The sequence below is a fragment of the Acinetobacter sp. C13 genome, from assembly GCF_016809775.1.
Classification (GTDB): Bacteria; Pseudomonadota; Gammaproteobacteria; order Pseudomonadales; family Moraxellaceae; genus Acinetobacter; species Acinetobacter pittii.
On the sequence record NZ_JAFBJL010000001.1, the window covers coordinates 921,906 to 1,037,248 of the forward strand.

The following is a 115,343-nucleotide window of genomic DNA, read 5'->3' on the forward strand; positions in this document are numbered from 1 at the left end:
TATATTTGCAGAACAACCATTTAGAACTTATATGTACCTCGTACAAAGTAAGTACGTCCTAAAGGATCTGCGTAACGTGGGTCATATCCCATTTGGAAGTTGTCGCCAACATTTGAAGCTGGTGGGTCTTCATCAAAGATATTCTTAATGCCCGCTGTAACTTCTAGATTTTTAAAGCCTTTGTATGTGCCTGAAATATTATAGGTTGTATAGTCGCTCACTTTGTGATTTCGATAGCCTGCCTTAACAGAAGAACTTGAATTTTGATCCTCATAACCGCGTGAAAAATTTTGTTGTAGGTTTAAAGCCCAATTCTCATAATTCCAATTTAGGTTTGCAGTATGTTTCCAGCGAAGAATAATAGCTTGGTAGTCTAGACCGCTATAAGTGCCTGCAACACTTTTCCATTCACCATTTTGCTCGGCTTGATATTTGTAATCCGTAATATATGTTCCATCAATATTGAAACCAAAACGACCTGTAGCAGTCATTGGAGAAACCCAACTTAAGCCCACATCGAAACCAGATGTTTTAATTCCACCTAAATTTTGTTGTGTTGTAATAATATAATCTAATGAGCCATCAGGATTACGTACAAATTTGTCTGCATATTTCACAGGGTCATCAAAAATAGCAGTTTCTGAAAGCGTAGCAATTTGCTTATCTACTTCAATATTGAAATAGTCGAGAGTCAAGGCTAAATTTTTAATTGGTTCAAATACTAAGCCAGCAGTAAAAGACTTTGACTCTTCCGGATCAAGACTTTTATTTCCCCCATTTTGTCTATCAAATTGCATATTACAATCACGTTCTCTTACACCACCTGGTTTTAAGACATTCCCTGGGCAGAGTACGGGATCATAATAGTATCCACCCGTATTGGTTACGGAGTTTGGTCCATTCACTTCCCAAAGTGTTGGAGCTCTGAAGCCCGTACTATAAGTCGTACGGAACATTAACTGTTTAATAGGTTCCCAACGAAGTGCAAATTTTGGATTAAACGTATCGCCAAAATCGTTGTAGTCATCATAACGAGCAGCGATTTGAGCTTCTAAAGTTTTATGAAGGGGGATATGAAATTCGGTAAATACCGATTTAATATTGCGATCGCCAGTATTTACTGGCTCATCAGGATCGACACCTGTACTAGGTGCAACTCGGGCAACATCAGTAACGACTTTTGAAGTCCAATCTTCATAGCGATAGCTTGCTCCAACTGCAAAAGCCACATCTCCTGCTGGTAATTTAAATATAGGTCTACTTGCAGTGAAATCGACTGTAGTTGTATCTAGATTGGCTTTTAAATATTTACCTTCAACACCTAACTGGTTCCATACATTGGCATCTTCAGGACTTTGCGGTCCGAATGGGTTTAAAATACCATTGTTTAAAGCTTCTTGTGTTTTGTCAAAGTTTAAATAGCCACTTACTACTGCATCCGATGCACTACTATGAGCATAGGTAACGCCGGAGTTAATGTCCCAACCATGAGTTTCACCCTCAATACCAGCAAATATTCTATGTGATTGATTAATACTATTACTTACACGATTACCTGATTGTGAACGCAAATATAGAGGGATAGTTCCAGTAGCGCCTGCTAAAGCTGGAGTAATACCTTTACCTGGATAATATTTACTACTAGGGTCAAGCGTCAAATCAAAAAATACATCTGGTGCGACTGACGTTGTAACTTCATTTCTTGCATATAAATATTCTGCAATCGCGTTAAAATTATCATTTAATTTAAAAGTAGCTCGGCCCATAGCTGAGATGTCTTCTGTCTTTGGAACAATACCAATTACTGCTTGGCTGTTATATTTACAAATTTGACCATCAGTCTCTACTAGAGGGTTATTACCACAACCTGTAGATGCATAGGGATTACCTAATCCAGGTACATTGGCAGGGAATGAACCACTACTAGTTTTATGGATTCCTAATTCAGGTAATATGCCTCCACGTCGACTAACTTTACGATCTTTGGCCATGACATCGTCGCCTTTGCGATAGTCCACAACACCAAAAACATTGTAGCCATTTTCGTCTAAATCACCGAAGCCGCCAAAGATACTGTAGTCTTGTTGCTCACCGCCTTTTTGTTCTGGTTTTTGATAGCCAGCAGTCAGATTAAGTCCTGTAAACTGTTTTTTGGTAATGAAGTTAATTACCCCGCCAATTGCATCAGTGCCATAAATGGAAGAGGCACCATCTCGTAAAACCTCAATACGGTCTAACATTGCGAGTGGAATAATATTTAAGTTGGTAACGCCACTGTCATAGGCATTTGCAGCTAATCGACGACCATTAAGTAAAACAAGTGTTTTATTGGCGCCTAAAGCTCTAAGGTTCGCTGCTGAACCCACAGTCCTACTTGCGCCTACGTTACTTGCAGTCACAAAATTTGACTGGTTTGCACTGATCTTTGCCAAAGCCTCTTCAGTTGTTGTTACCCCTTGTTTTAAGATTTCATCAACTTTCACCACGGTGATTGGCGACGCACTTTGTGCTGCAACTCCTTTGATTGAAGAACCTGTAACGGCAACTTTTACGACTTTTGTTGGTTTTTCATCAGTACTTGATTGTTCAGTTTCTGCTGCCTGTGCCAGGGTAAGACACATCATACTTAAACTAAGGGTGCTTAATTTAAGAATTGTTTTGCTGATCTTGGGGGTTGCCTGAGATCGAACATTGTATTTTTTTTTCATCGTGGATTTGATCCCTTTTTGTTGTCGTTAGCGATATTGCTGGAAAGTTTTTAAGCAAAGCAAGTGCCAACTATATATTTTTCTTTTTTTAGTTTATGCAAAATATTGATATATATTGATTTTATTATGATTCAGTACGAAGGTTTATCTTTTATTAAACAAAAATAAATTTTCCGTTTGGAAAATTTTTGAGCGCTGGCCAAAAGTTTCAAATTTTTTTGTATAAAAAATATACATTGCTGGACTCTTCACATGCTTAATAAATAAAAATGTATCGTTTTAGAACCTTTTTATATGTAATGTTATAATATTTATTGCTATGTCTTTTGGTTATATTTTTATTATAAATCAATATATTGAATAGTGGTTATGTGTGGAGGTAGCTTGATCTAATGTGGAACATAATTAATTTTTAATGTATTTTATTTGTGCATTTAAGGTATTAGATGATTAACATATGCAAATATAATATTTGGCAAAAAGTTACTTTTATTTATATAGTTCAACCGTTTTTAAGTATCTAATAAAAATATGAATTTTTAATATTTTTAAATATTTTAATATGGATATTAATAAGTGGCATGAAATTCGCTTTATATTCAATAGTTACAAAACACTAGGTGTTTAAGTTTATTTTTCCATTTGATCAAATAAAAAGATGATAAAGGAAAGTGAATTTTAAATCCTAAATAGGCCTATCTGTTGAAAAAGAACTTTTCTTATGCAGATTTAGATGTTACTCAAAAGGATAATATCTTTTAAAAAACTAATTACGTGGGTATGAACTTGAAATTAAAATTTTTTAAGCTCGCCATTTTAAGTCTGGCTATTACATCAGTTCCTTGTGCTTACGCAATTACGCCAGCGCAACCAAACAAAATTTTGCATGTTGCCTATGAAGCCCCAGATGATGGCTTTGATATGGTTAAAACCACCAATTTCTATAGTGCTAATATTGCTGAAGCAATTTTTGAGCCTTTACTCAAATATGACTATCTGGCACGTCCATTACAGTTAGCTCCCTATACAGTAGAGAGCCTGCCTAAAGTGGAACAAGACGGTAAAGTTTATACTTTTAGAATTAAGTCAGGTATCTATTTTACCAATGATCCCGCTTTTAAAGGTAAACGCCGTGAGTTAGTGGCTGAAGACTATGTTTATACAATTAAACGTATTCTAGATCCTAAAAATAGAGCACCGTCTGTTTCATTTATTGATGGTAAGTTACTAGGTGCTGATGCGGTTGTAGCCCAAGCAAAGAAAACTGGAAAATTTGATTATGCTGCTCCAATCGCAGGAATTAAAGCGCTTGATCGATATACGCTACAATTTACTTTAACTCGCCAAGACTATAATTTTCCTTACATTCTTGCCTATATTACTTTTGGCGGAGTTGCTAAAGAGGTTGTCGATTATTACGGTGACCGTATTGGTATGCATCCTGTAGGTACTGGCCCTTATATGTTAAGTAAGTATGTACCAAGAAGTAAGGTCGAGTTGGTTGCTAATCCTGATTATCGTGGTTTCGTCTGGAACTTTAAGTCGACAGGAACACCTTGGGATAACCAGCTTGTTAAGGAAATGTCTGGAAAGAAAATGCCACAAATTGGAAAGGTGGTGGTCAGTATTATTGAAGAACAACAGTCAAGATGGTTAGCTTTTCAGTCGGGTCAACTAGACTTTGACAGACTTACCGCAGATGCTGTTCCTCAAGCTTTAGATGGAAATCAGCTTAAAGCTTCTTTTAAGAAGAGAGGAATTAAACACTTCCCATATAAGGAACCCGAAATTACCTATACGATGATGAACATGCGTGATCCGGTGATTGGTGGTTTTAGCCCAGAAAAGATCGCTCTTCGTAGAGCAATTACTTTGTCGTACAACCAAAAAGAAAGTATAAAACAGGCTTATAAAGGGCAAGCTGTTCGGGCTGAAATGTTTATACCTGAAGGTGTGAATGGCTATAATCCGAAATATAAAAGTAGCGTAGGATATAACCCGCTGCTAGCAAATAAATTACTTGATTATTATGGTTATAAAAAAGGTGCTGATGGTTATAGAACCCAGCCAAACGGGAAACCTTTGATTTTAAAAATCAATACAGAAAATAGCTCGGCTTCAGTTATTCACTCCGAACTCTGGAAAAAGAATCTGGATGCAATTGGCATTCGAGTGGACTTTAAGGTAAGTAATTTTGCAGATAACTTAAAAGCCGCAACTCAATGTAAATATATGATTTGGAGTGGGGCATGGATTGCTGACTATCCTGAAGGAGATAATTTTGCACAGTTGCTTTATGGACCAAATGCTGGGCAGGGGAACCATGCTTGTTATCAATCCAAAACGTATGATGCCCTTTATACTCAGGCCATTCATTTACCACCGCAACAACGCCTGCCATATTATGAAAAACTTAATCGCCAGATTGAAGCTGATAATCCATGGATCGTTCATCTAACCCGTATTCGTAACTGGTTGATACGCCCACAAGTTCAGGGTTTTAAACCTCATCCTATGATGAATACAAACTGGCAATATCTTGATATTACTCCTATTAAAAAATAATTTTAGATAAAGATCATGATGACTGAAAATTTAAAACAAAAGCTCAAGCATTGTAGTATCAGCTTGCTATTCGCTAGTATGGCCTTAACGGGATCTACAAGTATTTTTGCGAAAAGTCCAGCCGATCCGAATAAAGTTTTACGTTACGTATTTCCAACAGCTGAGACAGGTTTCGACCCGGCTTATATCCATGATTTATATTCGGCGCATGTAACCACTTCGATATTTGAAACTCTATATACCTATGATTATTTAGCAAGGCCGGCAAAACTTATTCCGCAAATAGCAACCGCTATGCCAGAAGTCAGTGCCGATGGTTTGACCTATACCATTCGCATTAAGAAGGGAATTTATTTTACACCAGACCCTGTTTTTAAAGGCAAACCTAGAGAATTAACAGCCAATGATTATGCGTACTCTTTTAAGCGTTTATTGGACCCGAATCTGCGCTCTCCAAATAGCTGGTTATTAGAAAACAAAATTGAAGGTATGGATGCTTTAGTGAAAGCAGCCAATAAGTCCGGAAAATTTAACTATGATCAAAAGGTAAGTGGTTTACAAACACCTGATAAATACACTTTGGTGATTCGTTTAGTTAAGCCAGACTATAACTTTCCGTTATTACTGGCCCATGACCCGACAGGTGCTGTGGCACGCGAAGTTATCGAAAAGTATAAAGACAAAGCCGGTTATGTTATGGGCCATCCTGTAGGTACAGGTCCTTATGTGCTGAGCAAGTGGGTACCAGCATCGCGCATTGTTTTAAAAGCGAATCCTGATTATCGGGGTTTTACTTGGAACTTTAATGCCAGCAGCCCTGAAGATCAGGCAATTGTGAAGCGACTTAAAGGTAAAAAAATGCCTCAAATCGGCACAATTGATATTCAGGTAATGGAAGAAAACCAATCGCGGTGGCTAGCATTTCAGCGTGGTGAGGTTGATATATTTCAGCTTGAAGGCCAACTGGTCGCAAAAGCGGTTAAAGACGGCAAACTAAGACCTGAACTTGCTAAAGAAGGTGTGCAGTTATCTCGCATTGTTGACCCCGAAATTAGCTATATTTATTGGAATCTTAAAAATCCAGTTGTTGGGGGAATGAGTAAAGAGAAAATTGCTTTACGCCGTGCGATAGCGATGTCTCGTTCGATAGATCAAGAAATTAAACTAGTAAGAAATGATGATGCACAGCGTCTACATTTTCCAATTCCACCAGGTGTAGTGGGTAATGACCCTCAATACAGAACCAGTACCCCATATTCTGTGAAAGCAGCAAATTTACTATTAGATCGATATCACTATAAAAAAGATGCCTCAGGTTGGCGTACACAACCAGATGGGAAACCTCTGGTCATTGAATATATGGCGCGTAGTGACAGTATTGGGCAGCAAAGCGCTGAACTCTGGAAGAAAAATTTTGATAGTTTGAATATCCGTATGGTCTTTAAACCCATGCTTTTTGCAGATCTTATTCGTGCGCAAAAACAATGCGACGGGATGTTCGGGTCTTCTGCATGGATAGCCGATTATCCAGATGGGGATAATTTTATGCAGAATTTTTATGGACCTAATACACATATGACGAACTGGTCTTGTGGTTCTACACCAGAGTTTGATCAGTTGTATCGCCAAACGCAACAAATGCAAGCAGGTCCTGAGAGAGATGCACTTTATCGAAAAATGACACGGTTGTTAGAAGTTTATATGCCTGTTCAAATCTCATATGCACGCTACCGGAATATGCTGGCTCAACCAAAAATCATTGGATATAAGAAGCATCCAATTTTACATGCAGAGTGGATGTATTTTGATATTGATACAAATACTAAATCTAATCATTAAATGAAAAAAATTGGAGATACGATGAAAAATAATGCACTGAAAATGACAACTTTATGTATGTTGACCATAGGTGTAAGTCAGTTTGCAATGGCAGAGACAACACGTCCTATTTTGCCATTACTTAAAGCACAGCAACTTCCAGCATGGTGTGATGCGAATTTAAAAAAGATTCAGAAAGAGATTTCAAATTTTGAAAAAACACCTGTTAAAGATAATGCAGCAGCGGCACCTATATTGGCAAAATGGGATAAAATTTTTGCGCATTTTGAAGATTTCTCAGGTCCTATAAGTCTATATAGTAACGTAGACCCAGATGCAAAGTTACGTAAGGCAGCAGAAGACTGTGAAATCAAAATTAATCAGTTTCATACTGATATATTTCAAAATTCAAAATTATATAACGTCATTAAGAATACAAAAGCTACTGATCCGATAGACCAAAAATATCGTCAAGATATTTTAGATCAGTTTGAAGACACAGGTGTTCAACTTGAGCCAGTAAAGCGTGCACGAATGAAAGCTATTCTGGATGAGTTGACTAAACTCGAACAAGAATATGCCCGTAATGTCCGTGATAATCCAGAAAAACTTGAGTTTACTCCTGAAGAGATGAAAGGCTTACCTCAAACTTATATTTCAGCATTAAAGAAAAATGCTAAAGGCAATTATTTATTAGGTTTTGAATATCCGGAATATCGTCCTTTTATGGAGTTGGCAGATAATGATGATGCCCGGAAAAGATACCAAATTGCCTTTACTCGACGGGGTACTGAACAAAATTTAAAACTACTTAAACAGGCAATTGATTTGCGTTATGAGCTTGCACAGTTATTTGGAAAAGCAAGTTATGCAGATTGGGTTTTAAAAGACCGCATGGCAAAAACGCCCGAAGCTGTAAATCAGTTTTTGGCAGAAGTACAAAAAACAGTAGCACCACTAGAGCGTAAAGAAGTAGAAGAACTCCGAGCATTTAAAGCAGAAACTTTAAAAACGCCATTAGAAAAAACCGAGATAACACGTTGGAGTGAAGCTTATTGGAGTGAAAAACTTCGTAAGAGCAAATATCAGATCGATCAGGAAAAACTTCGTGATTATTTTCCAACTTTAGCTTCTCAAAAATGGTTGTTTGCCATTTCATCTGACCTTTATGGTATTGATTTCAAACCTGTCAAAGTTAAAGCATGGCAGGATGAAGTTGAATATTACGATGTAGTTGATAAGAAAACAGGAAAACTCCTTGGCGGCTTATATATGGATAAATTCCCTCGTGAAGGGAAATATGGCCATGCTGCTGTTTGGGGGGTATACGGTGGCAGCACATTAACCAATCGATTACCCGTGTCGGCTTTGGTCACCAATTTTAACCGTAAAGGTTTAAACAGTGACGAGCTTGAAACTTTTGTTCATGAGTTTGGTCATGCTCTACACGGCATTTTGTCAAATACACGTTATGCGAGTCAGTCTGGAACATCCGTAGAACGTGATTTCGTAGAGGCACCATCTCAAATGTATGAGGAGTGGGCACGCCGTAAAGAAACCTTATCTAAAGTGGCCGATTATTGCGATCCAGCCTGCCCACGTGTTGACGATGAGTTAATTGCCCGTTTAAAAGCTGTACATAACTATGGTCGTGGCTTGCGTTATGCGCGTCAAACTCTTTATGCACAGTATGATATGTCATTGCATACTGCCGATGCATTAAAAGTAAAACCTTTAGAAAATTGGCAAAAAATGGAAGCTGCTACAGCCTTAGGTTATGTACCAACAACCGAATTTCCGGGGCAGTTTGGGCATTTGATGGGCGGTTATCAAGCAGGTTATTACGGCTATATGTGGTCTGAGGTTCTAGCTTTAGACATGCTTTCTGCTTATGGGGATAACCTTAATAACCCACAAGTAGGGCAACGTTACCGTCAAACCATTTTGTCGCAAGGTAGCCAAAAACCAGCAGCTGAATTAGTTAAAGATTTCCTCGGTCGTGATCCTGACAATAAAGCATTCTTTAACGAAATTACCGGACAACGGGTTAAATAAGGAATTATCACTATGCTGGCATATGTTATTCGGCGGTTATGGCAGATGATTCCAACTATGTTGGGGGTAGTCTTACTTATTTTTATTCTTTTTAACTGGGTAGGTGGCGATCCTGCTTATATTTTAGCGGGCAAGATGTCTAATCCTGAGCAGATTGAAAACATTCGTAAACAGTTAGGTGTCGATCAGCCTTATTACGTTCAGCTCTGGATTTTCATTAAACAAATACTGACTTTTGATTATGGTGCAAGTTGGAGTACTGGCGAACCTGTTTCTCAAATTATTTTAACCCGATTAGGACCCTCGCTTACGCTTTTAATCCCACTGACTATTTTACAGACGGTTATTTCAATTATTTTGGCATTAGCTGTTGCTGCGGTACGGGGCTCTCTAACCGACCGTATGGTCATGATGCTATGTACTATTGGCATGTCGATCAGCATCTTAGTTTACATCATCGTTTTTCAATATGTTCTGGCGTATCAGCTAAGTTGGTTTCCTGTGCAAGGCTGGAGCGACACCTTTACTGATAATTTATTTAAGTTTGCCTTACTACCAATTCTAATCATGTTGGTGGTGAGTATTGCACCGACTTTACGTTTATATCGTAGCTTTGTGCTTGATGAAATTAATCAGGACTATGTTCGAACAGCACGTGCTAAAGGTGTGGGGGAAAGTCGAATCTTAGGTGTACATGTACTGCGTAATGCTTCAATTCCCATTATTACCGATGTGATGTCAACTTTACCTGCATTGCTCATAGGCGCATTTTTAATTGAACGTTTTTTTGGTATTCCTGGGATTGGTCGAGAGGTGATTATTGCAGTTGAGCGGAGTGATTTTCCTGTTATTAAAGCAATTACAGTTTACATCGCAGCTGCAACCATGATTTTTAACCTGATTGCCGATTTGGTCTACAAAGTGGTTGATCCACGTGTACAGTTGAAGTAGGTGGGCTATGCTGAGCGTTTTATCAAAAAGAAAACAACAAACAAAAGCCGAAGCTCATTCATCTGGCCTATGGAAACTTGCCATGCGTCGTCTTCGGGCCGACAAGATCGCAATGTCATCGCTAGTGATTGTATTGCTTTATTTTATTATCTTGGTTCTATCAATGACGGGCGTGATTGCATCTGACTGGAATAAAGAGGTAGCCGTAAGTTATGCACCGCCTACATTTATAGGGGCAGATAAGACAACAGATGCAGGGCAAAAGGCGGCAGCGATTGAAGAAGAGTTACCAGAAAATCCAGTCGATCCTTTAAAAGATGTAATTGATAAGCTTAAGGCTGAAATTAAACAAGAAAAGAGCTCTGGAAGTGCAATTGATTATTATGGTGTAGTTGACCCATTAGCCGATGATATGAAAGCGATCGATCAGCAACTTGGAGGACATTTACTTGATCAACAAGCAGAACTGAAAAGTACCCTTGTGTTTGGAGCTGATAAATGGGGACAGGACGTTTTAAAGAAAACTATTAAAGGTGCTGAAACTTCAATTATTGTTGGGGTGATATCGGCTTTACTTGCAGTAGGAATTGGTACACTTTTAGGCGCAATTTCTGGATATTTCGGTGGTTGGGTTGATGATATTCTCAACTGGTTTTATAACATTTTTACCTCAATTCCATATTTGTTATTAGTTCTCGCGATTGCTGCAGTACTTCAACAAAAAGGTATTTTGTCTATTGTTCTGATTTTAGGTTTAACGGGCTGGACGGGTGTTTATCGATTAATTCGTGCAGAATATATGAAACATACTGCACGTGAATACGTTCTTGCTGCCAAAGCAATTGGTGTTGGTCACTTCCGCCGTATGTTCATTCATATTTTCCCAAATGTCAGCCATATCGCTTTGGTCCAAATGTCAATTCTGGTGGTGTCTTTCATTAAATCTGAGGTCATCTTGAGTTTCTTAGGCTTCGGTGTGCCAGTAGGCGTAGTGTCTTGGGGGAGTATGCTAAATGAAGCACAAAGTGAACTTCTTTTAGGCAAATGGTGGCAGCTTGTAGCAGCCTCTGTCGCAATGGCTGTTTTGGTTACGGCATTTTCAATGTTTACTGACGCACTTCGTGATGCGTTAGATCCAAAGCTAAAATAAGAGGAAGGTCAAATGTTAGAACAAGAAAATAAGAATGTGCCGTTACTGCATGTTAAAAATTTACGAGTAAGTTTTAAAGGTGAAGATAAGCAATATATTGAAACCGTAAAAGGAATTACTTTTGATATTCCTGCAAATACTACGGTTGCTTTAGTAGGTGAGTCGGGTAGTGGTAAATCGGTTACTTCTTTGGCAACTATGGGATTGTTGCCTGTAGGTCAGAGTAAAATTGATGAGCAAAGTAAAATTATATTTGAAGGCAAAGATTTACTGAGCTTATCTCGTAAAGATATGCGCAAAATCTGTGGTAAAGACATAGCCATGATTTTTCAGGAGCCGATGTCATCATTAAATCCAGTTTTTACGGTTGGCAATCAAATTGCAGAAGTGTTGTGTTTGCATATGGGGTTGAGCCGTAAACAGGCTCGACAACGCGTTTTAGAGTTGCTTAAAGAAGTAGGTATTCCTTCACCTGAAACTAAAATTGACGCCTATCCAAATCAACTTTCGGGTGGTCAACAACAACGTGTCATGATTGCTATGGCGATTGCGTGTGAGCCTAAACTGCTCATTGCCGATGAACCGACTACGGCCCTTGATGTCACGATTCAAAAACAAATTATTGATTTACTCGAGTCATTGCGTAAGCGCCGTCAAATGTCGATGCTTTTTATTACCCACGATTTAGCATTGGTCGGTGAAATTGCAGATAAAGTCATTGTAATGCGTCATGGCGAGATTAGAGAGCAAGGTGCTGCTGAACAGGTTCTTGAACAACCTAAAGATGTATATACGAGAGCTTTGTTATATTGCCGCCCGCAAATGTCACAACGACCTTATCGTTTGCCTGTAACGAGCGATTTTATGCGTCAAGAAGACGATGTATTGGTCGAACAAAGTTTTGATGTCTCAGAAATTCCCGAGCGCAAACGTGGTTTAATTGGTGAGGAGAAAATCATCTTAGAAGTAAAAGACCTGAAAAAAAGCTTTTATAGCCGTAAAGGTCTATTTGGCAAAGAAGAGTTTCAGGCCGTAAAAGGAGTTTCTTTTAAGCTGGCTAAGGGTAAAACTTTGGGTTTAGTCGGAGAGTCTGGATCAGGTAAAACGACTGTTGGGCTATTACTCATGCGCTTACATCAAGCATCTGGTGGGCAAGCTTTCATCGAAGGTAAAGATATTCTTTCATTAACTGAAAAAGAGTTTGCTAAATATCAACGGAAAATCCAGATCATCTTTCAAAATCCCTATGCGTCTCTTAATCCACGCTTTACCATTGGACAGATTTTATTAGAGCCTATGCAAATTCATAACATTGGTAAAGATGATGCAGAGCGTAAACAAATTGCCCTTGGACTGCTTGAGCGAGTGAATCTGCCTGAACAAGCTTACTACCGATATCCGCATGAGTTTTCAGGTGGACAACGTCAACGTATTGCCATTGCACGCTGTTTAACGCTAAAGCCTGAAATTTTGATTTGTGATGAATCCGTTTCGGCCTTGGATGTTTCAGTTCAGGCACAAGTACTTAATTTATTACAAGACTTACAAGATGAGTTTGGGCTGAGTTATATCTTTATTTCACATGACTTATCGGTTGTGAAATATATCTCTGATCAGGTCATGGTCATGAATCATGGCGAGGTTGTAGAGATAGCCAATTCAGATGAACTCTATGCACATCCTCAACATGATTATACTAAACGACTATTACAGTCGATTCCTCAAGGGATTCAACACGTTTCATGAGCGTAAAGTTATGTCGTTAAGGGCACTTTCGAGTGCCTTTTTATTTGGGTTATGCGGTAAATACTTATAAAATAAAAGAAGTAAATGTGGAGTATTTTATTCTTGCTATGTGCGCCAATTTTAAACCTTTAACGCTTGCCCAATTACAGCAACTTCAGTTGCCTGTGGTCGGCTTTAGCTATGCCGAAGAGGTTTATCCTGCTGGAACAATGCCACTATTATTCAAATCATCACAAGGGTTTGAATGGCGCGAAGTGATGTTTGGATTGGTTCCTAAATGGGCTGAAGATACAAATATAGCAAAACATACCTACAATGCCCGTCATGAGACTATTTTCCAAAAACCTAGCTTTCAAGAAGCCGCACTTAAATGTAAATTCGGTGTGATTCCAGTGTCCGAATTTTATGAAAGTAAGTATATAAATGATAAGCCAGAGCGGTGGGGGGTGCGCCGTAAAGATGGACAGGCTTTTTTTATTGCAGCAATCTATGAAATTTGCAAAATGAATGAAACGATTATTCGTTCTGCAAGCATGTTGACCATGGACGCTATAGACCATCCAATGATGAAAGACTTTCATGAGCCGGGTGATGTTAAACGATCAGTTATTGTGATTCCACATGACCGACTAGATGAATGGTTAAGTTTAGAATCACCAGATATTTCCAGCTTTATCGAAGGTTTTCCAGTTGAAGAGTTTGAATGCTCTCATGTCCCAAAAGAAAAAATTATAAAACCTACACCTCAGTTAAGCATGTTTGACTAATCTATCTAAAATTAAGATGAGGTTATTGATGTCAAATTTGAATCAATAACCTATATCACTTATTCAATATCTTTACTTAATGTTTGTACCTCGGAATCTTCAGCTAAATAGCTCAATTCAATCGGTGAAATCACAAAAGTTGTATTATCTGAGGTCTGTTTAAATACAAAACCATATTCAAAAGATTGGCTATTTTTACTTGGTAACCAGAATAGATAAGGGCAGCCTGTATAGCTACCATCCCAACCCATTTCTCTAGCGAGAGCTAAAGCTGTATCAGATTTCGCTATGATTTCTTTGAGTGATTCTTTATCTCGTGTTGAGACATCACCATCATCATCTGCAAATGTTTGTAGAAACTCATTTAAGGGCTTAAGGTCTTCCCAGTTATGTTCTATTGTCGAGAAATGATATCCATATAGCATCATGTGCACTTTCTTCCATCTTGTTATTGTGTCCTTGAACATACCAAGAAATATATGAAAAGGAAATGGATAAATCTGATTTAAGTTGTTTATTTTTCATAACTTATAGAGTGTTTTTTGTACGGAATAAAGGCTTTTATAAATAATATAATTATTCATATTAACTAAATAGTATAGGTGGAAAGCAACGGCCTAATGATTAAGATAAATTACTATTTTAGTAAATCAAACTGTTGGCGAATATGGAATTGTTCATAATTCACTTATAATAGAAATGAAACTATGTAGAGCATATTTATGTTTATAACAACTACGCGCCCACAGGATAATTTAATTAATCAACTTCTGCCGATTCTGGAACAGGCGAGTCAGATTTTACTAGAAGAATATCAAAACTATTCTGCGGGTTATGAGTTTACTATTCATGAAAAGCAAGATGATTCACCTGTAACCCAAGCAGATCTAAAGGTAAATAGATTTTTATTAAAGCATCTTGCAGAGATTACTCCAGAGTTGCCTGTATTGTCTGAAGAAAGTGATTATAGTGCCCGTCATGACTGGTCTACTTGTTGGATGTTAGATCCGCTTGATGGTACGAAGGAGTTTATACATGAACGTGATGAATTTACGATCAATCTAAGCTTGATCAACGGCAAAGAAACAGTTTTCTCAGTTATTGCTGTGCCATGTGAACAAGTTGTGTACTTAGGATATCTGCAAGATTTACCTTTTAAATATAGCTTTAGCCAACAACAATGGTATCAATATCAGGTCAATTCAACTTCGTTAGATGCCCCTATACAAATAGGACTTAGTCACGGTAGTAAAAATCCAAAATACCAAAAATTTATTCAACCTATAGAAAAAGAACATCGCATTATTCGACGAGAAGCAGGAAGTGCCTATAAGTTTTGCATGATGTTAGAAGGTGAAATAGATATTTACCCACGCTTTCATCCTACTTCTGAATGGGATACAAGTTCTGGTCAAGGTCTGTTAGAAAGTATAGGCGGTGGTTTACTTACTCTGGATGGAAAACCTTTTGAATATAACCAAAGAAACACGGTTTTAAATAAGGGCTTTATCGCTTTTCGTGATCAGGAAAGCAAAAAAATAGCATTTGAAGCATTAGCCCAATCAGGTGTTATAGATTGAGAGTTATGCCAGACATGTTATAGTGGCAAAGTATTGAAAAAAGATGACAAGATAAAGATGGCACTCGATTTATTGCCTAAAAGTATGTTTGAAGCAATTGATTTATTGCCCGATGCTTCAACTCCTGTAACCTTATTTACGCGCCATTCTTTAAGAGAACTTGTAGATGGGCAGGGCTTGGCTGGTTATGATCTCCAACTTACTCCTCAAGGACGTGAGCTTGCGCAGGCATGGGGTAATTATTTAATCAAAAATACAGATCGTGTTATTCAGCATTGTATTTCAAGTCCAATACAACGCTGTGTCGATACGGCTGCGCTCATGATCGAAGGGGCTGACGATGTAAGTCCTCAATCAAATACTCATACGATTGAAATTATTGAGCAAGGGCTACTTGTTGAACCAGGTAGCTTTGTGTTGGATATACAACAAGCTGCTCCTTATTTTAAAAAGCAGGGCGCTTTAGGCTTTATTAATAGTTTTGTAAATAATGCATTACCGGGTATGAAACATCCTATTACGGGTGTTTTAGATGTACTAGAGCTTATTTACCGAACTCATCCAAAAACTAAAGGCGGTCTTAGTTTAGCTGTGAGTCATGACACGATTATTGCAGCAATTGTTGCTGTAATTTCTGGCGAAAATAAAATTAAGAAAGAAGACTGGCCGGAAATGATGGAAGGATTATTTGTCTGGTTTGAAGGTGAAGAGTTTCCAAATTGTAAATTAAAGTGGATTTGGAGAGGAAAAGCCTATGAGCTGAATGTAGCTAAATTTCATAAAGTGCTATAAGCTCAAAAACGATAGATAATAAAAAAAGCCCTATTGGGCTTTTTTTACATGTTCAAATTAGTTAGCTAACGCTTTAACTTGAGCATTTAAACGGCTCTTATGACGAGCAGCTTTATTTTTGTGGATGATGCCTTTATCAGCCATGCGGTCGATTACAGGAACAGCTTTTTTGTAAGCTTCTGTAGCAACAGCATAATCACCACCAGCGATTGCACTTAAAGTACGTTTGATGTAGGTACGAACCATAGAACGCAAGCTTGCGTTGTGTTTACGCGCTGTAACGTTTTGACGCGCACGTTTTTTAGCTTGAGCAGAGTTTGCCACTCTTGCACTCCTTGAAAATAAGTTGGTCTGGGCGGGCTGTGGTCAATTCAGTAAACTGGTGTAACCATCACCAGCCCGTAAACAAGTGCCATATTGTGATGAATCAACACCGTGAAGTCAAGCCTTGCGAGCATTTTAAGCGGTTTTAGGGGCTGCTAAAACGGTAAGAAAAGGTTAAATTTGATACAAACTTAAAGAGGGTTGGATAAAAAATGACTATAAGTACTAAAAAAGCAATCGTGATAGGTGCTACGGGACTTGTGGGTTTAGCGCTTGTCGAACAGCTTGAGCAAACTCCGGAATTTGAAGCGATTACTGTTGTGGTCAGAAAAGAATCACAACTACTTAATACATATAAAAAAGTTACTCAACTCGTTATAGAGGATTTTTTATTACTCAATGATGAAGATGTGAATGGCCATACCCATGCATTTAGCTGTCTTGGAACAACATTAAAAATGGCTGGTTCAAAACAGGCTTTTTACGCTGTAGATTATGAAATCAATGCTCATTTAGCAGATTTAGTGCAAGATAAACATATTCATCTATTGCTAGTAAGTGCCCTTGGAGCAAATGCAAATTCTCCAATTTTTTATAATAAAGTGAAAGGACAGTTAGAAGATTATATTGAGAGTCTAGAACTCGAAAAACTATCTATTTTTAGACCGTCTTTACTGATTGGTAAACGCAGCGATGTACGGTTTATTGAAGACTTAGGGCAGAGTCTATTTAAACTTATTGAGAATAAATTTCAAAAGCCATTCAAATATAAGCCAGTAACTGCCGAGCAATTGGCTCATACGATGGTCGTAGCGGCGCTAACGCAAATTGAAGCCTTTAAACGATATGATAATCTGAGCATACAACAAACTCGATAAGGGAGTATTAAAGTGTCGACAGTACCATTTGTAACATGTGATTTATTAGATGATAACCCTGAAAAAGGCTTACAGGTTGTAATCCCATCAATGGATGGCAAGTTCTTTCAAAGTTATGGAGCTCGTAAAACTTTTGGGGGACAGGTTGTAACAGTAAAGTGCTTTGAAGATAACTCACGTGTAAAAGAGTTATTGGCAACAGATGGTACAGGTAAAGTATTAGTTGTGGATGGTGGTGCATCTATGCGCTGTGCACTCATGGGTGATTTGATTGCTGAGTCAGCAGTTAAAAACAACTGGAATGGTGTGGTGATTTACGGTTGTGTACGAGACGTTGATGCACTTTCGACCTTAGATTTGGGAGTACATGCATTGGCTGCAATTCCACAAAAAAGTAATCGTAAGGGCATTGGTGAGGTAGATATTAATTTGTATTTTGGTGGAGTCACAATTCAATCTGGTGATTTTATCTATGCTGATAATAATGGGATTGTGATAGCAAAAGAAAAATTAGTCTAATTCTCTAATATAAAGGAAGGCATGATGGTGATTCATCAAATTAAAGTACTTCAAGCAGTTGTATCTGCAATTGCTGAAGGTGGTAGAGGTGTTTCAGGAACAGCATTTCCACAACAACCTGTAAAAGCTTTGAAACTATATGAATTTGAAGGTTCACCATTTTGCCGTCGTGTTCGTGAAGTGATTACACTTTTGAATCTGGACGTTGAAATTTATCCATGTCCTAAAGGTGGAACAAAGTATCGTTCAGTTGTAAAAGAAAAAGGCGGTAAATTACAGTTTCCATTTTTAATTGATGAAAATACTGGCGATCAGCTATATGAATCACAGGATATTATTCATCATTTATTTAAACATTATGGTAAGACAGGGAAAACACCGCAGAAATTTTCGAGTTACCCAAACATGCCTTATGTTGCAGTTGCAGGAACTATATTAAATGGAGCTCGTGGAATATGGATAAATAAAAAAATTGTTGATAGAGCTGCACCTGAGCAAAAACTTGAGTTATGGAGTTTTGAAGCAAGTCCGTATTCACGAATTGTAAGAAGTCTACTCTCTGAACTTGAGCTACCATATATTTTGCATAATGTGGCAAAAGAGAGATGGCAAGATATGGGACCTGCTATTCTTCGCTTAAAACCTGGTAAATACATACCTTTAGAAGGCGGAAAAAGAGAAAAGCTGTTGCCGATTATGCAAGGTAAAATGCAAGTACCATACTTGGTAGACCCAAATACGGGAGTGAAGATGTTTGAGTCGGCTCAAATCGTAAAGTATTTAAAAAAGCAATATGGACGTTGATTAAGGTTAATTTGAGTAAGGGTTTAAGGCGGTTTACTTAAACTCTTATCAACATCAGATTTATTAACAGGCTGTATGAAAAAAATATGAGTATGCTAAATTAATAAACTTAAATACCTAAAAAGGCATATTTTATGGAATGTATGAGAATTCAACCTGTAACGAGTGCTCCTGGTGAAAATGCATTATTTATTGTATTGGGATTAGCTCAAGGTGATTCTGTAATAGAAAAAGTAAAAGATTTTGCTGCTAATTTTTCAGCACTAACCAGAAGTCTCTTTAATCGTTATCCAGATAGTAAATTTAATGCTACTTTAGGTTTTAGCTCAAATGCATGGGATATATTATTTCCAGAGCAATCCAAGCCTCAAGAGTTACAACCATTTCAAGAAATTAGAGGTCCGAAATACACGGCTGTCTCAACTCCGGGTGATTTATTTTTTCATATACGTGCTGATCGTCAGACTTTATGTTACGAGCTAGGTAATATAATTAATCAACAGCTTGGTAAAGTAACTTATCCAATTGATGAAGTTCATGGTTTTCGTTATTTTGACGGTCGTGCAATTATTGGCTTTGTGGATGGAACAGAGAATCCTGAACCTGTTATTGCAGCACAGTGGGCATTAGTAGGCGATGAAGACCCTGACTTTATCGGGGGAAGTTATGCTTTTATCCAAAAATATACACATGATATGGACAAATGGCGTTCATTAACTGACGAAGAGCAAGAAAAAGTGATCGGCCGTAAAAAGTTCAATGATGTTGAGCTCGGCGATGATGAAAAACCTTTAACGGCTCATAATGTCGTTAGTAAAGCTCATGATGCAGAAGGTAATGAACTTAAAATTATGCGAGCTAATATGCCTTTTTCAAATCCGTCTAGAAATGAATATGGCACATTCTTTATTGGCTACTCGCGTAAATTTAGTACAACCCGACAAATGCTTGAGAACATGTTTTTAGGCAATGAGCATGGTAACCTAGATCGGTTACTTGACTTTAGTACTGCTCAAACAGGTACTTTATTTTTTGTACCGACTGTAGATTTTCTTGATGATTTAGGCGATGAATAATCTTTAATTTAGAAAACTCAAATGATGGGAGTGACTAGGTTACTTCCATCATTTAAATTGAAATAAATATGATGTGATGAAATGTTTAAAAAGATAACACAGCTTTTTCAAGGCTCGAAAGAGACACCTGAACAAACGTACTTGCAAGAGAATCAATTAAAATTTGATTCTGAACGTGGGCCTATCATTAATGATGTAGTGATTAATCATAAGTGGTCAGAGCATCTTGAATATTTCTCAAACCGTAAATTACAGAATTTTGATAATCTTCAAAAGTTATTTCAAATTACGCCACAAATTAATGAAAAGATTGATTTAGAAATCGCAACACAGCGCTATGTTGCAAGATTGGAAAATACTCAAGAAAAGCTACTTCAACTCAAAGCGATTATACAAATTTTAAATCAATATTACGTTCTGTTTTTGCGTGATAAATAATCATAGTTAATTGATTAAAAAATATAAAAAGTAGGGCCAACTAGTAGTTTGATTTTCAAAAAAATAACTCATTTCACTAAAAACATCATGCTACTATTGAGCTCATATCTTTTTAGCTGATAAAAGCCATATACATGTTTCAACAAGAAATCTCTCAATTGAATTTACAACAGCTCAAAGCCGGTGAAAAGCGTTGGGTAGGGTCGTTATTAGGTTCGTCTGCTGCATTATTATTCAAAGAAATTGCCGTTCAGCATTCATCTTTGCTCGTTGTAGTAGCTCGAAATAACCAACATGTTGCTCAGTTAGAAAGTGAACTTGAATTTTATGGCATAAAACCGACAATTTTCCCTGATTGGGAGATTTTGCCGTATGACCGCTTGTCACCTCATCAAGATATTGTTTCAGAACGACTCGCGATTTTATCCAATATGCCGCAACAAGGTGTATTGCTCATTTCAGCAAGCACTTTAGCTCAAAGAGTTGCACCATATTCTTGGGTTTTAGGTGAGCATTTTGATATACGTGTGGGGCAAAAATTTGATTTAGAACAACAGAAGCTACGTTTAGTACAGGCTGGGTATCATTTAGTAGATACAGTTTACGACCATGGTGAGTTTGCTGTACGTGGCAGTATTATGGATATTTTTGCATCTGGTCAGGATGCACCTATCCGTATTGACCTATTTGATGATGAAATTGATACTTTAAAATTCTTTGATCCAGAAACACAAAGAACCACCACAACTTTAAAAAGTTTTACAGTTCTTCCCGCGAAAGAGTTCCCATTAAAAGAAGCTCGTTCCATTTTCAGAGATCGTTATTCTGAACTTTTTCCCACCGCAAATCCTAAGAAAAACCCAATTTACCAAGATGTTCTTGATGGGATCGCATCTCCGGGAATTGAGTTTTATTTACCGTTATTTTTTGATAAAACTCACATGCAGTCTCAAAGTACACTTACAACGTACTTTCCAAAGAATTGCATTGTAATTACAAATAATGATATAGATATTGATTTAACCAGTTTTTGGAAAGAAGTTTTTCGTCGCTATGAAGATAGACGCCATAACGCAGACCAGCCAATTCTCCCTCCTGATGAGTTATTTATTGCACCAAATAACTTACTAAGTGCTTTAAATCAGTTCCCGCGTATGCTTGTGAGCGCTGAAGCAGTTGAAGAAAAAGCTGGGGCTCTAAATCTTAAGGTTGAGCAACCACCTAAGCTGCCAGTTGATCCGAAAAAAGAAAAACCATTTGCTGTAGTTAAAAAATATATTGATGAAGCAAATCATCCTGTTTTATTGGTTGCAGAAAGTGCTGGTCGACGTGAAAGTTTAAGAGATGGCTTGCGTGCTAGTCTGGGAGATATTCCTAGCGTAGATAGTTTTGAGCAATTCCAGAAAAGTCAGTTTGCGATTGCTATTACGAATGCGCCATTAGACCGTGGGTTGCTTTTAACCGATCAATTGTCTGTTATTTCAGAAAATCAGTTATATGAGCATCGGGTAGTCCAACGTCGTCGTAAACGTCAGCAAGAAGTTTCAGAAGAGTTCCTAATTCGTAGTTTGACCGAATTAAGCATAGGTGCTCCTGTTGTTCATATTGACCATGGTGTAGGGCGTTATGCTGGGTTAATTACTTTAGCAATTGAAGGGCAAGATTACGAGTTCTTGCAATTAGACTATGCTGAAGAGGCAAAAGTTTATGTGCCTGTGACTAACTTGCATCTTATTAGTCGTTACAGTGGTGGAGATCCGGACTTAGCACCATTACATAAAATTGGAACTGACGCGTGGAGTAAGGCTAAACGTAAAGCTTTAGAACAAATTCATGATGTTGCAGCAGAGTTGTTACATATACAAGCACGTCGTCAGTCAAAACCTGGTTTTGGTTTTGAAGTCGATCAGTCGCTTTATATGCAATTTGCGAGTGGATTTGCGTATGAAGAAACACTTGATCAAGCCAATGCTATTGAAGCGACACTTTATGATATGCAACAAGCTAAACCGATGGATCGACTTGTTTGTGGGGACGTTGGTTTTGGTAAAACAGAAGTTGCAATGCGAGCAGCATTTGTTGCGGTGCAAAATGGCAAACAGGTCGCTGTTTTAGTACCGACGACATTGCTTGCTCAACAGCATTATGAGTCTTTTAAAGACCGCTTTGCCGACTGGCCTGTTCGTATTGAAGTATTATCACGCTTTGGTTCAAATAAAACGCATACGAAAAATATTGAAGATCTTGCTGACGGTAAAGTCGATATTGTGGTGGGCACCCATAAACTTTTACAAGAAAATGTGCAGTTTAAAGATCTAGGCTTAATGGTGGTCGACGAAGAACACCGTTTTGGTGTGCGTGATAAAGAGCGTATTAAAGCATTACGCGCAGATGTTGATATGTTAACGCTTACAGCTACACCAATTCCACGAACTTTAAATATGGCTTTTTCGGGTATGCGTGATTTATCTATCATTGCTACACCGCCAGCCCGTCGTTTAGCTGTTAAAACCTTTGTACAAGAACATACCGAAGCATCTATTAAAGAAGCGATCTTGCGTGAGTTACTGCGTGGTGGACAAGTATATTTCTTGCACAATGAAGTTGATACGATTGAGAGAGCAGCTGAAAATATTCGTGTGCTTGTCCCTGAAGCTCGTGTAGCTGTTGCACACGGACAAATGAGGGAAAGAGAACTTGAGCAAGTCATGCAACAGTTCTATCACAAAGAATACAATGTATTGGTATGCTCAACAATTATCGAAACCGGAATCGATGTTCCAAATGCCAACACTATTTTGATAGAAAGGGCCGACAAACTAGGTTTAGCTCAACTACACCAATTACGTGGCCGTGTAGGACGTTCACACCACCAAGCCTATGCCTATTTATTGGTTCCTTCGATAAAGCATTTAAAAGGTGATGCTGAAAAACGTCTAGATGCAATTCAACGTGCTTCAACTCTTGGTGCTGGTTTTATGCTGGCTACAGAAGATTTAGAAATTCGAGGCGCAGGTGAGCTTTTAGGTGAGCAGCAAAGTGGCTCAATGCAGGCAATTGGATATAGCCTATATATGGAAATGCTGGAAAAAGCTACTAAAGCGATTCAGCAAGGTAAAACACCGAATTTTGATGCGCCTTTATCATTAACTGCAGAAATTAATTTACACATTCCTGCACTAATTCCAGATGAGTATCTAGGTGACGTCCATCAGCGTTTATTATTCTATAAGCGTATTAGTAATACAGATACCCAAGAAAAGCTCGACAATATCCGTATGGAGCTTATTGACCGTTTTGGAGTTCCACCGCAATCAGTTAAACACTTATTTAGTGTTCACCAAATTCGACTGAAAGCTGAACAGCTAGGGATTACTAAGATCGATATTAATACGCAAGGTGGCAATATTGAATTCTCGCCTGATACACCTGTTCAGGCCATTAGTATTATTCAACTCATGCAAAAACATCCAACCTATTATCGTATGGAAGGTGGTCAACGTTTAAAGGTTATGGTTCAGCTTGAAGAGCAGGAAAAACGAATCCAATTTATTAATGATTTATTAGCGAAATTATTGAATGAATTACATGCTTAAATAGTGTTTTAAAGTGATTTTCATTCTATACAAATCCTTTGTGTGTTGATAACAGAGTTTTATGCACGATTTCTCGGTCTATGAGGGGAATAAGTGCATAAAATCATTGTTATTTGTAATCAAACCAGACACTAGCAATACTCACATCAAAACTGATGTGATAGTATTAGCCATTATTGTTTATTGTCATTTATAAAAGATATGTTTAGTTTGCATCCACAACTTGCTCAAGATACTTTTTTTGTAGGCGATTTTCCGCTTTCAACATGTCGTTTAATGAATGATATGCAATTCCCTTGGCTGATTTTAATCCCTCGTGTGCCGGGAATCACAGAATTATATGAGTTGAGCCAAGCTGACCAAGAACAGTTTTTGCGCGAATCAAGTTGGTTGTCTAGCCAGCTATCTCGTGTATTCCGAGCTGATAAAATGAATGTTGCAGCTTTGGGGAATATGGTGCCTCAATTGCATTTCCATCATGTTGTACGTTATCAGAATGATGTTGCATGGCCTAAACCAGTTTGGGGTACACCAGCTGTTCCATATACAAATGATGTGCTGGCTCATATGCGTCAAACCCTTATGCTTGCGCTACGTGGTCAAGGCGACATGCCTTTTGATTGGCGCATGGACTAAATCAATGCAATGCCACATTTATATGAATGTGGCTACATTGAGGTGTGGAGGATAGGGTGCAATTAGAGAGGTTTATCGATAGAGAGCCTAAGCAGTTTGCATATTTTCATCGTTTGATGGGATATTCAATTCTGTCATTAATTTTAGTGATCTATGCTTTTACCTCACCGAATACAAATTATCAGATCTATGTTCCACCTTTTTTCCTATTTCTGCTTTTTATTAGTTCGAAGTTAGAACATTGGCTTCAGTACCAATTCGATAAAAAAACTCAAAAAAGTGTTTTCTTTGCAATCGATGCAATTGTTGTGGCCGTTACCTTAGCAGGTCTGCATCTTAATTTGGTGCCTACATTTATTGCAATTTTTGCATTATTTTATTCAGCAATTAATAGTCGTATTTCTTTCGCAGTCATTTGTTTGACCAGTTTGTTAGGCGCGATTATTTTTTATTTAAGTACTTTCTTTTTATTTGGTTTTTATACATATTTTGAACCTACTAGCCAAGAGTTGACTGTAATTACACTTCTTGGCTTGGTTATGTTTATTACTATCGGAAACTACTACCAGCATCGTTGGGTTAAAAAAATCAGTCAGCAGCGTCAACATTACTATGATCAAATGACCCGCTATATTGCTTTTGCTAATCAATTAAGTCGTTATGCGCCATTACAGTTATGGCAATCTATCATGCGCGGTGAGGCTGAAGCAAAGATTGAATATAAGCGTAAAAAAATGACGGTGTTTTTTTCTGATATTCAGGGTTTTACAGAGTTATCAGAAACTTTAATTCCAGATGATTTAGCATTCTTGCTTAATGATTATTTAAGTCATATGACGGAAATCGCTAAACAGTATGAAGCCACAGTCGATAAATTTATGGGTGATGCCATCCTCATATTTTTTGGTGATCCGAATTCACAAGGTGTGGAGCAAGATGCCAAAGCCTGTGTAGAAATGGCAATCGCTATGCGTCAGCAAATGAAATTGTTGCGCGAGCGCTGGAAAAAAATGGGTTACTCAGCATTGCATATCCGAATGGGCATTAGTACTGGTTATTGCCACGTAGGAAATTATGGGGCAACACATCGTATGGCTTATACGATTGTAGGTCGTGATGTGAATTTAGCGGCTCGTCTGCAATATGCTGCTGAAATAGATGAAATCTTAATTTCAGATGATACTTATCAATTAATCAAAAGTGATTTCCTGTGCGCACCTAAAACACCGATTTATCTAAAAGGTATTCAAGGTGCCGTAAAGACATGGCAAGTGATGGAGAAATATACAGGCAATAAATCGGATCATCAGCAATGGTTCGATTATGAGTATAAAGGCTTTCACTTGGTACTTAATTTAGAAGAAGTACAAAACTATGAATATCCTGAATTAGTAGAAGTGCTTGAGAAGATGATTCAACGAATTAAAGTTCAACAAACTTTAGTAAATACTCAAGGTATTGCACAGTTAAAACTTGAAGATGAAGTTAAACCTTTAGAAATAGACCAGCAAGATCAGGTTTAGAGTTTATAAAATATAAAAAAAAGCTGCTTTAAAAGCAGCTTTTTTATTAACATGATTAATGATTTTCTGAAGCATGGTTAATTGTATATTTAGGAATCTCAATTTCTAAATCTTCATCCACAACTTTTACTTGGCATGAAAGGCGAGAATCCGGTTCAAGACCCCAAGCGCGATCTAAAAGATCTGCTTCAACATCATCCATTTCTTCTAAGCTATCAAAACCTTTACGAACTACTACGTGACATGTTGTACAAGCGCATGACATGTCACATGCATGTTCGATTTTAATTCCTCGATCAAGCAAACTTTGGCAAAGATTTGCATTCTGTTCAACTTCAAATTCTGCACCTTCAGGACAAAATTGAGCGTGAGGAAGTACTTTAATGCGGGGCATATTGATCACCTATACCTTTAGTTTGAATTTGACCAATCTTCAAGTTTTGTACCTTTTAAGGCGTGGTCAATATGTCGATTCATACGTAGTGCAGCAAAAGCATCACTATGTACTTTAAGTTGTTCTACAGCTTTTTCAATCGCTTGAATATCATTGCCTTCAAGTTGTACTTTAAGCATATTTTCAGCGGTTTTAAGTGCTTCGAGTTGCTCATCATTGAGTAAATCAGCATCAACTTTCAGTGCTTGTTCTAATGCTTCAAGCTCACGTTGAGCTTCAACTTTGGTTTCTTTTAAATGACGCAGATTTTTGTCTTCTTCTGCGTGTTGAAAACCTTCAATTAATAAGCGTTCAGTGTCAGACTCTGATAAACCATAAGATGGTTTAATATCAATTTGAGCTTGTACACCTGAAGTTGTTTCACGAGCTGAAACAGTAAGCAAGCCATCTGCATCTACCTGAAAGGTAACTTCAATACGTGCTTGACCAGCAGTCATTGGAGGAATGCCATGAAGAACGAATCTTCCTAACGATCGACAGTGTTCGACTAAATCTCTTTCACCTTGAACTACATGAATCAGCATGGCAGTTTGGCCATCTTGATACGTAGTAAACTCTTGGCGACGAGCAACCGGAATAGCTGTATTACGAGAAATAAGACGCTCTACTAATCCACCCATGGTTTCTAAGCCAAGAGAAAGAGGAGTAACATCTAAAAGTAGTGAGCCGTCTTGGCTGTTTCCAATTAATTGATTGGCTGTGATAGAAGCTCCAATCGCTACTACTTCATCAGGATTAATCGTGCAAAGTGGTTCTTGATTAAACACATTGCGAACTGCTTGCTGAACAGCATACGAACGGGTAGAGCCACCTACTAAAACAACATTTTGAATATCTGATAACTCAAGTTTTGCATCACGTAAAACGCGTTTGCAAACACTGATTGTTTTGTCTAAAGCAACTTGAATAATGCTCTCAAAGGTTGAACGATCAAGTGTTAGTACATTTTCAAGTAGTTTTAACTGAACGGATTCTTGTGTAGAGAGTTGTTCTTTTGCTTGGCGAGCAGCAACAATAAATACTGCATAGTTTTCATCACTTAGCGTATCAATATTTAATTGTTTTTTAGCCCACTTAACAATGAGACGATCTAAATCATCACCACCTAAAGCAGTATGACCACCTGTAGCTAATACCTCAAAGACACCTTGTGAAAAACGTAGGATTGATACGTCGAAAGTACCACCACCTAGGTCATAAATCACATAGTTATGATCTGTAGCTAAATTCGTTTCTTGATCTAAACCATAAGCCACAGCAGCAGCAGTTGGCTCATTTAAAAGACGTAGTACATTCAACCCAGCCAGCTGTGCAGCATCGCGTGTTGCTTGACGTTGTGCTTCATCAAAATAAGCTGGAACAGTAATTACGGCTCCATTTACTGGGTTTTGTAAACTAGATTCAGCACGTTCTTTTAGTTGTTTTAAAATTTCAGCTGAAATTTCAACAGGCGTTTTACGACCAGAACGTGTCTCGAAAGCTGGCATCTCATTTTCAGAACCCACTAATTCATATGGGTGTTGAAATTTGATATCTGCTTTTGAGCGTCCCATAAAACGCTTTACAGAAACAATTGTATTTTTTGGATCAGCAATAATGAAAGGTTTTGCTTCTTCACCATAATGAGTGCCATCATTTCCATAATGCACAATAGAAGGAAGAAGTCGTCTTTCTTTTTCGTCGTTAAGGACTTTTGGTTTGCCTGATAACACTGTCGCAACTAAAGAATGTGTTGTTCCTAGGTCGATACCAATCGCAATGCGGTGTTCATGTGGGGCACTGGATTGACCCGGTTCAGCAATTTGCAAAAGTGCCATGAGTTAAATCCTTTGAATATAAATTGGAAAAAGCAAATTAAAAATCATCGTCTAAATCAAAGTTGTCTTCATCATCCAACAGTTGATCTTCTGCTTTTTCAATATCGTTAAGAACGCGCTGAAAGAAACGTAATTTACGTACAGTATCTCGAGCTTCGCCCCAATCTTCATCTGAGTAGTCAATCTTAAATTCGCGAACTAAGCCATCAATCCACTGAAAAACTTCTTGCTTAAGAGTACTTAAATGCTCTTGTGAAGTTGCTTCATCAAGTTGCTCACGAAGTTCTAGAGCTGATTGTAGGAACTCAAAATCACTAATGGATTGATCAAGGTGATGATCTTGCTTTTTTAATGCTAATAGATAAGCAGCGCGGCTATCTACTTGCGAAAGTACTTTAAAAGCTTGATTAATTTCACTTGATTTGATCAATGCCTGATCTTTATCTTCTGCTTTATCTGGGTGATATTGCTGTTGCAAACTTAAGAAACTAGATTTTAAGCTCGCCAAATCGATATCGAGTTCTACGGGTAAATTGAACAACTCAAAATGATTCATTAGAAAGGAGGTCCACGTTAATTAAATACATTAAAACAGTGCTATAAAAAGTCACTGTTTTAATGAAAAGGATGGAAGGAGAAGAGGGAGTTATACAGTGAAAGACTCACCGCAACCACATTCACCTTTTTTGTTGGGATTGTTAAATTCGAACCCTTCGTTAAGGCCATTCTTTACGTAATCCATTTCTAAGCCTTCTAAATAGACAAGACTTTTCGGATCTACAAAAACCTTAACGCCAAATTGTTCGAAAACTTGGTCATGTTCATCGACAGAATCAACAAATTCGAGAACATAAGCCAACCCAGAACAACCAGAAGTTTTCACACCCACGCGAATGCCTTCACCCTTACCTCGATTTTTAAGGTAATTGCTAATATGAGTCGCAGCATTTTCAGTTAAATGAATCATGAAAACTCCAACGTTTACAATGGTAACAAATTAAGCTTTAGATTTTTTACTGCGGTAATCATCAATCGCAGCTTTAATTGCATCTTCAGCTAGTACAGAGCAGTGAACTTTTACTGGAGGAAGAGCAAGCTCAGTTGCGATATCAATATTTTTGATCGCTTGAGCTTCATCAAGAGTCTTACCTTTTAACCATTCAGTTACAAGTGAGCTTGATGCAATTGCAGAACCACAACCATAAGTTTTGAAGCGTGCTTCTTCAATCACACCACTATCATTTACCTGAATTTGTAAACGCATCACGTCGCCACATGCAGGTGCACCCACCATGCCTGTACCAACATTTTCAGAGTTTTTATCTAAAACACCAACATTACGTGGGTTTTCGTAATGATCAATTACCTTTTCGCTATAAGCCATTTCGCTTCTCCAAACCTCGGGGTCAGCCTAATATTAATATGAGGGTTAAAACACTAATTTCAATAATTAGTGTTCTGCCCATTCAACTGTAGAAAGATCGATACCTTCTTTGTACATATCCCAAAGCGGAGAAAGTTCACGTAATTTCTCAACAGCGGCTTTGGTAATTGTAAGCACGTGGTCAATGTCTTCTTCAGTTGTGTATTTACCAAAACTAAAGCGGATTGAGCTGTGTGCTAGCTCATCAGATAAACCTAATGCGCGAAGAACATATGAAGGCTCTAAAGTTGCAGAAGTACAAGCAGAACCACTTGATACAGCAGCATCTTTAAGAGACATCATTAAAGATTCACCTTCAACAAAGTTGAAGCTAACATTTAAATAGTTTGCAACGTTTTGAGTTGGGTGACCATTTAAGAACACTTGTTCAAGGTCTTGTAAACCGTTCCAAAGTTTGTCACGAAGTTTACGGAGACGCTCTTGTTCTGCATGCATTGTTTTGCCTGCAATTTCAAAAGCTTCACCCATACCAACGATTTGGTGAGTAGCCAAAGTACCAGAACGCATACCACGTTCATGACCACCACCATGGATTTGTGCTTTTAGGCGAACACGTGGGCTACGACGTACATATAATGCGCCGATACCTTTTGGACCATAAATTTTATGAGCAGAGAAACTCATAAGATCAATTTTCATAGTAGATAAGTCGATATCAACTTTACCAGCTGCTTGCGCTGCATCTACGTGGAAAAATGTTTTGTTGGCACGTGTTAATTCACCAATCGCCGCTACATCTGTAACTGTACCAATTTCATTGTTTACCATCATAAGAGAAACAAGAATAGTATCTGGGCGAAGGGCAGCCTTAACCATTTCAGGAGTAATTAAACCTGTTTGTGGCTCTGGCTCTAAATAAGTAATTTCAAAACCTTGTTCTTCTAATTCACGACAAGGATCTAGAACAGCTTTGTGTTCAATTTTACTTGTAATGATATGTTTGCCTTTAGATGCATAGAATTGAGCTACACCTTTAAGGGCAAGGTTATCTGATTCAGTTGCACCAGAAGTCCAAACGATTTCACGTGGATCAGCTTTAATTAAATTTGCTACTTGCTCACGTGCATATTCAACTTTTTCTTCTGCCTGCCAGCCATAAGCGTGTGAACGAGACGCAGCATTACCAAAGGTACCGTCGAAAGTTAAACACTCCATCATACGTTCTGCAACTTGCGGATCTACTGGAGTGGTTGCTGCGTAATCAAGATAAATTGGACGTTTCATATCAAATACCTGTACCCGATAAAAGAGCTGAATCTGTGCCAGTTACATTTTGGCGTAATGCAACAGTTTGAACGTTGTCTCGGCTAATGAGGTCGGCAAGAGAGATTTTTGCTAAATAGTCGGCAATATGATGAGAGAGTTCTTGCCATAAATCGTGAGTGAGACACATTGCACCATTTTGGCAGTTACCTTTATGGTCACAACGTGTTGCATCAACCGTTTCATTTACAGCTTCAATAATTTCTAACACAGTAATTTCATCAGCATTTCGAGCCAAATGGTAACCACCATTTGCACCACGAACACTAGAAACTAACCCATGACGCTTAAGTTTTGCGAATAACTGTTCTAAATAAGCAACTGAAATGGATTGGCGTGCGGCAATTTCGGCGAGCGTGATCGTTTGTTCAGTTGGCTGCAAAGCTAAATCAAGTAGAGCAGTCACTGCGTAGCGACCGCGAGTTGTAAGGCGCATGATTCGATACACATGTTAAGACTAGATAATAGGATTTTATGAATCCCGACTAAAATAGTCAAGTTTTTTTATTTTTAATTCAAGTGTAGGAACAAAATAGAAAAATAAATTAGGCAACCCACAAATTATATATGAAATAAACAATAAATATTAGGCTAATTATACCAAAGGAGAAGTTAATATTTCGTTGACGTCGTTGTAAGCGAGTAATTCGATTTTGATACTGTTTAATTTCCACGTGAAGGGAGTTAATCTCTGATCTTTGTTGATCAATTTTCTCAAGTAATGGAGCGATCCGTTTACGTGAAGCAAGGGTTTCAGCTTCATCATCTGGAGTGTTAAACCACTGTTTCCAGTCAACTAGCAATTTTGGAAGAGTTAAATGAGAAATTAAATCTAGAAGCTCCTTTTTCGTTTCCTCATCACCATCAATACGCATATTTTTAAGACTGCGTTGGTTAGAAAAACCAAAAATTTTAATTAAATCGATAAGCGTACTATTGATCTCAAGATCAATACGTCTATCAAAAGAATGAATATCGAATAACAAACCTTTTTCTGTAAATTGAACATAGAAGTCAAAGAAAGGTAAATAGCTATTAATACGAATCGTTGTTTTGTTCAAAATAAACTTTTTCGCTTGCAAGCGAAGGGCACCATCGTGGGTGAGAATAAATGAAAAAAAAGTTTCTAAAATAATTAGAACAATATTCAGCAACAGACGCGGATGTTTTTGTCTTTGTTGCGTTTCACTCATAAAAGTTTATCCTTAGAAATAGCAATTAACCGAAGAATGGGACATCCTATCCCAAACTTAACACAATGTCGTGTTAAATATATTTACATGACTTATTTGCTTTGTAGAACAGTTTTGTAAATGGATCAAGTCTTTACTTTGTTATTATAGAAATATTTTGTGGTCAAATCAGTCATCATTTCTCTCATCTGATTAGGAGTTTAGATTAATGGATAATGCAAATACAGATACCCAGATAGAAGAGTCCGAGGAAAAAAATAAATTAAAATCAAGAAGTTCAAGAAAATCAGCTTTAGATTTTAGAAAGTATACTAAGCAAATTTGGCTAGCAGGACTTGGTGCTTTTTCACGTGCGGAAGAAGAGGGAAATAAGCTCTTTGATTCTTTGGTTAAAGTGGGTGAGGAGCTAGAATCAAAAACTGGAGACTTGGCAGACAATACTGTTGGCAAAGTCACAGAAAAAGCAAAAGAATCTGTATCTGAAACAAAAGACAGAGTAGAAAAGATTCTTGATACGAGTGTTAATCACTCTTTAAACCGTATTGGATTGGTGACACCAAAGGATTTGCAACACATCGAACAGCTGCTCGTACAACTGCATATTAAGGTGGATGCTTTAATAGAAGAAAATCAACAGTTGAAAGCAAAATTGAATAAAAAGTAAAAAAATGTTGGGATTTAGCAAATATATAACAGTTTTTTAGCATTTATTTTTGCTAAAAGCCCTGCTCTAGTATTGCGTTTTCCCCTAAAGCATTGCTATAAAGGCGTCATGGCCTTTTAAACTATAGCCTTGGACCTTAAACAAACGATATTAAGAGGATGTTTTATTCATGAATAAATCAGAATTAATCGATGCAATTGCTGAAAAAGGGGGAGTATCTAAGACTGATGCAGGCAAGGCACTCGATGCGACAATTGCGTCAATTACTGAAGCACTTAAAAAAGGTGACACAGTAACTTTAGTTGGTTTTGGTACTTTCAGTGTTAAAGAACGTGCTGCACGCACTGGTCGTAACCCTAAAACTGGTGAAGAGCTTCAAATTAAAGCAACAAAAGTACCTAGCTTTAAAGCTGGTAAAGGTCTTAAAGATTCAGTAGCTTAATCTTTTAAGATGAATAAACGCGCCAATATAGGCGCGTTTTTTATTAAATATCTGAATTGACCAATATTGCTCATTCATTGATTGTGGTTTTTCAGTTAAAATTCTCCTCGAAATAAAATATTGGAATACTTATGGAATCGTTTCGTACAGTCATTAAGGGTTGGCTCGGCAAAGTCCTTCTAATTTTGTTTTTGACCCCTTTAGCACTTGTAGGTATTGAAGGATATTTTAATAGGGGAAACAAGGCTGATGTTGCTAAGACAGTAAATGGCCAAGAAATATCTAAAAAAGACCTTGAAACTTTAACTCAGTCTTACAAAGAACAATATTTAGCTGCTGTTAAAGGGGATGAAAGTTTACTTAATTTGCCTGTCATTCAGGCTAAGGCACTCGATATTTTGGTGTCACGTAATCTATTAATACAGCAAGCAGAAAAATTAGGTATCTCTTTGAGTGATGCTCAAATTGAGCAAATGTTAGCTCAGCAGCCTAGTTTGCAAGAGAATGGTCAATTCTCACAAAAACTCTATGAAAATTACTTACGTTCTATTGGCATGACGAGTCAGGGTTTAATAGCAAGCCTACGTCAAGATCATGCTTTGAAAATGTTAACGTCAACCTTTGCTGATTACTCTTTAGTAAGCAAAGTTGATCTAATGCAAATTGCGAATTTGCAAACTGAACAACGTACGTTACATTTAGCTAGTATTAAATTAGATGCTTACAAAACAGGTTTAACTGCATCTAATCAAGAAGCTACAGATTACTATAACAAGCATCAAAATGAATTTAAGCAACAGGCTTCGGTTGATGTTGATTATGTTGTCTTATCTCCATCAATGATGGCTAAACCAGCTCCTGCAACTGAAGCTGAACTTCAGCAAGCTTATGCAAAGTTTGTTGAAACTCAGAAAAAAGATGCTAAACGAACTGTAAAGCATATTTTAATTACTACTGATGCTCGTGATGACGCAGCTGCTCAAAAACTTGCAAAAGAAGTTTATGCGAAAATTCAGGGTGGTCTTTCGTTTGCCCAAGCTGCATCGCAGTTCTCTGAAGATCCTAGTTCAAAAGCAAAAGGTGGTTTAGTTGAAGCATATGCTCCAGGTGTTTTCTCGGATGCATTTGATAAAACTGTTTTAAGTTTGAAAAATGGACAAGTTTCGCAGCCAGTAAAAACACAATATGGTTATCATATTATTGAAGCAGAAACTCAAGCTAACCAAATTCCTTCATTTGAAGCTGAGAAAGCGCGTTTAACGGCTGAGGTTGAAAAGAATAAAGTTGCTACGGTTTATTCAGATGCCGTAAACAGTTTGAATGAAACAATTGTTGGTAATGATTCTTTAGAAGCTGTTGTACAAGAAGTAAAAGGTGCAAAAGTTGAATCATTGAATGGTGTAACTTTAGCAACTCAAAACCCATATTTAAGTGATCCAAGTGTCAAAATTAAGTTATTTAATGATGATGTGAAAAATGGTGACCGTAATGCATCATCTAATATTCAATTAGCAAATGGTGATACGGTATGGGTTAAAGTGCGTGATTACCACGCAGCTGGTGTAAAACCATTAGCGCAAGCGATGAATGAAGCAAAAGCCAAAGTTATCGATGCAAAAGCGCGTAAAGCAGCCCAAGCAAAAATTGCTACCATGTTGACTGAGTTTAAAACTCAACCAGCAGAACAAGTAGTTGCTAAAAATAAAGTCGCATTTGAATCAGCTGGCGTATTTAGTCGTTCACAGGGTTTAAAGCGTGAAATTGAACGTGCAGCATTTAGTTTAGCTACCCCTAAACCAGGTATGTGGTCTGTTACAACAGCAAACTTACCAAATGAACTGGTAGTCGTTGCAGTTTCAAATGTAAATTCATCAGCCGCTAATGCTATTCCTGCTGATCAATTACAACAGCTAAAACAACTTTATCGTCAATCTCGTGGTCAACAAATATTGGAAGATTACAGCCAATATTTAAAATCACATGCAAAAATTAAATAATAATTTGATCAAATAAAAAAAGCGCTTCGGCGCTTTTTTATTTTCTATTAATCGAGATGATGTCCGATATATTGCTGTCGATATTGTTTAGGTGATAAATCAAAAATTCTTTTAAAGGCCTGACTAAAAGCAGTCTCGGATGAATAGCCGACTTTGTTTGATATTTGCTGAATTGAAAAATTACTTGTGCGTAAGTACTGACTTGCTAAACGAAAACGGTAATGTTGCAAATAAGTTAGAGGTGGTTCCCCAATAATACTATTAAATAGATTTGCGAATTTGGACCGTGACATACAGCATTGTTCTGCTAAAGACTCAACTGTCCAAGCAATTTCTGGTTGGCTGTGAATAGCAGATAGGGCATTACTTAATTCAGGATGGGTTAACGCACTTAGCCAGTTTTGTTGATCTGTCATTTGTTGAACGTGATCACGGATGCACTCAATGAGAAGAATACTGACCAAATGATCAATAATTTTGTCATGTCCCGGCCTGATTTTTTGAGTTTCAATTGCTAAAAAATAAAGCCCAATTTGTAGCCATTCTGGTGGGTTGGTTTGATTTTCGTGTTGAATATGCATGATTGAAGGCAATGCATTAATCAAAGGGCCTGCCATATGAGTATCAATTTGACAGCGCAAACACAGTAATAAGGTTTTATTAGGAGAGGAGGTGCCAAATTCAATTGCGTCTTGTCTATGACCGTTAAAAAGCGAAGTAATATCTAATGAATCTACTAATTTACTTGCTGTTGATTTTGAGTCGGTGGCATTATGTGCCTTTCCAGAAGGAATTAAAATAATATCACCAGCTGTCGCAATTATTTTTTCTGAAGCATTAAGTTGAATATATACTGAACCAGTTAAAACAATATAGGCAAGTAAAGCAGATTGATCTTGTGTTTTAAAAGCCCATTCTCCTTGTGCTTTTAAATAGATGTATTCAGACTTATTAAGGTGAATATCATCAAAAAATTTACTTAGTGCATCCATCTTTAAATGATCAATCATTATTTTAATAAAATTATAGTGAGCTATAAGAATAGATCAACATGTGTTTTTAGGACAAAAAAGTGGAAGAAAATGCCAAAGACTTTAACGTAGGTTTTTTGGACGGTTACTACTGTTAAGTAAACACTATTTCTTTAACTATATAGATATATAGAAAAAGGAAATATGACTATGAATGCACCAGTGAATGTTCAGCAAGAACTTATGCCAGTGCCAGCGTCTATGCGTGAGATAGATCGTAAGCGCTATTTATGGATGATTAGTCCAGCTCTACCTGTAATTGGTTTAGGTATTTTAGCTGGTTACCATTTTGGTCCACGCCCATTAAAAAAAGTTTTCGCTTTAGGTGGTCCACTATTATTACATGTGGTGATTCCCGCAATTGATACGATTATCGGGAAGGATGCACGTAATCCAACTGATGAAGAAATTAAACTACTTGAAAAAGATCCATATTACTCACGTCTTGTGAAGAGTTTTATTCCACTGCAATATGCTGCAAATGTTTATGCATGTTATTTAACAAGTCGAAAAACTACATCATTCATTGATAAAATTTTGCTCGGTGTTTCAATGGGGGCGATTAATGGTATTGCGATTAATACAGCCCATGAATTAAGCCATAAGCATGATCGTATTGATCATATTTTATCTCATCTTGCTTTGGTTCCTACAGGTTATAACCATTTCCGTATCGAACATCCTTATGGACACCATAAACGTGCAGCAACTCCTGAAGATCCGGCTTCTTCACGTATGGGCGAAACATTTTATGAGTTCTGGCCACGTACAGTTGTAGGTTCTTTTAAGTCTGCAATTGAAATTGAGAAAAATCGTTTAAAACGTAAAGGAAAAGAGTTCTGGTCAGCAGATAATGAATTATTACAAGGCTGGGGAATGAGTGCTGCTTTTCATGCCTCTATGGTTGGAATTTTTGGTAAAAGTACAATTCCATATTTAGCGACACAAGCATTTTATGGCATTAGTCTTTTTGAAATTATTAACTATATTGAACATTATGGCTTACTACGTCAGAAAAAAGAAAATGGTCAATATGAGCGCACAATGCCAGAGCATAGTTGGAACAACAATAACGTAGTAACAAACTTATTTCTGTACCAGTTGCAGCGTCACTCAGATCATCATGCTTATCCGACTCGTCCATTCCAAGCATTACGTCATTTTGATGAGGCGCCAGAATTACCAAGTGGTTATGCAAGTATGTTATTACCTGCGTTAATTCCTTCGTTGTGGTTCAAAATAATGGATAAGCGAGTTTTTGATCACTATAAAGGTGATTTGAACAAAGCGAACATTTCACCAAAACGACGTGCAAAAATCTTCAAAAAATTTGGTGCAGTAGATCAATCATTAGAAACATAAAAATTGAATAAATAATATATTCCTGAAATACCAAACCCTCTAATCATGTGATTAGAGGGTTTTTTATTTTACATATAGATTAGTACTAAGCAGCAAGGGAATTTAAACTCCCTTACGATGCTCTTATTTTAATTCACTTGAAGATTTACCAAGCTCACGACGCGCAATAATTAATTGTTGAATTTGCTGAGTACCTTCAAAAATATCAAGAATTTTTGAATCACGTGCCCATTTCTCAAGTAATTCATCTTCGTTATAGCCTAGACTTGCTGCTAACTCGACACATTTTAAAGTGATCTCGTTACCAACACGACCTGCTTTTGCTTTTGCAATAGAAGCTTCTTTAGAGTTTGGCTTTTTATTATCAGCCATCCATGTCGCTTTTAACATGAGCAGACGAGCAGCTTCCCATTCAGCCTCCATACGGTAGATTTGTGCTGCAAGGTTAGAAGCATGCAGATAGGGAGTCGAGTAGTCAGGATCAAGCTGATCTTTAAAAATCTCTTTAATACGCTCTAGTGAAGCTTTCGCACAACCGATTGCCATTGCTGCAACTAGAGGGCGTGTATTGTCAAAAGTTTCCATTACTCCGGCGAAACCTTTAGCAACATCCACTTCGGCATTACCCAAAAGGTTCTCTGCTGGTACACGGCAGTCAATAAAACTGATGACTGCTGTATCTGATGCTTTAATTCCTAATTTATGTTCGAGACGTTCGACCTTCATACCGGGCGTACCTTTAGGTACGACAAATGATTTAATTGCTGCACGTCCAAGTTTGCGATCGAGCGTAGCCCAAACAACGACAGAATCTGCACGTTCGCCTGAAGTTACAAAAATCTTTTCACCATTTAGAATGTAGTGATTGCCATCTTTGGTTGCTGTGGTACGGATAGCGGCAGAGTCGGAGCCACAACCCGGTTCGGTGATGGCCATTGCTGCCCATGTTCCTTTGAACCGTTCTAATTGCTCATCATTTGCGACAGCAGCAATTGCTGAGTTTCCAAGACCCTGACGAGGCATACTCAGTAATAAGCCTGTATCGCCATAACACATCTCAATAATTCCAAGAGCGGTCGACATGTTGGTTCCATTGCGAATACCTTCATTGTCGGTATCACCGCGCTTTCCAGCACCCGCAGCACCAGCATTAATTCCTTCACCACCTTCATTCATGCCATCGATGAGAGAGGCGAGCATATCAAGTTCTTTTGGATATGCATGTTCAGCTTTATCATATTTACGAGAAATAGGGCGTAAAACATTGATCGCAACATCATGTGCCTGATCAATCATCATTTTGAATTTTTTAGGATTTTGTAAATTCATTAAAGTATCCTCTGATTGATCTTTTAAGCATGTAAGCCAGATTGTAAAATTGCAGTAGCCCGTAAATCGCGGTACCAACGTTCAACAGGATGTTCTTTTGTGAAACCATGTCCACCAAGAATTTGCACACCATCTGTACCGATTTTCATGGATTTTTCAGAACAAAGTAGATGGGCTAAGTAAGCTTCGCGGTGAAATGGTTTGCCGGACTCTGCAAGGCTTGCAGCATTTAAAATCAACATACGCATTGCATCAATTTCAATAGCCATATCTGCGATCATGAAAGCGACACTTTGTCGATGAGAAATAGGTTCACCGAACGCGGTTCGTTCATTGGCATATTTAATACAATAAGCTTTTACAGCTTCACATGTACCTACAGTCATTGCACACCACATTAAGTTGCCTAAATCTACAAAGGCTGTGTAATCAAAATCTGTTGCACCTAAACGTAGAGCAGGAGTGTGATTAAAGCGAAGAGTTGCTGTTTCTGTCGCTTTAAGGCCCATGGCCGGAGTGTTTTTTATTGAAATTGTTTCATTACACTGCACGACAAATACATCTGGTTTACCGTTAAAGTCTGCACTTACTAAAAATACATCAGCTAAGTCGCCTAAAATCACTAATGTTTTTTCACCATCAATAAAAAACTTATCATTTTCAAGTGATGCTTTTGTTTTTAAAGCATAAGGATTAAATGCTGGAGTTGTTTCTTGAACAGCAAAAGTTGCTGTAATGTCTGAGTCTTCTGCAAAACATGGTAGGTACATCGACTGAACTTCAGCAGAACCCCAACGTGTTATTGCATTAATAACGCTAAATGTACTGAGTAATCCTGCTGTAAGGCTGAAATCACCTTCAGCTAGTTTTTCAGCAATTAATAAGTTACTAACGATATTTTGTTCGGCTGCTACTCCACCGAGTGCTTCTGGAAGTGCATAATAGTTAAGTCCTAAATCTTCAACATATTGCCAAAGACTTTCAGGAAACTGAGCTTCCTGATCGGCATCATGAGCTAACCCCAATAAAACCTCTTGAGCAAATTGAGACATTGCTTCAGAAGTCATTTGTTGTTCTTCGGTTAAACTTAAATCAAATAAATTTTTTTGTTGGCGAGGTAAACGTTGTTGAGAGATTTGCTTGGGCTTAAATGCTTTTTGAGTCTGCGTTAATGCTCTAAAGCCAGCTTTTGAACCTTGATAAAGAGATTTTTCAACAAATTTACGCAACTTGAGTTGATCAAGTACATCGCTTCCAGCCAATCTTGTGATCAGCGATAAACCCAAACCCTGAGCTTTATTGATCATACTTGTCATGATTATGGTGTCCTAACACATTGTTATTGTTTTATGCTGACACGCCTCATATTAAAAAACTATGTCGTTACTGACATTCGAAAAATGAGTAGATAAATGGTAAATAGAAAATAAGAAAATTATAAGTTTTTGATTTTATTTATTTAAAATAATTGCAATGTTGGGGAGCCGAGAAGGATTGACTAGAATGACATGGAATCATTCTAGTCATTCATTAAATCAAGCAAAGTTACGAATCATACGTCGCACATTGGTTTTTGCATCAATAACCGTCATAAATGTGTAGGCTCCAATGAATTTACGGCTAATAAACATAAACTCTTTTGGCGGAACTGAAAAATAACGTGAAGCCATTGATTTACTAGCTTGTTGCATAACACGGCTATGAAGCTGGCTTTTCTTCCAGTCGTAACGTTCGTGTTCATCCATAAGACCAGCGGGCATATCTGGGTTATTTGCAGGAGTACTGAATGCTTCTGTTGCAAGTAAAAAGACATCAGCCATACCTGGTTTAATACTTTCAGGCATCGCATCAAAGAACTCGTAACCAGTCATGGCTTTCACCATTGCATCTTTATTATGCTGATAACCTGCCTGAATGAGTTGACGGGCAACTGTTAGCAAGTGTTCATCAAACTGGCGAATAGCACCAAAATCTAATAATACAATTTTGTCCTGAATATCTTGGCCATTACCCAAACGAACAAGGTAATTACCAAAGTTAGGGTCAGTTTGCATTTCACCCCATTCAAAAATTTCACGAACTGCAATCTCTAATGATGCTTCACCGAGTTGATTACGACGTTCTTGAGGTAATGACAACATCACAGGGCTATTAATTGGCACACCACGTTCAAAAGTCATGCATAGCACTTGATTTGTGCAATATTCATCTACAATTGTAGGAACAATATAGCGTTCATCATCTTTTAAGCGTTCACCAAAGCGACGAGTAGTTGCTGCTTCGACACCATAGTCAACTTCACGATGCATCATTTCACGCACTTCATCAAACCACTGATCAAATTCACGGGTTTGAGGAACCATGCGTGTCAGTTTAAGCATGTTTTTAAACAAGCTCATATCGGAGTCAATTGCATTTGCAACGCCAGGATATTGAATCTTTAAAACTAACTCTAAACCATCTGATTTACGTGTTGCACGGTGCACTTGCGCGAGAGAGGCAGTACCAATTGGCTCATGATCAATTGTTAAATCATTTAATTTAGCGCCCAATTGCTCTTGAAGGTGCGGCTTAATTGCAGGCCAATCTAAAGCAACTGTCTGGTTATTTAAGGTGTTTAATGCTTGTGTAATTTCTTCAGGTAAAAAATGTTCACCATAAAGGGCCATCATTTGGCCAATCTTAACAATAGAACCCTTAAGTTTACCTATTTCAGAAACCAGATAATTAGCTTGCTCGCTCATCGCTTTTTTGCGTTTCTTTTCTTTTTCTTCCTCATTAGAAAATAAAGAAGAGGCACTTGCAGTTGCCCAACGTGTTCCTGCAAGTAAAGAAGCTTTCGCGATTGATAAGCGTCGATCCATGGAAGAAGTTTTTAAACTCTTAAGCTTATCTTTCTGATTTGACATGAAAATAGAATCCTATGCGCATCATGCAGCCAAACGCTGGTGATCTAAAATTGTAACGAATATTACATGTTTTGAGCGTATTAAAATAGTTCTCTCAGACTGAATGATCAGTCGAAATGGCTATCTTTATTTCATTAACTTTAAAATAGCCTAAGCAATTTTAAAATTTAAGAAACTTACAGCGTTCAGGTGAGTAAAACTAGGGTAAAAAACGGATCTTTCACAAAAACTTAAATTACATTTTAAATTGGATCTTTAATTCAGACTTCCGCATTAAGTGAAGGCGATTGGACTGAATATGCTGTAATAACATTTGTTTGACTGAATCATGCATAAAACCAAGTGCATGAGCTTTTACAATAATAATGCTGGGTAAGGTATAGAAAAAATACTTAACATCCTCGAGTGTTGCGTTATTAAAGATGCCTTGTTCAATTAACGTCTGCTGTAAAAACTGCTTTTCATTTAAGACATAATCTGAAGATTCATCCCAAAAACGGTGACGCATAGCCATCAGATTGTTGTGTTTATAACTCATAAAATTGTCAGCTCAGACTTAAATCTAAATAAAATATATGGAGTCGAGCCATGAATATCAAGTTGAGATTATTTTTTATTCAGTTGCTGTTTGATTTTTTATGTAATTCTTGTAAATAGCCTAAGCAATTTTAAAAATTTTTCTAAAAAAACTATAATCCAAATAATTTCATCTATAACACTACTTATTATGACTCCTGCATGTAGGCTGTTAAAAAGTAATAAAATCGAATTTTCTATTCATGAATATGAACATGATTCAAATGCTAAAAGTTTTGGATTAGAAGCAGCAGAAAAACTAAATTTAGATGTAAGGGAAGTATTCAAAACATTGATGGTTAGCGATGATAAGAATTTTTTTGTTGCAGTATTGCCAGTTAATCATCAATTAAATTTAAAAAAAGTGGCTACGGCGTTTGGCTGTAAAAAATTGCAAATGGCCAATCCAAAAGACGCTGAACGTTTAACGGGATATTTGGTCGGAGGGATTAGTCCTTTAGGTCAGAAGAAACGCTTAAAAACCGTTATTGATGCATCTGCACAAGAGTTCAGCAAAATCTATGTGAGTGGAGGAAAACGGGGACTAGATATTGGCTTAAACCCGAAAGATCTAGCACAACTCTTAAATGCTCAATTTGTTGATGTACTTGATGAGTAAAATAAATCTTTTTCTTATCTCATTAAATTAATTAATTTTAAGATAGGTAGTATTAAATTAAGTTATTTTAATAAAAACAATTCTCATTATTATTTATATTTAGTATTATCCCGAGCCTTATAACTATCTAATAACTTTTGGGTTTGGAGAAAGGGAAAATGAATCAATACAAAAAGGTTGGGGCTAACTCAAATCATCTGATGTGTGCAGAATCACGGTATTTTAAATTAAAACCTTGTTGTATTGCTCTAGCAGCAATATTTGCGCAGCAGGTTTATGCAAATACAAATATTGAAAAGGCAGCCCTTAATAATCAACCGACACAAAAGCCTGTAGCTCAATTGCAAAAAATTATAGTGACGGCGACAAGGACGCCCAAAAATATTGCCGAAATTGCAGGCACAGTTCAAACGATTGAAAAAGCAGCAAATTGAACAACAGGCAACTGCTGGACGAAAAATTGCCGATATACTGGCTCAGTTGGTTCTATCACTTGGGGTAAGTAGTGGAACGACTACCAACTATGGGCAAACAATGCGTGGTCGTGATGTCATGATTATGATTGACGGCGTATCGCAAAATGGCTCACGCGATGTTGCTCGGCAACTAAATAGTATTAGTCCAGGCATGATTGAACGTATTGAAGTTCTTTCAGGAGCTACAAGTATTTATGGATCAGGTTCTACCGGCGGGATTATTAATATTATTACGAAACGTGCTGATTCGACTAAACCAGTAAGTTTTGAAACTAAACTTGGTATTACGTCTTCCGATACATTTCGAAGTGATAGTCTAGCTTATGAAATTGGCCAATCTATTTCATTTAATAAAGATAATATAAATGGTTTCTTAGGGGCTAATTTCACTAGTCGCGGATCTCAGTTCGATAGCCATGGTGATCGTATTGCTATAGCACCTATGCAAGGTAGCCGTCCTGATACTGATACAATTGATATTAATAGTCGTATAAATATAGATTTAACTGATTACCAATCACTAAGTTTGGGTTCGCAATATTATAAAGATGAACAAGATACGAATTATGGTCCTGATTATGGGAAAAATTATATTTATGGAGGAGCGCCTAACTCATATATTGGGAAAAAGGGTTTAGAAATATCTAATCAGCCTTTTACAGAGCGTTATGCATTCAACACTCAATACCAAAATAAAGATATTTTAGGTCAGGTCTTAAATTTAGAAGGATATTACCTTAAAGAAGATGCTCGTTTCTTTCCAGTCTTTTTAGGAGAGGAAGGTACAGAAGCAAAACAATCTCAATCTGAAATCGAAGTGGCTGGTCTGCGTTCAACAATACAAAGTGATTTAAATATTATGAATCGTGATCTTAATCTAACTTATGGCTTAGATTATGAACATGAAAAAAATCAACAACACTACGAGCATTTCACAGCATTTAATACAGGTTTGACCTATAAACCTACAGGTAAAACTTCCGATGCCGGTCCAAATACAACAATTCAAAGTGCTGGCGTTTTTATACAAGGTGATTACGCTTTAACAGACCGTATGAATGTCCAGGCTGGTACTCGTTATCAATATATTAAAGCTGAAACAGAACAGTACTCGACTAAAAATGGGATACAGCCAAGCGGATCTGTAAATGACGATGCTGTTTTATTTAATTTGGGAGCGATATATAAATTAACAGATGAGCAGCAAATATTTGCTAATTTTTCTCAAGGTTTTAGCTTTCCAGATGTACAACGGATGATGCGTGATGCATTTAATATATCAACCGCTAATATCCAACCTATAAGTGTAAATAGCTATGAACTAGGCTGGCGTTTACAAGGGGAGCGAAGCCTAAATCTAGGTATAACAGGTTTCTATAATACTTCAGATAAAGTTGTTCAATTCTACAAGAACAGTAATAAAGAAACTGTTGCTGAGGTTATGGACAAAGACCAACGTGTATATGGTGCTGAACTAACGGCGACCTACCCATTTATGGAAGAGTTTAAAGTTGGGGGAACACTGGGTTATACGCGAGGTCAATATAAAGATACGGATGGTAAATGGAAAGAGTTGAATGCTTTTCAAGTTTCACCAATAAAAGGTACTGTTTTGCTGAATGGAGTAGCGATGAGGGGTATGGGGCTCGTGTGCAAATGCTTGCTGTAAAAGGTACAAATGAAGCAGTAAAAGATGGTTCACTTTCAGCTGTAAAAATTAAAGGCTATAGCACGATGGATGTTTTGGCTCATTTTCCAGCTTGGAAAGGACGTATAGATTTTGGTGTATATAATGTTTGGAATAGAGACTATCGAACTGTCTATAGTCAACAAGCAGAAAAAGTATATGGTCTTGTAGAAAGTATACCAGCTGAAGGACGTACTTACGGCCTCAGTTATACATTTAATTATTAATGTGAAGTGAGATAGGGAATATCTATAAATCATAGGTATTCCTTAATAAATTTAAAAAAATAATAAAATAAACTTGCATTATTAAATGCAAATGATTATCATTATCTAAATGGAAAGTTGAGAAACGTTCTAGTAATTAAGATTAACGTCTACTACTGTAATGCTGGGTTTTAGGCGATTTAAAGTTATACCAGAGACTCCAATAATAATGATGTTGAAAAAGATGAGTTGATTTCTGGTATGTGAGCGCCTGCAGAATATTATAAAAATAGGCAGGTTCAACTAGCGGTAAATGGAACAAAGAAAAATAAACATTATCAGCGCAACAAAAAGAACTAATCAAAAGCAGCAGGCGAGGATGGCCTGCTGCTTTTGTAGTTAAAGTTAATTTCATAGTTATTTATACATTTCAACTCTTTTGGATATTTAACTCTACACAGTAACAGATCGATTATATTTTTGATTAAAAAATAACCACTAATGTTTCATTTATTAACATCCTACCTTTTTAGCCATTTTTTTGTATACCCTGAATAAAACATGATCAAAAAAAGAGGTAAAAACGTGCTTATTTTTCATGGAAAACCTGTTCACGGAGCTATCTTTGATATGGATGGGACAATGTTTGACACTGAGCGATTGCGGTTTCAAACATTGCAACAGGCATCTCAAGAACTCATTGGACAGGAATTTTCACACGAATATTTAATGCAATGTTTAGGTTTAAGTGCAACTACTGCTGAGCAATTGGCTCAACGGTTATATGGGGTAAATGTTCCCTATAAAGAAATTCGAAAAAAAGCTGATGAGATGGAACTCGAATATATTCGAAAACACGGCGTACCTATCAAAAAGGGTTTAGTTCAGGTTTTAGAACGTTTACGAAAATCGGGTTTAAGAATGGCCGTCGCGACTTCAAGCCGTAGGGCAATTGCCGAAGAATATTTAATTAATGCGAATGTTTATAAATTTTTTGATGTGATTACCTGTGGTGATGAAGTAGAGCAAGGAAAGCCGCATCCAGAAATTTTTTTAAAAGCTGCTAGTCAACTTCACTTGGACGCTAACCAGTGTCTTATGTTTGAAGATTCTGAAAATGGTTTAACTTCAGCTCACACTTCAAAAGGTTTAACGATTTTATTAAAAGATATTAAAGAACCAAATGACGAAATGCTGGAAAAAGCACATTTTTATTATGATCAGATGTATGACTTTTTAACCGATCTCGATCAATTTATCCCTGTTATGGACATGCCAGAAATGCAGGAACCTTTTCCGCAAAGTCTGAATCAACTGACAGTGGGAATACATGGTTTCGGTGCTATTGGCGGTGGTTATATAGCGCAGATCTTGTCACATTGGGATGGGTACACAAAACCAAAAAGAATTATTGCTTCTACAAGAAATAGTCTTTTTCGCGAAGCCGTAAATGCATTTGGAACATATAGCATTCGCTATGGGCAATTTTCTTATGATGAACGTATTGAGAACATGACCATTGTTGATTCTGAAAATGAACAACAAATGTTGGAGATGTATACCCATTCAAGTTTGATTGCACTGTGTTTACCCGAACAGGCCATCGAAGCTGAAGCAAAAATAATCGCAAAAGGATTATATGCTCGCTTTAACTCGCCACTTGAAACATGTATTGAGCCGTTAACTTTTCTAATTATTTTAAATAAAGTTGGTGCGAAATATTTAGTTATGAAACATCTTAGAGAAGCTCTATTAGAATTGACCAACGATGAAGATGTGACTGAACATATTTTAAAAGAACATTACTTTTGCGATACCGTTGTAAATCGCATGGTTTCAAAATTATCTAATCAAAATTTATATCGCCAACTTCGTATTAAGCATAATTTTCTTGAACAGCATTTAGAAGATGTTGAACACGAAGAACAAATCGAAATTGAAGACTGTAATAAATTGACTCAAGATCAGCAAAATCAGGCATCTTTATATGTTGATAACATGCGCCGTAATTTTCAGCCAGGCCATATATTACAAAGCATGGATCTAATTCTGTTTCATAGTGAAACGGATATGCCAATTTATGTAGAAAAAGGCAGCCCTTTACTCGAAAAGTTGCGTCAAGTTGTCTTGGTTAATCAGATTACAGACATTCAATTAATCAAAAACCGACTATGGAATGGCGTGCATGCCATGCTTGCTTGGTATGCATCTTTACTAGGTTATGATTCTATTGGCGTCGCAATGGGGGATCATTCAGTTAAAGCGTTTGCAGAAAACTTAATTAGGGAAGTAAAGCAAGGGCTTGCAATTGTATTACCTAATTATGCAAAAGATCTGGACCGCATGGCACAAAGCTTTCTAGACTCATGTGAATATGCATTTAAAGACCCTTGTCAACGAGTAGCAAGAGATCCACTTCGCAAGTTAACTCATAATGAAAGAGTAATCGCATCAATTGAGGTAAATATCGCGCATGATTTACCCTATAAAAATCTCTTAAAAGGTGCTGCTTTAGGTTATGCCTATGCGATTCAATTTTTAGAAATTAAAGAGACTAAGGCATTTAAACATTTACACGAGCAAGTTAAAAAACTGGATATGAGTTCTGCTCAAAAAGCACAACTTGAAGTTGAGTTAACGCAATTAGTTCAATATTTATTTTCTGAACAAGGTAAACAGCCTTTAAACATGAATATTACCAATTCAAAAAATGCGCCTACTCAATATGCCTAAATTCTTTTAATTATGCTCTACAACTGAAAGGCAAACATGCTTTAATACAAAAATTGAATGATTTTGAATTAAAGCTGTGTTGCTAAAACCCTCGACGTTCATGGTGCCAACATCTATACGAGATTATCCTGAGTGGCATTTTGGACGGCAAAATTATGCATTGTGGTATTTAGAAATTAATGATCAAAAAATAGTTGATTATTTAGATGCCTTGCGCGCGCATTTTTCAGAATTCTTATTAGAACCTAATAGTCGTCAATATCATATCACATTGTTTATATGTGGATTTTTAAACCACGAAACCAAAGTCTATAGTGATGACTTTATTTTTGGTGAATTTGAGCAGCAAAAAGAAATCTTAAGAAAAGAAGATTTTGCTCCGTTTCATTTAAAAATTGGTTCAATCGATAGCTTTAGTAGTGCTCTATTTGTAGAAATAGGAGATACCGAAAATATCTTATTTCAGATACGCCAAAAGTTAGGTTTAGTTTCTAATGAAATTGCAGCTTTAGAATATTGTCCGCACATCACTTTGGGGTTGTATAAAACAGACTATAGTAGTGATTTGATTTTACAAAAAATTTCTGAATTACCTGTACAATATAAACAGGCTGAATTTGACCTTAAAGTTGAGCATTTAATATTTGGTTATTATCAAGCTCAAACTTTACAAGGTAAGTTATATCCGTATCAGCATTTGTTTTTAGGTGATTCATGTTGCAACTGATTTTGGGTGGAGCCCGTTCCGGCAAAAGCCGACTGGCTGAACAAACGGCAATGGATAGGCAATTAGCTGTCACTTATGTTGCAACGGCGCAAGCGCTAGATTTTGAAATGCAAAGCAGAATAACACATCATCAAAATCAGCGTCCTTCTCACTGGTCTTTGGTTGAAGAACCTTTATATTTAGCAAAGATTCTGCAAAAAATTGATCGACCTAATCAAATTATTCTTGTGGATTGTTTAACACTTTGGCTAACCAATTTGTTACTTTTAGAAGATCAAAACGTTCAACAATTTGAATGTGAGCAGCTGTTAAAAATTTTACCTACGCTTGAGTCAGAAATTATTTTAGTAAGTAATGAAACTGGTTTAGGCGTTGTGCCACTCGGTGAGATTAGTCGTCGATTTGTCGATGAAGCAGGCAGACTGCATCAGAATTTAGGGCAAATTGCAGATAAGGTTGTGTTTTGTGTGGCTGGTTTTCCAATGATTTTAAAAGGTGAGAAATAAAATGAACTGGTGGTTACAATCTGTACAGCAACCTGATGTGGACGCAAAACAACAAGCTGAGCAACACCAGCTTCAACTGACCAAACCTACAGGTGCTTTAGGTGATCTAGAACTGATAGCAGTAAAACTTGCTAGTTTGCAATCAAATGCGCATCCACAAGTTAGCCACCCATGGATTACAGTTTTTGCTGGCGATCATGGCGTGGTTGAAGAAAATATCTCTGCATATCCTCAAGCCGTTACCCGTCAAATGCTGCAAAACTTCACGACTGGTGGTGCAGCAATTAGTGTCATTGCCAAATATCATCAAGCTCATTTACAAGTGATTGATTGCGGTACAGTTGGTGAAGCATATCAATATGCAGGAGTTGAACGTCATTGTATTCGTGCCGGCACAGCAAATTTTGCCAAACAAGCTGCAATGAATGCTGAAGAGTGCCGTGCTGCCTTAGAGTTAGGTAAAAACAGTGTAGACACGGCCAAATCTAAAGGTGCAGATATTTATATTGCGGGTGAAATGGGAATTGGAAATACCTGTTCTGCTTCTGCCTTAGCATGTCTTTTATTAAATGATACTGCCGAGCAATTAACTGGAGTTGGTACAGGAATTGGTGCCGATCAGTTAAGACATAAAATTGAAGTGATTGAAAAGGCAATTGAACTTCACCATAAACATGTCGTCGGTGATGTCTTCAAAACATTATCCGCCGTAGGTGGTTTGGAAATTGCGGCAATTACAGGTGCTTATATCCGCTGTGCGCAGGTGGGCTTACCTATCATTGTGGATGGTTTTATTAGTTCGGTCGCTGCTTTATGCGCAGTACGAATGAATTCTAAAGTGCGTGACTGGATGCTTTTTGGCCATCAATCGGCAGAATATGGCCACCAACGTATTTTACAAGAACTCAATGCTGAGCCGATTTTAAAAATGAATTTACGTTTAGGTGAAGGTAGTGGTGCTGGCGCTGCTTTGGCATTGGTTAAAATGGCATGTGTATTACACAACCAGATGGCTACATTTGCCGAAGCTGCTGTTAGCGGGGATAAAATTGGGTAAATTTAGAATTGATTTGCTCAGACATGGCGAAAGTCAATATAGCCATACTTTACGTGGACATTTAGATGATGAGTTAACAGCAAAAGGTTGGCAGCAAATGCAGTCAACCATTGAGCAAGTGGCTAATCAGCCATGGGATGTCATTATAAGTTCATCATTAAAGCGTTGTGCTTGTTTTGCTGAGCAACTTGCGAAGACAACTCAGCTGCCTTTACTTCTAAATCATGACTTAAAGGAAATGTATTTTGGTGATTGGGAAGGCGTCTCAACTCAGCAAATTTATGAAACTTCACCCGAATTACTTGCAAATTTTTGGCAAAAACCGAGTCAATATTGTCCACCTCGCGCAGAAACATTAAACCAGTTTCAAACAAGGGTTCTTAAAGGTTTTCAGGATTTGCTGAAGCATATGCAAAAGCAAAACTTACAGCATGCTTTAGTTGTTACTCATGGCGGTGTGATTAAGCTATTGGCTTGTTTAGCCAGACAACAACCTCTAGATGACTTACTTAAAATGCCAGCAGAGCTTGGAAAATTATATTCACTCGAATTTTCTGAAGCAGATGGTCAATTAACTTTTATATTAAGATAGTAGTTTTATATTTTTATACACTTGTAAGTTATTATTTTTAAAATGTTATTTTATCCTGTGTAATAGAACTGTCATTGCTAGTATCTAAGCTAATGGCATTTCTTATTAATCACACATCTGGTTTATGAATATTTTATTTAAAACAACTATGCTCGCCGCATCACTATTACTCGTAGCCTGTAACGATAATGATGATCAAGAAGCTCAAGCTGTACCATCCACAAACCCATCAAAATATTATCAAACAAAAACACCTTACCAACCGCAACAAGAAATAAAAAATTATGAACAAGCACCGAATGGATTCCAGCCAGTTTTTACAGAACTAGTGGCGCGTCACGGTTCAAGAGGCCTCTCAAGTCTAAAATATGATTTGGCACTTTATAATTTATGGAAACAGGCAAAATCAGAAAATGCCTTAACACCATTAGGTGAGCAATTAGGTGCTGATTTAGAAGCCATGATGAAGGCAAATATCTTATTAGGTTATAGCGTGGAAGGGATCCGCCAGTATGGTTATGGGAATGAAACCATGACTGGTATTTTAGAACACCGTGGCATTGCCGATCGCTTATTACAGCGCTTATCAACTCTTTTAAACTCGCAAGCATCTATATTGGTACAAAGTTCTGGAGTGGATCGTGCGGTAGATAGTGCAAAATTCTTCACTGCTGAACTCATCAAACAACGACCGCCACTGAAAGATAAAATTGTTCCATTGTCTTATACCAATTTATCGAGTGAAAGCGTGCCAAGTGTTGAAGATGGTGGCGTTGATCGTTTCAAACTCTATTTTCATAGTTTGAATGCAGACGAAGACTTAGTTCAACCCTTGAGTGCTAGCCAACAAGAAATTTATGATGCTAGCCAGGCCTATCAAGATTTTGAAGAAAATAATAAAGATTTAGCACAAAAGTTAGATGAGTTATCGAAAAATACCGAGGCTGAAAAAACAGCTCAAACAGTGCTCAGCCCGATTTTTAAAGCAGACTTTATTAAAAAACTTGGTACAACAGGTTATAGTTTTAGCAACACTGGATCTTTTACAGTCACTTCACCTAAAGGTGAGCAAATTACAGAAAAAGGTAAGGGCAAAAATACGATTGCTAGTGCAGTAGATGCAGCAGCTTATATTTATGAGCTCTATTCAATTTCTGGTGGTATGAAAGATGAGTTAAAAGGTGTCGATTTTGATAAATATATGCCGTTAGATGCTGCGAAATTCTACGCTGAATTTAATGATGCGAATGATTTTTATGAAAAAGGTCCAAGTTTCACAGAGTCAAATCAAGTCACAAGTGAAATTGCTCAAGGACTCAAACAGGACTTGTTCCAACAAGTTGATGCGGTTGTAAATAAAGCCCAACCATACAAAGCAGTTTTACGTTTTGCCCATGCTGAAATTATTATTCCTTTGGCAACCAGCCTAGATTTACATAATATGATGCAGCCTTTACCACTACGTCAGACTTATAATTACTCAACCAGCGCATGGCGCGGTGAAGTAGTTTCACCTATGGCGGCAAATGTCCAATGGGATATTTACCAAAATAGCCAAGGCAATACTTTGGTTAAAATGCTTTATAACGAAAAAGAGACTTTATTTAAGTCCGCATGTAACTATGCACGTTATACACCAACTAGTTTTTACTACGACTACATTAAATTGAAACAGTGCTATCAAATGCAATAGATTTTCAGTTTTTTGGAGTCTTTAATGGGAATAGGGATTGCTATTCCCATTTTTATTTATTCATAATCCAATTTGTTTTTAAATATAGATCAGTTAGAGACTTGGATATGACACCTTTTTGGATTGCATTGCAATTTTTAACTGTTCTGCCTATTGAGTTAAAGACTATACCAACGGCGCAACAAAATGGTCGAGCTATTTTGTTTTATCCTCTAGTCGGTCTGATTATTGGCGGCATACTTTTTATTGTTGCCTGTCTTTTTGCCAAATTACCCGTTATTTTGCTTGCAACTATCATAATCACTTTATGGATTTGGCTAACAGGTGGGCTGCATTTAGACGGGCTAGCAGATACGGCAGATGCATGGGTAGGCGGTTTTGGTGATAAACAACGAACTTTACAAATCATGAAGGATCCAAGTTGTGGTCCAATTGGAGTCCTCAGCTTAGTTATCATATGTTTGCTCAAATTCGCATTGGTTTATGTATTGATTGAACAGCATCAAACGTTATTTTTAGTCTTTGTTCCTATCCTTGGGCGTGTGGTGCCATCTATTTTATTCTTAACTACACCATATGTACGTGAAAAAGGTTTAGGGCGTTCTTTGACAGATCACTTACCTAAAACAACTTCATGGATAATCACTGGGTTCGTTCTACTATTACCTTTGTGTTGGGAGTTGCAAGGGCTTATTGCCATCATTAGTTTTTTAATAAGTCTCGTTTATTTAAGACATCTGTTTGTAAAAAGAATTGGTGGTATTACGGGGGATACAGTTGGTGCAGCGATTGAACTAAGTGAAACCGTGCTGCTTTTTGCTTTTGTTTTGAGTTATTTTTATTTAGTTTAATTTTGAGTTTCATCCAAAAATAAAAAAGCCCTCAAAAAATGAGGGCTTAATTTTCAATCTTAAAAAGATGAATTAGCGATTTGGTAAAACTTCTTTTAAAGCTTCATGCATTTCAAGCAATGTCTTCTCGGTAGTTTCCCAGTCAATACAGCCATCAGTTACTGATTTACCATATTCTAAATCACAAAGATTTTCAGGAATATCTTGGCGACCACCTTTTAAGTGACTTTCAACCATAATACCTACGATTGACTTATTACCATCTAAAATTTGTTCAGTAATATTTTTAAGAACAAGCGGTTGTAAGTACGGGTCTTTATTTGAGTTAGCATGGCTCGCATCAATCATAATTTTGTTGCTCACTTTTGCTTTTGCTAAAGCATTTTCTGCTTCCGCAACAGAGCCTGCGTCATAGTTCGGTTTGCCATTACCACCACGTAATACAACGTGTGCATAAGGGTTACCATTTGTATTAATAATTGAAACTTGGCCATCTTCATTTAGACCTAAGAAACTATGGCCATATTTAACAGATTGCATCGCATTGGTTGCAACAGTTAAGCCACCGTCTGTACCATTTTTAAAACCAACTGGTGATGATAGGCCAGAAGACATTTCACGGTGAGTTTGGCTTTCGGTTGTACGTGCGCCAATTGCAGACCATGAAATTAAGTCTTGATAGTATTGTGGAGAGTTAGGATCAAGTGCTTCAGTTGCACATGGTAAACCTTTTTCATTTAATTCAAGCAACAGTTTACGGCCAATACGTAAACCTTTTTCGATATTAAATGAGTCATTCATATCTGGGTCATTGATTAGACCTTTCCAACCAATGGTGGTACGTGGTTTTTCAAAATAAACACGCATAACTAGATATAGAGTATCTTTAACCTTTTCGCTTAGCGCTTTTAAGCGATCAGCATATTCGTGAGCAGCTTTTGGGTCGTGAATAGAGCAAGGACCAATAACAACAAACAAACGTTTATCTGAACCATCTAAAATATTACGAATAGTTTCGCGGCCTTTTAGAACAGTTTGCGAAGCAACATCAGATAAAGGAAGTTCTGACTTAAGCTCATTTGGTGTTACAAGAGTTTGAATGCTTTTAATATTAACGTCGTCGATATCTGGCTTTGAAACGGAATTTGAATGTGTAGTCATTGCTGTCACTGGTTCGATCATACTAAAGGTTGTTTTGTGTACTGAATATACCATGAAATAATTATGAAAATACTACATCTCATGGTATTTCAGATTGGAAAAATCCTATTGATTTTACTATCTTTCAGTCGAGTTGCCTGTTTTTTCGGCAACTACTGCTTGTTGTTGTACCACAGGTGCTTTCGGTTTTGCTTTGACTGGATGAACCATAAAGTTAACACCGAGGGCAAATAGAGTAATCCCTAGAATTTTTCGGATTAAACGTTCAGGCATACGAGAACTAATTAATGTTCCAATAATAATTGCTGGAATCGAACCCACCAATAACCACATCAGAAGAGTAAAGTCGACGTTACCAGCACTCATGTGTCCAAGGCCAGCCACTAAGGTAAGTAATACCGCATGTACAACATCCGACCCGATAATTCGGATCATTGGCAAGTTCGGGAACATAATCACAAGTGCCATGATCCCAAATGCACCCGCACCAACTGATGAAAGAGTTACGAATACACCTAAAATGATACCCATAATCACGATAAAGCTACGTTTTTTATGGATTGCCAACTGCTCATTTTCACTTTGAGTGACTTCTTTAGTTCTGAATTTATTAAAAAATTTCTCAATACGCGTACGGAAAATGATGGAAACACCAGTTAAGGTCAACATAAAACCTAACACCATGGTGAGTACAGCTTTATAGTGTGTTGACTGGCTTAAATAATGCTCAAGTACCCATGAAGTAATGAAAGATGCAGGAATACTCCCTACTGCTAGCCATAAAACAATTGGCCAGACAATATTGAGTTTTCTAGCGTGAACCATTGATCCACAAAATTTTGAGATTGCTGCATAAAGTAAATCGGTACCAATCGCGATATGAGGTTCAATTCTAAAAAGGCTAATTAAAATTGGTGTCATTAATGATCCACCACCAACTCCTGTAATCCCTACACAGAAACCAACTAACATACCCGCTAAGATAAATTCAAAAGCACCAGACATCTTTATCGCCACTTATCACGAAACGCAGATATCTTATTCCTTTTAGAGATAAACAGTTGTCATGAATAATGATTTACTTATGCAAAAAAAAGCTAAGCAACAAAAAATTTGCTTAGCTTGTACTATTTTTCATCATTTTTTAAAGAAAATGATTATTTTGATGACTTTAGTGGGTTAATTAAAAGTATAAGAATAAAAGTTAATGGCGTTGCAAAGATCCACCAACTGACAAAACCAATTGAAAATTTATATTGTTGAATAAGAATAAATGCACATAAACCAAATAGCATGAATGCAGCTATTTTAAAGTGCCTGTAATACTTTTGAGCTAACGATTTGAAATGACCTGTTGATTTCGGTGATCTATATTTCTCGCTCGCCATAAACAACATATACATCCCTAATAAAATTAAGATGAAAGCTATAAGAATCATGAGCTCACCTCAGTATTTAATTTATTCAGTTTTTTTTGAATTTTTGCGACAGCTTTATGCTGGATAGGTTGAATTTTGCAAAATATAAAAATGGCTAAAGCTGCAAAGATCCACAAAAATACATCTACACGTGCAAAGGTCCAATAATCACTGAGGCTTTGAACATACTCATGTTTAAGTAAATAAATTAGATTTAAGATTGGAAGTGCAAGACACAGCATAATAAAAACGCTAAGTTGAGTTCGCCACAAATGCTGTTTTTTAGTGATTAATGCAATGATTAAGCTGATTAACCAAACTAAGAAAAAGCTATAAATTTCATAATTGATTGTGGTTGAAGTGACTGTAAATAATCGATTGGCGCTTAAATAGGCGACAGTTGCAGAAGGTAATCCCACAAACGCTGCAACATTTAATCGATCAACTAAGTAGTGCCCAAAATGAAACTTACTATTCTTATTTTGAATTTGTCGTTTAAGACTCCAGAGTAACAAACCAGAGGAAATCATTACACAGCCTAAAATGCCTGAGAAAAAGAATCCTAAGCGAAGTAAAGGTTGAGCAAATGTTGCCATGTGCAGGCCATACACACCCGCATTCAATGTTGCAATAGGGCTATTATTACGTGTATCTGCCAAGACTTCGCCAGTTGAAGCATTTAATGTAATTTGAGGCTGATTTCGAGTAATAGTGCGGTCCTCTTTTTGAATAAATGTAATTTGAGCTTGGCTGGTATTTGGATTTTTTACACTCATTGTTGATAAAGGTTGGTTGCCCCAATTTTGTTGAACTTGGCTCAACAACTTCTCAATCGCTAAGTTTTGAGCAGGCTGAATCGATTGATTCTCAAGTACAGTCTTTGTGCGGATTTCGGTAAAATATTGATAAGGGTTTTCAGGGTAAAGTTTTTGCATTCCCCAAGGTAGATATAAGTAAAAGAAAATAGCTAAGCCTGTAAATGTAATGGTTAAAAAGAAGGGCAGAGCAATGACTGAAGAAATATTATGAAAGTCTAGCCATGAACGCTGAGACTTAAATGTACGTAAAGTAAAAAAGTCGGTGAATATTTTTTTATGGGTAATAATGCCTGAAACCAAAGCAATCAGCATAATAAATGCTGCAAGACACACGACTAATCGCCCAACTATTATTGGAATGCCAAAAAGTTGGTAATGGAAACGGTAAAAAAAATCGCCGCCTAGAGTTGCCGAAAGTTGAAGTTCTTTTCCCGTATTAGCATCAAGTGTGGCATTGCCATAACCGCCGTCAGCTTTTTCCCAATACATAGTGTTGACGGGACTTTCTGGTGTAGCAACTGTTAAATACCAAGATTTGGCATCTGGAGCGTTTTCTTGTAAATATTGATATGCTGTTTTAATAGCAATATCTTGCTTTACTTCATATTGCGCAAGTGCAGGCTGCATCCATAAATTAATTTCGTGGCGGTAATAAGATAGGCTACCCATTAAGAAAATGGCAAACACGAGCCATCCAAAAATTAAGCCAGTCCATGAGTGTAGCCATGCCATAGATTGACGTATACCTTTATGCATAACCCACCGTCCGTGTCACAATAAAGAAAAGGGCAAATAGTGCGATTGATAGAATGGTCAGTCGTACTAATGATTGAATGCAGAACCCAACAATCACAAAGACTAGGTAAAATAAAATCGCTATAAATGCTGAGAGATAGATAGCCTCAGCTTTGTCCAGATTCAAAAGGAAAATTCCAGTGAGTCCAAGACTTAAACACGCCATGCAGGCAAAGCCCATACCGAAAACTAGCAAGAATCGATAGAAAACTTTTATACGATATGACACAGGGAGATTTACAGTTTTGGACATCTTTACTGACACATAAACAAAGAATAATAAGTAAAGCCAATCCCTAAATTGGGATTGGCTACGGTATTAATATTTAAACTTTACAGCAACTGTATAGTTGGCTGGAGCGCCGTAGTAACCTTGGCCACCAGATAAACCTGTCAAATATTTTTCATTTGTTAGATTGTTTCCATTTATTTGGAACAGTACATGTTCGTTTAAATCATAACTGGCCATAACGTTAAGCAATGCATACGCATCCTGTTTTACAGTTGAGTAAGAGGTGTCATGTATATCATCTTGCCATTTAATGCTTGCACCAACTTTTAATTTTGGAATCTGTGGAACAGTATAAGAAGCTAAAACATTAAGTGTTTGAGTCGGGATATTAGGTCTGCCTCTTTCACCCGTTTCCATATTTTTTAGACTAAATGTTGAAAAACCAAAAACCAAATCTAAGTTATCAGTTAATTTTCCAGTTAATCCGACCTCAACACCTTGCGATCTAATTGTTCCGATTGGAGATGAGTATTTGTTATAAAGCGGATCCCATAATGGGTTTAGTGCAAAATTATCTTCATCTGTTCTAAAGATTGCGATATTTCCTGTTAAAGCTCCATCTAACCACGCGCTTTTTACACCTAATTCATAACTTTCACCCTCTACTGGTACAGCTGTTTGTTTAGTAGAAAGATCAATAACAGTTTGTGGTCTAAAAATAGAGGTGTAACTCATATAACCTGTGTATTCAGGAGTAAAGTTATATGTAATACCTGCATATGGAGAAACTTTATTCTTTTTATATTCTAAAGTATCGATTTCGGTGTAGTTGGCACCTAAGATAAATTTAAGATCATCACCTAAATGAAGACGAGTAGCACCGTAAACGGACTTCATGGTTCTTTCTTCTGGATCAGCATAGGTAAAGTCCCCCCAAGTCGGTTCATCAGGTGTCCAGCTTGGTAAGTCTGTGGTAATAACACCTAAACTACTGCCATACGAATAAACACTTTGAGCACTATATTTTGACCAGTTATAACCAATATTTGCTTCGTGTTGCTGCCCTAATAAACTAAAAGTACCTTGAATGTCTGCATTAGCAGTAGTTTCTTTAAATTTCTGATTATAAATTTCTGGATAGAGTGAAATACCAGACGTATTGTCAGTAGCAGAAGGAAATCCATTGAGATAAAGCATTTTATCTTTAACATCTGATTTCTTAAGGTTATAGCCTAATCTTAACTTCCAGTCTCCCCATAATTTTTGTTCAATATTGGCAAAGTAATTATCTATTTCCCAATCGTAGTATGTCCATGACGGTGCATAATTATAGTTACGAGAATAACTTAATGGTTCACCTTTGGAGTTAACCAAGGGTAGAGCACCCCATTGAGAACCATTAGCGTATTGACGAGTTTTCGAATATCCTGCTGAAACATTTGTGGTGTCAGTAACGTCAGCTTCTAAAATTCCTTGAAATCCATTCTTTTCTTCTGAATAGCGGTCTAGATAAGAATCTCCTACTTTCTCATAACCTACAAGACGTCCTCGTACTCGTCCATCTTGTGTAAGCGAACCAGAGATATCCGCTTCATAACGTTGTGTATCCCATGAACCATAGCTCACCCCAGCATTTGCTTGAAATTCTTTGGTGGGGCGTTTACGGATATAGTTAATTGTAGCGCCAGGATCCCCAAGAGCATTTGTTAAGGCATCAGCACCTTTGACAATTTCAACACGATCGTAGAAATAACTGTCTGCATCACTATTGTTATAATTATAGCTGTCAACTTGAGGGATACCGATTCCATCAACCAAAATGTTTGAAATATCAAAACCACGAGCAGTATAAGTTGTTCGGTTTGTTTCTAATCCAGTTACAGTGACACCAGGAGTATTACTTAAAATATCTCGGGTACTAGTAAGTCCGAAATCTTCAATTTGCTGACGAGTAACGACGTTAATGGTTTGAGGAGTTTCTTTAGCCTCAATATTAAGCTTGGTTGCGCTACTCGAGTTTTTAACATTATATGCTTTAGTTTGTTCAGAAGACTGCTCAGCATTTGATGCTTTAACTTGAATCGTCTGTAAAGCTTGTACCTCTGAGTCTTGAGCATAAGAGAGGTTTGCATAACAAATCGCGCAGGCGATTACGGTAAGCTTAAATGGTCGAGGTGGGATATTCATAAGATTAAATATAATGTAAATAATTCTCATTTATTTTATTGTTTGTAAATGTAAGCTACAATTCAAATTGCATTGTTAATTTAGATTAAAAGATGGTGAATGAGTGTAATTTTAGATAGCTTGTGCTGTGGCCGCTCTTGGTAAGTACATATAGATCAAGTTCAAGTTTGATAAACCTCTATGCTAGAATGCATTATTTCAAATTCTTGGGTAAATCACCTTGGCAAACCGAAAACTTAAAATAGGTATTGTAGTTGGGGAAGTTTCTGGAGATACGCTTGGTGTGAAACTTATGCGTAGTTTTCGAGAACAGGGAATCGATGCTGAATTTGAGGGAATCGGTGGTCCTCAAATGATTGCTGAAGGTTTTAACAGTTATTACCCAATGGAAACTCTATCTGTGATGGGGATTGTTGAGGTCTTAAAAGATTTAAAAAAATTATTCGCCGTGCGTGATGGTCTAATCAATCAATGGACTCAACATCCGGTTGATATTTTTATTGGTATTGATGCACCAGACTTTAACCTTAGACTTTCGAAAAGTATTAAAGAAAAGAATCTTCCAATAAAAACAGTTCAATATGTGAGCCCATCAGTTTGGGCGTGGCGCCAAGGGCGTGTTCATGGCATTAAACAGAGTATAGATTTAGTACTTTGTTTATTTCCTTTTGAAAAAGTTTTTTATGAACGATATGAAGTTCCAGCAGCATTTGTCGGACATCCGCTAGCTAAACAATTGCCACTTGAGAATCCAATTCAAATTGCCAAACAGCAATTGGGTATTGATGAAAATCAGAAGCATATTGCTTTGTTACCAGGTAGCCGCAAAGGTGAAGTAGAGCGTCTTCTTCCTATGTTACTGGGGGCTGCCAATATTTTGCATACCAAACATCCAGACATTCAATTTTTAATTCCGGCAATTAATGATGCTCGTAAACAGCAGATTGAGCAGGGTGTTGAAAAATTAGCGCCTCAATTAAAAGCAAAAATTCATATTTTAGAAAATACGGATAGTGAATCGAAAATTGGTCGTATGGTCATGAACGCGAGTGACGTTATTGCTTTAGCTTCTGGAACAGCGACATTAGAAGCCATGCTCATGCATCGCCCAATGGTCACATTCTATAAATTGCATTGGTTAACTTATTTAATTGCTAAATTCTTGGTGAAAATTCCTTATTACTCTTTGCCTAATATTATTGCCGGTAAAAAAGTCATTGAAGAGCTGATTCAAGCCGATGCAACACCTGAAAATTTAGCAGCAGAAATAGAAAAACTAATGAATGTTGAAACCGCTCAAATTCAGGTGATGCAGCACTTAACCATGCATAAACAGCTTATTTCTGGAAATACGGAAGACCCAGTTCAAGTCATCCTAAATGTACTAGAGAAGTAAAAAAAAGGCATTCATATAAGAATGCCTTTTTTATTTATGCACGTACAATCAGCTCGTACCCTGTATATTTACGAATGTTGATAACACCGATATCAAAAATTAAATATTGGCCTTTAATCCCTTGTAAGACACCGCGAATTTTCGGTGTTTTATCTAAGTTTAGAGACTTAATTTTTTCAGGATATTGTTCAACTGGGTAAACAAACTCACGTGGCAATTCATTTTCTAGTAGTTCAACCGTTTCGTTAAATTCAAGGTTTTGACTAAATTCTTCACGAATAGTTTGAATTTTAGGGGCGAACTCTTCGATTAATTGATCACGTTGTTCAACCATATTTAAAGGTTCAGCTTCACCCTTGAGGAGTTTGCGCCAATCTGTTTTATCAGCAATTAAAGAACCAAACATGGTTTCAAGCTGACCAGATAAACGGCGTGATCCAACTTTTAAAATAGGTAAGGCTTGAGTTGCACCTTGATCTAACCAACGACCTGGCATATGGCTAACACGAGTAATCCCCACTTTTAAAGCACTAGAGTTTGCCAAATATACAATATGTGGTTGGAAACAAACGCTATGGGCAAAGTCATCTTCACGACATGTACCTAAATGATAGTGACATGTTTCAGGTTTCATAATACACAAGTCACATTCCGCTTTAGTTTTAAAACATTTAAAGCAGTGACCTTGAGAATAAGACTTCGGTGTTTTAGTGCCACAAGAAGTGCAATAAATATTACCTGTCCATTCGATTTCTAGTTCTTGTCCTAAATTAAAAGGAAGATCAATTTCTGAACGGTCTAATACAAATTTGTATTCAACATTTGCCTTGGTTGTCTGTTGATCAGTTACACTAGCATCTTTTAGGCCTGCATGCATTTTATGGCAAATGCCTTGTAGTTCCATAAAGTTTAAACTCACATCTTTCAATTAAGGGTTGCAGTTATGGCTGAACAAAATGTCATCACTTCTATGCTAGACGATTTATCAAACGAACAGCCCATTCATACTGCACTTTGTATTGGCCAGAAAATTGACCAGAATAACGCAATTCAATGGCACTATTTTACCGTAACTGAGCTTTTAAGTCTGCCTTTTACTCAGCGTTATGACTTGGGTTTTGTATTGTTTAATACTGATGAAATGCAGAACATCAGCGATGTGCAAAAATCACAATTATTAGTAAAGCTAAGAGATTTATTAGCGAAACGAATTGTAGTGGTAAGTAAACGCAGTGATGAGCAGTTATTACGTTCTTTAGGTTTTACTCAACTTATTGATAAAACTTCACATGATAGTGATTTTGCTTTATGGCAATTTAATATATTGACTTATAAACATGTTCCAGACTGGTTTAATTCAAAGTTCTGGGCGAACCCGGAAAACTGGAATAAATTCCGCTGGTAAAAGGGCCTTAAATCTCTTTCAAAATTTAACAATTTGGTTTTTGCTGTCTTAACAAGAATCCGCGTATGCTCATGTATAAACCATACATAAGAGTTACACATGACTAATTTAAGCAACATTGTAGAAGTTTTGGCTAAGCAGGCTTTAGGTGGGAATCAGCAAGCATCAAGTCAAGGTGGTTTAGGTGGAATTTTAGGTTCAGTGCTAGGACAAATGGGGGGTAATACTTCATCTGGTACCCAAGGTGGTCTTGGGGGCGTACTAGGTTCTGTATTAGGGCAAGTGACTGGCAATAACAACACACCTCAAGCAGGTGGCGGTGTACAAAGTTTATTAATTGCAGTTGTGCCTTTAATCTTAGGTTGGGTGCAGCAACAAGGTGGTTTACAGGCTGCATTAGAAAAGTTGAAAGGTGCGGGTTTAGGAAGCCAGGTTCAAAGCTGGGTTGATCCAAATCAAAGTAATAGCGAAGTTCCGACTCAGCAATTACAGAGTTTATTTAATCCAGCTGACATTGAACAAGTTGCTGAGCAAGCCCAAGCGCCAAAAGAGCAAGTTTACGGTGCAATCGCATCCGTCTTACCTCAGGTCATTGACTCTTTAACACCTCAAGGTGACAGTACCGATCATCAAGAAGCAAACCAAGATATTCAAAATGTCATGAATCTTGTAAGTGGTTTTTTAAAATAAGATATAAATCTACAAAAGCCGATAAGTCTTATATCGGCTTTTTTTACTCAGGACAAAAAATAAAAGGGCATAAGCCCTTTTATTTTAGATCTGAATCAAACATAACCGATTAGAAGTTATATTCGATACCAGTACCTACAACAGTTTGTTTGTCGTCTTCTTTAATCCAGTCGCGTTTTTGTTGAGCAACGATACCGTAGAAGCGAGCTTGTTTGTTGATTTGGTAATCAAGACCTAAACCGTACAAGTCGATTTTACGATCTGATTGACCACTTACTTGTGTTTCAGCTGAAGCATATTCTGCTTTCACTTTAAGTTTAGTGTTAGGAATTTTATAAGCAGCTGTTACTGCATATGCTTCTTCTTCTAAACCACGGTAAGCTTTACCAGCTTTATCGATTGAACCATCTGATTTATATGATTGACCATATGCAGTCAAGTCATCAGTAGGTTCAGCGTGTTGCCATAAAGCACCTACTACAAAACCAGATTTAGCAATGTCATAAGAACCAGTTACACGGTAAGCATCTGTATAGACATCTTTTAGACCGTAAGCTGCATATTTACCTTTAATACCAAAGTCACCAGCAGCAGCAATTGCTAAACCGATATCTTTGTTTTCGTAACCAAGCGAAGTCGATACAGAGTCAAAGCTATCATTTTTGCTATCTTTACCAGTTTCCCCCGGTTTGCTATCAGAGGTGCTTTCACCAGTTTGAGCCATGATATTGAATGTTAAACCAGCTAATAATTTAGGGTCTAATTCAAAACCGATCACGTTGTCTAAACGGTTTTCACCGTACATGATATTAGTAATATCTAAACGTGTATCGTCATTAAAGATGTCTTGGTTACCACCAGCAGCTGTTTTGAAGTAAGAATCATACTTACCTACTTTTAATGTACCAACACCTTCAGTTTTTAAACCGATAAAACGGTTACGAGCACTAAGGTCAGTATCAGAACCTGAACCATCAGTAGAAATTGCCCATTCAGCTAAATAAACAGCAGATAACTTATCAGTTAATTTCTCTTCGCCTTTTACCCCAATACGAGAAGAGTTTGAGTTAACTTCGGTAACGTCACTTTTACCATCGAAATTTTTATTATCAACTTGGTTAATAGAAACATTTAGTTTGCCATACAAAGTTGGCGCTGCTTGCACCGCGTTTACGCTCAAAGTTGCAACTGCGGCAGCGAGTAGCAATTTCTTCATTGAGATTTCTCCAAAAGGTATTTAAAAATGGCGTATGCCTAGCTAACTATTTATTTTGTAGTTGACTTATGTACAAAAAGTTACAAAAGCTCACCAACTTGCTAAGCAGTATCGGCAAAATTTGTGACAGAGAAGTGAAGAATAAATGACAGTTTTATGACGTTTAAAATTTAGAAATAAATTAGTTATTTTCATTTTTTGATAGTTTTTAGACGAAAAAAAGCGGAGTCTAAACTCCGCTTTAACCATATAAAAATCAAAGAGCTGCTTTAATTTTTTCAGCTAATTCTTTAATTTTTTCTTGATCCCCTAACTCAACAGCATGGCGTCCAAGATGATGCACATTTGTTGGAATTAGGTGAAAATGAACATGTGGAACAGTTTGTCCTGCAGCTGCTCCAGAAAGTTGCATCAATACAATACCTTCCAAATTGAGTGCTTTTTCCATTGCCTTAGCAATCTTTTGAACAATTTGTATAGTATAGGCTGCTGCTTCAGCAGGTAAGTCCAGCAGTGTTACAGCAGGTGTTTTTGGAATAACTAATGTATGGCCATCGGCTTGAGGCATAATATCCATAAAAGCTAGAACTTGATCATCTTCATAGACTTTTATCGCTGGAAGTTCTCCACGTAAAATTTTTGCGAAGATATTTTGATCATCATATGCCATGTATTATTCCTTTAAAATTATTTACATTTCAATTCTTTTTGACGTTCTTTAATAGCGTCAAGACGTTGTTGCTCTTTGTCAGAAAACTTTGGTTTTGTCGTATGACAGTTTTCATTACCATATTTTTCTTTAGCATCAGGATCTTTAAAACAAAAGCCTTTTGACGCATAAATCAAATTGTAATCATCTTGCAATTTTTGACATTCTTGCTCAGGTGTTGCAGCTTGTACACCTAAACTAGCAATGCTCACCATGCCAGTAAAGACTGCAACCATAAATTTATTCATGAGCTTTTCCTCAGTTAAAGGTATGAACCTGTACTCAATATAAGGTTTCTTACCAATATTTCAATGACTATTAATTACTCAAGTGTCATTTTGGTTTGAATTTTGGGCAAAAAATGAATAAAATCTTTATATATCAATGTTTTAAAAATAAACAATAAAAACAAAAACTTATCTAAATTTTTATATATCTTTCCATAACTTAACTACTATCTAATACCTTGTAATTGCTCATAATGAATGAAATAGGGGACTTGCTTCTATTAAATAAAAAATCAAAAAGTTCGTAGAAAAGCCATATTTATGACTCATCTTTTGCTGAAAAGACAGTTTTAGTTTGAATTTTGGTCAATGGAAAAGAAAGATATTAATGACATGATCAAAAAACAAAGCGTGATGATTATCACATTTTGTATTTTAGGATTAGGTGGAATTCACTAGGCCCATTTATTTTAGACGGAAATGGGCTTCTCTTATTGAAACAGAGATAAAATTATTTTCGACTTTTATTTAAGTTTAAAATTCACCTGAAAGATGCATTGATTTTACATATTTAAAGTCTTATTATATGCCCCATAATTGCTGCGTTTGATAGTTTTTGTTTTTATAGCCCATTTCTCCAAATGAAATGGGCTTTTTTTATTAAAGTTATTTCGAATCATTAAAATTTAGTATTTTATATTGAGAATAAGTTCGCCTTATATTTGGATTTTGTGACATAGTATAAATGTTGCTTTCATAATTGCCCTCATAGTTACTTTCTACCCTCATACCATTACACATAGTAATAGTATATTCATCATACTTCCTTAAAGGATCTAGTCATTCGTTAAGACTAAATATTAAAGGAATAGGTGATGTCACAATTTTTACTAATTGCTGAAAAAGTTTATAAAAAGTTCGAAGAAGAAAAGCTTTTCTCCGAGGATGTAATTGGGCACTTGAATAGCTTAGTTAGTCTTATTCGGCAAGAAATAAAAGACACTTCATACAAATTAAAATATAACTTTATTGATTTTGAAGAATGTTTAAATAAACCTGCAAAGGAATGTTCAGTTAAACTCGATATCAGCTTAATGCCAATTTATAAGAATAAAAGTGAGTACATTATGTGGTTAGCGAGTTTTATCGAAAAAATTACTCTAGGTGGAAGAGAAAAGTTTCCACCGCTTACAAATAGTTTACTTCCGAGCTGTATAGTGACTAATCCTTATGTAACAAAACTGGAGCAGGCCAAGGCCTCTTCTGAAAAAAGTGCACAGATGATTGTAAATTACTTTAAATCATCTGATTATAAAAAAGTTAATAAAGTGCCTTCATAGTGAAAATAATAATTTTCTATTAAAACAATAATATTTTTGGTAAATGCTCCATTACACGAGGGCTTATTGTAGCCAAGCCAATAAAAGCAATGGATTGAATTATGGCCTCATTCTTAAATTTGCGTTGATCGTTCGGTGAGCCATTTTGCTAGTTGTGGCCAGAACTCCAATGCACTTGCCTGACTCGACATGAGACCCAAATGTCCGCCAGGGATGAGAGTAAACGTAACATCTTGGCCACTGGTTAACTGGCTTAATGGTTGAGCTGCATCAGCGGTAACCAGTTGATCACTACGACCCGCGCCCACTAAGAGAGAGCAGTCGATATTTTTTAATTCAATTTTTTTATCTTTTAACTCAATAAAGCCGCGCTTCAATGGATTTTGCAACCAAACATTGAACAACATGTCCTGATTAATTCCACCCGGGTAATCAATCATATTATTTAAAAAGCTACTTAGAGTGGCATGCTCTTGTACGAACTGAAGATCATTAAGATTTTTTAGTAGTTGAATATGACCATCGAACCAGCCTTTAGGGTCGAGAATTTTGAAACCTAAAGAATTTAAAATTCCTGGGCTATGAATCAGACGTTTTGGCAATCCAGAGTAAATACGGTTTTGAATTTTTTTATTGCGGCCAATCGTGTTGTTTATGGTTCGATAGAGTTTCCCAATATAGCCAGAAGCATAACTGTCTATTGGACTACCAAGAACAATAAGATTTTTAACATAATTTGGATGATTATGCGCTGTATATAAAGTGACGAATATACCTGCCATACTCCATCCGTGAAGCGAGATTTGTTCACTTCCAGAGTGTGTTCTGACAAGTTGTATGGCTTTAGGAATAAAATCTTCAATAAATGATAAAAAGTTAAGATGTCTGTCCTTAAACTTTAAACGGCCCCAATCTACCAAATAGACATCAAAACCAGCATTTTGGAAGTATTTAATAAGAGAACGATAAGGGTATAAATCATATATCGCCATATTAATAGCTAAAGGAGCAACAAATACCAAAGGTTCTTTAAATTGTTTTTGATTAGCGGCGTAATAACGAATACGGGTTTGATTGAATTCACCAATCACTTCAAACGGAGTGCTTTGTGACAATACTAATGTTTGAGGGCGAAATAGTCGGGTAGAGAGGTGCTTGATTTGACTTTGTTCAGAGACAAGGGACTTTAAGCGTTTCATCTTGCTTTTACCAACTATTTACTAAAGTTGAATAAAGTCTAAGCGATAATTTTAAGGTTTACCTTGACCTTAAATACCCTAGACACTCAAAATGATGATAGTTTTTTAGTACATGACCAGTAAAGGCGAACATTTAATGAACCAGTCTGATGATTTAGAATACCAACTTGATACTTTAGCCATTCGTACCGGACATACTCGTAGTTTTGAAGGTGAGCATGGCGAACCGATTTTTTTGACTTCATCATTTGTATATGAAAACGCTGCTGAAGCGGCTGCAAAATTTTCTGGTCAGGTTCAAGGAAATATCTATTCTCGTTTTACCAATCCGACTGTATCGATGTTCGAAAAACGCTTAGCTGCTTTAGATGGAGCTGAAAGAGCTGTTGCGACAAGCTCGGGAATGGGCGCGATTTTGTCAGTTGCTATGGCATATCTAAAAGCGGGTGATCATGTTATTTGCTCAAGAGCAGTTTTTGGTTCAGTTGTTGCCTTATTTGAAAAATATATAGCCAAATTTGGCGTAGATATTACATTTGTTGATTTATGTGATTTAGACGAATGGAAAAATGCCGTACGTCCTGAAACCAAACTTTTCTTTGTTGAGTCACCGTCTAACCCTCTAGCTGAGATTGCAGATATACAAGCTCTAGCAGATATCGCCCATGCGAATGGCGCATTACTTGCGGTTGATAACAGTTTCTGTACACCTGTTTTGCAGCAACCACTAAAGTTTGGTGCGGATCTTGTGATTTACTCTGCGACTAAATACTTAGATGGCCAAGGCCGTGCATTAGGCGGTGCTGTTGTTGGTAATCATCAGTTGTTAGAAGAAGTTTTCGGTGTTGTTCGTACGCTTGGACCATCAATGAGCCCATTTAATGCATGGGTTTTCTTAAAAGGTCTAGAAACTTTACGTTTACGTATGAAAGCACACTGTGAGAGTGCTCAAATTCTTGCAGAATGGTTATCTAGTCATGAAAAGGTAGAGAAGGTTTACTACGCTGGTTTACCAGCTCATGAAGGTCATGAACTTGCTGCTAAACAGCAAAATGGCTTTGGCGGTATTGTATCCTTCGTTGTTAAAGGCGAGCGTGAAGGTGCTTGGAAGGTTATTGATAATACTAAGTTTATCTCGATTACAGGTAATCTAGGTGATGTGAAATCGACGATTACCCATCCAGCAACCACAACTCATGGCAAACTTTCTGTTGAAGCAAAAGAAGCTGCTGGTATTCAAGAAGGTCTAATTCGTGTTTCTGTGGGTCTAGAAGATATTAATGACATTATTGGTGATATCTCACGTGGGTTAGATTTAATCTAATTAAGTTATGTTTGTTATGGAAAAGTCACATTCATTTTAATGTGGCTTTTTTTTGTTACCTATAAGCAACAATAGCAATAAAAAGTCTACGTTTTGTTATAAAACAGTCTAAAATTTCAACGTATAAAAGCTCTAAATTTAATAAAAATAACAAAGAGAGTCTTTAGTCATGCTTAAACCAATAATTATTTTAGTTGCGATAGGGGCAATTGGTCTAGTTGGATATAGAGTATTTGCTCAAAAAGATGAACCAACACAGATGAGTGAAACTGTATTATTAATTAATGATGCAAACAAATCCGTTCAAGACGCTGATCTTTCAATAGAAAAAGCCAATACTTCTTTCAAGAATGTTCCTTTAAGTGAATATAAACCAAACAATAAAAGTCTACAGGCTGCCCAGTAACTTTTCTAAATTTTACTTTTTTCTACTCATCAAAAGTTTTCTATATAAACGCTTTTAGTCGATTGACCATAGAAAATAGTTTCATAGATACCAATAGAAAACATTGATTTATTGTGTCAGAATTACGGATTAATTTTGATTTAAACGTACTAACCTCAATGATCTTGATGATCTATATGGGGAGTAGAAAGAGTTTAAGTTTTGCAGTGTTATGTGACTATCAATAATACTTGAAATATTTGATAGAGATACGGAGTTAGGTTTATGAATATCAATATGCTTATGCAGCAAGCGCAGCGCATGCAAAAAGATATGGAATCAAATATAAAAAAGGCTAAAGAAGAGCTTGCTCAAACTGAAGTACATGCTGAAGCGGGCGGTGGTTTGGTTAAAGTCACAATGACTGGCCGTTATATCGTAAAACGTATCGAAATTAATCCAGAATTACTTCAAGATGAACCAGACATGATTGAAGACTTAATTGCTGCTGCAGTAAATGATGCTGTACGTCAAGCAGAAGTGATTTCTGAAGAAAAAATGCAAAAAGCAAATTCTGGTATGGGTTTACCACCTGGCTTAGCCGGCATGTTCTAAGGAAATTCAGTGTTCAGCGATAGATTTGAACAACTCGTTCAAGCTTTACGTATATTGCCAAGCGTTGGTCCGAAGTCGGCTCAACGTATGGCTTTACATCTTTTAATGAAAAATCGAGAAGGGGCATTTGCATTAGCTCATGCTTTACATGAGGCTTCAAGTTATATACATGAATGTAATGTCTGTTATTCTCTAACTGAAAATGAAGTTTGTGATATTTGCGCCTCAACTGACCGAGATGATCAGTTATTGTGTGTGGTTGAATCACCAGCTGATGTGATGGCGATTGAGCAAAGCGGTAGCTTTCGTGGAAAATACCATGTTTTAGGTGGTCATCTTTCTCCATTAGATGGTATTGGTCCAGAAGAAATTGGTATTCCTTACCTAATTCAGCGTTTAAGCCAAGGTACTATTGAAGAAGTCATTCTGGCAACTAATGCGACTGTAGAAGGACAAGCGACAGCCCATTATTTGGTAGAGGCGACTAAACATTTACCAATACAAATGACGCGTATTGCTCAAGGTGTACCTCAGGGTGGTGAACTCGAATACGTAGATAGCCATACTTTAAGTCAGGCAGTACATAATCGTATGAGAATGAAATAAGCATTTCGATGCTTATTTCATTAATGAATGTACTATCAATTTGATTAAATTTATTAATTGAATTCAGTTATTAAACATAAATATTATTTTGTATTTTATTATTAAAGATATTTTAAACAAAATATGAATATAAGCATGAAAAAGATCTTATAAATTTTAAATAAAGAACATTTGGAGATAAATTTAAAAAGTACAAATAAAAGATCAAAAAATTATCTATTTTCGAAAAATTGTTCAAAAATAGAGTATTCATAAAGGTTTAAGTGGCATTTTTCTGCTTCTATGTTATATATACCAGAGTTTAAAGCACTCTTTGCAATACTTGAGAAAGCATGTTTCAGTTTATCCAACAGCAAACCGAATTGGTTGATGTTCTTCAAAAAATGGATCAATGTTCAATATATGGACTTGATACAGAATTTATTAAGGTTGACACACTCTGGCCTAAACTTGGAGTATGCCAAGTCAATGTAAATGGTGATGTCTATCTGTTGGATGGTGTTTCATTAGATCTAAGTCAGTTTTGGAAAAAGATTTTCCTCGCGCAGCAAAATATTTTTCATGCATGTGGAGAAGATATTGATTTAATCTATCATTACGCTGATCAAGAAGATTTGCTTAATGTATTTGATACTCAAGTGGGGCTTTCTTTTTTAGGTCATGGCCTGCAAGTGAGTTACCAAGGTGCTTTAAAACTTTGTCTTGATATTGATATTGAAAAAGATCAAACCAGATCTGATTGGTTGGCTAGACCTTTATCACCTCAACAACTTTGTTATGCTGCTAATGATGTTTTGTATCTAATGAAGTTAGCTCATCATATTCAAGAACAGCTTAAGCAGAAAGGGCTTTATAACTATGTTCTTGAAGACTGTAGTAGCCTAACTAAAGAAATCATTAGTGAAACACCTACCGAATTACTATATACAGATGTGGGAAATTATCGTCATTCACGTCGTCAGCTAATGCAGCTACAAAATTTAAGCGAATGGCGTGAATACATTGTAAAAGCAACGAATCAGCCACGTAGTTTTATTCTTAGAAACTCAACTATGATTGATATGGTTGAAAAGAACCCACGCAATAGCTTTCAACTGTCGCAAGTGAAAGATATTCGTCCAAATGTGGTTCGCGAGTACGGCAAAACGATTTTAGAACTTCTTAAAGCTTCAGGATTGGACTATCCGGGTGTTGGGCCACAGCATAGTTTCTTAAAAGATTTAGGTCGTGTGGAATATAACACTGCAACTGACCAAGAATGTTTGGATGCTTTTATGACCTTATCGCGTGTTGAGGGAATTGTTCCTGCGCTTGAAAGCTCACATGCTGTGGCTTGGGCAATGCGTGAAGCACCAAAGCTGCCGAAAGAAACCATGATTGTGGTTAATCTTTCTGGCCGTGGAGATAAAGATTCGGATTATGTGGCAGAAAAACTTAAGCTTTAAACCGACTAAACACAAAAAGCGGTCGAACTTCAAAGACCGCTTTTTATTTCATAGACTAAATCTATCCTTTCTTAAAAGTTCATTATTTCTTAATTAAAACAAAGTATTCTGATTTCAAGCTGTGATTGTTAGAGATAGGTGTGTAAAACACTGCTTCACAAGGCAAAGCGTTGCGTTGCTTTGTCTCACTCAGTAGAATAGTCACTTTGCAAAATTTGCCTTTGGAGACGCCTAAGTGGAGCGACCGACGATTAGCCCTGAACATTTACAGGAAGCTGCTGAAAATTTATCTACAATTCGAGATTTTATTCGCTTTGGGGTATCAGCATTACGTCAACATGATGCACATTTAGGACAAGGTACTGAAGATTATTTTGCAGAAAGTTCTGCATTAGTTTTACAAACCTTATCTCTTGAATGGTCAGCAGACTCAGAGATTTTAGATGCTAAGCTTTTGCCAAGTGAAAAAGCAGAATTCTTAAGTTTGTTAGAACGTCGTATTAATGACCGTATTCCGACTTCTTATTTATTAAATTTAGCTTACTTCTTTAATAAGCCATTTTATGTGGATGAGCGTGTACTTATTCCGCGTTCACCAATTGCAGAATTAATTGAACAACGTTTTGCACCATATTGCTTAGATGAAAATGGTCAAATGCGTGAAGCACTTAACAACCTGCCAGAAAATGCAAAACCTAAAACTCCACAGCGTATTTTAGATATGTGTACAGGTTCTGGTTGTATTGCTGTTGCTTTGGCTTATGCATACCCAGATGCTGAAGTAGATGCAACGGACATCTCTAAAGAAGCCTTAGAAGTAGCATCGATTAATGTTGAACACCATAATAAACAATATCAAGTTGCTTTACTTGAATCAGACCTATTTGCCAAAATTCCAGCTGAAAACCAGTATGATTTGATTGTAAGTAACCCTCCATATGTTGATGCTGAAGACATGGCTGACTTACCGGAAGAGTTTTTACATGAACCTGAGCTTGCATTGGCAGCAGGCCAAGATGGTTTAGATCTCGTGCGTAAAATGCTTGCTCAAGCGGCAGATTATTTAACTGAAGATGGTTTAATTGTCATTGAAGTGGGTAACTCTGAATGGGCTATGCGTCAGAACTTCAATACTATTGATTTCAACTGGCTTACTTTCCAAAAAGGTGGTTCTGGCATTTTTGCTTTAACCGCAGAACAATGTCGTCGTTATAGAAAACTATTTGAACAGCAACAAGCATAAGGAGTTGTACATATGGCAGGGAACAGTATTGGACAACTCTTTCGCGTAACGACATGTGGCGAGTCTCATGGCGTTGGTTTGATGGCAATTGTTGATGGTGTGCCACCTGGTCTTGAGTTAACCGAAGAAGATCTACAAAAAGATCTGGATCGCCGTAAGCCGGGTACATCAAAATTTGCGACTCAGCGCAAAGAACCTGATCAGGTTGAAATTATTTCTGGTGTGTTTGAGGGTAAAACTACTGGTACGCCAATTGGTTTACTCATTCGTAATACTGACCAAAAATCGAAAGATTACGGCAATATTGCTCAGACTTTTAGACCGGGTCATGCGGACTACACCTATACACAAAAGTATGGTTTCCGTGATTACCGTGGTGGCGGTCGTTCGAGTGCACGTGAAACTGCTATGCGTGTTGCAGCGGGTGCTATTGCTAAAAAATATTTAGCAGAAAAATTTGGTGTCTTGATTCGTGGTCATGTCACTCAAATTGGTAATGAAGTTGCTGAAAAACTGGATTGGAATGAAGTTCCAAATAATCCATTTTTCTGTGGTGATGTAGATGCTGTTCCTCGTTTTGAAGCATTGGTTACGTCTTTGCGTGAACAAGGTACAAGCTGCGGGGCTAAGCTAGAAATTTTAGCTGAAAAAGTTCCTGTAGGCTGGGGTGAACCTGTTTTTGACCGTCTAGATGCTGACATTGCTCATGCCATGATGAGCATTAATGCGGTTAAAGGTGTTGAAATCGGGGATGGTTTCGCAGTTGCTGGGCAGTTTGGTCATGAAACACGTGATGAGTTGACGAGTAATGGCTTCTTAGCGAACCATGCAGGTGGTATTTTAGGCGGTATTTCGAGTGGTCAGACGATTCGAGTTGCCATTGCATTAAAACCTACTGCAAGTATTACAACACCAGGTAAAACGATTAATTTAAGCCGTGAAGATACTGATGTGTTAACTAAAGGTCGTCATGACCCATGTGTAGGTGTACGAGCAACTCCAATTGCAGAAGCAATGTTGGCTATTGTCCTAATGGATCACTTCCTACGCCATCGTGCACAAAATGCAGATGTTGTTCCACCGTTTGCACCAATTGAACCATAGTCATAATTTTGACTATAGTAAATTAAGCCCCCATATTTAACTTAAACTTGGGGGCTTTAATTTTTTTATCATATTCGGCTCTATTAAATTTTAAATTATTTCCTTGTCTTATAATCTCTATATAAATATAATACCCGCGATTTATTTCTGAATATATTTATCTGCTTAAGTAAAAAATTAAAATCTTATTAATTTTTATACTTGCACAAGATATTTATATCTTAAAACTAATTTTATTCAAATTAGTTTTATATAAGTTTATTACATATTTAAATTTTATTACTTTAAACAAATAATTTTCAAAGTCATCATTGAAATTGGGGAAATATCAATGAATCAATGTACATATAGAATTGGCTGTATGTCAAAGGATAAACTATTGCCTAAAAACTTAGAGGCAATGATAAAAGTTATTCATGACTTATCTTTATCCTCTCAGCTATCTGAAAATTGGATATATAGTGATGATAATCCAGATATATATATTATTGATTTAGACAGTGGCTATACAAATATTCTTATTCCTAAAAAAATTAAAATTGTATTAAGTAATAATCCTGAGCTTTTAAAAGGTTATCAATATGGTCTAAAGAGACCCTTAAGGTATCAGGAATTATTAAAAATTTTATTAGAAATTGAAAATAATGAATATTTTAAAAAATCTTATCAAGAACGAATAGAAAATATAACCGCTACAGATCCGTTTGAGACAAAAATTCTATATAAACTTGTTTGTTATCCAAACTTTAAAAATATTCATGCAGAGCAGATTGTTAATGTCACTAGAGTTTGTGCTTTATTATCTATTGAATCAAAAACAGTCCAAGAAATTAAAAAATTCTTGAACTTATCTGTAGATGAAATACAAAAAATTATAGAGATTATTAAAAAAGAGGCTTATCCGAACTATGAAACGATACATGAGAATATTGTCTCGATATTGCCATTTTCAAATGAAGTTGTTCAGACAGCTCCTCCCAGAATGGAGCAAAACTTATTGCTCTATTTTATAAATAAACTTTGGAAGAAGTTAAAAGGAGAATTCTGATGAACTGGAATTTTTTAGCTTAGGGTAGGTATGTTTTAATCTTAACTAAACCATTCTTAATTTAATATTAAGAACTAAACAACAATATCTAGTACATATTAAATCTAGATTACATTTTAGCTTTACCACGGATGGAAAAGCTAAATAGAGAATTCTTTCATTATTTTAATTCAAAAAAATAATATTAAAAGCAAATAATGTAATCACTAGCCAAAAGTTATCCTCAATAGTTATTTTCCATTTTAAGTCAAATCTACAATTTGTTCTTCGTTTACAGCAATCTTATATTGATTACGTCCATTGGTTTTTGCTTTATATAATGCATGATCTGCTCGTGCCACAAAAGCAGAAATAGAATCGTTTAGACGTGGAATTGTGGTTGCGACTCCTACACTAATAGTGACATGTGGTGAAACATCACTACATGGGTGTTTAATCGCAATTTTATTAATCGCATTCATTAAACGTTCGACTTGTATCAAAGCTTGCTGAGAATTTGTCATTGGGAATAGTAGTAAAAACTCTTCACCACCATAACGAGCAACTAAATCTCCACTACGAGCAGCAATAGAAGAAATAGCAATTGCGATTTCTTTTAAACATTCATCACCTTTGAGGTGTCCTAGCGTGTCATTGTATGCTTTAAAATAATCGATATCGACCATCATAATAGTGAGTGGGGTTTCATGTCGTAATGCACGGCGCCATTCATTATCCAAAGTTTCATCTAGATAACGTCGATTGGCTAAACCAGTAAGTGCATCTTGCTGAGAAAGTAAGGATAACTGCTGCGCTTGTTGCATGAGCTCAATACGGTTCAGCTCAATCATACAGTTTTGTAGATAGTTTTCTCGATGTTGACGGTCCGTTGCATAGGCGAGGGTCATTCCCAAAAAACTACTAAAAGTGTAAGTTCGGTTTAAGAACGTCCAGTCGATCACACCATTTAAGTAGTTACTTACTAAAATTCCAACTAGTCCTCCCATCCATCCAGCAAATATGGCTGTATAGAAGCGCATACCAACAGCACCATAAATAATAACGATTGCATACATCATCGCAGCATGAAAAAGAACATTATCTTGTCCATTCTCAATAACGTTAATTAAAATAAAAGTAATTGCTACCGCTAAAGCCGAGCCAACTCCTACATAATAATCAAAATACTGATTTAATTTTTTAATAAATGATAAAATCCAAGCGATAAGAACAATTACACCAACCCAAGAATAATAGCTAAACCAGGATAAAACTTGTTCACTTGGTAAAACTTGATATATACCAAAGCTTAAAAATATATATAATATTAAAATAATAGGCGCTCTGTAGCGGAATTCATAGGCAGCACCGTTTTGGTATTGAAAACGATAAATCGTTTCAAGCTGCTTTGGAAACCATACAAAGTTTAATCCTCGTGTGGTTAATAAATCTATTTGTTCCTGTCCCAATATATTGGAACCCTGCAACTTCATAATTAATGCTCTCTATATTGGAAGTTGTCATAAAATGAGACTTATTTTAAGTAAAGTTCCATCTAAAAATATTGATTATATAATGTGTGGTTTATTCAAAATAATAATACAGATTTTTTAAAAAAGTAATGATTTTTATCTATGTTAAATGTGATAAAAATCACGACATTTCAATGATTAGCCTAATAATTATCTAAAGTTCCCCAATCCATCGAAAAAAGTTACAAATGGTCGATTAACGATTGTATCTTTATCATTTTCGGATAGACTTATAGCGTGAAATACAGATGATTGCTGTCATATAAATAGGAAAATTAGCAATGACTGCTCTAAATCAATATGGAATGAATTTAGAAATTACGCCGCATAATGGATGGTCACAACGGTTCTGGGACGACCTGTTACCAGCTAAAGAACGGGTGAGTAAACATCCGTTTTTTACGGAAATGGCCAATGGGGGATTGAGCCTAGATAGTTTCCGTTATGCTTTACTTAATTTCTATCCATTAGTCGCCCATTTCCCGTCATATATGGCTGGAGCATTGGGGAAAGCGACTGGATTTTCTGAACCGGGAGTTATTGAAGCGCGAGATTGGTTAATTCAAAATATTAAGGTAGAAGAGCGACACTTAAAATGGTATCGCGATTGGGCTGGAGGTTTTGGCTTAACAGTTGAAGAACTTGATCATGTACGACCACCCGCTGCTATGAATGCTGTAAACCATTTTCTATGGAATATGAGTCATCGAGGCAATTTGGCAGAATGTCTGGCTGCAACAAATTTGGCGATTGAATGGGCAACTGGAGATTGGTCTATTCAGGTGTATAAAGGTATTCATACCTATACTAATCATCCTGAAGTCACGATTGATAAACGTTCTTTAGCTTGGTTGCGCGCTCATGCACATTACGATGATCTTCATCCATATGAAGCTATGGAGTTGATTAAACGCTTATGTAATGACCGTCCTGACTGGCAGCAAAAAGCATTTCATGCTGCTGAAGAAGGGCTGCGGTATTATGAATTAGCTTTGGACGACTGCTATAGGGTACAGCTTCAAGCCTCTGCTTGATCTAGCCTTAAAAAGGGAGAATATCGTATGGATATTCTCCCTTTTATTTTATTCGAGCAACTTTAAGAGTTTAGTTCGATAAGGTGTTTCTTCGGGTAATAATTCAAGTAAACGTTCAACAGCATCTACACGGTCTGGTACACGACTGACTACTCGCAATAATTGATCAATATCTTCAATTTGATAAATCACATGACTCAAACGAGCGTCAAAACAATCTCTCCATGCGCATAAAAAAGGACTTTCTGATTTAGCTAAGAAACTTCCTCTATAGAGTGTAAGCGTAGTTGATGTAAAACCTAGGTTTAAGGCTTGTTCGGCCATTAAAAAATCACATTGAATTTCGCAGTTAAGTCTATATGGTCGTGACTCGATGACATCGGGTATTAAGTTTCTGAGTTGAGAAAGTTCTGCTTTTAAAGTAGTGGTACTTACAGGCCGATCACCATATAAAGCATAGTGAAGTTCTTCAAGATTAATCCCTTCGGGACAAAGGGTTAGAATGCACAGAATCTCAATTTGACGTTGAGTCAATGTAAGGCTGTGTTGGTTATATTGAACTTTAGGAGTACCGAAGGCTTTAATATATAAGATATTTTTCTGATGAAGCTGAATTGCTTGTTTAACAATGTCAGCACAACGCTCTACTGCTAAAACTCCAAGTGAATTATGTTTTTGATATTTGGTCGATAAATTCATAATTCCATAAAACTGACCTGTATTTGTATCAGTTATTGGGGCAGCATAACAGACCCAGTCTCTGACACTATTCATTTGGTTTTCATGTGAGTAAACACAGCTTGCAGAATGTGTATTTAATGCTAGACCAATGGCGTTTTGACCTACTGCCTGAGTAGACCACTGACCACCTTCAACAAAGTGGACTTGCTCAGCCGATGAGCGCATAGGGTGACTACTCCATGTCCAAAGTAGAGTACCATGAGGATCAGTCACACCAATGGCCATATCGGCATCTTCGGCAATATGCATTAAGTTGCGATGGCACTCGTGAATCGAACGACCAAATAATGAGTGTTCCCATTCCTCACTCAGATCAAACAAAGGTGCTGCTTCAAGGTCAAGTGATGGTTTTTTTCCTAATTGTTTAGAATGAGATGAGGATTCCGGCCGAAATAAGGACGGACTAGTGTCTATTAAAGGCGATGATAATTGTTCTGACATATCCATATCGAAATTCCTTTATCATTGAAATGGCGTATCCGTAGCCGCTCAACAGTTATAACTTTCTTATTGTGACTATTTCCTAGTTATCTCCTTACCTTAAATAATTTTATAAGTCTTGACCATTATCCTATTGGATAAGTTTTGTTAATTGCCTAATCATTAAGATAAGACATCTTGTCGGCTGAAAGGCTTTGGCACTTCTTCTCCGAAATATTGTCGATCAGCAAAATAGCTAGAACGAACCATAGGTGCGCTCCAAATATTTTTAAAACCTAATCGCTTACCGTGTCGGGTATATCGTTCAAATTCCTGTAAATTTACAAACCGATGAATAGGCGCATGTGATTTTGAAGGCTGAAGATATTGACCAATCGTGACAAGATCGACTTGATAGTCTTTTAAATCGTTGAGTAGGGCAAGCACTTCGGCCTCAATTTCTCCTAATCCAACCATCAGGCCAGACTTGGTTTTGATATCGGGACAATATGCTTTAAAACGTTTAAGTAACTCTAGTGAATGTTGATAATCTGAACCGGGGCGCATCGCTTTATATAAACGAGGAACCGTCTCAATATTATGATTAAACACATCTGGAGGAGATAAGCTTAAAGTTGAAAGCGCTGTCTCTAAACGACCGCGAAAATCTGGTACTAAAATCTCAATCAATGTTTCTGGACAACGTTTCCTAATTTCTTCAATACACTTTACAAAATGTGCAGCGCCGCCATCATGTAGATCATCGCGGTCTACAGAGGTAATCACGACATACTTTAAGTTTAGATTTGCGACTGTTTCTGCAAGGTGCTTAGGTTCATCTTCATCTAGCGGTTTTGGGCGACCATGAGCGACATCACAAAATGGGCAACGACGAGTACAAATATCGCCCATAATCATAAATGTTGCCGTACCTCCACCAAAACATTCCGGTAAATTTGGACACGCCGCTTCTTCGCAAACACTGTGTAACTTCTGTTGGCGTAGCAAATTTTTTATGCGGTTAATTTCTTCAAAATCGGTTATTTTAGCTCTAATCCAGTCAGGTTTAGTCGGTAACTCTTCTGTAGGTAAAATTTTAATCGGAATGCGAGCAACTTTATCCGCTCCTCTTAATTTAATACCAGTTTCTATTTGCCTTTTTAAGTCCATATATAAAATTCCATTTTATATTAAATAATATTTAACTAGACTCTATATAATAAAAATCCTTATAATTTAAATAAAGGACATAGAGTTTATTAATGAGCGTAGTACACAGCTAATATTATAAATTAATAAAGGTTGGTTAAAGGTTTGTTTCACAAGCCAATGAAATGTATTAAAATTTTTTAATTTTATTTTTGCTGTGCAAGTTTTTGAAAAATAAAAAATAATAACCATAAAAATTATTTAAAACTTTTTAGTCTAATAGCATATTAAATTAAATTGAGCTTTATTATTTATAGCGGAATATATAACTCTCGCTGAAACTTGGTTGATTTTTAATAATCAAGATAATAAAGGAAAAGGATATGCAATTAACGGAAGAGCAATTACTCGCAGCATATAAACGCATGCGTGATATTCGTGAATTTGAGGATCGACTTCACGAAGAAAATACCAATGGTGATATACCTGGCTTTATTCACTTATACAGTGGTGAAGAAGCTGTAGCAGTCGGGATTTGCGAAAATTTAACCGACAAAGACTATATCACTTCAACACACCGTGGACATGGACACTGTATTGCAAAAGGCTGTGACATTCACGCCATGATGCTGGAAATTTTCGGTAAAGATGACGGGCTATGCCGTGGAAAAGGCGGTTCTATGCATATTGCCGATTTAGATAAAGGTATGCTCGGTGCCAACGGGATTGTGGGTGGTGGACCTCCTTTAGCCATTGGTGCGGCGTTGACAGCGAAAACCTTAAAGACTGGTGGTGTCGGACTGTCTTTTACAGGTGACGGTGGCTCAAACCAAGGCCTTACCTTTGAAGCGATGAATATGGCTGTTGTGCTTAAACTTCCAGTCATTTTCGTTTTCGAAAATAACGGTTTTGGTGAAGGTACTGGTCATGATTACGCTGTAGGAAGTAAGGACATTGCTGGCCGTGCAGCAGGTTTTGGTTTACCTGCAGTTAAAGTTGATGGTACAGACTTCTTTGCCGTTTATGAAGCCGCTCAAACTGCCATTGAACGTGCACGTCGTGGTGAAGGTCCAAGTGTGATTGAAACCATTACAAACCGTTTTTATGGCCACTTCGAAGGTGACCCTGGCTTAATTCGTTCTAAGGAAGAAGTCGAGTTTATTAAAGAAAACAAAGATCCTTTGAAAATTTTCCGCGAAAAAGTCAAAGGCAAAATTGATGAAGCCAAACTAGACGAGATTGATGCAGCTTCTAAGACAAATGTTGATGATGCCGTTGCTAAAGCTCGTGCTGCGGCTTATCCAAAACCAGAACAACTCCTTACTGACGTCTATGTCTCTTACTAAAGGAATAGTAAAGATGCCAAATAAAAGTTTTCGTAATGCAATTAAAGAAGCCATTGAATCAGAAATGCGCCGTGATCCAACCGTATTTGTTGTTGGTGAAGATGTTCGTGGTGGGCACGGCGGTAAAAACACTGAAGAAAACCAGTTAGAAGGTTTCGGTGGTGTATTGGGCGTAACCAAAGGTTTATGGACAGAGTTTGGTTCGGAACGTGTTATTGATACCCCAATTACTGAGTCTGCAATTATCGGTATGGCCGCTGGTGCTGCTGCAACAGGTTTACGTCCTGTTGCAGATCTAATGTTTATGGACTTCTATGGCGTGTGTCATGACATGCTCTATAACCAAGCCGCTAAATTCCGTTATATGTTTGGCGGAAAAGCAAAAGCGCCAATGGTTGTACGTGGCATGATTGGCGCAGGTTTTTCTGCGGCAGCCCAGCATTCTCAGTCACCATATAACGTATTTGCCGCGGTTCCGGGCTTAAAAGTTGTGGTTCCATCTAGCCCATATGATGTGAAAGGGCTACTAATTCAGGCTATTCGTGATGACGACCCAGTAGTGTTCTGTGAGCATAAAATGCTCTATGACATTAAAGGCGAAGTTCCAGATGATGCCTATACTATTCCTTTTGGTGTAGCAAATTACACCCGTGAAGGGACAGACGTGACCATTATTGCTTTAGGCTTGATGGTACATCGTGCTAATGAAGTGGCAGACAAATTGGCAAAAGATGGTATTTCGGTTGAAGTGGTAGACCCTCGTACAATTTCACCTCTGGATGAAGAAGGAATTTTAGAGTCTGTTGCGTCGACTGGGCGTGTGGTTATTGTCGATGAATCAGCTGCACGTTGTGGTTTTGGACATGATGTTGCTGCACTAATCGCCCAAAAAGGTTTCCACTATTTGAAAGCACCTGTTGAACTTGTAACGCCACCACATACGCCTGTTCCATTCTCTCCAGTTTTAGAAAAAGAATGGATTCCAAGTGTAGAGCGTATTGAGCAAGCTGTGCGAAAAACATTGGAGGCTTAGGATGAGCGAAATTAAAACGCTGGAGATCCCAAAATGGGGATTATCCATGGAAGAAGGCACGATCGCCCAATGGTTGATTAAAGAGGGTGATAGCTTTAATAAAGGCGATGAAATTTGTGAAATTGAAACCACAAAAATTGTTAATGTGTTAGAAGCGCCTTTTGCTGGAACGCTCCGTAAAATTTTAGCGAAAGATGGTGATACTTTACCTGTTGGTGGTCTTATTGCCGTATGTGCTGATAGTGAAGTTTCTGATGCAGAAATTGAAAGGTTTATCGCATCACTAGGTGGTTCAGCAGCTCAAGCACTTGAAGCACCTTCGGAGCAAAGTAAAGCGGAAACATCTGCACCTGTTGCTGAAAAAGCAGAACAACCACAGACTGTAGCAGTTAGTGCTTCAGCTCCTGTAAAGGTAGCGAAAGATGACTACGCTGTACCAGAGTCATTACAAGGCTATCAAACATCTGATGAGTTGTTTGCAACGCCGCATGCCTTGAAGCTTGCAGAAAAACACAATGTAAACTTGGCAAAAGTCACAGGTTCTGGTCGTGAAGGACGTATTAGTGTTCAAGACATCCAGAAGGCTGTACAGGTTGCTGGTGGTCAATGGCCTGATGTTAAGCAGCAAACTCAAGCTAAAGTGGTTAAATCTACGGCCGATGATAGCCAAGTTTTAGCAACGCCTGTAGCACGTCGTTTAGCAAAGCAGTGGGGCATTAACCTAAATGATTGCCGTGTTTCAGGTACTCGTGGCCGTGTCTGTAAAGAAGATGTTGAGGCAGTTTACTATCGTAATAACCCAACGCCATTAAATGAACAACCTCTGCAATGTGCAGCTCAACCACAATCAACCGTTACGACGGTGGCGATGAATGGGATGCGTAAAGCGATTGCTTCACGGTTACAGGCTGCAAAACGTAACGCACCGCATTTCCGCTTAGTGGTCGATCTCAACGTAGAAGCTTTGCAAAAACTACGTAAGCAGATTAATGAGACTGTTCCACAAGTGAAACTTTCTATTAATGACATGCTAATTAAGGCAGCGGCGGCGGCACTGATTAAAGTACCTGAAGTGAATGTTCAATTTGATGAGGCGACTCAATCAATTTTACAGTTCTCTCAAGCGGATATTTCGGTGGCCGTAGCGATTCCAAACGGTTTAATTACACCCATTGTAAAAGCAGCAAATCAGAAGTCTTTAGCACAAATTTCCGATGACATGCGTGATTTGGCAACGCGTGCTAAGACTGGCAAGTTACAACCTGATGAGTTTCAGGGGGGCAGCTTTAGCATTTCAAATTTAGGAATGTTAGGCATTAAACAGTTCGATGCCATTATTAACCCACCGCAAGGTGCAATTATGGCATTAGGTGCTTCGGAATCTCGCGCTGTTGTCGAAAATGGCAATGTAGTGGTTCGTGAGATTGTCACAGCGACGTTGTCATGCGATCACCGAGTCATTGATGGTGCAGTTGGGGCGAAATTCTTGGCCAGCTTTAAGCAGTTTGTTGAAAACCCTGCTTTAATTTTGGTGTAGGAGAACCCGCATGTCAGAAGCTCAATTTGATTTAATTGTGATTGGCGCGGGACCGGGTGGGTATGTGGCTGCAATTCGTGCAGCCCAGCTCGGGTTAAAAACCGCAATTGTAGAAGAGCGACATTTAGGCGGAATTTGTCTAAATTGGGGCTGTATTCCAACCAAAGCTTTGCTTGCAGGGGCAGAGCTCGCAACCCAGTTTAAACATGCTGGACAGTTTGGTTTTCAGGTATCCCAACTCGATTTTGATATTCAAAAGCTTGTGCAACATAGCCGACAAGTGTCAGCTCAATTAGTACAAGGCATCGATTACTTGTTGAAAAAGAATCAGGTGACGGTTTTTAATGGTCGCGCTCAACTTACAGCGAAAGAAAAAATTGAAGTGACCGATGCTCAAGGTAATAGTCAGAATTTGAGTGCACCACATATCATTTTGGCAACTGGAGCTAAAGCCCGACATGTTCCTCAACTTCCTGTCGATGGAACATATGTCTGGAGCTATAAAGAAGCGCTTGTTCCAGAGCAGTTACCGAAAAGTTTACTGGTTGTAGGTTCAGGTGCAATTGGTAGTGAGTTTGCTAGCCTTTATCAAGATTTGGGATGTCAGGTGACCCTTATTGATTTGGCTAAACAAATTTTACCTACTGAAGATGTGGAAGTTGCCCAATTTGTCAGAAAACAATTTGAACAAAAAGGTATGAAAGTCTTAACCGATGCTGTCGTTCAAAGTATTCAGATTGAAAATGAGCAAGTCCACTGTGTGGTTGAAACGGCAAATGATGTTCAAACGCTTGTTTTTGACCGCGTGCTTTCGGCAATTGGTGTACAGCCGAATACCACAGGGCTAGGACTAGAACGTTTAGGTGTAGAACTCAATCCACAAGGTTTTGTGGCAATTGATGACTATTGTAAAACCAACGTAGCAGGGCTTTATGCCATTGGTGATGTTGCTGGAGCGCCGTGTCTCGCTCATAAAGCAAGCCATGAAGCCATGATATGTGTCGAGAAAATCGCTGGTGTGGCAAACGTCCATTCACTCGACCGTAGCCAGATACCTGGTTGTATTTTTACACATCCACAAGTGGCGAGTATTGGTTTAACGGAAAATGCAGCAAAAGCTAAGAATCTACCTATACGTATTGGCAAGTTTTCTTTAACTGCAAATGGTAAAGCTTTAGCAATTGGAGATGCGTCAGGTTTCGTTAAAACGGTGGTACATGCAGAAACGGGTGAATTACTTGGTGCACATATGGTGGGTCATGAAGTGACCGAACATATCCAAGGATTTGCCATTGCGAAATATCTAGAAGCAACTGATGAAAGTTTAGCTCAAGTGATTTTCCCGCATCCAACATTATCAGAAGCCATGCATGAATCCATTTTGGCTTCAATGCAACGAGCGATTCATATGTAGAAATTCTACATTTACAGGAGTTGAACATGGTTAAGGGATTAAAAAATAAAGTCGCTTTAGTGACTGGGGCAGCCCAAGGCATTGGCCGTGGGATTGCCCTGCGCTTGGCGCAAGAAGGAGCACATATTGCATTAGTTGATATGAAACAAGATCGACTGAACGATGTGCAGCAGGAAATTCAGGCTTTAGGTGTAAATGCGAGTACATTTATTGCCGATGTAAGTGACCGCGAGCAAGTGTATGCTGCTATAAATCATGCTGAGCAGACACTTGGTGGGTTTGATGTCATGATTAATAACGCTGGAATTGCACAAGTTCAAGCGATTGCTGATATCACACCAGATGAATTCCAAAAAATTGTTGATATTAATATTGGTGGAGTGCTGTGGGGAATACAGGCTGCTGCCGCAAAATTTAAGCAGCGGCAACATAAAGGAAAAATCATTAATGCTTGCTCAATTGCAGGCCACGACGGGTTTGCTTTACTCGGTATTTACTCGGCAACCAAATTTGCGGTACGAGCACTTACCCAAGCTGCGGCAAAAGAATATGCCAGTCACGGTATTACGGTAAATGGATATTGCCCCGGAATTGTCGGAACTGATATGTGGGTTGAAATTGATAAACGTTTTGCTGAAATTACCGGTGCTGCAATTGGTGAAACTTATAAAAAGTATGTGGAAGGTATTGCTTTAGGTAGAGCCCAAACACCAGACGATGTAGCCGCATTAGTTGCTTTTCTGGCAAGTGAAGATTCGGACTATATTACGGGTCAATCCATTTTAACGGACGGCGGCATTGTCTATCGCTAAAACAACATCCTGATTTGAGAGAGATAATAATGAAAGCAGCACGTTTTTATGACAGAGGCGATATTCGTATTGAAGATATTCCTGAACCAGAAGTCACTCCCGGCACTGTAGGCATTAAGGTAGCCTGGTGTGGAATCTGTGGTACAGATTTGCACGAATTTATGGAAGGACCAATTTTTATTCCACCTTGTGGACATCCGCATCCTATTTCAGGTGAATCTGCGCCAATTACCATGGGACATGAATTTTCAGGTGTAGTCTATGCCGTAGGTGAAGGTGTTGATGATATTGAAATTGGCCAGCATGTAGTCGTAGAGCCTTATATTGTGGCGGATGATGTACCGACTGGACCGGGTGATAATTACCATCTTTCTAAAAATATGAACTTCATTGGTTTAGGCGGTCGTGGTGGTGGTTTATCGGAAAAAATTGCAGTTAAACGCCGTTGGGTGCATCCAATTTCCAATAAAATTCCGCTAGATCAGGCAGCCTTAATTGAACCGTTATCGGTGGGTCATCATGCTTTCGTACGTAGTGGTGCAAAGGCTGGTGATATTGCACTGGTTGGCGGTGCGGGGCCAATTGGTTTATTGCTTTCGGCAATTTTAAAAGCGAAAGGTCTTAAGGTCATCATTACAGAGCTAAGTGCCAAACGTAAAGAAAAAGCCAAAGAGTCGGCTGTTGCAGATTATATTTTAGACCCGTCAGAAGTTGATGTTGTTTCTGAGGTCATGAAAATTACTAATGGCGATGGTGTTGATGTTGCATTTGAATGTAGTAGCGTTAACAAGGTGTTAGATACTTTGGTTGCGGCAGTGAAACCAACAGGCGTTATAGTTATTGTTTCGATTTGGAGCCATCCAGCATCAATTAATGTGCATAGTGTAGTAATGAAAGAGCTTGATGTACGAGGCACAATTGCCTATGTAAATGACCATCAGGAGACTATTAAACTGGTTGAAGAAGGTAAAATAAATCTGGAACCTTTTATTACGCAGCGCATTCAACTTGATGATTTGATTTCACAAGGTTTTGAAACCTTAATTCATAACAATGAATCAGCCGTTAAGATTATCGTACATCCATAAATAGACACTTAAGCCTATAAAAAAAGAGCGATGATTCGCTCTTTTTTATTAAAGTAAATTGTTGTCTTGGGCTTCAATAATAGGGGGTAATGGCTGCCCTAAAGAGCTTAGAGACTCTCGTTCAATTAAACGCACAATAGAATCGAGCGGTAAATCATTTTCTTGCAAGCCAAAAGGTTCTTCAATTTGAGCACTTAAGGCATCTAGTCCTAAAAACATATAAGCGATTAAGCCGACAATAAGCGGTGTCCAAATGCCTAAAGCAGCTTCAAGGCTAAAAGGTAAGATGAAGCAGAAACAATAAACAGCACGGTGCAAAAGTACTGAATATGAGTAGGGTAAAGGTGTCCCAGCAATTCGGTCACAACCCGCTTGAATATTACCTAGCTCAATAATATGTCGATTTAGCGTGCTATAGATGATGTCACTAATTTCACCGTCTTTTAGAGCTTTGACTAAATCCTTTTGAATATTTTCGAGTACAAATTGAGGTGCATTAATATGCTCATTTAAATAATTAAGTGAAGAGTTATTTAAATAGGCATGTTCAAGAAATTTTGTGGGTTCAACTGTTTGTTGACGTAAACGATCACGCAATAAGTTACTAAAAATTAAGACCTGATGAATTAAATGTTCGCGTTTTTCATTAGATAAAACATGGCTATCTCTAACAATATGTCTGGCATTGGCAATTAAAGCACCCCAGAGCTTGCGGCCTTCCCACCAACGGTCATAACATGCGTTATTTCTAAAGCCTGTACAAATCGAAAGAATCACGCCAAAGATGGTAAATCCGATCGCGGGTACGGTAGGTATTTGAATCCAATGATAATAAGAGAGCCAGACCACACAGGCTGAAATAAGTACAACAAAACTCAGTGCAGGCAAAACCTTCGGCAAAATTGTTCCTTTCCAAGCAAATAAGAGTTTAAATACATTGCTTTTATCACGAACAATCATATAAAGCCTTTGAACTAACGAACCTAACCAAGTGCAATATGATACGCCTTAGATGAGCTAAATACCTAGCTAAAGCTTATGCTTTTGTCTGTATCGCCAAAGCGTGGTACGGCTAATTCCAAAAATATTCGCGACCATATTCAAATTATGGTTATATTTTTCTAAAGCAGCTTGTACATTTTCAGGGGTAAGCTCTGTATTTGACTCCGGTAATTTAACGTAATCTTCAGCATTTAAGAGTTCATTTGGTAAGTCTTCGACCTCAATTTCATCTTTACCATTTGCCATGGTTAAAGCATAAAGCAGGGTGTTTTTTAACTCACGAACATTTCCTGGCCAGTCATAATTTAAAAGAACTTGCATGGCTTTTTGATTGACGTGACGAGGCATTGTGTCGAGTTGGGTTGAGCTCTCTTTTAAAATTTGATCGACAATAAGAGGAATATCGACTTTTCTCTCTCTGAGTGGTGGTATGAAAATTGGAATTACGCGTAGACGGTAGAGTAGATCATGACGGAAACGCCCAGCCTTAGCCTCTTCGCGTAAAGCTTTATGTGTTGCTGTAATAATTCGGACATTGGCCTGAATTGGTTTTTCTCCGCCTACAGGAGTAAATTCACCTGTTTCTAACACCCGTAATAATTTAGCTTGAAGCTCTAAAGGAATCTCGGCAATTTCATCTAGAAACAGTGTTCCACCTGCGGCACGTTCAAACACGCCTTTATGGTCGCGAATTGCTCCTGTAAAAGCACCTTTCACATGCCCAAATAGTTCACTTTCTAGAATATTGGCATTGAGGGCTGCACAGTTAATCGCTACAAAAATCTTATTTTTGCGTTGGCTATAATCATGAATTGCTTGTGCCACCAGTTCTTTACCGCTACCAGATTCGCCGCGGACGAGCACTGGAAACTCAGTAATTGCCACTCGTTGAATAATTGAAAACATACGAGTCATTTCTGGTGAACAACTATTGAAAACTTTAGCCAAGTCTTGCAATTTTTCTGTTAGCTCTTCTTCATCAACAATATCATTCTCTATGCTAACGGGCTGTAGAATATGCAATTTCCCGATAATGCGATGCTCTGCGATGTAAATATCATGTTCTTGATAGATAAATCGCTTTCTCATTTTAGGAGTATTAATTTCGAGATATTGATTGTGATGGTCTTGAGTAAGCGCTGCTATGTTCTCTACAGAAATATCGTCTGTATTAAATTTATAGTGAATTGCTTGAGTCGTTGTGTCTGCTAAAAACAGACTCGCATTTGGGAATAGAGCTTTAAGTTGCTCAAATAAAATAAAAAAATCCTGTTCTGACTCAAAATTTAACTTTGCCATTTCATATGTTTCATAATCGTTTCATTGAAACATACTTGAGTTTCATAGGAACATCAAGCTGCGTTTGTTTTCTAACTTTAATTTTACTTGTTATTTTAAATATTTGATTTTTATATTTATTATTTAATTTTAAATAATTGGCATCTTATTTGCAAAATATAGGAAAGAAATAAATTATTGGGGCATAAATCATGTTCTTTAAGCAGTTTTTTGAAAAAGAAAGTTCGACTTATACATATATGCTTGGGTGTGAAGAAACACGCGAGGCTGTTTTAATTGATCCAGTTGCATCAGATATAGAGATTTATGCAAAAGAATTAGAGCAACATCAATTTACACTCATCTATACCTTAGATACTCATGTTCATGCAGACCATATTACCGCTGCAAATTTACTTCGTGAACGTTTTCATTGCAAATCGGTTTTACACCGAAACTCAGAAGTAAGTTGCGGAGATATTTTAATTACTGATGGTTGCATGCTTAAAGTTGGCAACCTCAGTATTGAAGCGCGTTACACACCAGGTCATACCAATGCTTGTACGAGTTACCTAGTTGGAAACATGATTTTCACTGGTGATGCATTATTAATTGACGGCTGCGGTCGAACTGACTTCCAGCAAGGTAATGCAGGTACACTTTATGACAGTATTCATAAGCAACTATTTAGCCTGCCTGACGAGACTATTGTATATCCAGGACACGATTATAAAGGTCGCTTGTCTTCAACGATTGGTTATGAAAGCTTAAATAACTCACGTCTAGGTCAGAATCGCTCGCGTGAAGATTTTATTGAATTAATGAATAACTTAAATCTGCCATATCCAAAACAAATCGATAAAGCACTTCCTGCTAATCAGGCTTGCGGCTCAATTTCACAATTATAAGGTGGCAATATGGAACTTAAACGAGTTAATCAAGATTTTTATGTTGCTGGCCAGATTACTGCCAACGATATTGTAAAAATTGCAGACCAAGGAATAAAAACTCTGATATGTAACCGTCCAGATGGAGAAGGTGCAGATCAACCCAATGTGATTGAAATTGAAGAAGCAGCTCAGCGACATGGCCTAAACGTAATCTACCAGCCCGTTATCAGTGGCAAAATTACCGATCAACAAGTTACCAAGTTTAAGCAGCTTTATCAGAATGCTCAGAAGCCCGTTTTAGCATATTGTCGCTCTGGTATGCGTGCAATCAGTTTGTGGGCTTTGGCTGAAGTTGCTCCACAAGATGCAGCACTGTTAGTTGAGTCGGGTAATAAGCTTGGGTTTAACTTAAAAGGCTTGGTGCCACGTATTTTAAAACGTGATCATGAACCAGCCACAATTCCTTGTTATAGCGTTGTGATTGTTGGCGCTGGGGCAGCAGGAATTTCTGTAGCGTCTAGTCTTTTATGTCGTGAACCTCATTTAGATATTGTCATTATTGATCCCGCAGATACACATTATTATCAACCGGGCTGGACCATGGTTGGTGGCGGTATTTTCAAACCACAAGTAACCGCACGCTCAATGACAAGTGTGATTCCTTCAAAAGTGAAATGGATGAAAGCAGCAGTTGCCGGATTCGATCCTGAGCATAATCAAGTTATTTTGGAAGGATGCCAACCCATTCAATATAAAGCTTTGGTCGTCTGTCCTGGTTTAAAACTCAATTGGCATGGCATTGAAGGCTTGGTTGAAACTTTAGGTAAAAATGGGGTGACGTCTAACTATCGATATGACTTAGCGCCCTATACATGGGAACTGGTGCAACAGCTAAACAGCGGAAAAGCAATCTTCACCCAACCGCCTATGCCGATTAAATGTGCCGGTGCTCCTCAAAAAGCGATGTACCTTTCAGCCGACTACTGGTTAAAGCAAGGCAAACTTAAAGATATCTCTATCCATTTTTATAACACTGGTGCTGTTTTATTTGGTGTGAAGGAATATGTACCTGCACTAATGCAATACGTTGAAAAATATGGCACTGAACTTCATTTTAACCATCAACTTGTCAAAGTAGACGGGCCTGCAAAGAAAGCATGGTTCAAAGTGGTGAATGATGAAAATGCAGCATTGGTCGAAACAGATTTCGATATGTTGCATGTTGTTCCACCGCAACAAGCGCCTGATTTTATTCGTGCAAGTGCTCTCACTGATGATGTAGGCTGGGTGAGTGTGAATCCTCAAACCCTACAACACACACAGCATGCCAATATTTTTGCTTTAGGTGATGTGATGAATGCGCCTAATGCCAAAACTGCTGCTGCGGCACGGGCACAAGCTCCTATCGTTGCTGTGAATGTTCTAGCACAACTGAACGGTGAGCAAAACTTTTGTGAATACAACGGCTATGGCTCATGTCCACTCACTGTAGAGCGTGGAAAAATCGTTCTAGCTGAGTTTGGTTACGGCGGTAAATTGCTTCCAAGTTTTCCAAAATGGGTGATTGATGGGCAAAAGCCATCTCGTTTGGCATGGTTGCTTAAAGAACAGATTTTACCGCCGATTTACTGGCAAGGCATGCTCAAGGGCCGCGAGTGGATGGTCAAACCTGAGCGAGGTTAAGCAAAGCAACGCTTTGTACGAGCGCAAGGCGAAAGCTGTGCTTGAGCGGAAGAGGTTAAGCAAAGCAACGCTTTGTCCTGAGAAGCGGTTGAAGCTTCGTAAGAAGACGAGAACTATGTTCGAGTTATAGAGGATAAACAAAGCAACGCTTTGTCCCGAGAAGCGAGTAAAGCTTCGCAAGAAGGCGAGAACTACTCACTCATTAACCAGCAGTCTACTGCAAATAATGTATATGCAATTTTAGGCTTTTGATATGTTATTACTTGTCGTTGAAGGCATTGTGATTGGCTTTTTACTTGGTCTTACAGGAGCAGGTGGCGGTATTCTTGCTGTACCTGCGCTCATGACCAGTCAAGGCTGGAGTGTGGCTCAAGCTGCGCCGATTGGGTTGTTGGCGGTTGCGCTATCTACTCTTATAGGAACCATTGAAGGCTTATTTAAAAAGATTGTGCGTTATCGCGCTGCAATCTGGATTGCCATAATTGGTGCTCCTATGGCACATATCGGCATTTTAATAGCTAACACGATTTCACCTATTTGGCTCATGTTAATGTTTAGCTTGGTCATGTTTACAGTGGGCTATCGACTTATTAGTAACCGAGTATCAGACTTTCATAACCCGCCGTGTCAGGTTAACCCAAGTACGGGACGCTTTATCTGGAATTTTAAAACGGGAAGCGTTCTTGCCAGCATCGGAATTATTGCTGGGCTTTTAACAGGCATGCTAGGGGTTGGTGGCGGCTTTGTAATTGTGCCAGCGCTTAGAAAAGTCACAAATTTGGATATGCATAGTATTGTTGCAACGTCACTTATGATTATTTTTCTCATTAGTGGAGTGAGTATTGTGATGCATATTGCAGAGGGTTTTCACTATCCAGTAGCAATCACTAGTGCGTTTGCGCTCGCATGTGCAGTTGGTATGTTATTAGGGCGCAGAGCTATTCGTTTTATTCCCTCTGCAATTGTGCAAAAAGTCTTTGCTTTAATGGTTTTTGCTGTCGCAATTTATATGGTCATTAAGATAGTTAATCTAACAAATATCTAAGTAATATAGTATCTTAACTATCTCTGTAGTTAGCAATTTTCCAAAGACGAGATGTTAAAATTCTCTTTGGAAATTTGATTTAAACCATATAAATTTTTGAGAAAGCGAAATGAAGCGAGTTAATGTGGCAATTTGTGGTTTTGGACGGATTGGGCAACAAATTGCAGAGCTTCTTTTAAATCGATCGGCATACTATCAACAAAAATATCAAATTGATGCTCGTTTAGTGGGCGTCTGCAACTCATCATCAGGTTTAATTGATCAAGAAGGTTTACAAGCTTCAAAGTGGCTAGATAAAACACAATATCAAGCAGGCCTAACAGAGCAAAAGTTTTTAGAACAGGTTCAAGCAGATGTCATTATCGAGACAGGCCCAAGTGACTATGTGACAGGTGGAAAGGGCCTATTTTATTTAAATTATGCTTTAACACATAGCATGAATGCGATAGCAGTATCTAAAGGTGCGTTAGTCGTAGAAGGCAAAAAATTAATTAACTTGGCACATCAACACAAGAAAAAATTATTTTTTAGCGGTGCAACGGCTGCGGCCTTACCGACAGTTGATTTGTTTGAATATAACTTGGCGGGCTGTCAAATTTTAGAAGTTGAAGGTGTTTTTACTGGTACCACAAATTTCATTTTGAATGATATGTTGCAACACGAATGTGCATTTGCAGAATCTCTTGGAAAAGCTCAAGCAAAAGGTATTGCGGAACCTGACAGTTCTTTCGATGTAGATGGATGGGATACCGCTGCAAAAATTACGATATTAGCCAATACTGTTTTAGGAGCTGATGTAAAAATTCAAGATATTCCAAGACAAGGAATCAGTCATGTTACGGCTGAACATATTCGTGATTGGAAAAAAGAGAATCTAATTCCTCGATTGGTGGGTTTTATTCATATTAAGAATCAGCAAATTCAAACAGGTGTTGAATTAAGATTAGTTCCAGCAAATCATGCGTTTGCTCATCTGCAAGGTTCAAATAAATGCATTCGTGTGTTAACGCAAGAAATGGGAGAATTTGTGGTAAGTGGAGGGGCATCTGCACCTTTAGCTACGGCAGCTGCAGCTTTAAAAGATTTTGAGTTGATGCTTAAAACGGGGTGCTAGAGATGAATTATTACTTATAAAAAAGCAGGCTTTTAGGCCTGCTTCTCACAATTTTTTTGACTATTAAATAACTTTTTTCCAATTTCTAACTTACTGAACATTAAGTAGTTACCGAGTAAGATGAGTAAAATTCCAAATACAGCGTTCAAAGTCCATACATATCCTTCAAAGAAAGTAGAAACTGTTAGAGCAACTAAAGGAAAGAGCAACGTGCTATAGGCTGCTTTGGCTGCACCAATTCGCCCAACCAAAGAAAAATAAGCTGAAAACCCAATAACCGTGCCAAATACAGCTAAGTATAGTACCGAGCTTAAAAATGGGAAATTCATCGGCGGCATTAAATCTTGTCCTGTAAATAAAGCCAGAATTAACATCACCAATGCGCCATAGCTCATGGCATAACAGTTTGTTGAAAAGATATTTAGGCCACGTTTTTGGTGTCTAACACTAATCATATTTCCTAAAGAAAAACCGTAAGTGCCTATTGCACATAGTCCGATACCCATTAATAACTGTGCATTAAACTGGCTATTAATCAGGTCATGCCAAAACAGTAAAACAATACCTATGAGTCCTAAAATTGCAGCTGGCGCAAAGTTTGGAGAAGGTTTCTGTTTAAAAAAGATAAGCGCATTAATGGCATTAAAGAAAACAGCCATCGAAAAAATGACAGACTCTAAACCGCTATTTACATATTTAACCGCAGTATAAAAACAAATAAAGTTTAGGCCGAAAACACAGAGTCCTTGCAGCATACAGAACAAATGATCTTTTAAAGCAATTCGCTGTAATTTTCCTGAAAATAGTAAAACAACCCACAGTAATAAGGCTGAAATAGCAAAACGCCATAAAATTGCGACAACGGGCGTTGCATAGTGGCTTTGAACGGCAATTCCAATCCATGTTGTTCCCCAAATCAACACCACCGCAACATAGAGTAAAATATTCATAACTTCATCCTCGATTATCAAGCTTAAGTATCTAGGAATGCTTCATTTTTCACGTATATATTCTTGTGTTGCACATGCAAGATCTTGCGTTTTTTATAGATCTAAACTAGCTGAATTTTGCTGAATATGGTTAACTTAAGCTCAATGATATTCGTTTTAATTTTGCATGGCCTATCAAACTTTAGAACAGCTACAGCAATCTAAAGCCAAGCTTCACGAAACTGTGGTGCTTGATGAGAATATGCAACTTGCATTTTGGTCTAATCAGCAAGATCGTGTAAGTGTCTGTAGCGATCACCACACTTTAAGTCTCTATATTCAAGATGGCTATGAAAGCTATCAAAAAACCCCTGCAGGCTGGAAAAACGGCGGTGGGCCGGGGCGTTTTTGCTTATTGCCTGAACATCAGGAGTCGACTTGGGATATACGTGGTGGGCTTAAATTCGTTCACTTATATTATACAGATCAACATTTGCGTGATGTTGCCGAAAAAATATGGGACAAAGAACCCAATCAAATTGAACTAAACGAAGTTGTGTTTAATGACGATGAACGGATTCGAGCGTTATATCAATTCTTCTTGCTAGATTGTGATTGGAAAGATTCTTCAAATCATTTGCAAATGAGTACAACAGCAAGTTTATTGTTGAATCACTTGATTCGAAGATATAGCAACGTGAAGTGGCAGCAACCCGTCATTAAAGGAGGCCTCGCGCCTCATAAACTCAAATATATTCAAGACTGGATTGAAGGGCATCTAGACCAAGCACTGACTTTGTCTGACTTAGCAAATGTTGTGAATTTAAGCGAATATCATTTTGCCCATATGTTTAAACAGTCCATGAATATGGCGCCTCACCAATATGTCATGCAAAGACGCTTAACTAAGGCAAAGGGGTTAATTCAGTCATCTCAGCTTTCTTTGCAAGATATTGCGCTAGTATGTGGGTTTAGCTCAGCAAGTCATTTAAGTCATCGCTTTAAACAATTTTATGGCATAAGTCCTTCGCAGTTACGTTGAAAGACTCATGACTAATTTTTATAAAAGATAAACCCCTAAACCAACCAGCGCTGATGCAAATATCACATATAACACGTTCACGTTAAATCGGAATAAAGCAATAAATGCAGCAACAGTAATGAGGGCTGCAATAACATCAAAATGCCCTGAAAAGCCTTGTGGCCATAACACGTGACAACTAAAAAATAGTGCGAGATTTAAAATTACACCGACCACAGCCGCGGTAATTGCAGTGAGTGGCGCAGTAAATTTAATTTCATTATGTGTAGATTCAATAATGGGCGCACCCGCAAAAATAAATACAAATGAAAAGAGAAAGGTAAACCAAGTCACAATGACTGCACCCAGTGCTCCAGCAAAAAATAGATGCTCAGAGCCAAGTAATGAATGATTGACGCCTCCTAAAAAGCCAACAAATGCCACTACCATAATCAGTGGACCCGGTGTAGTTTCACCTAAAGCTAAACCATCAATCATTTGTGTAGGTGAAAGCCAGCCAAAATGATTGACTGCTCCTTGATAGACATAAGGTAAAACTGCGTAAGCGCCCCCAAAAGTGAGCAAAGCAGCTTTGGTAAAGAACCACGCCATTTGAGTATAAGAATGATGCCATCCAAAATATGCGCCTAAAGCTAAAATTGGCAATAGCCATAAAGCGATTGCTATAAAAATAAGTTTAGCTAACCGCAACCAATGGAATTTAGCGTGCTCTGGTGTTGGAGTCTCATCATCAATAAATGCCGGACCATAATCTTTCTGACTGGCTTTATGTCCAGCCGCGGAGGAAAATAGTTCTGGGTACTTTTTACTCGCTAAATAGCCAGCAATACCAGCGGATAAAACGATAAGCGGGAAAGGAAGCTTTAAGACAAAAATGGCAAAGAACGCTGCAATCGCGACGGCCCATAAAAACTTATTTTTAAGCGAACGACTACCTATACGGTAAGTTGCATGGAAAACAATTGCAGTAACGGCAGGCTTAATTCCATAGAAAATACCTGCAATAACGGGAACATCTCCAAATTTTATATAAACCCAAGACAGCCCAATTAAAATAAATAAGGAGGGTAATACAAATAGAATACCTGCAACTAATCCTCCAGCAGTTCTATGCATAAGCCAACCAATATAGGTTGCTAATTGCTGTACTTCAGGACCGGGTAACAACATGCAGTAGTTCAGAGCATGTAAAAATCTTTTTTCGGATATCCAGCGCTTTTGCTCAACGAGTTCCTGATGCATCACAGCGATTTGTCCAGCTGGCCCCCCAAAGCTAATAAAGCCGAGCTTAAGCCAAAATAAAAAGGCTTGCCAGAAGGTGACTTGAATAATACTTTCAGGTAAAGGGGATTTTTCGTTTTCCATTTTTTTATCCCATCAAAAAATTGATTCATACGGATCAAGAACATCAAAAACTAGTAACTTTTAGTTAATTGAATAAGTTAGATGTGCTAGGCAGCTATAGCATACAGAACAAAAATGACTTTCTTATTATTTTAAAAAGATATTCTTCTAAAAAATCTCTAGAAGAATATCTATCTTTTACTTTTTAATGATCATGTTCTAAATAATCTGGTTTTTTCGGAAGCGCAAGGCTACATAAGAAACAGATAATCAGCATGACAATGACATATATAAAGAAGGTATTTTCAATTCCGGCAGCTTTAAACTGCAAGGCAACCGAAGGCGCAGAACCACCAAATAGCGCATTACCTACTGCATATGAAAAACCTACGCCTAAAGCTCGTACATGAGGTGGGAACATTTCAGCTTTTACCAAGCCACTGATAGATGTATAGAAACTAAGTAACATCATCATAAAAATAAGTAGCAAGGTAATAATGATCGGCGAATCAATATAGGCACGCATCCCGATCACCATGACTGGGTAAATAAAAATCGCAGACAATAAGCTAAATGCCAGCATTGAAGAGCGTCGCCCAATACGGTCGGAAATTGCACCAAATACAGGTTGAGCACACATATAGACAAATAGGGCGAAGGTCATGATATAACCAACGGTTTTTCCATCCATCCCTAAATTGGTTAAATAGGTTTTTGAATAAACAGTCTCTACATAGAACGTTAATGAACCAGCAGAAGTATATCCAACCACCAATAAGAAGGTTTTCCAGTGCTTTTTAAAGAGTTCTCTTAAGCTACCAGATTCTTTTCGTTCGCTGTCTTGATGAGAAAGCGTTTCTTCTAAACGACTACGTGCAAGCAAAGAAAAAATTGCTGCAATACCACCAATAACAAACGGAATACGCCATCCACCATCATGTAATTGTTGTTCATTTAAGAACGTTAATAAAATTACACCAAGCAAGCTGGCAAGTAATTGACCACCAGAGAGAGTGACATATTGGAAAGACGAGTAAAAACCACGTTGACCTTTTAAGCCTAATTCACTCATATATGTTGCTACTGCACCATATTCACCACCAACCGATAAGCCTTGAAGTAAGCGCACTACCAGTAAAAGAAAAGGGGCAAATAAGCCAACTTGGTCATAAGTAGGTAGGGCTGCAAAGAGAAAAGAACTCAAAGCCATCAGACAAATTGAGATGACCATCGATTTTTTACGACCATGTCGGTCTGCAATTCGCCCAAATACCCAACTACCAATAGGACGCATAAAAAAGCTTGCAGCGAATACGCCCCAAACATAGATAGATTTAGTCGTACTATCCATATCAGGTGCTGTTAGCGCTTGAGTAAAGTAGGCAGCAAATACTGCATAGATATAAAAGTCGAACCATTCAACTAAATTACCAGAGGCTGCGCCTACAATCCCACGTATTCTGCTACGTTTTTCTTCCTGAGTGTATGTCATATTTCTTCCATCATTTAGCAGACAAAAATGAGGAATTTTTAGATATGCTCGATAGAAAATAGAATGAAACTTTAAATATCACTCAATCCTGAGCACTTCCTTAAACTCCTAACCATTCATTTTTTCTAATTTTAAAATTCGTTTCTAGTAAGATTACGTCCTTTTGTTCGATTTAAAAATATTTTTACCAATGATCGAACACTTCCTTTCATTTAACTTAATAATTAATTGTATTTAAAATCAGTGAGCTAATTTACAACGGTACTTTTCTATTTTATTTCTCCTTTTAAGTTTCATTTCGAGCTTAAGTTTATTTTGAATATTTGGTAATACTTAAAAAGTTATAGCGTCAATTCCTAATAAAATAAATGAAATTTATATAATGATAAGTTCACAAAATTTGTATCAAATACACTTAATCGAAAAAGTACAGAATATGTTGTTTCTCAATATATGTAGCTGTATTCTTGCGTGGCTAAAAATAGACTCCGCACTCATTTCTAGCGCTTTAGAATTATGCACGGTATGGCAGGTAGTTATTCAATGGAAAGACGTTCGTTAAATCTTCACTTCATGACATGCTCTAAAACAGCATTGGCTTCATCTATTGCACTCATAACATCTGTCGTCTATGCAAATGAAGCGGAGGTTTCGCAGCTCCCAACTATTACTGTGAATGCTACACAAAATAATGATGCACTATATACGTCTAAAAAAGTTAATTTATCTGGTTTTCAAACTAGTGATGTAAAGAAAGTTCCTGCATCTATTACAACCATTACCTCTGAGCGTATAGCAGACCAACACGCAAAAACTTTAACTGATGTTATTAAAAATGATTCCTCTTTAGGGGATGGCTATGCTGCAATTGGCTACTATCCAAATTTTGTAGCACGTGGTTTTGCGCTTGATTTAGGCTCAAGTTATCTCATTAATGGCCATACTATACGTGGCGAACAAAACGTGGCTTTAGAAAATAAAGAACAAGTTGAAATCTTAAAAGGTATTTCTGCAATTCAATCTGGAATGTCGACGCCGGGTGGTGTGGTTAACTATGTAACCAAAAGACCTGCCGATGTTAAAAACATTACTGTAGATGTAAATTCAGAAGGTGGCTATACACTGGCAACAGATGTTGGCGGCTTTGTTAATAATAGTTTTGGTTATCGAATCAATTTAGCCCATGAAAGCATCCATCCAAATGTTGATCACGCAAATGGTAAGCGTGAGTTTGGTTCAGTTGCTTTAGACTGGAAAATTAATGAGCGTTCTAAATTATTGTTTGATATTGAAGCTCAGCATCAAAGCCAACGCTCCGTACCGGGTTATCAACTGCTTGATGGGCAAGAAGTACCAACAAATGTAGATCAAGACCGTTTATTGGGTTACCAGTCTTGGAGTAAACCTGTTGTAAATAACAGTGTAAATGCAAGTTTAAAATATCAATATGCATTTAATGATCAATGGAATGCTAGCTTAAGTGCATCGCAAAGCCGTGTTGTGATTGATGATAATAGTGCTTTCCCATGGGGATGTTATAACGATATTTGTGAATATTCTGGTTTGGGCAATACTTTTGATAAACACGGAAATTATGACATTTATGACTTCCGCAGCCCAGATGATACACGTATTACTAACCAGTTCGCTGCTGGGTTAAATGGTCAATTCAACACTGCTAATATCCAGCATCAAATCGCTTTCGAATTACAACGTACATATAAAACCTTAAAGCACCATACACCACTGAATGTAGCGGTAGGAACAGGCAATATCTATGAAGATACGATTGACTATAGTCCGTCATCGGAAAGCTTAGGTGATCGTTATAAAGCCTTAGAAAGTGATCAGACTGCATTTACTATATCTGACCGAGTTCAATTTAACGATCAGTGGTCAACTTTATTGGGTGGGAAGCTTATTCATCTTGATGAGCAAGCCTATACGTCAGATGGACAGCAAAGCCGAGACACCGATTTAAATAAGTTCTTACCGCAATTAGCGCTTATGTATAGCCCAACTGCTAAGACTAATCTTTATGCTTCATATGCCAAAGGATTATCGGATGGTGGTGAAGCACCGTGGTTCGCTAATAATGCTCTAGAAGTTCTATCTCCTAAAAACTCTGAACAATATGAAGTTGGTGTTAAGCAACAAATTCGGAACTTCTTAGTAACAGCAGCTATTTTTGACTTAAAACAAGACAATCAATATAGCAAAGTGAATGCAGAAGGAACTTTCGATTTTATTGAACAAGGCGAACAACACAACCAAGGTGTTGAGTTAGGTTTAACGGGCGCTTTAACTGATAAACTCGATGTAATTTCAGGTATTACCTATACCAAATCTCGTCTTGTTAATATTGATACTGACAGCTACAAAGGTCATCAAACTCAAAATGTACCGAAAGTACGCGCAACTGCACAGTTATCTTATAAAGTTCCGTCAGTTGAAGGGTTAAGATTACTTAGTGGTATGCAATACAGTAGCAGTAAATATGCAAACAAAGAGGGAACTGCAAAAGTAGGAGGCTATAGCGTCTTTAATATTGGTGCTGCCTATAAAACAAATTTTGCTGGGCATGACACAACTTTTAGATTTAATATTGATAACTTATTTAATAAGAAATATTGGCGTGATGTAGGTGCATTTATGGGTGATGACTATCTATTCTTAGGTAACCCACGTACAGCTCAGTTCTCTACAACTTTTAGTTTTTAAAAGTTATAGAACAAATAAAAAAAGGAGCTTATAAAAGCTCCTTTTTTTATTTCAGGAATTAAGCCGACATTTTTGGTTTAACCATATTATTAATCGACAAGATATCATCAAGCACTTGTGCCGATAATAAACCTTCATTTTGAACTAAAGCCAATACGCTTTGTCCAGTTTCGTTTGCAGTTTTAGCAATACGAGTTGTAGTTTCATAACCTAGATATGGGTTAAGTGCAGTCACGATACCAATTGAGTTTTCAACCAAAACTTTACAATGCTCAGGGTTCGCAGTAATTGTATCAATACACTTAATTTGGAACATTGCCATTGCCTTACCAAGCAAATCCATAGATTCAAACAGTTTGAATGCAATAAGTGGTTCCATTGCATTTAACTGTAATTGACCCGCTTCAGCAGCTAAAGTTACAGCCAAGTCATTTGCAATGATCTGGAAACAAGCAAGGTTCATCGCTTCAGGAATAACTGGGTTTACTTTACCCGGCATGATCGAGCTACCTGGTTGGCGAGCTTCTAAATTAATTTCATTAATACCAGTACGTGGACCACTTGAAAGTAAACGTAAGTCATTGGCAATTTTTGAAAGTTTAGTTGCGGTACGCTTTAATAAACCAGATAAAAGAACAAAGTCACCCATATCTGAAGTTGCTTCGATTAGATCAGGAGCAGACTTAATTTTCTTACCAGAAATTTTTGCAAGTGCTTGAATCGCAAGTTCACGGTAACTATATTCAGTAGTAATTCCCGTACCAATCGCCGTACCACCAAGGTTCATATACGCTAAAACATTTGGAATAAGCGTATTAATTTGCTCAAGATCTTTTTGTAAAGTTACTGCAAAAGCACCAAACTCTTGACCTAATGTCATTGGCACAGCGTCTTGTAACTGTGTACGGCCCATTTTTAGGATATGAGCAAATTCTTGAGATTTATTGCGGAAACTTAAGATTAAATTGTTAAAAGGAAGATTTAGTTCATCTAAGCTTAATAACAAACCTAAGCGAATCGCAGTAGGGTACACGTCATTTGTTGACTGTGACATGTTAATGTCGTTATTAGGATGCAAATATTGATATTGGCCTTTTGCATGTCCCATATATTCTAAAGCGACATTTGCTAATACTTCATTTGCATTCATATTGGTTGAAGTACCAGCACCACCTTGCATCATATCAATCGGGAACTGGTCGTGAAAATTACCACGAATAAGTTGATTACAGCTGTATTCAATCGCTTCAAATTTAGTCTGATCTAAGCTTTTAAGATTATAGTTCGCTTCAGCACAAGCAAGCTTTACCATTGCTAAAGCTTTAATAAGGTGAGGGAAATTTCCGACCTTGCTTTGAGTTAAATTAAAGTTTTCTAGAGCACGTAATGTTTGAACTCCGTAGTAGTCGTTATTATTGATCTCTCTATAACCAATAAGATCCTTCTCAATACGGGTGGTAATTTCAGCGTTCATCATTAAACTTCGAATTAGTAAAGAAGATAATTCATATTAGATTTCGAAATGCTTCACTTCTAATGCATTTATCAAGTTAATTATGCATTTTTTGCATATCAGTTTTTTAATTTTATAGTGAACTAACTAGGAGAGTTCACTTACAACGATTAATTAAACTTAAATTTTACTATGTAAATTAATAATTTAAGATTAAAATGAAGTTAATTTCAAAATTTGCTTGATACAATGAATGGTCATCTAATTTTTGAAAGAAACCTATTGTAAAAATTAAGACTGATTAATTTAAATGAAATATCAACTTAATTATCTTTATTATTAGCTTTTAAAGTGAAGCTTATCTAACAAATTCATATAAAAATGTGATGCATTTCACATAAAAAACACTATAATACGAAAAAATCTTAGTTTTAAGTTTATGTTAAAAGTCACAGCCGCATTAATTATTTTGGGAAGTTTTACATACTATGTGCTTTTCCACGGTGAAGAGAAAAGTGAGTCTAAAACTTCTCGTCTGCTCAAAGAAGCAGAGCAATCAATCGCTTCTGCTCAAACCTCGGTAAACAAAGCTAATAGTATTGTGCCCATATCTTACAAGTAGCCTCAGTTCTTAGGTTAACTATTTCATATTATCCATCAAAATATTGTTTTATCTATATTTTTTTAAAAATTTAGGTAAAAGACTGTATGTATAGAGACAAAATTCATGAGAATGAAGTTTATCGCCTATGATCCCAATTCTGGGGAAAAATTAAGCTTAAAAGAGCATATCCACCATATGGATAAATACACCACTTATATCTTTTTTAGTGATGAAAATGACAATATGGTGTTTAATCCCCAGAAAAAGCAAGTTTTTGAAATTACTCAATATACTTCTAATATGATGGTTGAAATTTCAAGGAAGCTATATTACCTCATTGGTGAATACTAGAAACTCATCTGTATTCAGTCTTAGGTTAAATACTTTAGTAGAATGGTCAGGTTTTTGGGATTGAGCTATACTGCAAGCATATCTTCTGATTTAAATGAATTTATTGAGTCAGTGAGCTTAATTCCTGAAAGAAGCAAGATAGTCAATTTCAGTTTTACAGTCCGTATTCTTCCCCAAGGTGCGGACTTTTTTTATAAAAAATAAAACATGAGTAAAGCATAGGGTTATTTCTATTTTTTATTAACTTAAAACTTGTTATTTACTTGCTTTATATGCTCTTTACTTTTTGATTTAAAATAATTTTTAGAGTGATAATTTTATATTTGTATGAGTTGTTGATTTAAATCAAAGTCTTTTATTCTCTTACGCTCTTTTCTATGTCAGAATTATTTAAATACTTACTTTTATTGTTTGGCTTTGCCAACCCTCCATCGCATTTTTGCAGGTACTCCCATGTTTTATAGTTTTTATTCATCTATTCAGCTATTTATTCAGCTTCCCAACCAGACAGATTAAGGACATAGATATAAAAAGGGAATGCATAAAATGAACTTAGAAGTACGTTGGGTAGAAGACCTTTTGACACTTGAACGTGAGCGTTCTATTTCAAAAGCAGCCGAAAAACGATTTATTAGTCAATCTGCGTTTACGCGTAGAATTCAGCAAATAGAAGAGATGATCGGAGCTGAAGTTATTATTCGAAATAATAAAAATAATATTGAATTTACAGACATTGGGCGGATTATGCTGGTGATGTCTAAAAATATTGAGAAGCAGGTAGAAGAAACAGCAAAGCTGATTAAAAACATCAAAAATGAAACCGAATCTACGATTCGTTTCTGTGTTGTTCATTCATTAGCTTCAGGTTTTTTAACCACTTTTTTAAAAAAATTCCCAACGTTTATGCGTGATTTAAAAATTGAAATTGTCGCAACGAATAGTGGTGAAGGCTTATCTCTTTTAAAAGAAGGTGCCTGCGATTTTATGATTTGTTATGCAGATCGATCTAATATTAATCGAGTTGGTGATGATATTTTAAGTGGCATCAAGATCGCTGAAACAGAGATTGTTCCAGTGTCAGCTACCGAAGCAGATCATACGCCTAAGCATACAATTCAGAGTAATTTTTCATTACTTGCTTATAGTAAACATGCTTATTTGCGTAAATTGGTCGATCAATTGATTGAAGGTAAACTGATCTATAAAACCTTATATGAAACTGACAATGCCACCAACTTGAAAGAGCTTGTATTACAAGGTTTAGGTGTAGCATGGATTCCAAAAATTAATGTTGAAGAAGATCTCGCTAGTGGGAAATTGGTTATGTTGGACGATAACGAATATTGTCTGCCACAGGATATTTATATTTTTAAAAATAACTTGAGTGATAACAAATCAGTTCAGCAAATCTGGAAGGGCTTCCAAACTCAGCATGATTAAAATTTATAATGATATGTAATGTCCTCAAGATATTTACATACAAAGTAATCAATCAAAGAGCTCATACCTTTGTCTTTATGATGAAAGGCTTTATAAAGCATTGCTCATGGTCTAGATTCTTTGTTAATTTAGACCATATATCAATAATTCATAAATCTAGTGAGCATTTTTATACATGCTGTGCCTGATTTTATTCCTTTTGAATGGATTATTTGATCCAGACGGAGACAATTTTGTTTGATCTAGATAGTAGATTACTAAATATTTTTTATCATATTTATCGGTTTAAAAGTGTTTCAATGGCTGCTGATGCGATTGGCCTTACACAACCGAGCGTTAGTAATGGACTGAACAAAATCCGTCAGCATTTTAATGACCCGCTTTTTATTCGTGTTGGGAATGAGATGATCCCAACCGAATTAGCAAAGGAGATTTTTCCACTCATTAGTGAAGTGATTGATAAAGTGGAAAGCATTAATAATTTTAGTGTGAATTTTGATCCGCTAACTTCAGATCAGCTTTTTACAATTGCGATGACAGATGTATCTCATCTGGTTTTATTACCGCAATTAACCAATTATTTAAAAGAGAAAGCCCCTTTAATTCGCTTGAATATTAGGCCGATTACACCAGAAACCAGCTATCAAATGGCAAATGGTGAGATTGATCTTGCAATTGGCTTTTTACCGCAGTTAGAAGAAGGCTTTTATCAACAAAAGTTTTTTAAACAACATTATGTGGTGATTAGCTCTAAAAGCCATCCTCGTTTAGACCCAAATAATTTCACTTTAGATGATTATATGCGCGAATATCATATCGATATTGATGCGGGAATCGGGCACTACCATATTAAAAATGAATTACAGAACAAAGGATTAGATCGAAATATTTTAATTCGATTACCAAGCTATCTTGGAGTGGGATTAGTCGTTCAAGAAACAGATGCGATCGCAACAGTGCCGTATTATTTGAGCCAAGTCTTATTGGTGAGAGAAAATTTACAGATTTTACCAGCACCTCTAGACTTTCCAACTTATGATGTTAAACAACATTGGCATATGTCATGCCATCATAAAAGTAGCCATAAATGGTTCCGTCAAACCTGTTATGAACTTTTTAAAGTCTAAAAAAAGAAGATGTAAGAAAAATTCTTACATCTTCCGTGCACTTTAATCTTTAGATTTCAATTGCAACAGCTGTAGCTTCACCACCACCAATACATAATGCAGCAACACCTTTTTTCTTACCAAGGCGTTTTAAAGCATAGATAAGAGAAAGAATAATTCTTGAACCAGTTGCGCCAATTGGATGGCCTAAAGCACAAGCACCACCATGGACGTTTACTTTTGCCTCATCAATGCCGAGTTCATGAATTGGCGCCATTGCCACCATTGCAAAAGCTTCATTAATTTCCCAAGCATCTACCTCGTCAACTGACCAACCAGCGCGCTCAAGCACTTTTTGAATAGCACTAATTGGAGCGATAGTAAATTCACTTGGATGCTGGGAGTGCGTAGAAGTTGCAACAATTTTTGCTAAAGTATTTAAACCATGACTTTGAGCATATTCTTCAGTGGTGAGTACTAATGCAGCAGCACCATCAGAAATTGAGCTTGAGTTAGCTGCTGTAATTGTCCCATCTTTACTAAAAGCTGGACGCAATGTTGGGATCTTCTCAAGATTCGCTTTTAATGGTTGCTCATCTTGATCGATAACTTCGACACCTTTACGTGTTTTTACTTCAACAGGAACAATCTCTTCTTTGAAGTAACCTTCCGTAATCGCAGTTTGCGCTTTTTTAAGTGAAGAAATTGCAAAGTTATCCATTTGCTCACGTGTAAAGCCTTTAGTGTTTGCCATGTCTTGCGCAAACGAACCCATTAAGCGGCCTGTTTCTGCATCTTCAAGACCATCTAAAAACATATGGTCCTTAATTTCACCGTGACCCATACGGTAACCACCGCGAGCTTTGGGTAAAATATAAGGCGCATTGGTCATAGATTCCATACCGCCAGCTACAATAATATTGGCACTGCCTGCTTTTAGAGTATCTGATGCCATTAACACCGCTTTCATGGCAGAGCCACATAGTTTATTAATGGTCACAGCTCCTACATGGTCAGGCACGCCAGCTTTACGCATCGCCTGACGAGCAGGACCTTGACCTATGCCTGCACTCAATACGCAACCAAAAATAACTTCATCTACTTGGTCAGGTGCAACACCTGCACGTTGAATAGATTCACGGATAACAGCAGCGCCAAGTTCTGGTGCCGTTAAAGCCGATAGACTGCCTTGAAAACCGCCCATTGCAGTACGGCTACCTGAAACTATAACAATTGAACTCATCTTAATATCTCTTATTGATGTATTTGCTAAATTTGCCTTTAGCCGAAACTAAAGGCGCCAGTAAATTAAAAAGTAGGTGGGGTGTAGCTAAGTGTTCTTCCAAAGAACCATAATAAAAATAAAACTAATGGAAAATGCACAACGAGCTGAGTGACTGTAAAACCAATCACATCTTTTGCTTTTAGTTTTAGAATTCCTAACATTGGAAGCATAAAGAATGGATTGATTAAGTTTGGTAAAGCTTCGGCTGCATTATAAATTTGTACAGACCAACCCAAATGAACCTTTAAATCATTTGCTGCTTGCATGACATATGGGGCTTCAATAATCCATTTTCCACCGCCAGATGGCACAAAGAACCCAAGGATGGCAGAGTAAATTCCCATCACAATTGCGAAGGTTTCTTTTGAGGCGATTGAAACGAAAAAATCAGCTATATAATGCGACAGTGATAAATCTTGACTGTTTAAAGCTTGCGTCATAATAAAGGCGATGCTTCCGTAAAGTGGAAACTGAATTAAGATTCCTGAGACAGCCGGAACTGCCTTTGAAACAGCATTTAAGAAGTTTCGTGGTGTGCCATGCAAGGCTAGACCAAGCATTAAGAACACAAAGTTGTAGGTGTTTAAACTTGAAATAGCAATGATTGGATTGCTTTTTGAAAACTCAAAAAACATCCAGATTAAGCCTAATGCGACCACAATAATCGTTAAGATAGGCGAGTTTTCTAACCAGTCACCTGGACGATTAGATTTCTCATCATGGGGTTTGTCTTCTTCAAACTGCACATCAAAACTATCAATCGTTTTAACATTATTACCTTTTGGAGCTGACCAATAAGCGATTGCGATTGAAACAATCACTAAAATAATGGTCATCGCAATTGATTGCCAAAGGAAAATCGTTTCAGTAAATGGAATAACGCCAGTTAGGTTGTAAATTGACTCAGGTAAACTGGTTTTATTCGCTTGAAGCTGTGCTGCCGAAGAGCTAATTCCCAGTGCCCAAGTTGCCCCCATCCCAATAATTGCAGCCGCTGCCGCTGCACGGTAATCCATATTAAGCTCTTTACGTTTCGCTAATGCAATCACTAAAAGTGCAGTAAGAATCGTGCTTACTGCCCAATTGACCAGTGAAATTAATAAACTAACGGTTGCAACTAAAACAATAGCACCACGTCCCGAATTTGGAATACGTGCCATTTTTTGGATTAGGAACTTTACGGGCTTAGATACAGAAACGACATAACCTACAATAATGAGCATCGTCATTTGCAGGGTAAAGGGAATAAGACTCCAGAAACCGTTACCGAAAGAAGTCGCGACATCGTGAATAGGCGCACCAATACCTAAAGCGGCAACTGACACGATAATGACGCCAAGTAATGCAAAAATATATGAATCAGGAAACCATTTTTCAGACCAGTCACTAATCCGAAGAGCAAATCTTTCAAAAATTCCTTGCTGTTTTTCCATAGCTGAAAAAATCCTTCTCATTCTTATTTATAGACAGCACATCCGGTGCTTTAAAGGGCTAAGACTCAAGCTCACTTTCTAACTTAAGTCTTATCTGGCTTACTAAAAATTAAAATTTACGCGACTAAGGTTTTATAAAACTCAACGCCAGTAGCGGCTTGAATCTGTTCAAGCGTGACATCTTTAGCAAGTTCAATCAGCTCTACGCCTTGTGGTGTAATGTCCATTACACCTAAGTCAGTAATAACGCGATGAACCACACCTTTACCTGTTAAAGGTAGGCTACAGTTTTTAACGATCTTTGGCGTACCATCTTTTGCACAGTGTTCCATAAGCACTACAACTTTTTGGACACCAACAACCAAATCCATGGCACCGCCCATACCTTTGACTTTCTTGCCAGGAATCATCCAGTTCGCTAAGTCACCATTTTCGGAAACTTCCATTGCACCTAAAATTGCAATGTTGACATGGCCACCGCGGATCATGGCAAAAGATTCTGAGCTTGAGAAAAAAGCAGCACCAGGGCGAGCAGTAACCGTTTGTTTCCCAGCATTAATTAAATCGGCATCGACAGTTTCTTCGGTTGGAAACTCACCAATACCTAATAGGCCATTTTCAGACTGAAGCCAAACATTAATATTTTCAGGAATATAATTAGCAACTAGAGTAGGTAAGCCAATACCTAAATTGACATAAAAACCGTCTTCAAGTTCTTTTGCAGCACGTTGTGCCATTTCATTACGTGACCAAGCCATTTTATACTGCCTCCGTGCTTAAAGTTTTATGCTCAATGCGTTTTTCAGGTGATGCATTCAGTACAATGCGGTTTACATAGATACCCGCTAAATGGATCTCATCCGGATCTAATTCACCAATTTCAACAACCTGTTCAACTTCGGCGATTGTAATTTTTCCAGCCATTGCACATTCAGGGTTAAAATTCTGAGCAGTTTTACGGAACACTAAGTTACCAGCCTTGTCTGCCTTATAGGCCTTAACAAGAGCCACGTCTGCTGTTAAAGATTCCTCTAAAATGTAGTTTTTGCCATTAAAGGTACGTTCTTCTTTACCTTCGGCAATGAGTGTACCGACGCCAGTCTGAGTATAGAACGCAGGAATACCAGCACCGCCAGCACGTAACTTTTCAGCTAATGTACCTTGTGGAGTAAGTTCTACATCGAGTTCACCATTTAAATATTGGCGCTCAAATTCTTTGTTTTCACCAACATAAGAAGAGATCATTTTTTTGATCTGTTTTGTTTGAAGCAAAATACCTAAACCAAAATCATCTACACCTGCGTTATTTGAAATACATGTGAGACCAGTCACACCACTTTGCTTAACTGCAACAATCAGTTTTTCCGGAATTCCACATAAACCAAAACCACCTACGGCAAGTGTTTGATTATCTGCAATAACATCTTTCAGTGCTGCCTCTGCATTGGCATAAACTTTATTCATTCTATTGTTATCCTATATCCCTTAGTAATCTTAGTTTTAGCATCACATTTTGTGTTATAGAAGTTAATTTTTTTAAATGATTAATAAGTATAATCAATGAATGGTTTCAAATCGCCTACAAAAGATCAGACACATATAACGTTTAAACTTTTAAAAATTTTTATTAAAATATTGAAAATTATAACAATTAAAAACTCAACGTAGCCTTGAGCTTAGTTCGCTCTAAAATACGGTCTTTAATTTTTTAAAATTTATATTGCACCAAAGCCTCAATAAATTGAGTTGAAATATTTGAAATTTCAAAGTTCTTTTTATAAACAATTCCTACAGTCTTATGAATAGACTCATCCTTTAACTCAATGAGTACGTTATGTTCTTTATCAATGTGTTTAGCAAAATGCCTTGGAATTGCACTCACCCCAATTCCATAGGCCACAAAACTTGATAGTGATGAAATTTGATGACATTCAACTTTCAAATCGAGCGTTATATTATTTCGCAAACAATTCTGCTCAACCAAATATCGAACAATTGAAGGTTTTTGCAATGTCACGAATGGATTTGAACAAAGCTCTTGCCATGTAATAGAAGATGATTGAGCAAGTGGGTGAGTCTTGGGTAATAGAGCTAAGAAATCTTCTTCAAATAGTGGTTTGAACTCTAGGCCTTCGGTGAGATCAGGTTCAAAGCAGATACCAAGCTCGAAAATACCATCTTGTACTTTTTCTATAATGGTTTCATTGGGAATATCTTGAATTGAAAAGTTCAAGTTGGGATGAAGTTCTAAAAATTGATGAATCACCTCAGGCAAAATTGCATGGGTCACAAAGGGCATTGAGGCAATACTTAAGGTTCCGCGATTGAGCTTAAAACGTTGTTTAACATCGTTTTCCATTTCATCCCAATTGGCGAGTAGTTTTTTTGCATAGGGAATGAGGGATTTACCTTCTTGCGTAAGCTCAACACGGCGTGTATTACGGTTAAATAGTTTTCCGCCTAATTCTTCTTCTAAGCTTTTGATGGTGAGACTTAAAGCAGACTGGCTGAGATGTAGCTCTAAAGAGGCATTAGCATAGTTGAGTGTACGCGCAAGGGCTAAAAAAGCTTTTAGTTGTTTAAGCGTCATTTCATTCCTTTAGATTGCTCAGCTTACATTGGGGTGAATTACTTCAAATATAGTATATTGATTTAAACAGTCAATTGGTTCACGTGCTTACTCAAGCTTCAAAGTAATGTTAGTAGCCGTTTGAGGTATGAAAACCAGAACATGTACGATTTGTTGATGGTTTTATAAAACCAATTAACTATAAGAAATGTCACGATTCTTAAAAATTTTTTTGATGAGTATAGTAGCGATTTTTTACGCTATTAGGATAATTTTATCAGTTTTATACTGCATTATTACAGTGTAAAGTGTAATAATGCAATTTATATTAAATGACTATATAAGAAACAAAACTAATTTTTTGTAATTGGCTCGAATTAATTCGAGCCAATTACAAAATTATTTTTAATTTTTATATTCTGATTTTTTGTATAATCTGTGCAAAATTTACTTGATTTGAAATTATTCTTTTTATCCTGAGTTATATTGTCTAAATTAATAACTAAATTATTGTTTATAACATTTGTGAAGCAATAGTTTGAATGGCGACTATTCAAATAATCAGAATTGGAAACATTAATGCTACCAGATATAATAGGCTTGTTTATTCCATTTATAATTAAACCAAAATAAGATCCATTATCCTCATGATTATTTAAATTAATTTTAACTTTTTTTGAGGTATTGTTATATTTAGTTAATGAAATCTGCATTCCATTACCTTTGTTGTTCATAGTTCTGATATTAGTAAAGTTTAAATTATCTAAAAAAGCCTTATTATCATTTGGCTCTATATCAATTCCATTGGCAGGAGATGTCCCTTTTGTATTAGATATTACTAGATCATTGGCATAAAGATTTTTTGCTGAAACAATGGTTAAACCTTGTCTTCGGTTATCATCCATTTTTACATTTTTTAAGGTAATCTGATTATTTGGATCTCCTCTATAATTTGTTCCAAGATAAATAGCATCGCCCCACATCTGGTTAATATTTATATTCGAAATATTAACATTTTGTGAATCCTTAATATCAATTCCCATTCCCCATTCCCCAGATTTTTTTAAATGGGAGTATTTGTCACCTATTAATGTTCCACCAGAAATAGTCACATTTTTTACATCGTGGATTTTAAAAAATTGATAGCTTTTTTCAGCATTAGGTATGGCTATTAACTTAGTCTGTGGATCCAATTTTAATCTAGTATCACTTTTGAGAACTACTGACTTAATGGTATCAATTTTATAGATACCTGCAGGAATACTTACTATTCCACCTTTCATAATGTCTTTATTCAATTGATCAGTAATATCCGTATTCTGCTCATAAGTATCAGCAAAAGATGAAGTATTAACTACAATAAGAAAAAAAGCCATTTTTTTTAAAATCTTATACATTGCAAAATACTAATGTTCTATCTAGAGGAATGCATAGTATTCTAAAATTTTAGAAGAAATATTAAAAATCGATAGGGAAATTGTAAAAAATATTATTTCGTGAAGTGTAGTAGAAATTAGACTATTTAGATCGTCCGCCTTACTTTAGAGTGGTGCATGCATCAGATGGGCCAGCATAGCCCAGAATGATGTTTGAACATAGTTCTAATAATTTTGTAGAGGGAGATGGACTTCTTTTCCAGCTCTTTTTATTTATTGATGGCATGTATACTGTTAGCAACTCAGAAATGTGTTGTAAAGCTGATTTTTAGAGCCGCATCAAGTTTAGTTGGTAGTTTCCATCATTGTGAAATGCAAACTACATGAATAGGGCTATCGCATTTAGGATTGGGCTCGCGTCTGACGCTTCTTAAATTTTATTGCGAAACAAGAAAGCAAAAAAATTGTTAAATTCATCGATCAATATTACTAATCAATCTATTTATTATTTTATAAACTATTACTCAAACAAAAATATTGATTTATATTTAGCTTCTAAAAGTTATACTTAATTTTAAACTCAATATTATCTTAAAAATCTAGATAATGTTATTTTAATTGATAAACTTATTAATACTTCAGATATCTTTGTTTAGAAATTTATTTTTGATGTTAGGAATTTACAAGTCAACCTAAGTGTTACTTCGCAAATATACAACTATATTTTTCTTAAAGAAAATAATTATTCTGGCATCATAAATAGTGATTTTATTAACGTATTAGACGCAACCAAAAAATCAGGTGAAAAGGTTATCTAGTACCTCTAAGTACGGCGAGGGTCAATAATATTATAAAAGTAATTGCTGATAGAACGGTCAGGTTAAGTATTTTGCAAATCAAAACAGTAAACAAGTTGATTATATAATTAATGGTACCAACTATGGCTATCTAAATCGTGTTATGGAAACAAATTAAGAGATATCA

The 115,343-nt window shown here is 37.2% G+C and carries 101 protein-coding genes and 2 pseudogenes; 60 read left to right on the top strand and 43 right to left on the bottom strand.

From position 1 onward, the window contains the following. Positions 1–20: 20 nt before the first annotated feature. Together JGE69_RS04530 and JGE69_RS04535 are read right to left on the bottom strand one after the other, a co-directional pair. Positions 21–2,708, bottom strand: a complete 2,688-nt coding sequence (locus JGE69_RS04530) for a TonB-dependent receptor (RefSeq protein ID WP_199112447.1) — start codon at positions 2,706–2,708, stop codon at positions 21–23. Between the two features lie 520 nt (positions 2,709–3,228). Then, positions 3,229–3,321 (bottom strand): annotated as a pseudogene (locus JGE69_RS04535) (hypothetical protein); the annotation flags it as partial. A gap of 161 nt (positions 3,322–3,482) precedes the next feature. Here JGE69_RS04535 and JGE69_RS04540 point away from each other — a divergent pair. The 7 genes from JGE69_RS04540 (at position 3,483) to JGE69_RS04570 (ending at position 13,760) form a co-directional block, all read left to right on the top strand. Further along, on the top strand, positions 3,483–5,273 hold the full coding sequence (locus JGE69_RS04540; protein ID WP_199112449.1) for an ABC transporter substrate-binding protein: 1,791 nt from the start codon (positions 3,483–3,485) through the stop codon (positions 5,271–5,273). Positions 5,274–5,288: 15 nt separating this feature from the next. Then, on the top strand, positions 5,289–7,112 hold the full coding sequence (locus JGE69_RS04545; protein ID WP_199112451.1) for an ABC transporter substrate-binding protein: 1,824 nt from the start codon (positions 5,289–5,291) through the stop codon (positions 7,110–7,112). Continuing rightward, entirely contained in the window at positions 7,113–9,146 is a 2,034-nt protein-coding gene (locus JGE69_RS04550) for a M3 family metallopeptidase (RefSeq protein ID WP_199112453.1), read from the top strand. Between the two features lie 12 nt (positions 9,147–9,158). Continuing rightward, positions 9,159–10,097: an ABC transporter permease gene (locus tag JGE69_RS04555; RefSeq protein WP_000881922.1), complete on the top strand. Its 939-nt coding sequence runs from the start codon at positions 9,159–9,161 to the stop codon at positions 10,095–10,097. 7 nt (positions 10,098–10,104) lie between these two features. Then, positions 10,105–11,247, top strand: coding sequence for an ABC transporter permease (locus JGE69_RS04560; protein WP_014206615.1), 1,143 nt, complete (start codon positions 10,105–10,107; stop codon positions 11,245–11,247). A gap of 12 nt (positions 11,248–11,259) precedes the next feature. Further along, a complete protein-coding gene (locus JGE69_RS04565; RefSeq protein WP_199112454.1) occupies positions 11,260–12,993 on the top strand; it encodes an ABC transporter ATP-binding protein in 1,734 nt (577 codons plus the stop codon). A gap of 107 nt (positions 12,994–13,100) precedes the next feature. Continuing rightward, a complete protein-coding gene (locus tag JGE69_RS04570) occupies positions 13,101–13,760 on the top strand; it encodes an SOS response-associated peptidase family protein (RefSeq protein ID WP_199113229.1) in 660 nt (219 codons plus the stop codon). Between the two features lie 59 nt (positions 13,761–13,819). On the opposite strand, the gene JGE69_RS04575 is transcribed toward JGE69_RS04570, so the two are convergent. Continuing rightward, positions 13,820–14,188, bottom strand: a complete 369-nt coding sequence (locus JGE69_RS04575; protein ID WP_017399519.1) for a hypothetical protein — start codon at positions 14,186–14,188, stop codon at positions 13,820–13,822. A gap of 294 nt (positions 14,189–14,482) precedes the next feature. Here JGE69_RS04575 and JGE69_RS04580 point away from each other — a divergent pair, with 294 nt between their 5' ends. Together JGE69_RS04580 and JGE69_RS04585 are read left to right on the top strand one after the other, a co-directional pair. Next, positions 14,483–15,340, top strand: a complete 858-nt coding sequence (locus JGE69_RS04580; protein WP_199112455.1) for a 3'(2'),5'-bisphosphate nucleotidase CysQ — start codon at positions 14,483–14,485, stop codon at positions 15,338–15,340. Positions 15,341–15,397: 57 nt separating this feature from the next. Then, complete coding sequence (locus JGE69_RS04585; RefSeq protein WP_002117975.1) at positions 15,398–16,132, top strand: histidine phosphatase family protein; 735 nt, start codon at positions 15,398–15,400, stop codon at positions 16,130–16,132. A gap of 57 nt (positions 16,133–16,189) precedes the next feature. Here JGE69_RS04585 and rpsT read toward each other — a convergent pair whose 3' ends face one another. Continuing rightward, positions 16,190–16,456 (bottom strand): 30S ribosomal protein S20, encoded by a 267-nt coding sequence (gene rpsT, locus JGE69_RS04590; RefSeq protein WP_002117906.1) that lies wholly within the window; start codon positions 16,454–16,456, stop codon positions 16,190–16,192. Between the two features lie 212 nt (positions 16,457–16,668). Here rpsT and JGE69_RS04595 point away from each other — a divergent pair, with 212 nt between their 5' ends. The 8 genes from JGE69_RS04595 (at position 16,669) to JGE69_RS04630 (ending at position 25,926) form a co-directional block, all read left to right on the top strand. Then, positions 16,669–17,334 (top strand): NAD(P)H-binding protein, encoded by a 666-nt coding sequence (locus tag JGE69_RS04595; RefSeq protein WP_017399521.1) that lies wholly within the window; start codon positions 16,669–16,671, stop codon positions 17,332–17,334. A gap of 12 nt (positions 17,335–17,346) precedes the next feature. Beyond that, positions 17,347–17,853 carry a ribonuclease E activity regulator RraA gene (gene rraA / locus JGE69_RS04600; protein WP_199112456.1) on the top strand — a complete coding sequence of 169 codons (507 nt, stop codon included), beginning with the start codon at positions 17,347–17,349 and terminating at the stop codon, positions 17,851–17,853. A 21-nt stretch (positions 17,854–17,874) separates the two neighbouring features. After that, complete coding sequence (locus JGE69_RS04605) at positions 17,875–18,657, top strand: glutathione S-transferase N-terminal domain-containing protein (RefSeq protein WP_078210398.1); 783 nt, start codon at positions 17,875–17,877, stop codon at positions 18,655–18,657. A gap of 143 nt (positions 18,658–18,800) precedes the next feature. After that, a complete protein-coding gene (locus tag JGE69_RS04610) occupies positions 18,801–19,733 on the top strand; it encodes a Dyp-type peroxidase (protein ID WP_025466564.1) in 933 nt (310 codons plus the stop codon). An 81-nt stretch (positions 19,734–19,814) separates the two neighbouring features. After that, positions 19,815–20,171 carry a hypothetical protein gene (locus JGE69_RS04615; protein WP_199112457.1) on the top strand — a complete coding sequence of 119 codons (357 nt, stop codon included), beginning with the start codon at positions 19,815–19,817 and terminating at the stop codon, positions 20,169–20,171. Between the two features lie 134 nt (positions 20,172–20,305). After that, positions 20,306–23,767 (top strand): transcription-repair coupling factor, encoded by a 3,462-nt coding sequence (mfd, locus tag JGE69_RS04620; RefSeq protein WP_199112458.1) that lies wholly within the window; start codon positions 20,306–20,308, stop codon positions 23,765–23,767. 201 nt (positions 23,768–23,968) lie between these two features. Beyond that, positions 23,969–24,403, top strand: coding sequence for an HIT domain-containing protein (locus JGE69_RS04625; RefSeq protein WP_002117900.1), 435 nt, complete (start codon positions 23,969–23,971; stop codon positions 24,401–24,403). A 56-nt stretch (positions 24,404–24,459) separates the two neighbouring features. Then, a complete protein-coding gene (locus JGE69_RS04630; protein ID WP_101663532.1) occupies positions 24,460–25,926 on the top strand; it encodes an adenylate/guanylate cyclase domain-containing protein in 1,467 nt (488 codons plus the stop codon). A gap of 55 nt (positions 25,927–25,981) precedes the next feature. Here JGE69_RS04630 and fdx read toward each other — a convergent pair whose 3' ends face one another. The 8 genes from fdx to JGE69_RS04670 form a co-directional block, all read right to left on the bottom strand. Next, positions 25,982–26,320 (bottom strand): ISC system 2Fe-2S type ferredoxin, encoded by a 339-nt coding sequence (gene fdx, locus JGE69_RS04635; RefSeq protein ID WP_002117947.1) that lies wholly within the window; start codon positions 26,318–26,320, stop codon positions 25,982–25,984. Positions 26,321–26,337: 17 nt separating this feature from the next. After that, positions 26,338–28,197, bottom strand: a complete 1,860-nt coding sequence (gene hscA, locus JGE69_RS04640; RefSeq protein WP_199112459.1) for a Fe-S protein assembly chaperone HscA — start codon at positions 28,195–28,197, stop codon at positions 26,338–26,340. Between the two features lie 37 nt (positions 28,198–28,234). Further along, positions 28,235–28,753: a Fe-S protein assembly co-chaperone HscB gene (gene hscB / locus JGE69_RS04645; RefSeq protein ID WP_002117921.1), complete on the bottom strand. Its 519-nt coding sequence runs from the start codon at positions 28,751–28,753 to the stop codon at positions 28,235–28,237. A 90-nt stretch (positions 28,754–28,843) separates the two neighbouring features. Further along, a complete protein-coding gene (iscA, locus tag JGE69_RS04650; protein ID WP_002117986.1) occupies positions 28,844–29,164 on the bottom strand; it encodes an iron-sulfur cluster assembly protein IscA in 321 nt (106 codons plus the stop codon). Positions 29,165–29,194: 30 nt separating this feature from the next. Next, on the bottom strand, positions 29,195–29,581 hold the full coding sequence (iscU, locus tag JGE69_RS04655) for a Fe-S cluster assembly scaffold IscU (RefSeq protein ID WP_002117907.1): 387 nt from the start codon (positions 29,579–29,581) through the stop codon (positions 29,195–29,197). Positions 29,582–29,647: 66 nt separating this feature from the next. Further along, a complete protein-coding gene (locus tag JGE69_RS04660) occupies positions 29,648–30,865 on the bottom strand; it encodes an IscS subfamily cysteine desulfurase (protein ID WP_002117998.1) in 1,218 nt (405 codons plus the stop codon). 1 nt (position 30,866) lies between these two features. After that, on the bottom strand, positions 30,867–31,340 hold the full coding sequence (locus tag JGE69_RS04665; RefSeq protein WP_002117915.1) for an Rrf2 family transcriptional regulator: 474 nt from the start codon (positions 31,338–31,340) through the stop codon (positions 30,867–30,869). A 109-nt stretch (positions 31,341–31,449) separates the two neighbouring features. Then, positions 31,450–32,097, bottom strand: a complete 648-nt coding sequence (locus tag JGE69_RS04670) for a hypothetical protein (protein ID WP_044100457.1) — start codon at positions 32,095–32,097, stop codon at positions 31,450–31,452. 208 nt (positions 32,098–32,305) lie between these two features. On the opposite strand from JGE69_RS04670, the gene JGE69_RS04675 reads away from it, so the two are divergent. The 3 genes from JGE69_RS04675 to JGE69_RS04685 all read left to right on the top strand — a co-directional run bounded on the left by JGE69_RS04675 (position 32,306) and on the right by JGE69_RS04685 (position 35,200). Next, entirely contained in the window at positions 32,306–32,761 is a 456-nt protein-coding gene (locus JGE69_RS04675; RefSeq protein ID WP_199112460.1) for a phasin family protein, read from the top strand. Between the two features lie 169 nt (positions 32,762–32,930). Further along, positions 32,931–33,203: an HU family DNA-binding protein gene (locus JGE69_RS04680; protein WP_001043034.1), complete on the top strand. Its 273-nt coding sequence runs from the start codon at positions 32,931–32,933 to the stop codon at positions 33,201–33,203. A 131-nt stretch (positions 33,204–33,334) separates the two neighbouring features. After that, positions 33,335–35,200, top strand: a complete 1,866-nt coding sequence (locus JGE69_RS04685; protein ID WP_032056987.1) for a SurA N-terminal domain-containing protein — start codon at positions 33,335–33,337, stop codon at positions 35,198–35,200. A 47-nt stretch (positions 35,201–35,247) separates the two neighbouring features. Here JGE69_RS04685 and JGE69_RS04690 read toward each other — a convergent pair whose 3' ends face one another. Next, positions 35,248–36,192: an AraC family transcriptional regulator gene (locus JGE69_RS04690; protein ID WP_413784466.1), complete on the bottom strand. Its 945-nt coding sequence runs from the start codon at positions 36,190–36,192 to the stop codon at positions 35,248–35,250. Between the two features lie 189 nt (positions 36,193–36,381). On the opposite strand from JGE69_RS04690, the gene JGE69_RS04695 reads away from it, so the two are divergent. Continuing rightward, positions 36,382–37,593 (top strand): alkane 1-monooxygenase, encoded by a 1,212-nt coding sequence (locus JGE69_RS04695; protein WP_199112464.1) that lies wholly within the window; start codon positions 36,382–36,384, stop codon positions 37,591–37,593. 123 nt (positions 37,594–37,716) lie between these two features. Here the strand turns inward: JGE69_RS04695 and JGE69_RS04700 are convergent, their stop codons facing one another. From JGE69_RS04700 to JGE69_RS04715, 4 genes are all read right to left on the bottom strand, one after another. After that, entirely contained in the window at positions 37,717–38,922 is a 1,206-nt protein-coding gene (locus JGE69_RS04700) for an acyl-CoA dehydrogenase family protein (protein WP_199112466.1), read from the bottom strand. 23 nt (positions 38,923–38,945) lie between these two features. Next, on the bottom strand, positions 38,946–40,229 hold the full coding sequence (locus JGE69_RS04705; protein WP_199113231.1) for an acyl-CoA dehydrogenase family protein: 1,284 nt from the start codon (positions 40,227–40,229) through the stop codon (positions 38,946–38,948). A gap of 228 nt (positions 40,230–40,457) precedes the next feature. Further along, positions 40,458–41,831: an ABC1 kinase family protein gene (locus tag JGE69_RS04710; RefSeq protein ID WP_199112469.1), complete on the bottom strand. Its 1,374-nt coding sequence runs from the start codon at positions 41,829–41,831 to the stop codon at positions 40,458–40,460. Positions 41,832–42,066: 235 nt separating this feature from the next. Continuing rightward, positions 42,067–42,369 carry a hypothetical protein gene (locus JGE69_RS04715; protein WP_199112471.1) on the bottom strand — a complete coding sequence of 101 codons (303 nt, stop codon included), beginning with the start codon at positions 42,367–42,369 and terminating at the stop codon, positions 42,067–42,069. Between the two features lie 189 nt (positions 42,370–42,558). On the opposite strand from JGE69_RS04715, the gene ybaK reads away from it, so the two are divergent. The 9 genes and pseudogenes from ybaK (at position 42,559) to JGE69_RS04760 (ending at position 53,554) form a co-directional block, all read left to right on the top strand. Beyond that, positions 42,559–43,026 carry a Cys-tRNA(Pro) deacylase gene (gene ybaK, locus JGE69_RS04720; protein WP_017386867.1) on the top strand — a complete coding sequence of 156 codons (468 nt, stop codon included), beginning with the start codon at positions 42,559–42,561 and terminating at the stop codon, positions 43,024–43,026. Positions 43,027–43,184: 158 nt separating this feature from the next. Further along, positions 43,185–45,416: pseudogene (locus JGE69_RS04725) on the top strand (TonB-dependent receptor). Positions 45,417–45,980: 564 nt separating this feature from the next. Further along, positions 45,981–48,128 (top strand): bifunctional mannitol-1-phosphate dehydrogenase/phosphatase, encoded by a 2,148-nt coding sequence (mtlD, locus tag JGE69_RS04730; protein WP_199112473.1) that lies wholly within the window; start codon positions 45,981–45,983, stop codon positions 48,126–48,128. Positions 48,129–48,228: 100 nt separating this feature from the next. Then, positions 48,229–48,855, top strand: a complete 627-nt coding sequence (locus JGE69_RS04735; RefSeq protein WP_057086319.1) for a 2'-5' RNA ligase family protein — start codon at positions 48,229–48,231, stop codon at positions 48,853–48,855. Further along, the gene (gene cobU / locus JGE69_RS04740; RefSeq protein ID WP_057086318.1) at positions 48,843–49,361 is read left to right on the top strand and encodes a bifunctional adenosylcobinamide kinase/adenosylcobinamide-phosphate guanylyltransferase; all 519 of its coding nucleotides are present in this window, start codon (positions 48,843–48,845) and stop codon (positions 49,359–49,361) included. Before JGE69_RS04735 ends, cobU begins: the two co-directional genes overlap by 13 nt. A 1-nt stretch (position 49,362) precedes the next feature. Then, on the top strand, positions 49,363–50,418 hold the full coding sequence (gene cobT / locus JGE69_RS04745; RefSeq protein WP_199112475.1) for a nicotinate-nucleotide--dimethylbenzimidazole phosphoribosyltransferase: 1,056 nt from the start codon (positions 49,363–49,365) through the stop codon (positions 50,416–50,418). Further along, complete coding sequence (locus tag JGE69_RS04750; protein WP_199112477.1) at positions 50,411–51,010, top strand: histidine phosphatase family protein; 600 nt, start codon at positions 50,411–50,413, stop codon at positions 51,008–51,010. The genes cobT and JGE69_RS04750 overlap by 8 nt, the downstream gene beginning before the upstream one ends. Positions 51,011–51,134: 124 nt before the next feature. Next, positions 51,135–52,703 (top strand): histidine-type phosphatase, encoded by a 1,569-nt coding sequence (locus JGE69_RS04755; protein ID WP_199112479.1) that lies wholly within the window; start codon positions 51,135–51,137, stop codon positions 52,701–52,703. A gap of 107 nt (positions 52,704–52,810) precedes the next feature. Continuing rightward, positions 52,811–53,554: an adenosylcobinamide-GDP ribazoletransferase gene (locus tag JGE69_RS04760; RefSeq protein WP_182917318.1), complete on the top strand. Its 744-nt coding sequence runs from the start codon at positions 52,811–52,813 to the stop codon at positions 53,552–53,554. A 72-nt stretch (positions 53,555–53,626) separates the two neighbouring features. On the opposite strand, the gene JGE69_RS04765 is transcribed toward JGE69_RS04760, so the two are convergent. Together JGE69_RS04765 and JGE69_RS04770 are read right to left on the bottom strand one after the other, a co-directional pair. Next, positions 53,627–54,736 (bottom strand): 3-deoxy-7-phosphoheptulonate synthase, encoded by a 1,110-nt coding sequence (locus tag JGE69_RS04765; protein ID WP_014206644.1) that lies wholly within the window; start codon positions 54,734–54,736, stop codon positions 53,627–53,629. A gap of 96 nt (positions 54,737–54,832) precedes the next feature. Continuing rightward, the gene (locus JGE69_RS04770) at positions 54,833–55,720 is read right to left on the bottom strand and encodes a sulfite exporter TauE/SafE family protein (protein ID WP_017482233.1); all 888 of its coding nucleotides are present in this window, start codon (positions 55,718–55,720) and stop codon (positions 54,833–54,835) included. A 61-nt stretch (positions 55,721–55,781) separates the two neighbouring features. Here JGE69_RS04770 and JGE69_RS04775 point away from each other — a divergent pair, with 61 nt between their 5' ends. Then, positions 55,782–55,898 carry a hypothetical protein gene (locus JGE69_RS04775; protein WP_199112481.1) on the top strand — a complete coding sequence of 39 codons (117 nt, stop codon included), beginning with the start codon at positions 55,782–55,784 and terminating at the stop codon, positions 55,896–55,898. Here the strand turns inward: JGE69_RS04775 and JGE69_RS04780 are convergent. The 4 genes from JGE69_RS04780 to JGE69_RS04795 form a co-directional block, all read right to left on the bottom strand. Continuing rightward, the gene (locus JGE69_RS04780) at positions 55,873–56,154 is read right to left on the bottom strand and encodes a DUF1634 domain-containing protein (RefSeq protein ID WP_161282125.1); all 282 of its coding nucleotides are present in this window, start codon (positions 56,152–56,154) and stop codon (positions 55,873–55,875) included. The two genes, JGE69_RS04775 and JGE69_RS04780, sit on opposite strands and share 26 nt — an antisense overlap. After that, entirely contained in the window at positions 56,151–57,707 is a 1,557-nt protein-coding gene (locus tag JGE69_RS04785) for a PepSY-associated TM helix domain-containing protein (RefSeq protein ID WP_199112483.1), read from the bottom strand. Before JGE69_RS04785 ends, JGE69_RS04780 begins: the two co-directional genes overlap by 4 nt. Next, on the bottom strand, positions 57,700–57,999 hold the full coding sequence (locus JGE69_RS04790) for a hypothetical protein (protein ID WP_068566255.1): 300 nt from the start codon (positions 57,997–57,999) through the stop codon (positions 57,700–57,702). The genes JGE69_RS04785 and JGE69_RS04790 overlap by 8 nt, the downstream gene beginning before the upstream one ends. Positions 58,000–58,065: 66 nt before the next feature. Then, on the bottom strand, positions 58,066–60,165 hold the full coding sequence (locus tag JGE69_RS04795; protein ID WP_199112485.1) for a TonB-dependent siderophore receptor: 2,100 nt from the start codon (positions 60,163–60,165) through the stop codon (positions 58,066–58,068). A 220-nt stretch (positions 60,166–60,385) separates the two neighbouring features. Between JGE69_RS04795 and lpxB the strand changes: the two genes are divergently transcribed. Further along, positions 60,386–61,561, top strand: a complete 1,176-nt coding sequence (gene lpxB / locus JGE69_RS04800) for a lipid-A-disaccharide synthase (RefSeq protein ID WP_199112487.1) — start codon at positions 60,386–60,388, stop codon at positions 61,559–61,561. Positions 61,562–61,595: 34 nt separating this feature from the next. Here lpxB and JGE69_RS04805 read toward each other — a convergent pair whose 3' ends face one another. Beyond that, positions 61,596–62,465 carry a DUF2797 domain-containing protein gene (locus JGE69_RS04805; RefSeq protein ID WP_004708933.1) on the bottom strand — a complete coding sequence of 290 codons (870 nt, stop codon included), beginning with the start codon at positions 62,463–62,465 and terminating at the stop codon, positions 61,596–61,598. Between the two features lie 39 nt (positions 62,466–62,504). Between JGE69_RS04805 and JGE69_RS04810 the strand changes: the two genes are divergently transcribed. Next, on the top strand, positions 62,505–62,966 hold the full coding sequence (locus tag JGE69_RS04810) for a DUF6231 family protein (RefSeq protein ID WP_199112489.1): 462 nt from the start codon (positions 62,505–62,507) through the stop codon (positions 62,964–62,966). Positions 62,967–63,065: 99 nt separating this feature from the next. Continuing rightward, on the top strand, positions 63,066–63,656 hold the full coding sequence (locus JGE69_RS04815; protein WP_199112491.1) for a YidB family protein: 591 nt from the start codon (positions 63,066–63,068) through the stop codon (positions 63,654–63,656). Positions 63,657–63,765: 109 nt separating this feature from the next. Here the strand turns inward: JGE69_RS04815 and JGE69_RS04820 are convergent, their stop codons facing one another. From JGE69_RS04820 to JGE69_RS04830, 3 genes are all read right to left on the bottom strand, one after another. Continuing rightward, on the bottom strand, positions 63,766–64,872 hold the full coding sequence (locus tag JGE69_RS04820) for a porin (RefSeq protein ID WP_014206653.1): 1,107 nt from the start codon (positions 64,870–64,872) through the stop codon (positions 63,766–63,768). Positions 64,873–65,128: 256 nt separating this feature from the next. Then, entirely contained in the window at positions 65,129–65,542 is a 414-nt protein-coding gene (locus JGE69_RS04825) for an HIT family protein (RefSeq protein ID WP_005069390.1), read from the bottom strand. 17 nt (positions 65,543–65,559) lie between these two features. Further along, complete coding sequence (locus JGE69_RS04830) at positions 65,560–65,829, bottom strand: YARHG domain-containing protein (RefSeq protein ID WP_002122146.1); 270 nt, start codon at positions 65,827–65,829, stop codon at positions 65,560–65,562. A gap of 854 nt (positions 65,830–66,683) precedes the next feature. On the opposite strand from JGE69_RS04830, the gene JGE69_RS04835 reads away from it, so the two are divergent. Beyond that, entirely contained in the window at positions 66,684–67,148 is a 465-nt protein-coding gene (locus JGE69_RS04835) for a hypothetical protein (RefSeq protein ID WP_199112493.1), read from the top strand. Between the two features lie 113 nt (positions 67,149–67,261). Here JGE69_RS04835 and JGE69_RS04840 read toward each other — a convergent pair whose 3' ends face one another. Further along, entirely contained in the window at positions 67,262–68,347 is a 1,086-nt protein-coding gene (locus tag JGE69_RS04840) for an alpha/beta fold hydrolase (protein WP_199112495.1), read from the bottom strand. Positions 68,348–68,483: 136 nt separating this feature from the next. Here JGE69_RS04840 and JGE69_RS04845 point away from each other — a divergent pair, with 136 nt between their 5' ends. From JGE69_RS04845 to JGE69_RS04885, 8 genes are all read left to right on the top strand, one after another. Then, entirely contained in the window at positions 68,484–69,671 is a 1,188-nt protein-coding gene (locus JGE69_RS04845) for an O-succinylhomoserine sulfhydrylase (protein WP_197738918.1), read from the top strand. Between the two features lie 169 nt (positions 69,672–69,840). Further along, the gene (locus JGE69_RS04850) at positions 69,841–70,077 is read left to right on the top strand and encodes a hypothetical protein (RefSeq protein ID WP_086264608.1); all 237 of its coding nucleotides are present in this window, start codon (positions 69,841–69,843) and stop codon (positions 70,075–70,077) included. A 264-nt stretch (positions 70,078–70,341) separates the two neighbouring features. Then, on the top strand, positions 70,342–70,671 hold the full coding sequence (locus JGE69_RS04855; RefSeq protein ID WP_002113538.1) for a YbaB/EbfC family nucleoid-associated protein: 330 nt from the start codon (positions 70,342–70,344) through the stop codon (positions 70,669–70,671). A 9-nt stretch (positions 70,672–70,680) separates the two neighbouring features. After that, a complete protein-coding gene (gene recR / locus JGE69_RS04860; protein ID WP_199112497.1) occupies positions 70,681–71,277 on the top strand; it encodes a recombination mediator RecR in 597 nt (198 codons plus the stop codon). A 332-nt stretch (positions 71,278–71,609) separates the two neighbouring features. Then, positions 71,610–72,722: an HRDC domain-containing protein gene (locus JGE69_RS04865; protein WP_227602365.1), complete on the top strand. Its 1,113-nt coding sequence runs from the start codon at positions 71,610–71,612 to the stop codon at positions 72,720–72,722. A gap of 235 nt (positions 72,723–72,957) precedes the next feature. Further along, entirely contained in the window at positions 72,958–73,965 is a 1,008-nt protein-coding gene (gene prmB / locus JGE69_RS04875; RefSeq protein ID WP_002113580.1) for a 50S ribosomal protein L3 N(5)-glutamine methyltransferase, read from the top strand. A gap of 12 nt (positions 73,966–73,977) precedes the next feature. Beyond that, positions 73,978–75,069, top strand: a complete 1,092-nt coding sequence (aroC, locus tag JGE69_RS04880) for a chorismate synthase (protein ID WP_002113712.1) — start codon at positions 73,978–73,980, stop codon at positions 75,067–75,069. Between the two features lie 331 nt (positions 75,070–75,400). Next, entirely contained in the window at positions 75,401–76,117 is a 717-nt protein-coding gene (locus tag JGE69_RS04885; RefSeq protein WP_032003584.1) for a hypothetical protein, read from the top strand. A 242-nt stretch (positions 76,118–76,359) separates the two neighbouring features. Here the strand turns inward: JGE69_RS04885 and JGE69_RS04890 are convergent, their stop codons facing one another. Continuing rightward, positions 76,360–77,589, bottom strand: coding sequence for a GGDEF domain-containing protein (locus tag JGE69_RS04890; protein ID WP_017386898.1), 1,230 nt, complete (start codon positions 77,587–77,589; stop codon positions 76,360–76,362). Between the two features lie 320 nt (positions 77,590–77,909). On the opposite strand from JGE69_RS04890, the gene JGE69_RS04895 reads away from it, so the two are divergent. Continuing rightward, positions 77,910–78,662, top strand: a complete 753-nt coding sequence (locus tag JGE69_RS04895) for a TenA family transcriptional regulator (RefSeq protein WP_199112499.1) — start codon at positions 77,910–77,912, stop codon at positions 78,660–78,662. A 48-nt stretch (positions 78,663–78,710) separates the two neighbouring features. Here the strand turns inward: JGE69_RS04895 and JGE69_RS04900 are convergent, their stop codons facing one another. Next, the gene (locus JGE69_RS04900) at positions 78,711–79,850 is read right to left on the bottom strand and encodes a transcriptional regulator (protein WP_199112500.1); all 1,140 of its coding nucleotides are present in this window, start codon (positions 79,848–79,850) and stop codon (positions 78,711–78,713) included. 156 nt (positions 79,851–80,006) lie between these two features. After that, a complete protein-coding gene (gene lipA, locus JGE69_RS04905) occupies positions 80,007–80,993 on the bottom strand; it encodes a lipoyl synthase (RefSeq protein ID WP_032034987.1) in 987 nt (328 codons plus the stop codon). Between the two features lie 362 nt (positions 80,994–81,355). Here lipA and JGE69_RS04910 point away from each other — a divergent pair, with 362 nt between their 5' ends. The 6 genes from JGE69_RS04910 to JGE69_RS04935 are packed head-to-tail and all read left to right on the top strand — an operon-like array spanning position 81,356 to position 88,202. Next, positions 81,356–82,318, top strand: a complete 963-nt coding sequence (locus JGE69_RS04910; protein ID WP_039251282.1) for a thiamine pyrophosphate-dependent dehydrogenase E1 component subunit alpha — start codon at positions 81,356–81,358, stop codon at positions 82,316–82,318. A gap of 13 nt (positions 82,319–82,331) precedes the next feature. Beyond that, on the top strand, positions 82,332–83,351 hold the full coding sequence (locus JGE69_RS04915; protein WP_001133053.1) for an alpha-ketoacid dehydrogenase subunit beta: 1,020 nt from the start codon (positions 82,332–82,334) through the stop codon (positions 83,349–83,351). A 1-nt stretch (position 83,352) separates the two neighbouring features. After that, positions 83,353–84,888 (top strand): 2-oxo acid dehydrogenase subunit E2, encoded by a 1,536-nt coding sequence (locus JGE69_RS04920; protein WP_174724922.1) that lies wholly within the window; start codon positions 83,353–83,355, stop codon positions 84,886–84,888. Positions 84,889–84,898: 10 nt separating this feature from the next. Further along, positions 84,899–86,302, top strand: coding sequence for a dihydrolipoyl dehydrogenase (gene lpdA, locus JGE69_RS04925; RefSeq protein ID WP_174724924.1), 1,404 nt, complete (start codon positions 84,899–84,901; stop codon positions 86,300–86,302). Between the two features lie 26 nt (positions 86,303–86,328). Continuing rightward, positions 86,329–87,114: an acetoin reductase gene (locus JGE69_RS04930; RefSeq protein WP_000238437.1), complete on the top strand. Its 786-nt coding sequence runs from the start codon at positions 86,329–86,331 to the stop codon at positions 87,112–87,114. Positions 87,115–87,143: 29 nt separating this feature from the next. Further along, the gene (locus JGE69_RS04935) at positions 87,144–88,202 is read left to right on the top strand and encodes a 2,3-butanediol dehydrogenase (protein WP_024439052.1); all 1,059 of its coding nucleotides are present in this window, start codon (positions 87,144–87,146) and stop codon (positions 88,200–88,202) included. A gap of 48 nt (positions 88,203–88,250) precedes the next feature. Here JGE69_RS04935 and JGE69_RS04940 read toward each other — a convergent pair whose 3' ends face one another. Both JGE69_RS04940 and JGE69_RS04945 read right to left on the bottom strand, forming a co-directional pair. Next, positions 88,251–89,162 carry a bestrophin family protein gene (locus JGE69_RS04940; RefSeq protein ID WP_002047179.1) on the bottom strand — a complete coding sequence of 304 codons (912 nt, stop codon included), beginning with the start codon at positions 89,160–89,162 and terminating at the stop codon, positions 88,251–88,253. A gap of 69 nt (positions 89,163–89,231) precedes the next feature. Further along, entirely contained in the window at positions 89,232–90,503 is a 1,272-nt protein-coding gene (locus JGE69_RS04945; RefSeq protein WP_174724926.1) for a sigma-54 interaction domain-containing protein, read from the bottom strand. 191 nt (positions 90,504–90,694) lie between these two features. On the opposite strand from JGE69_RS04945, the gene JGE69_RS04950 reads away from it, so the two are divergent. The 4 genes from JGE69_RS04950 to JGE69_RS04965 all read left to right on the top strand — a co-directional run bounded on the left by JGE69_RS04950 (position 90,695) and on the right by JGE69_RS04965 (position 95,214). Beyond that, positions 90,695–91,390, top strand: coding sequence for an MBL fold metallo-hydrolase (locus JGE69_RS04950; protein WP_174724962.1), 696 nt, complete (start codon positions 90,695–90,697; stop codon positions 91,388–91,390). A 9-nt stretch (positions 91,391–91,399) separates the two neighbouring features. Then, positions 91,400–93,055, top strand: a complete 1,656-nt coding sequence (locus JGE69_RS04955) for a TIGR01244 family sulfur transferase (protein ID WP_174724964.1) — start codon at positions 91,400–91,402, stop codon at positions 93,053–93,055. Between the two features lie 253 nt (positions 93,056–93,308). After that, positions 93,309–94,100, top strand: coding sequence for a sulfite exporter TauE/SafE family protein (locus JGE69_RS04960; protein WP_174724967.1), 792 nt, complete (start codon positions 93,309–93,311; stop codon positions 94,098–94,100). Positions 94,101–94,209: 109 nt separating this feature from the next. Then, the gene (locus JGE69_RS04965) at positions 94,210–95,214 is read left to right on the top strand and encodes a homoserine dehydrogenase (RefSeq protein WP_199112501.1); all 1,005 of its coding nucleotides are present in this window, start codon (positions 94,210–94,212) and stop codon (positions 95,212–95,214) included. A 32-nt stretch (positions 95,215–95,246) separates the two neighbouring features. Here the strand turns inward: JGE69_RS04965 and JGE69_RS04970 are convergent, their stop codons facing one another. Then, positions 95,247–96,164: a DMT family transporter gene (locus tag JGE69_RS04970; protein ID WP_174724976.1), complete on the bottom strand. Its 918-nt coding sequence runs from the start codon at positions 96,162–96,164 to the stop codon at positions 95,247–95,249. A 166-nt stretch (positions 96,165–96,330) separates the two neighbouring features. On the opposite strand from JGE69_RS04970, the gene JGE69_RS04975 reads away from it, so the two are divergent. Continuing rightward, a complete protein-coding gene (locus tag JGE69_RS04975; RefSeq protein WP_069123254.1) occupies positions 96,331–97,185 on the top strand; it encodes a helix-turn-helix domain-containing protein in 855 nt (284 codons plus the stop codon). Between the two features lie 18 nt (positions 97,186–97,203). Here JGE69_RS04975 and chrA read toward each other — a convergent pair whose 3' ends face one another. Together chrA and JGE69_RS04985 are read right to left on the bottom strand one after the other, a co-directional pair. After that, positions 97,204–98,550, bottom strand: a complete 1,347-nt coding sequence (gene chrA / locus JGE69_RS04980) for a chromate efflux transporter (RefSeq protein WP_199112502.1) — start codon at positions 98,548–98,550, stop codon at positions 97,204–97,206. 184 nt (positions 98,551–98,734) lie between these two features. Then, positions 98,735–100,021, bottom strand: a complete 1,287-nt coding sequence (locus JGE69_RS04985; RefSeq protein ID WP_068565764.1) for an MFS transporter — start codon at positions 100,019–100,021, stop codon at positions 98,735–98,737. Between the two features lie 516 nt (positions 100,022–100,537). Between JGE69_RS04985 and JGE69_RS04990 the strand changes: the two genes are divergently transcribed. Next, positions 100,538–102,742 carry a TonB-dependent siderophore receptor gene (locus tag JGE69_RS04990; RefSeq protein ID WP_199112503.1) on the top strand — a complete coding sequence of 735 codons (2,205 nt, stop codon included), beginning with the start codon at positions 100,538–100,540 and terminating at the stop codon, positions 102,740–102,742. 58 nt (positions 102,743–102,800) lie between these two features. Here the strand turns inward: JGE69_RS04990 and JGE69_RS04995 are convergent, their stop codons facing one another. After that, complete coding sequence (locus tag JGE69_RS04995; protein WP_199112504.1) at positions 102,801–104,219, bottom strand: aspartate ammonia-lyase; 1,419 nt, start codon at positions 104,217–104,219, stop codon at positions 102,801–102,803. 415 nt (positions 104,220–104,634) lie between these two features. Between JGE69_RS04995 and JGE69_RS05000 the strand changes: the two genes are divergently transcribed. The 4 genes from JGE69_RS05000 to JGE69_RS05015 all read left to right on the top strand — a co-directional run bounded on the left by JGE69_RS05000 (position 104,635) and on the right by JGE69_RS05015 (position 107,717). Then, positions 104,635–104,817 (top strand): hypothetical protein, encoded by a 183-nt coding sequence (locus JGE69_RS05000; RefSeq protein WP_199112505.1) that lies wholly within the window; start codon positions 104,635–104,637, stop codon positions 104,815–104,817. A gap of 111 nt (positions 104,818–104,928) precedes the next feature. Next, positions 104,929–105,150, top strand: coding sequence for a hypothetical protein (locus JGE69_RS05005; RefSeq protein ID WP_014206692.1), 222 nt, complete (start codon positions 104,929–104,931; stop codon positions 105,148–105,150). 546 nt (positions 105,151–105,696) lie between these two features. Continuing rightward, positions 105,697–106,590: a LysR substrate-binding domain-containing protein gene (locus tag JGE69_RS05010; protein WP_068565768.1), complete on the top strand. Its 894-nt coding sequence runs from the start codon at positions 105,697–105,699 to the stop codon at positions 106,588–106,590. Between the two features lie 233 nt (positions 106,591–106,823). Beyond that, positions 106,824–107,717 carry a LysR family transcriptional regulator gene (locus JGE69_RS05015; protein ID WP_003651675.1) on the top strand — a complete coding sequence of 298 codons (894 nt, stop codon included), beginning with the start codon at positions 106,824–106,826 and terminating at the stop codon, positions 107,715–107,717. 49 nt (positions 107,718–107,766) lie between these two features. Here JGE69_RS05015 and JGE69_RS05020 read toward each other — a convergent pair whose 3' ends face one another. From JGE69_RS05020 to JGE69_RS05045, 6 genes are all read right to left on the bottom strand, one after another. Beyond that, positions 107,767–108,939: a thiolase family protein gene (locus JGE69_RS05020; RefSeq protein WP_199112507.1), complete on the bottom strand. Its 1,173-nt coding sequence runs from the start codon at positions 108,937–108,939 to the stop codon at positions 107,767–107,769. 65 nt (positions 108,940–109,004) lie between these two features. Continuing rightward, positions 109,005–110,414, bottom strand: coding sequence for a short-chain fatty acid transporter (locus tag JGE69_RS05025; protein ID WP_199112509.1), 1,410 nt, complete (start codon positions 110,412–110,414; stop codon positions 109,005–109,007). A gap of 116 nt (positions 110,415–110,530) precedes the next feature. Further along, the gene (locus JGE69_RS05030; RefSeq protein WP_014206696.1) at positions 110,531–111,172 is read right to left on the bottom strand and encodes a 3-oxoacid CoA-transferase subunit B; all 642 of its coding nucleotides are present in this window, start codon (positions 111,170–111,172) and stop codon (positions 110,531–110,533) included. Position 111,173: 1 nt separating this feature from the next. After that, positions 111,174–111,878: a CoA transferase subunit A gene (locus tag JGE69_RS05035; RefSeq protein WP_002113873.1), complete on the bottom strand. Its 705-nt coding sequence runs from the start codon at positions 111,876–111,878 to the stop codon at positions 111,174–111,176. A 244-nt stretch (positions 111,879–112,122) separates the two neighbouring features. Further along, positions 112,123–113,004 (bottom strand): LysR family transcriptional regulator, encoded by an 882-nt coding sequence (locus JGE69_RS05040; RefSeq protein WP_199112511.1) that lies wholly within the window; start codon positions 113,002–113,004, stop codon positions 112,123–112,125. Positions 113,005–113,360: 356 nt separating this feature from the next. After that, positions 113,361–114,380: a right-handed parallel beta-helix repeat-containing protein gene (locus tag JGE69_RS05045; RefSeq protein WP_227602366.1), complete on the bottom strand. Its 1,020-nt coding sequence runs from the start codon at positions 114,378–114,380 to the stop codon at positions 113,361–113,363. Between the last annotated feature and the right edge of the window lie 963 nt (positions 114,381–115,343).

Bases quoted from the DNA above. Each gene is read 5' to 3' on its own strand.
- JGE69_RS04530 (WP_199112447.1), bottom strand. From the start codon at position 2,708: ATGAAAAAAAAATACAATGTTCGATCTCAGGCAACCCCCAAGATCAGC.
- JGE69_RS04545 (WP_199112451.1), top strand. From the start codon at position 5,289: ATGATGACTGAAAATTTAAAACAAAAGCTCAAGCATTGTAGTATCAGC.
- JGE69_RS04550 (WP_199112453.1), top strand. From the start codon at position 7,113: ATGAAAAAAATTGGAGATACGATGAAAAATAATGCACTGAAAATGACA.
- JGE69_RS04555 (WP_000881922.1), top strand. From the start codon at position 9,159: ATGCTGGCATATGTTATTCGGCGGTTATGGCAGATGATTCCAACTATG.
- JGE69_RS04560 (WP_014206615.1), top strand. From the start codon at position 10,105: ATGCTGAGCGTTTTATCAAAAAGAAAACAACAAACAAAAGCCGAAGCT.
- JGE69_RS04565 (WP_199112454.1), top strand. From the start codon at position 11,260: ATGTTAGAACAAGAAAATAAGAATGTGCCGTTACTGCATGTTAAAAAT.
- JGE69_RS04570 (WP_199113229.1), top strand. From the start codon at position 13,101: ATGTGCGCCAATTTTAAACCTTTAACGCTTGCCCAATTACAGCAACTT.
- JGE69_RS04575 (WP_017399519.1), bottom strand. From the start codon at position 14,188: ATGATGCTATATGGATATCATTTCTCGACAATAGAACATAACTGGGAA.
- JGE69_RS04580 (WP_199112455.1), top strand. From the start codon at position 14,483: ATGTTTATAACAACTACGCGCCCACAGGATAATTTAATTAATCAACTT.
- JGE69_RS04585 (WP_002117975.1), top strand. From the start codon at position 15,398: ATGGCACTCGATTTATTGCCTAAAAGTATGTTTGAAGCAATTGATTTA.
- JGE69_RS04595 (WP_017399521.1), top strand. From the start codon at position 16,669: ATGACTATAAGTACTAAAAAAGCAATCGTGATAGGTGCTACGGGACTT.
- JGE69_RS04605 (WP_078210398.1), top strand. From the start codon at position 17,875: ATGATGGTGATTCATCAAATTAAAGTACTTCAAGCAGTTGTATCTGCA.
- JGE69_RS04610 (WP_025466564.1), top strand. From the start codon at position 18,801: ATGAGAATTCAACCTGTAACGAGTGCTCCTGGTGAAAATGCATTATTT.
- JGE69_RS04615 (WP_199112457.1), top strand. From the start codon at position 19,815: ATGTTTAAAAAGATAACACAGCTTTTTCAAGGCTCGAAAGAGACACCT.
- mfd (WP_199112458.1), top strand. From the start codon at position 20,306: ATGTTTCAACAAGAAATCTCTCAATTGAATTTACAACAGCTCAAAGCC.
- JGE69_RS04625 (WP_002117900.1), top strand. From the start codon at position 23,969: ATGTTTAGTTTGCATCCACAACTTGCTCAAGATACTTTTTTTGTAGGC.
- fdx (WP_002117947.1), bottom strand. From the start codon at position 26,320: ATGCCCCGCATTAAAGTACTTCCTCACGCTCAATTTTGTCCTGAAGGT.
- hscA (WP_199112459.1), bottom strand. From the start codon at position 28,197: ATGGCACTTTTGCAAATTGCTGAACCGGGTCAATCCAGTGCCCCACAT.
- hscB (WP_002117921.1), bottom strand. From the start codon at position 28,753: ATGAATCATTTTGAGTTGTTCAATTTACCCGTAGAACTCGATATCGAT.
- iscA (WP_002117986.1), bottom strand. From the start codon at position 29,164: ATGATTCATTTAACTGAAAATGCTGCGACTCATATTAGCAATTACCTT.
- iscU (WP_002117907.1), bottom strand. From the start codon at position 29,581: ATGGCTTATAGCGAAAAGGTAATTGATCATTACGAAAACCCACGTAAT.
- JGE69_RS04660 (WP_002117998.1), bottom strand. From the start codon at position 30,865: ATGAAACGTCCAATTTATCTTGATTACGCAGCAACCACTCCAGTAGAT.
- JGE69_RS04665 (WP_002117915.1), bottom strand. From the start codon at position 31,340: ATGCGCCTTACAACTCGCGGTCGCTACGCAGTGACTGCTCTACTTGAT.
- JGE69_RS04670 (WP_044100457.1), bottom strand. From the start codon at position 32,097: ATGAGTGAAACGCAACAAAGACAAAAACATCCGCGTCTGTTGCTGAAT.
- JGE69_RS04675 (WP_199112460.1), top strand. From the start codon at position 32,306: ATGGATAATGCAAATACAGATACCCAGATAGAAGAGTCCGAGGAAAAA.
- JGE69_RS04680 (WP_001043034.1), top strand. From the start codon at position 32,931: ATGAATAAATCAGAATTAATCGATGCAATTGCTGAAAAAGGGGGAGTA.
- JGE69_RS04685 (WP_032056987.1), top strand. From the start codon at position 33,335: ATGGAATCGTTTCGTACAGTCATTAAGGGTTGGCTCGGCAAAGTCCTT.
- JGE69_RS04690 (WP_413784466.1), bottom strand. From the start codon at position 36,192: ATGGATGCACTAAGTAAATTTTTTGATGATATTCACCTTAATAAGTCT.
- JGE69_RS04695 (WP_199112464.1), top strand. From the start codon at position 36,382: ATGAATGCACCAGTGAATGTTCAGCAAGAACTTATGCCAGTGCCAGCG.
- JGE69_RS04700 (WP_199112466.1), bottom strand. From the start codon at position 38,922: ATGAATTTACAAAATCCTAAAAAATTCAAAATGATGATTGATCAGGCA.
- JGE69_RS04705 (WP_199113231.1), bottom strand. From the start codon at position 40,229: ATGATCAATAAAGCTCAGGGTTTGGGTTTATCGCTGATCACAAGATTG.
- JGE69_RS04710 (WP_199112469.1), bottom strand. From the start codon at position 41,831: ATGTCAAATCAGAAAGATAAGCTTAAGAGTTTAAAAACTTCTTCCATG.
- JGE69_RS04715 (WP_199112471.1), bottom strand. From the start codon at position 42,369: ATGAGTTATAAACACAACAATCTGATGGCTATGCGTCACCGTTTTTGG.
- ybaK (WP_017386867.1), top strand. From the start codon at position 42,559: ATGACTCCTGCATGTAGGCTGTTAAAAAGTAATAAAATCGAATTTTCT.
- JGE69_RS04735 (WP_057086319.1), top strand. From the start codon at position 48,229: ATGGTGCCAACATCTATACGAGATTATCCTGAGTGGCATTTTGGACGG.
- cobU (WP_057086318.1), top strand. From the start codon at position 48,843: ATGTTGCAACTGATTTTGGGTGGAGCCCGTTCCGGCAAAAGCCGACTG.
- cobT (WP_199112475.1), top strand. From the start codon at position 49,363: ATGAACTGGTGGTTACAATCTGTACAGCAACCTGATGTGGACGCAAAA.
- JGE69_RS04755 (WP_199112479.1), top strand. From the start codon at position 51,135: ATGAATATTTTATTTAAAACAACTATGCTCGCCGCATCACTATTACTC.
- JGE69_RS04760 (WP_182917318.1), top strand. From the start codon at position 52,811: ATGACACCTTTTTGGATTGCATTGCAATTTTTAACTGTTCTGCCTATT.
- JGE69_RS04765 (WP_014206644.1), bottom strand. From the start codon at position 54,736: ATGATCGAACCAGTGACAGCAATGACTACACATTCAAATTCCGTTTCA.
- JGE69_RS04770 (WP_017482233.1), bottom strand. From the start codon at position 55,720: ATGTCTGGTGCTTTTGAATTTATCTTAGCGGGTATGTTAGTTGGTTTC.
- JGE69_RS04775 (WP_199112481.1), top strand. From the start codon at position 55,782: ATGAATAATGATTTACTTATGCAAAAAAAAGCTAAGCAACAAAAAATT.
- JGE69_RS04780 (WP_161282125.1), bottom strand. From the start codon at position 56,154: ATGATTCTTATAGCTTTCATCTTAATTTTATTAGGGATGTATATGTTG.
- JGE69_RS04785 (WP_199112483.1), bottom strand. From the start codon at position 57,707: ATGCATAAAGGTATACGTCAATCTATGGCATGGCTACACTCATGGACT.
- JGE69_RS04790 (WP_068566255.1), bottom strand. From the start codon at position 57,999: ATGTCCAAAACTGTAAATCTCCCTGTGTCATATCGTATAAAAGTTTTC.
- JGE69_RS04795 (WP_199112485.1), bottom strand. From the start codon at position 60,165: ATGAATATCCCACCTCGACCATTTAAGCTTACCGTAATCGCCTGCGCG.
- JGE69_RS04805 (WP_004708933.1), bottom strand. From the start codon at position 62,465: ATGGAACTACAAGGCATTTGCCATAAAATGCATGCAGGCCTAAAAGAT.
- JGE69_RS04810 (WP_199112489.1), top strand. From the start codon at position 62,505: ATGGCTGAACAAAATGTCATCACTTCTATGCTAGACGATTTATCAAAC.
- JGE69_RS04815 (WP_199112491.1), top strand. From the start codon at position 63,066: ATGACTAATTTAAGCAACATTGTAGAAGTTTTGGCTAAGCAGGCTTTA.
- JGE69_RS04820 (WP_014206653.1), bottom strand. From the start codon at position 64,872: ATGAAGAAATTGCTACTCGCTGCCGCAGTTGCAACTTTGAGCGTAAAC.
- JGE69_RS04825 (WP_005069390.1), bottom strand. From the start codon at position 65,542: ATGGCATATGATGATCAAAATATCTTCGCAAAAATTTTACGTGGAGAA.
- JGE69_RS04830 (WP_002122146.1), bottom strand. From the start codon at position 65,829: ATGAATAAATTTATGGTTGCAGTCTTTACTGGCATGGTGAGCATTGCT.
- JGE69_RS04835 (WP_199112493.1), top strand. From the start codon at position 66,684: ATGTCACAATTTTTACTAATTGCTGAAAAAGTTTATAAAAAGTTCGAA.
- JGE69_RS04840 (WP_199112495.1), bottom strand. From the start codon at position 68,347: ATGAAACGCTTAAAGTCCCTTGTCTCTGAACAAAGTCAAATCAAGCAC.
- JGE69_RS04845 (WP_197738918.1), top strand. From the start codon at position 68,484: ATGAACCAGTCTGATGATTTAGAATACCAACTTGATACTTTAGCCATT.
- JGE69_RS04850 (WP_086264608.1), top strand. From the start codon at position 69,841: ATGCTTAAACCAATAATTATTTTAGTTGCGATAGGGGCAATTGGTCTA.
- JGE69_RS04855 (WP_002113538.1), top strand. From the start codon at position 70,342: ATGAATATCAATATGCTTATGCAGCAAGCGCAGCGCATGCAAAAAGAT.
- JGE69_RS04865 (WP_227602365.1), top strand. From the start codon at position 71,610: ATGTTTCAGTTTATCCAACAGCAAACCGAATTGGTTGATGTTCTTCAA.
- aroC (WP_002113712.1), top strand. From the start codon at position 73,978: ATGGCAGGGAACAGTATTGGACAACTCTTTCGCGTAACGACATGTGGC.
- JGE69_RS04885 (WP_032003584.1), top strand. From the start codon at position 75,401: ATGAATCAATGTACATATAGAATTGGCTGTATGTCAAAGGATAAACTA.
- JGE69_RS04890 (WP_017386898.1), bottom strand. From the start codon at position 77,589: ATGAAGTTGCAGGGTTCCAATATATTGGGACAGGAACAAATAGATTTA.
- JGE69_RS04895 (WP_199112499.1), top strand. From the start codon at position 77,910: ATGACTGCTCTAAATCAATATGGAATGAATTTAGAAATTACGCCGCAT.
- JGE69_RS04900 (WP_199112500.1), bottom strand. From the start codon at position 79,850: ATGGATATGTCAGAACAATTATCATCGCCTTTAATAGACACTAGTCCG.
- lipA (WP_032034987.1), bottom strand. From the start codon at position 80,993: ATGGACTTAAAAAGGCAAATAGAAACTGGTATTAAATTAAGAGGAGCG.
- JGE69_RS04910 (WP_039251282.1), top strand. From the start codon at position 81,356: ATGCAATTAACGGAAGAGCAATTACTCGCAGCATATAAACGCATGCGT.
- JGE69_RS04915 (WP_001133053.1), top strand. From the start codon at position 82,332: ATGCCAAATAAAAGTTTTCGTAATGCAATTAAAGAAGCCATTGAATCA.
- JGE69_RS04920 (WP_174724922.1), top strand. From the start codon at position 83,353: ATGAGCGAAATTAAAACGCTGGAGATCCCAAAATGGGGATTATCCATG.
- lpdA (WP_174724924.1), top strand. From the start codon at position 84,899: ATGTCAGAAGCTCAATTTGATTTAATTGTGATTGGCGCGGGACCGGGT.
- JGE69_RS04930 (WP_000238437.1), top strand. From the start codon at position 86,329: ATGGTTAAGGGATTAAAAAATAAAGTCGCTTTAGTGACTGGGGCAGCC.
- JGE69_RS04935 (WP_024439052.1), top strand. From the start codon at position 87,144: ATGAAAGCAGCACGTTTTTATGACAGAGGCGATATTCGTATTGAAGAT.
- JGE69_RS04940 (WP_002047179.1), bottom strand. From the start codon at position 89,162: ATGATTGTTCGTGATAAAAGCAATGTATTTAAACTCTTATTTGCTTGG.
- JGE69_RS04945 (WP_174724926.1), bottom strand. From the start codon at position 90,503: ATGGCAAAGTTAAATTTTGAGTCAGAACAGGATTTTTTTATTTTATTT.
- JGE69_RS04950 (WP_174724962.1), top strand. From the start codon at position 90,695: ATGTTCTTTAAGCAGTTTTTTGAAAAAGAAAGTTCGACTTATACATAT.
- JGE69_RS04955 (WP_174724964.1), top strand. From the start codon at position 91,400: ATGGAACTTAAACGAGTTAATCAAGATTTTTATGTTGCTGGCCAGATT.
- JGE69_RS04960 (WP_174724967.1), top strand. From the start codon at position 93,309: ATGTTATTACTTGTCGTTGAAGGCATTGTGATTGGCTTTTTACTTGGT.
- JGE69_RS04965 (WP_199112501.1), top strand. From the start codon at position 94,210: ATGAAGCGAGTTAATGTGGCAATTTGTGGTTTTGGACGGATTGGGCAA.
- JGE69_RS04970 (WP_174724976.1), bottom strand. From the start codon at position 96,164: ATGAATATTTTACTCTATGTTGCGGTGGTGTTGATTTGGGGAACAACA.
- JGE69_RS04975 (WP_069123254.1), top strand. From the start codon at position 96,331: ATGGCCTATCAAACTTTAGAACAGCTACAGCAATCTAAAGCCAAGCTT.
- chrA (WP_199112502.1), bottom strand. From the start codon at position 98,550: ATGGAAAACGAAAAATCCCCTTTACCTGAAAGTATTATTCAAGTCACC.
- JGE69_RS04985 (WP_068565764.1), bottom strand. From the start codon at position 100,021: ATGACATACACTCAGGAAGAAAAACGTAGCAGAATACGTGGGATTGTA.
- JGE69_RS04990 (WP_199112503.1), top strand. From the start codon at position 100,538: ATGCACGGTATGGCAGGTAGTTATTCAATGGAAAGACGTTCGTTAAAT.
- JGE69_RS04995 (WP_199112504.1), bottom strand. From the start codon at position 104,219: ATGATGAACGCTGAAATTACCACCCGTATTGAGAAGGATCTTATTGGT.
- JGE69_RS05000 (WP_199112505.1), top strand. From the start codon at position 104,635: ATGTTAAAAGTCACAGCCGCATTAATTATTTTGGGAAGTTTTACATAC.
- JGE69_RS05005 (WP_014206692.1), top strand. From the start codon at position 104,929: ATGAAGTTTATCGCCTATGATCCCAATTCTGGGGAAAAATTAAGCTTA.
- JGE69_RS05010 (WP_068565768.1), top strand. From the start codon at position 105,697: ATGAACTTAGAAGTACGTTGGGTAGAAGACCTTTTGACACTTGAACGT.
- JGE69_RS05020 (WP_199112507.1), bottom strand. From the start codon at position 108,939: ATGAGTTCAATTGTTATAGTTTCAGGTAGCCGTACTGCAATGGGCGGT.
- JGE69_RS05025 (WP_199112509.1), bottom strand. From the start codon at position 110,414: ATGGAAAAACAGCAAGGAATTTTTGAAAGATTTGCTCTTCGGATTAGT.
- JGE69_RS05030 (WP_014206696.1), bottom strand. From the start codon at position 111,172: ATGGCTTGGTCACGTAATGAAATGGCACAACGTGCTGCAAAAGAACTT.
- JGE69_RS05035 (WP_002113873.1), bottom strand. From the start codon at position 111,878: ATGAATAAAGTTTATGCCAATGCAGAGGCAGCACTGAAAGATGTTATT.
- JGE69_RS05040 (WP_199112511.1), bottom strand. From the start codon at position 113,004: ATGACGCTTAAACAACTAAAAGCTTTTTTAGCCCTTGCGCGTACACTC.
- JGE69_RS05045 (WP_227602366.1), bottom strand. From the start codon at position 114,380: ATGTATAAGATTTTAAAAAAAATGGCTTTTTTTCTTATTGTAGTTAAT.